Annotated in this window: 101 protein-coding genes, 1 tRNA gene and 1 other RNA gene (2 of these 103 cut by a window edge); 55 read left to right on the top strand and 48 right to left on the bottom strand. The window is 49.7% G+C overall.

Annotated features, from left to right (window positions below; translation table 11 throughout):
• Together ACFSUS_RS16335 and ACFSUS_RS16330 are read right to left on the bottom strand one after the other, a co-directional pair.
• Positions 1–347: the 5' portion of an RNA polymerase sigma factor gene (locus ACFSUS_RS16335; protein WP_381524375.1), read on the bottom strand. The gene continues 208 nt to the left of window position 1, outside the view; the window shows 347 of its 555 coding nt (coding positions 1–347); its start codon is at positions 345–347; its stop codon lies beyond the left edge, outside the window.
• Positions 348–662: 315 nt separating this feature from the next.
• Entirely contained in the window at positions 663–2,144 is a 1,482-nt protein-coding gene (locus tag ACFSUS_RS16330) for a capsule assembly Wzi family protein (RefSeq protein WP_381524373.1), read from the bottom strand.
• Positions 2,145–2,596: 452 nt separating this feature from the next.
• Here ACFSUS_RS16330 and ACFSUS_RS16325 point away from each other — a divergent pair, with 452 nt between their 5' ends.
• The 8 genes from ACFSUS_RS16325 (at position 2,597) to rplT (ending at position 9,800) form a co-directional block, all read left to right on the top strand.
• The gene (locus tag ACFSUS_RS16325; RefSeq protein WP_381524371.1) at positions 2,597–3,169 is read left to right on the top strand and encodes a DinB family protein; all 573 of its coding nucleotides are present in this window, start codon (positions 2,597–2,599) and stop codon (positions 3,167–3,169) included.
• A gap of 74 nt (positions 3,170–3,243) precedes the next feature.
• A complete protein-coding gene (locus ACFSUS_RS16320) occupies positions 3,244–3,669 on the top strand; it encodes an EVE domain-containing protein (RefSeq protein ID WP_381524459.1) in 426 nt (141 codons plus the stop codon).
• 55 nt (positions 3,670–3,724) lie between these two features.
• Positions 3,725–4,621 (top strand): class I SAM-dependent methyltransferase, encoded by an 897-nt coding sequence (locus ACFSUS_RS16315; protein ID WP_381524369.1) that lies wholly within the window; start codon positions 3,725–3,727, stop codon positions 4,619–4,621.
• Positions 4,622–4,833: 212 nt separating this feature from the next.
• A complete protein-coding gene (locus ACFSUS_RS16310) occupies positions 4,834–6,003 on the top strand; it encodes a tetratricopeptide repeat protein (protein ID WP_381524457.1) in 1,170 nt (389 codons plus the stop codon).
• Between the two features lie 112 nt (positions 6,004–6,115).
• The gene (gene thrS / locus ACFSUS_RS16305; protein ID WP_381524367.1) at positions 6,116–8,059 is read left to right on the top strand and encodes a threonine--tRNA ligase; all 1,944 of its coding nucleotides are present in this window, start codon (positions 6,116–6,118) and stop codon (positions 8,057–8,059) included.
• A gap of 194 nt (positions 8,060–8,253) precedes the next feature.
• Positions 8,254–8,811, top strand: coding sequence for a translation initiation factor IF-3 (gene infC / locus ACFSUS_RS16300; RefSeq protein ID WP_381524366.1), 558 nt, complete (start codon positions 8,254–8,256; stop codon positions 8,809–8,811).
• A gap of 342 nt (positions 8,812–9,153) precedes the next feature.
• Complete coding sequence (gene rpmI, locus ACFSUS_RS16295; protein WP_381524364.1) at positions 9,154–9,348, top strand: 50S ribosomal protein L35; 195 nt, start codon at positions 9,154–9,156, stop codon at positions 9,346–9,348.
• A gap of 107 nt (positions 9,349–9,455) precedes the next feature.
• Complete coding sequence (gene rplT / locus ACFSUS_RS16290) at positions 9,456–9,800, top strand: 50S ribosomal protein L20 (protein ID WP_381524361.1); 345 nt, start codon at positions 9,456–9,458, stop codon at positions 9,798–9,800.
• Between the two features lie 70 nt (positions 9,801–9,870).
• Here rplT and ACFSUS_RS16285 read toward each other — a convergent pair whose 3' ends face one another.
• The gene (locus ACFSUS_RS16285) at positions 9,871–10,311 is read right to left on the bottom strand and encodes a nuclease A inhibitor family protein (protein ID WP_381524359.1); all 441 of its coding nucleotides are present in this window, start codon (positions 10,309–10,311) and stop codon (positions 9,871–9,873) included.
• A gap of 112 nt (positions 10,312–10,423) precedes the next feature.
• Between ACFSUS_RS16285 and ACFSUS_RS16280 the strand changes: the two genes are divergently transcribed.
• The 5 genes from ACFSUS_RS16280 (at position 10,424) to ACFSUS_RS16260 (ending at position 14,426) form a co-directional block, all read left to right on the top strand.
• Positions 10,424–10,873, top strand: a complete 450-nt coding sequence (locus tag ACFSUS_RS16280; protein ID WP_381524357.1) for a hypothetical protein — start codon at positions 10,424–10,426, stop codon at positions 10,871–10,873.
• Positions 10,874–11,140: 267 nt separating this feature from the next.
• Positions 11,141–13,066: a molecular chaperone DnaK gene (gene dnaK, locus ACFSUS_RS16275; protein WP_381524355.1), complete on the top strand. Its 1,926-nt coding sequence runs from the start codon at positions 11,141–11,143 to the stop codon at positions 13,064–13,066.
• 88 nt (positions 13,067–13,154) lie between these two features.
• Positions 13,155–13,718 carry a Crp/Fnr family transcriptional regulator gene (locus tag ACFSUS_RS16270; protein WP_381524353.1) on the top strand — a complete coding sequence of 188 codons (564 nt, stop codon included), beginning with the start codon at positions 13,155–13,157 and terminating at the stop codon, positions 13,716–13,718.
• Positions 13,719–13,891: 173 nt separating this feature from the next.
• Positions 13,892–14,281 carry a RidA family protein gene (locus tag ACFSUS_RS16265; protein ID WP_381524351.1) on the top strand — a complete coding sequence of 130 codons (390 nt, stop codon included), beginning with the start codon at positions 13,892–13,894 and terminating at the stop codon, positions 14,279–14,281.
• A 10-nt stretch (positions 14,282–14,291) separates the two neighbouring features.
• Positions 14,292–14,426, top strand: a complete 135-nt coding sequence (locus ACFSUS_RS16260) for a hypothetical protein (RefSeq protein WP_381524349.1) — start codon at positions 14,292–14,294, stop codon at positions 14,424–14,426.
• A 111-nt stretch (positions 14,427–14,537) separates the two neighbouring features.
• Here the strand turns inward: ACFSUS_RS16260 and ACFSUS_RS16255 are convergent, their stop codons facing one another.
• Complete coding sequence (locus ACFSUS_RS16255) at positions 14,538–14,834, bottom strand: DUF4926 domain-containing protein (protein ID WP_381524348.1); 297 nt, start codon at positions 14,832–14,834, stop codon at positions 14,538–14,540.
• A 199-nt stretch (positions 14,835–15,033) separates the two neighbouring features.
• Here ACFSUS_RS16255 and ACFSUS_RS16250 point away from each other — a divergent pair, with 199 nt between their 5' ends.
• The 4 genes from ACFSUS_RS16250 (at position 15,034) to ACFSUS_RS16235 (ending at position 18,245) form a co-directional block, all read left to right on the top strand.
• Positions 15,034–16,362: a family 1 glycosylhydrolase gene (locus ACFSUS_RS16250; RefSeq protein WP_381524346.1), complete on the top strand. Its 1,329-nt coding sequence runs from the start codon at positions 15,034–15,036 to the stop codon at positions 16,360–16,362.
• A gap of 6 nt (positions 16,363–16,368) precedes the next feature.
• Positions 16,369–16,887, top strand: a complete 519-nt coding sequence (locus tag ACFSUS_RS16245) for an SDR family NAD(P)-dependent oxidoreductase (RefSeq protein ID WP_381524345.1) — start codon at positions 16,369–16,371, stop codon at positions 16,885–16,887.
• 19 nt (positions 16,888–16,906) lie between these two features.
• The gene (locus ACFSUS_RS16240) at positions 16,907–17,104 is read left to right on the top strand and encodes an SDR family oxidoreductase (RefSeq protein ID WP_381524344.1); all 198 of its coding nucleotides are present in this window, start codon (positions 16,907–16,909) and stop codon (positions 17,102–17,104) included.
• 94 nt (positions 17,105–17,198) lie between these two features.
• Entirely contained in the window at positions 17,199–18,245 is a 1,047-nt protein-coding gene (locus ACFSUS_RS16235; protein ID WP_381524342.1) for a LacI family DNA-binding transcriptional regulator, read from the top strand.
• Between the two features lie 48 nt (positions 18,246–18,293).
• Here ACFSUS_RS16235 and ACFSUS_RS16230 read toward each other — a convergent pair whose 3' ends face one another.
• From ACFSUS_RS16230 to ACFSUS_RS16210, 5 genes are all read right to left on the bottom strand, one after another.
• Positions 18,294–19,910 (bottom strand): RagB/SusD family nutrient uptake outer membrane protein, encoded by a 1,617-nt coding sequence (locus tag ACFSUS_RS16230; RefSeq protein WP_381524341.1) that lies wholly within the window; start codon positions 19,908–19,910, stop codon positions 18,294–18,296.
• Positions 19,911–19,933: 23 nt separating this feature from the next.
• The gene (locus ACFSUS_RS16225; protein ID WP_381524339.1) at positions 19,934–23,029 is read right to left on the bottom strand and encodes a SusC/RagA family TonB-linked outer membrane protein; all 3,096 of its coding nucleotides are present in this window, start codon (positions 23,027–23,029) and stop codon (positions 19,934–19,936) included.
• Between the two features lie 212 nt (positions 23,030–23,241).
• Positions 23,242–23,844, bottom strand: a complete 603-nt coding sequence (locus ACFSUS_RS16220; RefSeq protein WP_381524337.1) for an energy transducer TonB — start codon at positions 23,842–23,844, stop codon at positions 23,242–23,244.
• A 31-nt stretch (positions 23,845–23,875) separates the two neighbouring features.
• Entirely contained in the window at positions 23,876–24,451 is a 576-nt protein-coding gene (locus tag ACFSUS_RS16215; RefSeq protein ID WP_381524335.1) for a DUF4142 domain-containing protein, read from the bottom strand.
• 64 nt (positions 24,452–24,515) lie between these two features.
• Positions 24,516–24,872, bottom strand: a complete 357-nt coding sequence (locus tag ACFSUS_RS16210; protein WP_381524333.1) for a hypothetical protein — start codon at positions 24,870–24,872, stop codon at positions 24,516–24,518.
• Between the two features lie 433 nt (positions 24,873–25,305).
• On the opposite strand from ACFSUS_RS16210, the gene ACFSUS_RS16205 reads away from it, so the two are divergent.
• From ACFSUS_RS16205 to ACFSUS_RS16180, 6 genes are all read left to right on the top strand, one after another.
• Positions 25,306–26,964 (top strand): carboxylesterase/lipase family protein, encoded by a 1,659-nt coding sequence (locus ACFSUS_RS16205; protein WP_381524331.1) that lies wholly within the window; start codon positions 25,306–25,308, stop codon positions 26,962–26,964.
• Between the two features lie 138 nt (positions 26,965–27,102).
• Positions 27,103–27,990, top strand: coding sequence for a dienelactone hydrolase family protein (locus ACFSUS_RS16200; RefSeq protein ID WP_381524330.1), 888 nt, complete (start codon positions 27,103–27,105; stop codon positions 27,988–27,990).
• Positions 27,991–28,175: 185 nt separating this feature from the next.
• Complete coding sequence (parS, locus tag ACFSUS_RS16195; protein ID WP_381524328.1) at positions 28,176–28,556, top strand: type II RES/Xre toxin-antitoxin system antitoxin; 381 nt, start codon at positions 28,176–28,178, stop codon at positions 28,554–28,556.
• A 24-nt stretch (positions 28,557–28,580) separates the two neighbouring features.
• On the top strand, positions 28,581–29,030 hold the full coding sequence (locus ACFSUS_RS16190) for an RES family NAD+ phosphorylase (RefSeq protein ID WP_381524327.1): 450 nt from the start codon (positions 28,581–28,583) through the stop codon (positions 29,028–29,030).
• A gap of 275 nt (positions 29,031–29,305) precedes the next feature.
• Positions 29,306–31,819: a DNA gyrase subunit A gene (gyrA, locus tag ACFSUS_RS16185; RefSeq protein ID WP_381524325.1), complete on the top strand. Its 2,514-nt coding sequence runs from the start codon at positions 29,306–29,308 to the stop codon at positions 31,817–31,819.
• A gap of 148 nt (positions 31,820–31,967) precedes the next feature.
• Entirely contained in the window at positions 31,968–33,446 is a 1,479-nt protein-coding gene (locus ACFSUS_RS16180; protein WP_381524323.1) for a tetratricopeptide repeat protein, read from the top strand.
• Between the two features lie 1,193 nt (positions 33,447–34,639).
• On the opposite strand, the gene ACFSUS_RS16175 is transcribed toward ACFSUS_RS16180, so the two are convergent.
• Positions 34,640–35,116, bottom strand: a complete 477-nt coding sequence (locus tag ACFSUS_RS16175) for a helix-turn-helix transcriptional regulator (protein WP_381524321.1) — start codon at positions 35,114–35,116, stop codon at positions 34,640–34,642.
• A 159-nt stretch (positions 35,117–35,275) separates the two neighbouring features.
• A complete protein-coding gene (locus ACFSUS_RS16170; RefSeq protein ID WP_381524320.1) occupies positions 35,276–36,091 on the bottom strand; it encodes a 2,3,4,5-tetrahydropyridine-2,6-dicarboxylate N-succinyltransferase in 816 nt (271 codons plus the stop codon).
• 1,219 nt (positions 36,092–37,310) lie between these two features.
• Here ACFSUS_RS16170 and gap point away from each other — a divergent pair.
• Entirely contained in the window at positions 37,311–38,306 is a 996-nt protein-coding gene (gene gap, locus ACFSUS_RS16165) for a type I glyceraldehyde-3-phosphate dehydrogenase (protein ID WP_381524318.1), read from the top strand.
• 58 nt (positions 38,307–38,364) lie between these two features.
• Here the strand turns inward: gap and trmB are convergent, their stop codons facing one another.
• The 3 genes from trmB to ACFSUS_RS16150 are packed head-to-tail and all read right to left on the bottom strand — an operon-like array spanning position 38,365 to position 41,289.
• Entirely contained in the window at positions 38,365–39,057 is a 693-nt protein-coding gene (gene trmB / locus ACFSUS_RS16160) for a tRNA (guanosine(46)-N7)-methyltransferase TrmB (RefSeq protein WP_381524316.1), read from the bottom strand.
• 3 nt (positions 39,058–39,060) lie between these two features.
• Positions 39,061–40,347 (bottom strand): bifunctional folylpolyglutamate synthase/dihydrofolate synthase, encoded by a 1,287-nt coding sequence (locus ACFSUS_RS16155; protein WP_381524314.1) that lies wholly within the window; start codon positions 40,345–40,347, stop codon positions 39,061–39,063.
• Entirely contained in the window at positions 40,348–41,289 is a 942-nt protein-coding gene (locus ACFSUS_RS16150; protein WP_381524312.1) for a hypothetical protein, read from the bottom strand.
• A 157-nt stretch (positions 41,290–41,446) separates the two neighbouring features.
• On the opposite strand from ACFSUS_RS16150, the gene menD reads away from it, so the two are divergent.
• Entirely contained in the window at positions 41,447–43,195 is a 1,749-nt protein-coding gene (menD, locus tag ACFSUS_RS16145) for a 2-succinyl-5-enolpyruvyl-6-hydroxy-3-cyclohexene-1-carboxylic-acid synthase (protein WP_381524309.1), read from the top strand.
• 56 nt (positions 43,196–43,251) lie between these two features.
• Here menD and ACFSUS_RS16140 read toward each other — a convergent pair whose 3' ends face one another.
• Both ACFSUS_RS16140 and ACFSUS_RS16135 read right to left on the bottom strand, forming a co-directional pair.
• On the bottom strand, positions 43,252–44,181 hold the full coding sequence (locus tag ACFSUS_RS16140; RefSeq protein ID WP_381524307.1) for a carbon-nitrogen hydrolase family protein: 930 nt from the start codon (positions 44,179–44,181) through the stop codon (positions 43,252–43,254).
• A 99-nt stretch (positions 44,182–44,280) separates the two neighbouring features.
• Entirely contained in the window at positions 44,281–45,363 is a 1,083-nt protein-coding gene (locus tag ACFSUS_RS16135) for a tetratricopeptide repeat protein (RefSeq protein WP_381524305.1), read from the bottom strand.
• Between the two features lie 39 nt (positions 45,364–45,402).
• Here ACFSUS_RS16135 and ACFSUS_RS16130 point away from each other — a divergent pair, with 39 nt between their 5' ends.
• The 3 genes from ACFSUS_RS16130 (at position 45,403) to cobA (ending at position 48,814) form a co-directional block, all read left to right on the top strand.
• Positions 45,403–45,654 (top strand): hypothetical protein, encoded by a 252-nt coding sequence (locus ACFSUS_RS16130; protein ID WP_381524304.1) that lies wholly within the window; start codon positions 45,403–45,405, stop codon positions 45,652–45,654.
• 175 nt (positions 45,655–45,829) lie between these two features.
• Positions 45,830–47,980, top strand: coding sequence for a nitrite reductase (locus ACFSUS_RS16125; protein WP_381524302.1), 2,151 nt, complete (start codon positions 45,830–45,832; stop codon positions 47,978–47,980).
• A gap of 60 nt (positions 47,981–48,040) precedes the next feature.
• A complete protein-coding gene (gene cobA, locus ACFSUS_RS16120; RefSeq protein WP_381524300.1) occupies positions 48,041–48,814 on the top strand; it encodes a uroporphyrinogen-III C-methyltransferase in 774 nt (257 codons plus the stop codon).
• A 91-nt stretch (positions 48,815–48,905) separates the two neighbouring features.
• Here the strand turns inward: cobA and ACFSUS_RS16115 are convergent, their stop codons facing one another.
• Positions 48,906–49,958, bottom strand: a complete 1,053-nt coding sequence (locus ACFSUS_RS16115) for an LLM class flavin-dependent oxidoreductase (protein ID WP_381524298.1) — start codon at positions 49,956–49,958, stop codon at positions 48,906–48,908.
• A 231-nt stretch (positions 49,959–50,189) separates the two neighbouring features.
• On the opposite strand from ACFSUS_RS16115, the gene ACFSUS_RS16110 reads away from it, so the two are divergent.
• Together ACFSUS_RS16110 and ACFSUS_RS16105 are read left to right on the top strand one after the other, a co-directional pair.
• The gene (locus ACFSUS_RS16110) at positions 50,190–51,140 is read left to right on the top strand and encodes an NmrA family NAD(P)-binding protein (protein ID WP_381524296.1); all 951 of its coding nucleotides are present in this window, start codon (positions 50,190–50,192) and stop codon (positions 51,138–51,140) included.
• 188 nt (positions 51,141–51,328) lie between these two features.
• The gene (locus tag ACFSUS_RS16105; RefSeq protein WP_381524294.1) at positions 51,329–54,199 is read left to right on the top strand and encodes a family 78 glycoside hydrolase catalytic domain; all 2,871 of its coding nucleotides are present in this window, start codon (positions 51,329–51,331) and stop codon (positions 54,197–54,199) included.
• 61 nt (positions 54,200–54,260) lie between these two features.
• Here the strand turns inward: ACFSUS_RS16105 and hisS are convergent, their stop codons facing one another.
• Positions 54,261–55,628, bottom strand: a complete 1,368-nt coding sequence (gene hisS, locus ACFSUS_RS16100) for a histidine--tRNA ligase (protein WP_381524292.1) — start codon at positions 55,626–55,628, stop codon at positions 54,261–54,263.
• A 116-nt stretch (positions 55,629–55,744) separates the two neighbouring features.
• Here hisS and ACFSUS_RS16095 point away from each other — a divergent pair, with 116 nt between their 5' ends.
• Positions 55,745–55,900, top strand: coding sequence for a hypothetical protein (locus ACFSUS_RS16095; protein WP_381524290.1), 156 nt, complete (start codon positions 55,745–55,747; stop codon positions 55,898–55,900).
• Between the two features lie 39 nt (positions 55,901–55,939).
• On the opposite strand, the gene ACFSUS_RS16090 is transcribed toward ACFSUS_RS16095, so the two are convergent.
• The 7 genes from ACFSUS_RS16090 to ACFSUS_RS16060 form a co-directional block, all read right to left on the bottom strand.
• Entirely contained in the window at positions 55,940–56,269 is a 330-nt protein-coding gene (locus tag ACFSUS_RS16090; protein WP_381524288.1) for a hypothetical protein, read from the bottom strand.
• 72 nt (positions 56,270–56,341) lie between these two features.
• Positions 56,342–57,349: a glycosyltransferase gene (locus ACFSUS_RS16085; protein WP_381524455.1), complete on the bottom strand. Its 1,008-nt coding sequence runs from the start codon at positions 57,347–57,349 to the stop codon at positions 56,342–56,344.
• A 92-nt stretch (positions 57,350–57,441) separates the two neighbouring features.
• Positions 57,442–58,083 (bottom strand): HAD family hydrolase, encoded by a 642-nt coding sequence (locus ACFSUS_RS16080; protein WP_381524286.1) that lies wholly within the window; start codon positions 58,081–58,083, stop codon positions 57,442–57,444.
• Positions 58,080–59,372 carry a glutamate-1-semialdehyde 2,1-aminomutase gene (gene hemL, locus ACFSUS_RS16075; RefSeq protein ID WP_381524284.1) on the bottom strand — a complete coding sequence of 431 codons (1,293 nt, stop codon included), beginning with the start codon at positions 59,370–59,372 and terminating at the stop codon, positions 58,080–58,082. The genes ACFSUS_RS16080 and hemL overlap by 4 nt, the downstream gene beginning before the upstream one ends.
• Before the next feature lie 76 nt (positions 59,373–59,448).
• A complete protein-coding gene (locus ACFSUS_RS16070; protein WP_381524282.1) occupies positions 59,449–61,239 on the bottom strand; it encodes a tetratricopeptide repeat protein in 1,791 nt (596 codons plus the stop codon).
• 131 nt (positions 61,240–61,370) lie between these two features.
• The gene (gene yidC / locus ACFSUS_RS16065; RefSeq protein ID WP_381524280.1) at positions 61,371–63,239 is read right to left on the bottom strand and encodes a membrane protein insertase YidC; all 1,869 of its coding nucleotides are present in this window, start codon (positions 63,237–63,239) and stop codon (positions 61,371–61,373) included.
• Positions 63,240–63,357: 118 nt separating this feature from the next.
• Entirely contained in the window at positions 63,358–65,049 is a 1,692-nt protein-coding gene (locus tag ACFSUS_RS16060; RefSeq protein ID WP_381524277.1) for a CTP synthase, read from the bottom strand.
• A 472-nt stretch (positions 65,050–65,521) separates the two neighbouring features.
• On the opposite strand from ACFSUS_RS16060, the gene yiaA reads away from it, so the two are divergent.
• Positions 65,522–65,944 carry an inner membrane protein YiaA gene (yiaA, locus tag ACFSUS_RS16055; RefSeq protein WP_381524275.1) on the top strand — a complete coding sequence of 141 codons (423 nt, stop codon included), beginning with the start codon at positions 65,522–65,524 and terminating at the stop codon, positions 65,942–65,944.
• Between the two features lie 209 nt (positions 65,945–66,153).
• Entirely contained in the window at positions 66,154–67,695 is a 1,542-nt protein-coding gene (locus tag ACFSUS_RS16050) for a carboxylesterase/lipase family protein (RefSeq protein WP_381524274.1), read from the top strand.
• A 63-nt stretch (positions 67,696–67,758) separates the two neighbouring features.
• On the opposite strand, the gene ACFSUS_RS16045 is transcribed toward ACFSUS_RS16050, so the two are convergent.
• The 5 genes from ACFSUS_RS16045 to lpxK all read right to left on the bottom strand — a co-directional run bounded on the left by ACFSUS_RS16045 (position 67,759) and on the right by lpxK (position 75,778).
• Positions 67,759–69,948 (bottom strand): penicillin acylase family protein, encoded by a 2,190-nt coding sequence (locus ACFSUS_RS16045; protein WP_381524273.1) that lies wholly within the window; start codon positions 69,946–69,948, stop codon positions 67,759–67,761.
• A gap of 96 nt (positions 69,949–70,044) precedes the next feature.
• Positions 70,045–70,683, bottom strand: a complete 639-nt coding sequence (locus ACFSUS_RS16040) for a gluconate 2-dehydrogenase subunit 3 family protein (protein WP_381524271.1) — start codon at positions 70,681–70,683, stop codon at positions 70,045–70,047.
• 6 nt (positions 70,684–70,689) lie between these two features.
• Positions 70,690–72,435: a GMC family oxidoreductase gene (locus ACFSUS_RS16035; protein ID WP_381524269.1), complete on the bottom strand. Its 1,746-nt coding sequence runs from the start codon at positions 72,433–72,435 to the stop codon at positions 70,690–70,692.
• 201 nt (positions 72,436–72,636) lie between these two features.
• Entirely contained in the window at positions 72,637–74,631 is a 1,995-nt protein-coding gene (locus ACFSUS_RS16030; RefSeq protein ID WP_381524268.1) for a putative porin, read from the bottom strand.
• Positions 74,632–74,722: 91 nt separating this feature from the next.
• Positions 74,723–75,778, bottom strand: a complete 1,056-nt coding sequence (gene lpxK, locus ACFSUS_RS16025) for a tetraacyldisaccharide 4'-kinase (protein WP_381524453.1) — start codon at positions 75,776–75,778, stop codon at positions 74,723–74,725.
• Positions 75,779–75,875: 97 nt separating this feature from the next.
• Between lpxK and ACFSUS_RS16020 the strand changes: the two genes are divergently transcribed.
• Both ACFSUS_RS16020 and ACFSUS_RS16015 read left to right on the top strand, forming a co-directional pair.
• Complete coding sequence (locus ACFSUS_RS16020) at positions 75,876–76,982, top strand: o-succinylbenzoate synthase (RefSeq protein WP_381524266.1); 1,107 nt, start codon at positions 75,876–75,878, stop codon at positions 76,980–76,982.
• Positions 76,983–77,045: 63 nt separating this feature from the next.
• On the top strand, positions 77,046–77,759 hold the full coding sequence (locus ACFSUS_RS16015; protein WP_381524265.1) for a hypothetical protein: 714 nt from the start codon (positions 77,046–77,048) through the stop codon (positions 77,757–77,759).
• A gap of 135 nt (positions 77,760–77,894) precedes the next feature.
• Here ACFSUS_RS16015 and ACFSUS_RS16010 read toward each other — a convergent pair whose 3' ends face one another.
• Positions 77,895–78,296: a DoxX family protein gene (locus ACFSUS_RS16010; protein ID WP_381524263.1), complete on the bottom strand. Its 402-nt coding sequence runs from the start codon at positions 78,294–78,296 to the stop codon at positions 77,895–77,897.
• A 135-nt stretch (positions 78,297–78,431) separates the two neighbouring features.
• Here ACFSUS_RS16010 and ACFSUS_RS16005 point away from each other — a divergent pair, with 135 nt between their 5' ends.
• Positions 78,432–78,812 (top strand): winged helix-turn-helix transcriptional regulator, encoded by a 381-nt coding sequence (locus tag ACFSUS_RS16005; RefSeq protein ID WP_381524261.1) that lies wholly within the window; start codon positions 78,432–78,434, stop codon positions 78,810–78,812.
• A 59-nt stretch (positions 78,813–78,871) separates the two neighbouring features.
• Here the strand turns inward: ACFSUS_RS16005 and hemF are convergent, their stop codons facing one another.
• Together hemF and ACFSUS_RS15995 are read right to left on the bottom strand one after the other, a co-directional pair.
• Positions 78,872–79,798 carry an oxygen-dependent coproporphyrinogen oxidase gene (hemF, locus tag ACFSUS_RS16000; RefSeq protein ID WP_381524259.1) on the bottom strand — a complete coding sequence of 309 codons (927 nt, stop codon included), beginning with the start codon at positions 79,796–79,798 and terminating at the stop codon, positions 78,872–78,874.
• 23 nt (positions 79,799–79,821) lie between these two features.
• On the bottom strand, positions 79,822–80,448 hold the full coding sequence (locus ACFSUS_RS15995) for an AlbA family DNA-binding domain-containing protein (protein ID WP_381524257.1): 627 nt from the start codon (positions 80,446–80,448) through the stop codon (positions 79,822–79,824).
• 47 nt (positions 80,449–80,495) lie between these two features.
• Here ACFSUS_RS15995 and ACFSUS_RS15990 point away from each other — a divergent pair, with 47 nt between their 5' ends.
• Both ACFSUS_RS15990 and ACFSUS_RS15985 read left to right on the top strand, forming a co-directional pair.
• A complete protein-coding gene (locus ACFSUS_RS15990; RefSeq protein WP_381524256.1) occupies positions 80,496–80,816 on the top strand; it encodes a hypothetical protein in 321 nt (106 codons plus the stop codon).
• Between the two features lie 52 nt (positions 80,817–80,868).
• A complete protein-coding gene (locus tag ACFSUS_RS15985) occupies positions 80,869–81,132 on the top strand; it encodes a hypothetical protein (protein ID WP_381524254.1) in 264 nt (87 codons plus the stop codon).
• Between the two features lie 145 nt (positions 81,133–81,277).
• Here ACFSUS_RS15985 and ssrA read toward each other — a convergent pair.
• Positions 81,278–81,651, bottom strand: a transfer-messenger RNA (tmRNA) gene (gene ssrA / locus ACFSUS_RS15980).
• 171 nt (positions 81,652–81,822) lie between these two features.
• Between ssrA and ACFSUS_RS15975 the strand changes: the two genes are divergently transcribed.
• The gene (locus ACFSUS_RS15975; protein WP_381524252.1) at positions 81,823–82,464 is read left to right on the top strand and encodes a hypothetical protein; all 642 of its coding nucleotides are present in this window, start codon (positions 81,823–81,825) and stop codon (positions 82,462–82,464) included.
• A gap of 7 nt (positions 82,465–82,471) precedes the next feature.
• Here ACFSUS_RS15975 and ACFSUS_RS15970 read toward each other — a convergent pair whose 3' ends face one another.
• Together ACFSUS_RS15970 and ACFSUS_RS15965 are read right to left on the bottom strand one after the other, a co-directional pair.
• Entirely contained in the window at positions 82,472–83,440 is a 969-nt protein-coding gene (locus ACFSUS_RS15970; RefSeq protein WP_381524250.1) for an alpha/beta hydrolase family protein, read from the bottom strand.
• Between the two features lie 99 nt (positions 83,441–83,539).
• Positions 83,540–84,043, bottom strand: coding sequence for a DUF421 domain-containing protein (locus ACFSUS_RS15965; protein ID WP_381524248.1), 504 nt, complete (start codon positions 84,041–84,043; stop codon positions 83,540–83,542).
• A gap of 69 nt (positions 84,044–84,112) precedes the next feature.
• Here ACFSUS_RS15965 and cobT point away from each other — a divergent pair, with 69 nt between their 5' ends.
• From cobT to ACFSUS_RS15945, 4 genes are read left to right on the top strand one after another with little or no spacing between them, the layout of a single operon-like run.
• The gene (gene cobT / locus ACFSUS_RS15960; RefSeq protein ID WP_381524247.1) at positions 84,113–85,126 is read left to right on the top strand and encodes a nicotinate-nucleotide--dimethylbenzimidazole phosphoribosyltransferase; all 1,014 of its coding nucleotides are present in this window, start codon (positions 84,113–84,115) and stop codon (positions 85,124–85,126) included.
• Positions 85,123–85,905 carry an adenosylcobinamide-GDP ribazoletransferase gene (locus tag ACFSUS_RS15955; RefSeq protein WP_381524245.1) on the top strand — a complete coding sequence of 261 codons (783 nt, stop codon included), beginning with the start codon at positions 85,123–85,125 and terminating at the stop codon, positions 85,903–85,905. Before cobT ends, ACFSUS_RS15955 begins: the two co-directional genes overlap by 4 nt.
• A 51-nt stretch (positions 85,906–85,956) precedes the next feature.
• Positions 85,957–86,598 carry an alpha-ribazole phosphatase family protein gene (gene cobC, locus ACFSUS_RS15950; RefSeq protein ID WP_381524243.1) on the top strand — a complete coding sequence of 214 codons (642 nt, stop codon included), beginning with the start codon at positions 85,957–85,959 and terminating at the stop codon, positions 86,596–86,598.
• Between the two features lie 8 nt (positions 86,599–86,606).
• On the top strand, positions 86,607–87,149 hold the full coding sequence (locus ACFSUS_RS15945; RefSeq protein WP_381524241.1) for a DUF6580 family putative transport protein: 543 nt from the start codon (positions 86,607–86,609) through the stop codon (positions 87,147–87,149).
• Positions 87,150–87,167: 18 nt separating this feature from the next.
• Here ACFSUS_RS15945 and ACFSUS_RS15940 read toward each other — a convergent pair whose 3' ends face one another.
• Together ACFSUS_RS15940 and ACFSUS_RS15935 are read right to left on the bottom strand one after the other, a co-directional pair.
• Positions 87,168–89,813 carry an MGH1-like glycoside hydrolase domain-containing protein gene (locus ACFSUS_RS15940; RefSeq protein WP_381524239.1) on the bottom strand — a complete coding sequence of 882 codons (2,646 nt, stop codon included), beginning with the start codon at positions 89,811–89,813 and terminating at the stop codon, positions 87,168–87,170.
• A 111-nt stretch (positions 89,814–89,924) separates the two neighbouring features.
• Positions 89,925–90,734, bottom strand: coding sequence for a glucose 1-dehydrogenase (locus ACFSUS_RS15935; protein ID WP_381524237.1), 810 nt, complete (start codon positions 90,732–90,734; stop codon positions 89,925–89,927).
• 161 nt (positions 90,735–90,895) lie between these two features.
• Between ACFSUS_RS15935 and ACFSUS_RS15930 the strand changes: the two genes are divergently transcribed.
• Both ACFSUS_RS15930 and ACFSUS_RS15925 read left to right on the top strand, forming a co-directional pair.
• Positions 90,896–91,909, top strand: coding sequence for a bestrophin family protein (locus ACFSUS_RS15930; RefSeq protein WP_381524236.1), 1,014 nt, complete (start codon positions 90,896–90,898; stop codon positions 91,907–91,909).
• 641 nt (positions 91,910–92,550) lie between these two features.
• A complete protein-coding gene (locus tag ACFSUS_RS15925; RefSeq protein WP_381524234.1) occupies positions 92,551–93,156 on the top strand; it encodes a DUF3244 domain-containing protein in 606 nt (201 codons plus the stop codon).
• 303 nt (positions 93,157–93,459) lie between these two features.
• On the opposite strand, the gene uvsE is transcribed toward ACFSUS_RS15925, so the two are convergent.
• A complete protein-coding gene (gene uvsE, locus ACFSUS_RS15920) occupies positions 93,460–94,461 on the bottom strand; it encodes a UV DNA damage repair endonuclease UvsE (RefSeq protein ID WP_381524232.1) in 1,002 nt (333 codons plus the stop codon).
• A 240-nt stretch (positions 94,462–94,701) separates the two neighbouring features.
• On the opposite strand from uvsE, the gene ACFSUS_RS15915 reads away from it, so the two are divergent.
• Both ACFSUS_RS15915 and ACFSUS_RS15910 read left to right on the top strand, forming a co-directional pair.
• Positions 94,702–95,490 carry a hypothetical protein gene (locus ACFSUS_RS15915; protein WP_381524230.1) on the top strand — a complete coding sequence of 263 codons (789 nt, stop codon included), beginning with the start codon at positions 94,702–94,704 and terminating at the stop codon, positions 95,488–95,490.
• Positions 95,471–95,872 carry a hypothetical protein gene (locus ACFSUS_RS15910; RefSeq protein ID WP_381524229.1) on the top strand — a complete coding sequence of 134 codons (402 nt, stop codon included), beginning with the start codon at positions 95,471–95,473 and terminating at the stop codon, positions 95,870–95,872. The genes ACFSUS_RS15915 and ACFSUS_RS15910 overlap by 20 nt, the downstream gene beginning before the upstream one ends.
• Before the next feature lie 60 nt (positions 95,873–95,932).
• Here ACFSUS_RS15910 and ACFSUS_RS15905 read toward each other — a convergent pair whose 3' ends face one another.
• From ACFSUS_RS15905 to proS, 3 genes are all read right to left on the bottom strand, one after another.
• Positions 95,933–96,385: an FKBP-type peptidyl-prolyl cis-trans isomerase gene (locus tag ACFSUS_RS15905; RefSeq protein WP_381524228.1), complete on the bottom strand. Its 453-nt coding sequence runs from the start codon at positions 96,383–96,385 to the stop codon at positions 95,933–95,935.
• A 259-nt stretch (positions 96,386–96,644) separates the two neighbouring features.
• Positions 96,645–97,331 (bottom strand): thioredoxin family protein, encoded by a 687-nt coding sequence (locus ACFSUS_RS15900; RefSeq protein ID WP_381524226.1) that lies wholly within the window; start codon positions 97,329–97,331, stop codon positions 96,645–96,647.
• Positions 97,332–97,385: 54 nt separating this feature from the next.
• Positions 97,386–98,858 carry a proline--tRNA ligase gene (gene proS, locus ACFSUS_RS15895; RefSeq protein WP_381524224.1) on the bottom strand — a complete coding sequence of 491 codons (1,473 nt, stop codon included), beginning with the start codon at positions 98,856–98,858 and terminating at the stop codon, positions 97,386–97,388.
• A gap of 325 nt (positions 98,859–99,183) precedes the next feature.
• On the opposite strand from proS, the gene ACFSUS_RS15890 reads away from it, so the two are divergent.
• Positions 99,184–100,509, top strand: a complete 1,326-nt coding sequence (locus ACFSUS_RS15890) for a hypothetical protein (protein ID WP_381524223.1) — start codon at positions 99,184–99,186, stop codon at positions 100,507–100,509.
• A gap of 144 nt (positions 100,510–100,653) precedes the next feature.
• A complete protein-coding gene (locus ACFSUS_RS15885) occupies positions 100,654–102,228 on the top strand; it encodes a hypothetical protein (protein WP_381524221.1) in 1,575 nt (524 codons plus the stop codon).
• 55 nt (positions 102,229–102,283) lie between these two features.
• On the opposite strand, the gene ACFSUS_RS15880 is transcribed toward ACFSUS_RS15885, so the two are convergent.
• From ACFSUS_RS15880 to ACFSUS_RS15870, 3 genes are all read right to left on the bottom strand, one after another.
• Positions 102,284–102,790: a shikimate kinase gene (locus ACFSUS_RS15880; RefSeq protein WP_381524220.1), complete on the bottom strand. Its 507-nt coding sequence runs from the start codon at positions 102,788–102,790 to the stop codon at positions 102,284–102,286.
• A 100-nt stretch (positions 102,791–102,890) separates the two neighbouring features.
• Positions 102,891–104,033, bottom strand: coding sequence for a BT_3928 family protein (locus ACFSUS_RS15875; RefSeq protein WP_381524219.1), 1,143 nt, complete (start codon positions 104,031–104,033; stop codon positions 102,891–102,893).
• A 38-nt stretch (positions 104,034–104,071) separates the two neighbouring features.
• On the bottom strand, positions 104,072–104,632 hold the full coding sequence (locus tag ACFSUS_RS15870; RefSeq protein ID WP_381524218.1) for a DUF1599 domain-containing protein: 561 nt from the start codon (positions 104,630–104,632) through the stop codon (positions 104,072–104,074).
• 99 nt (positions 104,633–104,731) lie between these two features.
• On the opposite strand from ACFSUS_RS15870, the gene folP reads away from it, so the two are divergent.
• From folP to ACFSUS_RS15845, 5 genes are all read left to right on the top strand, one after another.
• The gene (gene folP / locus ACFSUS_RS15865; protein WP_381524451.1) at positions 104,732–105,589 is read left to right on the top strand and encodes a dihydropteroate synthase; all 858 of its coding nucleotides are present in this window, start codon (positions 104,732–104,734) and stop codon (positions 105,587–105,589) included.
• Between the two features lie 78 nt (positions 105,590–105,667).
• Positions 105,668–105,740: transfer RNA gene (locus ACFSUS_RS15860), tRNA-Lys, on the top strand.
• Between the two features lie 374 nt (positions 105,741–106,114).
• A complete protein-coding gene (gltB, locus tag ACFSUS_RS15855) occupies positions 106,115–110,743 on the top strand; it encodes a glutamate synthase large subunit (protein ID WP_381524216.1) in 4,629 nt (1,542 codons plus the stop codon).
• A gap of 52 nt (positions 110,744–110,795) precedes the next feature.
• The gene (locus ACFSUS_RS15850; RefSeq protein ID WP_381524214.1) at positions 110,796–111,221 is read left to right on the top strand and encodes a DUF29 domain-containing protein; all 426 of its coding nucleotides are present in this window, start codon (positions 110,796–110,798) and stop codon (positions 111,219–111,221) included.
• Positions 111,222–111,226: 5 nt separating this feature from the next.
• Entirely contained in the window at positions 111,227–112,717 is a 1,491-nt protein-coding gene (locus ACFSUS_RS15845; protein WP_381524213.1) for a glutamate synthase subunit beta, read from the top strand.
• 61 nt (positions 112,718–112,778) lie between these two features.
• Here ACFSUS_RS15845 and ACFSUS_RS15840 read toward each other — a convergent pair whose 3' ends face one another.
• From ACFSUS_RS15840 to ACFSUS_RS15830, 3 genes are read right to left on the bottom strand one after another with little or no spacing between them, the layout of a single operon-like run.
• Positions 112,779–113,228, bottom strand: coding sequence for a RidA family protein (locus tag ACFSUS_RS15840; protein WP_381524212.1), 450 nt, complete (start codon positions 113,226–113,228; stop codon positions 112,779–112,781).
• 19 nt (positions 113,229–113,247) lie between these two features.
• Entirely contained in the window at positions 113,248–113,958 is a 711-nt protein-coding gene (locus ACFSUS_RS15835) for a DUF2461 domain-containing protein (protein ID WP_381524211.1), read from the bottom strand.
• Between the two features lie 48 nt (positions 113,959–114,006).
• On the bottom strand, positions 114,007–114,942 hold the full coding sequence (locus ACFSUS_RS15830; protein ID WP_381524210.1) for an AraC family transcriptional regulator: 936 nt from the start codon (positions 114,940–114,942) through the stop codon (positions 114,007–114,009).
• Positions 114,943–115,073: 131 nt separating this feature from the next.
• Here ACFSUS_RS15830 and ACFSUS_RS15825 point away from each other — a divergent pair, with 131 nt between their 5' ends.
• Positions 115,074–115,343, top strand: partial view of an aldehyde dehydrogenase family protein gene (locus tag ACFSUS_RS15825; protein ID WP_381524208.1) — the beginning only. The gene runs 1,254 nt beyond the window's last position; 270 of the gene's 1,524 nt are visible here — the first part of the coding sequence; it begins with the start codon at positions 115,074–115,076; its stop codon lies beyond the right edge, outside the window.

Genomic DNA, 115,343 nt, shown 5'->3' with positions numbered 1-115,343 from the left:
TCATGGTCCGAGGACTCGCTCCAGTCATACTCTTTATCGTGCTCAAGAGAGATCGTAGTGGTCCGATTTGCATAACGAAGCTGGTCCATGCAATAGTTATAAGAAATAGAATATAACCAGGTCGAAAACGCGGAACGCTCTTTGAATTTACCCAGATTACCATGCACCCGTAGAAAAATGTCATGCGTGAAATCTTCGGCCTGGGCTGAGTCTTTCGTCAGTGATAAACACCTCCTGTACACTTTACTGACGTAGCGGTTATACAACGTCTCGAAATAGTTGTTTTGCTGCGAGTGCAGATGCATTTTGATCAACTCTTCATCCTTAAGCTCCTGATGAGTCGCCATACTAATTTTAGGGTTAGAGAGGGTAAGAATTACAAACTGTTACTACGTGTATATAAAGTAACTTTTACTTAATTCTGGTTAATTACAAATCCATATCTATGCATAAAACGCTATATATAGATTATGTATTTATCAAACAGTTAATAAGTAAGTCGTTTTGATTCAGGAAGTTAGCCAGCTGAAGTTTTACTTGAATACTGATTTAGCAACATTAAGAGAAGATTTATTTTTCGGTAGGTCTTTTTGATGTATAGATTAGATAAGGATAAAAGTAAAGCTTAAATAAAAGGCCTTAAATAAGCTTAAATTAACCGATCAGCGCTTGCGACTTTGGCCTTGTTTACGAATGCCCAGGTAGAAGCCTACACTGTTATCATACAATTCGCCAAAGTCGGCAGCGACGCTGGCATTTGCCGACACGCCATTGAGGATGTAAAGGGGAGAGGAAACGGTCAGTACTGAAGAAAACTGACGTAGCGCGTAAGGAAATGGTTTTTCGTAGGTGCCCAAGTTCTCGCTGTAAGAGGCTTTCAATTGAAACCGAAAGAAATCAAGGAGCTGCCCCGAGAGGCCCAAATGCATGACGGATACCCGATTGTTGTTCGTAAAGCCATACTGGGGTAAATCACTTCGTCCATCGCCAGACGGGCTGATGAACGGTGTGCCGATCGTGAGGCCGTAGCGCGACCAGCCGTCCTGGTACTGAGAGTGATTAAAGTAATTATCACGACCTCGCTGGGCCAGGTCATCCGAAAAAACAGCGCCCCCCTGATTTTGGGTGTACAGATACTCCAGCACTACGTTCTGGATCTGAACGCCGTGCGGTTTCAGCGGGCGTCGATTGCGGATGCGTAATCCGTTGAGTCCATCACGGATATTGAGCAGGTAAAATAGTGACCCGTCTTCATAGATATTTTGTCGATAAGCAAAAATGGAAAAAGAAGGGGCAGTATATTCAAATCCCAGATCAACCGTTCCCAGGTGATTGCCGATGCGGTTTTCCCGGTCGAATAAGCTGACCCGATTCGTATCGACATCGGTACGGTTGCCTAAGCTGTTGCCCATCACCACATCCACATAATCTCGGAAGGTAGCCGGAAACTGGTTGTTTTTGATGAGTGAACCGGGGAGCCGTTCGGTTCCACCGCCCCACATTACCTGATGGTTGAAGCCTCCGTATAGTTTCAGCCGCCAGTTTGGCTTGCCAACGCGGACATAGAGTGCTTTCTGGTGAAGTAGGGTGTTCTTGACGAAACGATCCGATTCAAACCAACCGTGGGCGTAAAAGCCTTTAAAGCTAAACAGGCTCCGTTTGGGATAGAATTCAGGAATGGCTACCTGAAATTTGAGCATGGGTAGTGCGTTACCAGACACGGCAAAGGAACCCGACGACAGTGTTGAATCGACTAGCCCAACGAGTTCGCGTCGTCGGCCGCTCCAAATTTCAATAGCACCAAGCTTCACTTTAACGTACGCTTCGGGAATCAATACCTGATAGGAGTAACCGGCATTTAATACGGCCTCGGCCCGCCAGCCCCAGTCAACCCGTCGGTTCACGGCACGAAGACTATCCAGTTTAGTAACTGGGGCCTCGTGGTAGTCTACCCCCATAGCATGGCGTACCGTCATGATGGCATGCTCGCGCGGCACGATTCCATACTGATTGGCCCGGAGCCAGAAAGGGTTTTGCCCCGACGTGGAAAAATAACTGCCTACTTCAGATTGATACCGGAGTGGTTTAAGCGTCTGCCCAAAACAGCCGGGTATGACTAAGAGACAGAGAATCAGCAGGCGCATAACTGAATGATACGGTGTGTGTATTACTTAAGTCGTTGCATAGGCGCGTACGTCACATGTGCATTCGCCATAAGGGTGGCATAAATAGTGCATAAAATATGCCATTTTCTTCTTACGTATTGGCTGAATTAGTTACGAAATCGTTTGCGGGGATTTTTTCGGAAGACCGTCAATATTAACTTACCTTTGCCAGGAAACTCTATTTGCTCAACAGGCTGAAAGCAATGAACAAGGCCTGCTTTAATACGGTAGTCGGCTGATGGCGTAGCATGAGGCTGTTTGGTAGGTAGTTGATTCAGTAGCCCCGGCGGTATAAGGTCGTGAGCTAATTATATGTAACGCATGTTTCCTCTGACTATCAATGGTTTACTGGTAGTAACTCTGCAAGGTATAGTGGCATAGTATCGTTACTGCAACCAAGTAGGATTACGCTATTCACAGACGCATTTATTATGATTTCTAACGATGAACTAATACGCATCATTGACTTGCTCAACACTACCTACGAAAGTGAGGAAGCCTGGCACGGTCCCTCTGTTGTCGAAGCGTTGCGGGGTGTAACGCCCGATATGGCTGGTCGGCGGATTACGCCGAATACGCACAGCATTGCGGAGCTGGTTTTTCACATGACGAGCTGGCGCATTTTTTGCGTGAAGAAGATGCAGGGCGATGCGCAGTTCGATATTACCACACCCGAGAAAAATTTTGGAGCTCTCCCCGACAAGATCGACGATTTCGAGTGGGAAGCTCTCGAAATGGAATTGAGCCTGAGTCAGGAGGAGCTGATTAATGAACTCGACAAGCGCGATGATGACGAGTTTTTGGAAGATATTGTACCCGGACGCGACTACACCTACTATGACATGCTACACGGGATCATCAACCACGATCTGTACCATACCGGTCAGATTATGATCCTGAAGAAAGCGTTAACGTTTAAAGTGGCTGGTTCGCGCTACGAAGACGATGAAGACGAATATGGCTCGCCTTTCGGAGGCAACCAGGAACACGATGATTATTATTGATACCGTGTGAAAGTGCTTTGTAGCCGCGGAGTGCTTTTAGACTATGCTCATTCACTCTATCTTTTTTGACTCAGTTGAACTATTGGCTTGTTAAGTCTGAGCCCGACAAATACGGGTGGCACCACTTCGTTGAACAGGGACGCGCTATATGGGATGGCGTACGCAACTACCAGGCTCGTAATAACTTAAACGCTATGCGGGTTGGCGATCAGGTCTTATTTTACCATAGTGTAACAAACCCTGGGGTAGTTGGCCTGGCTAAAGTAGTCAAAGAAGCGTATCCCGATCCAACCGCAGCCAATGAGCTAAACGCACCCTCGACCCGCTGGGTTGTGGTGGAGTTAGAGCCGGTTCTCGCGTTACCAGCACCTGTTACGTTATCCCGGATTAAGGCCGAGCCGTTACTGGCCAATGTGGCACTTATTAAGCAATCGCGTTTGTCGGTCATGCCGATCCGACCCGATGAATTTGAAATGATCTTAAAATTAGGGCAAGATTAATCGTATTTTTGCCATCCGAAGCCTCTCCAACCGGGGAGGCTTCGGTATTTGCACTATGGCTGACATTCAACTTATTACTCCAGCGTCCTGGGACCAGTATGAACTTATCGACTCGGGTGATTTTCAGAAACTCGAGCGTTTCGGGGAGTATGTGCTGGCCCGGCCCGAACCACAGGCCATCTGGAATAAATCTCTGACAGATACGGAATGGGAGCGGCAGGCGCATGCCGTTTTTCGGCGCGACCGCCAATCGCCGGAGCGGGGTGACTGGCAAACAAGCCCTGATATGCGTGATCCCTGGTACGTGTCGTTTAAGCAAGCGGGGCTTAACCTGAAATTTAAGTTAGCCTTAACCAACTTCAAACATGTAGGGCTATTTCCTGAACAGGCGGATAACTGGGCGTACATCTATCGCAAAATCAAAGCTATAGCCTCAAACGTGCCACAACCCAGGGTGCTAAACCTGTTTGCCTATACAGGAGGGGCCTCGCTGGCTGCCCGACAGGCGGGAGCCGACGTAACCCACGTCGATGCCGTGAAGCCCGTGATTAGCTGGGCGCGCGAGAACATGGACCATAGCGAGTTAGACAACATTCGCTGGGTGGTTGAAGATGCCGTTAAGTTCGTTCGGCGTGAAGTGCGCCGGGGCAATCGTTACAATGGTATGATTCTGGACCCACCAGCCTACGGTCGTGGACCCGACGGGGAAAAATGGGTGCTTGAAGAGCAGTTAAACGACCTGCTTAAATCATGCGCTGATCTGCTCGATCGCGACGATTTCTTTTTCATTATCAACCTGTATTCACTGGGCTTTTCGTCGCTGATTCTGGAAAACCTCATCGGGCAAACCTTTGGGAAAGTACCAAACCCCGAATGGGGCGAATTATATATGGATGATGCGTCGCACAAGCGGTTACCATTAGGGGTATTCTATCGATTTGCATCGGTTTGAAAACGTATCTTTGCAGGCGTATGAAGGAGCGAAAGAGTGAAAGAACGAAAGAGCGAATCGGAGCGCCGAGGCATCATGAAAGAGTAAAAGAGCCAATAGTTGAAAGTGCAGTAAAGCAAACCAGTTCGCTCGTTCGCTCGTTCAATCCGATTTACTTGTTTACTCATTCACTCATTCACTCATTTGCTCTTTCACTCTTTGGTCTGTTTCTCCTGTCATGTGGCAGCGATAACCGGCAGACGGCTTACATTCCGGATTTTCCGAAGCCGGGTGATAGTAGTCGCACCAAAGGGGCCTTGCGAGCATTAACACGGGCCATCAACCAGTCATCGCCCTCGTCTGCTTATGCCAAACGGGCCGTTATATTGCTGACAATGGGCCGCGTAAACGAAGCGTTGGCTGATATTAACGAAGCCATTGATCGCAATGACAATGCCGGAGTGTATTATTTGACACGCGCTCAGATTCTACGGGTATTGCAACAGCCAGGCAAAGCGCTGGAAAATGCGCAACGGGCCGAAATACTGGGCGTCGATACCCCCGAGCTTTACACCTTACAAGGCGACTTGTTACAGCAGCAGAACGAGTTCGATAAAGCTCGGCTTTATGTAGCGAAAGCCCTTCAGATGGCTCCCTACGACGGCGAAGCGTATTATTTTAGTGGTTTAATGGCGGCTAAGCAAGGCGACACTGCCCGGGCATTGGCCCTCTATCAGCAATCGCTACGACTAAAACCCCGTTATCTGGAGACTTATAATCAGCTGGCCTCGGTATACCGAACCCTGGGCGATTTGAACTCCGCTATGGCCTACAATGGTCAGGCAATAAAGTACTTTCCCAATAATGCGAAGCTTTTCTTCGGTAAGGGTTTAATTTACCACGCCTGGGGACAACTCGATAGTGCTCTAGTGTATTACCAGCAAACCGTGAAGCTACAACCGACTTATTATCAGGCTTATTTTCAGACCGGGCTGATCAACCAGAAATTCCGGAATTATTACAGCGCCTTGGCTAATTATCAACGAGTGCAGCAACTCCGGCCGCAGTTTCCCCGCATTGATACGTATATCGGCTACTGTCATGAGCAAATGGGACAGTATGACGAAGCCATAGCCGCTTACACAAAAGCCACGCGACTAAATGTGGCTGACCGACAGGCCGCTGCTGGTTTGTGGCGATCGCAACGACGGCAATATTCGCAAAACTCATATAACTCTTTATTTTTGCCCAATACGTCTGATGAGCCGCTGAACCAGGCACGAAGCCGGGCTACGTTAGATACAACGCGTGTCCGGATTTCAACGATTCAGCCCAAGGCACGCGTCACCACCGGATCGAGTGACTCGCTTCGACGAACGGTTCGCCCCATTGGTAGTCAGTAACAGTATAAAACGAGTATAATAGGTATAATGAAAGCAAAATTTTGTTATACCAAAGAGTAAGTGGCTTGCAGTTGTAGGCAGGCCGCGGGTGCCCATATATAAACAAACAAACATGATTGCGCAGGACGAACAAATCCGCGTGACGCTGCCAGATGGGAGCGTACGGCAGTATCCCAAAGGAAGTACCGGGCTGGACATTGCCACCCAAATCAGCGAAGGCCTGGCGCGTAACGTGCTGGCCGCCAAAGTAAACGGCAAGGTACAGGATGCTACGTTGCCTATTCAGGAAGATGCCAATGTTCAGCTTCTGACCTGGAACGATGCTGAAGGTAAGGCTACGTTCTGGCACTCGTCAGCGCACTTACTGGCCGAAGCGCTCGAAGCGTTGTACCCAGGGGTGAAGTTTGGCATTGGACCGGCCGTTGAGACCGGGTTTTATTATGACGTTGACCTCAACGGACAGGCGTTCTCGCAGGAAGACTTCAAAAAGGTGGAAGACAAAATGCTGGAGTTGGCTCGCCAGAAACAGCCCTACGTCCGGAAGCCAATGAGCAAGGCCGATGCGGTCGCTTATTTTGACCAAAAAGGCGACCCGTATAAGCTCGACCTGCTGGAAGGCCTTGACGATGGTACGATTACCTTTTATACCCAGGGCGATTTTACGGACTTATGTCGGGGACCACATATCCCGAACACGGGTTTTATCAAAGCCGCCAAGATTATGAACGTAGCCGGTGCCTATTGGCGCGGCAACGAGAAAAATAAGCAGCTAACCCGGATTTACGCCGTTACGTATCCGAAGCAAAAAGAGCTCGACGATTACCTGTACTTGCTGGAGGAAGCTAAAAAGCGCGACCATCGCAAGCTCGGTAAAGAGCTGGAGCTGTTCGCGTTTTCGGAGCGGGTAGGGCAGGGGTTGCCATTGTGGCTACCCAAAGGTACGATGCTGCGGGAGCGGTTAGAAAACTTCCTGCGGAGGGCTCAGGTGCGGGCGGGCTACTCACCCGTGGTGACGCCCCATATCGGAAGCAAACAGCTCTACGTAACGTCGGGGCACTGGGAAAAATACGGCGAAGATTCGTTTCAGCCGATCAAGACGCCCGACCCGAACGAGGAGTTTCTGCTGAAGCCGATGAACTGTCCGCACCACTGCGAGATCTATAAAACCAAGCCCCGTTCGTACCGTGACCTGCCGTTGCGGCTGGCCGAATTTGGTACGGTGTATCGCTACGAGCAGTCGGGCGAGTTGCACGGCCTGACCCGGGTGCGTGGCTTTACGCAGGACGATGCGCATATCTTCTGCCGGCCTGATCAGGTGAAGGATGAGTTCATGAAGGTAATTGACCTGGTGCTGTACGTATTCAGGTCGCTTGGCTTTGAGGACTATAGCGCGCAGGTATCGCTTCGTGACCCCGAGAACAAAACCAAATACATTGGTTCGGATGATTTATGGGAAAAAGCTGAGTCGGCCATTGTTGAAGCTGCTGCCGAGAAAGGATTGCGTACAGTAACCGAGCTGGGCGAAGCCGCTTTCTACGGGCCAAAGCTCGACTTTATGGTTCGCGATGCTCTGGGCCGTAAATGGCAGTTAGGAACTATCCAGGTAGATTATAACCTGCCGAACCGCTTTGAGCTTGAATACATCGGGGCTGATAACCAGAAGCACCGCCCCGTGATGATTCACCGGGCTCCGTTTGGCTCCTTGGAGCGATTCATTGCTATTCTGATTGAAAACACCGGCGGTAATTTCCCGCTCTGGCTGTCCCCCGATCAGATTGCCATTTTACCCATTTCGGAGAAGTATGAAGACTACGCTAACGATCTGTTCTTTACCTTACAGGAAAATGACATTCGGGGCTTTGTGGACCTGCGCGACGAGAAGATTGGCCGTAAAATTAGGGATGCTGAAGTAAACAAGGTTCCTTACATGCTGGTTGTTGGCGAAAAAGAAGCCGCTGAAGGTAAGGTATCTGTTCGGCGCAAAGGGCAGGGCGACCTAGGGAGTATGTCCATCGACGAGTTTGTTCGGACGTTCCAGGCAGAGGTAAAAATCTAAAGGGGTAGTTCACGGTTTTTGGTTTATAGTAGGCTGACGCATCAGCACTAGTCGAGCGTCAGCCTGTTGTAAACCAAAAACCGTAAACCAATTTCAAACTTGCACGGAATCAGTATTTTCGATAGTTTCCCGAACTTTTTAACAACCGGTACGTTATCCAAGCGATCAAAAGTTAGTTACACTAAACACAATCTATGGCATTACCCCAACGCAGACCACCCCGTCGCGTGGTTGAAGAACCCTACAAAGTCAATGAGCGCATCCTGGCCCGCGAAGTGCGGGTGGTCGGTGAAAATGTAGAGCAGGGAATCTACGACATAAATAAGGCGCAGGCGATGGCTAAAGCGCAAAACCTCGATCTCGTAGAGGTGTCGCCCAACGCTGTACCGCCCGTCTGCCGTATCGTCGACTACTCCAAGTTTAAATACGAGCAGAAGAAAAAGCAGAAAGAGATCAAGGCGAACGCTACCAAAGTTGTTATTAAAGAAATTCGCTTCGGACCCAACACCGACGACCACGACTTTGAGTTTAAGCTTAAGCACGCCATTAACTTCCTTAAAGAAGGGGCAAAGGTGAAAGCCTACGTTCAGTTCGTAGGACGGGCCATCGTCTTTAAAGACCGGGGGTTCCAACTATTGGAGCGATTCTCGAAGGGGTTGGAAGATTACGGTAAAGTTGAAGCTGAACCTAAGCTTGAAGGCAAGCGAATGAGTATGTTCCTGTCGCCTAAAGTCGCTACTCCTAAAAAGTAACATCATCTCAGCGATCAGACTCAGATGTTCTGTTCGTACGATACCCTATAAAAGCAAGCGGTGGTCGGTTTAATTAAACCGACCACCGCTTGCTTTTATATAATTGCCATAAGTCCAGACGTCATTATCGCTTAACGGGCACTCAGGATTACCATGTTTGCTTAAAAGCCACTATCACACAAACGCTAAAGACGTATATCCGGGGCTGCTGTGTAAGGGAATTGATATGCATCTCTTAAAAAGTCTTCGTTGAATTGATACGGATTCACGGCCGATGATTAACAGTTTTTTCGTATCTTTGCGGCCTGTTTACTTAATTTTCCACGAAAGCGGGTTACGATAATGCCAAAAGTAAAAACAAACTCGGCCGCCAAGAAGCGTTTCAAGCTGACGGGTACCGGAAAAATCAAGCGGAAGCACGCCTTCCACAGTCATATTCTGACGAAAAAGACAACCAAGCAGAAGCGCAATCTAGTGCACGATACGCTGGTTAATGGTTCTGACGAGCGTCGCATTAAAGCGTTGCTGAACGTCTAAGGACAAAGAAAAGACGCGGTTGCGTCTTGGTTTCACGTTTCACCCGATTACTGGCAGTAAAGTACCCGTAAAACGGTCGCCAGTCGTCAAAAAACATCTTATAAACAATGCCACGTTCCGTCAATCACGTTGCCTCACGGGCGCGTCGGAAAAAAGTAATGAAGCTGGCCAAAGGCTATTTCGGTCGGCGTAAAAATGTTTGGACGGTCGCTAAGAACGCCGTCGAAAAAGGCTTAGGGTACGCGTATCGCGACCGTCGGGCCAAGAAGCGGGACTTCCGGGGTCTTTGGATCCAACGGATCAACGCAGGGGCCCGGATCAACGGCATGTCGTACTCGGCTCTGATGGGTGCTCTGAATAAATCAGGCATCGAACTTAACCGCAAAGTACTGGCTGATCTGGCCATGAACCACCCGGAAGCATTTGCCGCCGTTGTGGGACAAGTAAAGTAAACAGACTTGAATAAGAAACGCCCTGGTGATGAGCCAGGGCGTTTTTATTTTGTTAGTCCTCAGCAGTGTACTACGTCTGCACAATCTTCGTCTTGAGACCCACTCGTTCGCCGTCGGCTTGCCGGCCCAGAACATACACGTCTATTTCGGACTCGCCGACGTAAAAGACCTGTCGTGCCGTTAACTCTTTTTCGAATAGCTGTTTCAGGTGTTGAAATTTCGCCGTACGCTCTTTTTCTTCCTCGCCATACCACTCTTCCTCTGTGATTACTGGGGCCCAGAACTCCGTTTCCGGTCTTTCTTCAACGTACACTTTGGGGGGCAACATCTGCCAGTCTTTGATCTGGCTGACGGTTAAAGGTTCGGCTTGTTTCAGGTAGCAGGTCACTGCTTCAACCGGTTCATCGGACTCACTGGGGTAAAACAAATCAGTAAGTAGCGGAGTTAGTTTGTCGCTGAACGAGACTTTTTCGGAGGGGGGATCGCTATGGGGAAGTTCTTCGTTTGGCATGCGCACAAGAGATTTGCGACAAAGTAACGAATTAATCGATTTAGAGCCGGTGATAAACCTATTCTAAGTTGGGGCAACTACAAACGGCTAAACCAGTATAACCGCTACAATCATGTTTGAGACCTTAATGAATTTAGTACAGCAGAACGCTGGCCAGTCGGTCATCAATAACCCGGCAATTCCGAATGATCAGAACGACAACGTCATGCAAACCGTTACGAGCAGCATCATGAATGGACTGGGGCAACAGGCGCAGGGTGGAGGTCTGGGCAGTTTGCTGGGGATGGTCACCGGCCAGGGAGGAAGCGTCGAAAGTCATCCCACTACGCAGGGGGTTCAGCAGCATGTTCAGCAGGATCTGATGAGCAAGCTTGGGATTTCGCCCCAGGTGGCCATGTCGGTAGCGAGTACGCTGGTGCCTATTGTACTCAGTAAATTGATGCACAAAGCTAACGATCCCAACGATTCGAGTGTAGACGCTGGTAGTTTGATGAGTTCGCTTGGTGGCGGTCAGGCCGGTGGTCTTGGTGGCATGCTGGGCGGTCTGTTCGGCGGTCGATAAGTAAAGAACGTTACCAGTACGCAGTTAGTGAGGCACCCGTTGGACGTCGTTCAGCGGGTGTTTTGTTATTATCATGTATAGTCTGACAACTACGGCACACCACGCCTACCCATAAACGTCAATATGGCCCATCCGCTAATCTTAGTCTGCCAATCTGACAGCAAACCAAACAAATTCTCCGGCTGGCATTTCTATTGATAGATAGGTGATGTCTGTCAGTTAACAACCGCTGCAACAAGAAGCTAAACCACTATTGAATTAGGCATTATGGGAAAGATTATTGGTATTGACTTAGGAACCACGAACTCGTGCGTGGCCGTCATGGAAGGTAACGAGCCGGTCGTTATCCCAAACAGTGAAGGTGCCCGGACGACACCATCGGTCGTGGCATTCATGGATAACGGTAACGGTGAACGTAAAGTAGGGGCTCCGGCCAAACGTCAGGCCATCACCAACCCGAAAAACACGATTTCTTCGATCAAGCGTTTCATGGGTAAGCGCTACAGCGAAGTTACGAACGAAACAAAAAACGTTGCCTACGACGTAGAGAACGGCCCTAACGCTACTCCTCGCGTTCGTATCGGCGATCGTCAATATACACCACAGGAGATTTCGGCTCTGATTCTGCAAAAGATGAAACAGACCGCCGAAGATTACCTGGGTCAAACAGTAACGGAAGCCGTCATTACGGTTCCGGCTTACTTTAACGATGCTGAGCGTCAGGCCACCAAAGAAGCCGGTCAGATTGCCGGTCTCGACGTAAAACGAATCATCAACGAACCAACCGCAGCCGCGCTGGCCTATGGCCTGGACAAAACCGACAAGGACCAGAAGATTGCCGTATTCGACTTAGGTGGCGGTACGTTTGATATTTCGATTCTGGAACTCGGCGATGGCGTATTTGAAGTAAAATCAACCGATGGTGATACCCACCTGGGTGGTGACGACTTTGACCAGGTCATTATTGACTGGCTCGCCGACGAATTCAAGAAAGACGAAGCCATCGATCTGCGTCAGGACCCGATGGCCCTGCAACGCCTGAAAGAAGCGGCTGAGAAGGCTAAAGTTGAACTGTCGAGCTCAAACTCAACAGAAATTAACCTGCCGTACATCATGCCGGTGAACGGTATCCCTAAGCACTTGGTACGTACCCTGAGCCGGGCGAAGTTTGAGCAACTGGCTGATTCGCTGATTCAGCGTAGCCTGGAGCCATGCCGTCGTGCCCTCAAAAATGCAGGTCTATCGGCCAACCAAATCGATGAAGTGATTCTGGTGGGTGGTTCGACCCGGATTCCGAAAGTGCAGGATGAAGTAGAGAAATTGTTTGGCCGTAAGCCATCGAAAGCCGTTAACCCCGATGAAGCCGTAGCGATTGGTGCTGCCATTCAGGGTGGTGTCTTAACGGGTGAGGTGAAAGACGTCTTGCTGCTCGACGTTATCCCGCTGTCGCTGGGGATTGAAACGATGGGCGGTGTCTTCACCAAGATGGTAGAAGCTAACACAACCATCCCAAGCAAGAAAGTAGAGGTATTCTCGACCGCTTCGGACAACCAGCCGAGCGTAGAGATCAACATTCTGCAGGGGGAGCGGCCCATGGCGCAGCAAAACCGTCAGCTAGGCCGGTTTATCCTGTCGGATATTCCACCAGCACCACGGGGTGTACCTCAAATTGAAGTAACCTTCGACGTGGATGCCAATGGTATCCTGAACGTAACGGCGAAAGACAAAGGCACCGGTAAAGAGCAGAAGATTCGGATTGAAGCGTCAAGCGGCTTGACCGACGCTGAGATCAACCGGATGCGCGAAGAAGCTAAAGCGAACGAAGCCGCCGATAAAGAAGAGCGTGAGAAAATTGAGAAGGTGAACGCGGCCGACTCGATGATCTTCCAGACCGAGAAGCAGTTGAAGGACTACGGCGATAAACTGTCTGCTGGCAATAAAACCGCCATCGAAGACGCCCTCGGCCAACTTCGCACCGCCCACGGTTCCCGCGACGTAGCGGCTATCGACGCAGCGCTGGAGAAGCTCAACGCAGCCTGGACTACGGCTTCGACCGAAATGTATAACGCTACGAACGGTGCAGGTGCCAACCCAACGGACGGCGCTGGTTTCGACGGTGGCAACACCAACCCAAATCAGGGTCAGCCAACCGGGGATAACGTATCGGACGTGCCTTACGAAGAAGTGAAGTAATCGTTTAGATTTTATAATTTATAGAGCCCCTGCTGGTAACGGCGGGGGCTTTTTGTTTGTATTTTCCAGACAAATATTTGCCAAGAGCATGCAGGAACTACTGAGGGAACATATCGAAAAAAGAGTACCGCTAACGGATGATGAGTTTGGGTTTGTGCTTGATCACTTCACGGTGAAACGGTTTACGAAACACCAGTTTCTCATTCAGGAAGGCGAACCCGTGCGCTTCGCTTATTTTGTCGTTTCAGGACTTTTAAGGCTGGTCTACACTGATGAATCGGGTAAGCAGCACATTGTCTCATTTGCCATGGAAGACTGGTGGGAATGCGACTTTGGGGCCTATTTCACCCAGACCGAAGCGACCATGTCAGTAGACTGCCTGGAAGATACGGTGGTGTTCTGCCTGTCGCTGGAAAACTACCAAACGCTATGCGCCAGCCTCCCGAAGTTTGAACGCTTCTTTCTTCAATTGGTCATTGCTGGTTCGATTGCGGCCCAGCGACGCATCTTGTCGTTGCTGACAACCCAGGCCAGGGAGCGGTACGAACAACTGCTCAAACAATATCCTTCCTTAGTTCAGCGGGTGCCTAAAACCATGCTGGCTTCCTATTTAGGTGTGTCGCGCGAAACCCTGAGTCGGCTTACTGCATAGTGTGACCTACATCACTCGATAATTGTGCTACAGGTCACGGTCAAATCATGGGTTGCTTCCCAACTTTGCCCTGTAAAAATTCACGCGGCAGGCGTGGAAGTGTAGCCGCAATTTTATCCATAACACGCCTGACCACGGTGCCTGCATGGGCATAGACTAAACAAGCTAAACAGATGGAAAAACGAATCATCAATCCCTGGCAATGGCAAGATCAGCTTAGTTATGTGCAAGCTGTAGAAGTAAAACAGCCAGTCGGCACGCTCTATGTTTCGGGCCAAGCCGCCGTACACGCGGATGGGCAATCCAGTACCGACGACATGAAAACCCAATTACTTCTCGCGATCCAGAACTTAGAACAAGTTATCAGCGAGGCTGGGTACGAATGCCGGAATATTGTGCGGCTAACGATCTACACCACGTCTCATGACGAGTTTTGGCCCAACTTTCCTATTTTCCAAAATTGGATAACCAAGCATGGTATAAAGCAAGCCACTACATTAATGGAGGTAAAAAGTTTAACCGAAACCTTAAAAGTTGAATTGGAAGCTACCGTTGTCAAATAAGCACTCAAGGATGTACAACGCTACAAACGGCGCAGGTGCCAACCCAACGGATGGCGCTGGTTTCGACGGTGGTAATGCAAACCCAGGTCAGGGTCAGCCAACCAGCGATAACGTTTCGGACGTGCCGTATGAAGAAGTGAAGTAATAAGTAATTTGGATTTTGATATATTTAGCCCCGCTGAGGTTTCTTAGCGGGGCTTTTACTTTATTACTTTAATAGATACTATAGTTATGAATTCAAACGATAATAATCCCGCTATGCGTTATGAAGAATTGGCAAGAGAAGTATTAGGAGCTGATGCAAAATGGGGTGATCCTTATTGTAATGATTTGAGAAGGGCTGAGTCGCCAGTTCATGCCATAATTTCAAGAGATATTTCGCTTCAACGGCGCAGGTGGTTAAGGTACGGCCTTTGGCGTCTGCGAACTCAACTTCATACATGTCGTCGGTTAGTTCTTCGACAATTGTGCCAACCTGACCAATGCTCACTTTCTCGTCAGGTGTCTCGGCTAGCAGGGCCACAACGTACAATAAGTGAAGTCTGTCGGTCAAAGGTTTAGCCTTCAGTACTATAAAAACTGGTTAAGCGAGGTGTTTCTTGCTAGTGCGGATCAAAATTAAAACTCCCTTAACATTTCTTCTGTACCCTATGACACCCTAAACAAACCGTTGAAGCACGAAGTTACTTCCCGAGTAGTCTATAAAGTAAATGGCGCTGATTGGCTGCCTGTTACAGATAGACGCTCCGTTTGTGAACACATCAATGGTTCCTCAGTTTCTCTTCGCTACCGGTATCGAAAACAGCAACCCCACGATTCAGGGCGGCAAAATTCGACAGGATGAGCTGGCCAAATGCGGCCATTACCAGCATTGGCGCCAGGATTTTGACCTTGTGGAAGAGTTAGGTATCCGGTTCCTGCGCTATGGGCCGCCGATTCACACTACGTTTCTGGGGCAGCAACAGTACGACTGGTCCTTTGCCGACGAGACCTTTGGGCATCTACGACAACGCGATATTATTCCCATCGTAGACCTGTGCCATTTTGGTGTGCCTGACTGGATCGGCAACTTTCAAAACTCAGATTTTCCGGTTCTCTTTGCCGAATACGCCCAGGCGTTTGCTCAGCGCTTTCCGTGGGTTCAGCTCTACACGCCCATCAACGAGATGTACATCTGCGCCGAGTTTTCGGCGCTCCATGGCTGGTGGAATGAGCAACTTGCCAACGATACGGCGTTTGTGACTGCGCTCAAGCACATTGTAAAAGCCAATGTACTGGCCATGAATGCGGTTCTGGGCGTAAGAGCCGACGCCATTTTTATTCAGAGCGAATCGTCAGAATACTTTCACGCCGAGAACCCGGCGGCTATCAAACCGGCCGAATTATTGAATGCCAAGCGGTTTCTGTCATTAGACCTGAACTACGGGCGTCGAGTCGATTCGGAGATGTACGAATACCTGATGGACAACGGCATGACCCGCGACGAGTACCATTTTTTTCTGGGGCAGGATCTTAAGCAGTACTGCATCATGGGCAACGATTACTATCAGACTAACGAGCATCGGGTATCGGCCGATGGGAGTACGCGGGCGTCGGGGGAGGTCTTCGGCTATCACGTTATCACAACGCAGTACCACGACCGTTACCGACTGCCGGTTATGCATACCGAAACTAATTTGTGGCAGGGACCTAACGGAGACGAAGCCGTCAACTGGCTCTGGAAAGAGTGGGCCAATGTACTGCGGGTACGTAATGACGGGGTGCCCATCATCGGGTTTACCTGGTATTCGTTGACCGATCAGGTGGATTGGGATACGGCTTTGCGGGAAAACAACGGTACTGTTAACCCTCTTGGCTTATACGACCTCAATCGGCAGATCCGACCAGTCGGGCAAGCGTATAAACAGCTTATCAAAGACTGGCAGCAGGTGTTGCCAGCGCATAGCGTTTGTTTGCAGGTTCCCATTGTTATGCCCAGCGAGAGTAATGAATCCTGGGCGCATAAAAAACAGAATGATGCCAAAGCGGCCCGTCAGTATGGCGGCAGCCGGGCATCTCGAACGAATCCATCTAACGCGTAAAGCAACATGCGATTTCAGGATAAAGTAGCTATTGTGACGGGTGGGGCTAGTGGGATTGGGCTGGCAGTGGCCAAGCGGCTGGGGTCGGAAGGGGCCCGGCTTGTGCTGGCCGATCTAAACCAGGATTATCTCGACAAAGCGCTGCCTGACGTAAAAGCGGCTGGTGCTCCCGATGTGTGGACCAACGTCTGCAATGTGGCCATAGAAGCTCAAGTAGAAGCGACCGTGAAAGGAACGCTGGACCGCTTCGGGCGTCTGGATGTGGTTGTGAACAATGCCGGACTAATGGAGTTCAAGGCGTTAGAAGAATTGACCGGCGACGACTGGCTACGCGTTCTCAACGTAGACCTGCTCGGCACTTTTTACTTTACTAAGCAGGCCTTTCTGTGCATGAAGCCCGGCGGGAGCATTGTTAACGTATCCAGCATACATGCCGTTGAAACCGAACCACTTGTGGCGCCCTATGCCGCGGCCAAAGCCGCTGTGTTGTCGCTCACACGATCATCGGCACTGGAAGGTAACTAAAGGTATTCGTATTAACGCCGTGCTTCCTGGAGCTATTGATACCCCAATGTTGTGGGATAATCCCAATGTTAAATCTGGAGTCGAAAAGATTGAGCGTTCGGATGTTGGCAAACCCGAGGATGTAGCCGCAACCATCGCGTACCTGGCGTCCGACGAGGCTGCATTTGTACAAGGGACCGAGGTGCGCGTCGATGGGGGGCGGCTGGCTCAACTCTGAATAACCAAAGTACCGGAATGAGGCACTCATATCGATATGTCTCCGGCTTTTGCTAGCTTGGCAGGATTTTACTACCATTTACATCGAGGAGTTGATGCACGCCAACCGCCCCATAACCATCAAAGACATCGCCCGAAAGTTTAAATGCTCGCCGTCGACGGTTTCCAGGGCTTTAAATGACCACTACTCGATTAATGAAGACACCCGTAAGAATATCCAGGAATACGCCAAAAAAGTAGGATACCAGCGTAATTCGGTATCGCTAAGTTTGTTGAACAAAAAGACGGACTCACTCGGGATTGTGGTGCCTACGATCGGTAACTACCACGAATCATCAATCATCGACGGGTTGTACTCGGTACTACAGCCACAGGGGTATATCCTTAATATCTGCGCTACCAATGAGAGCTTTTTGCTGGAGGCCGAATACATTTCTAAACTGTTGGCTAACCGGGTCGAATGCATCTTTTTATCAGTCTCGCAGGAAACCTACGATGCTGGTCATAATGAGCATCTGGAAACCATTATCCAGCGGGGCGTACCGCTAATTTTCATTGATCGGGAATACGAGGGGTTTACGGCTAGCCGGGTGACGGTTGATGACTATCATGGCGCCTATGCGGTTGTCGAGCACCTGATCAATATGGGCTGTAAACGAATCGCCCATTTAAAAGGCCCTAATGCACTGACCGTATCCGAGCAGCGGTTTGCGGGTTATCTTGACTGCCTGAGACGTCACAATCTGCCCATTCGCGAAGAGTTGATCATTAATACCAATTTTAAGGTGGATAGCGCCATTTTGCCGACCAAGCACTTGCTGGAGTTAGCCTCTCCTCCCGATGCTATCTTTGGGGTAAATGACCAGGTCGCCATCGGAGCCATGCGGGTCGTGAAGGATAAGGGCCTGAACGTTCCGCACGACGTCTCCGTGGTAGGGTTTGATAACTCGCCCATCTCGGCGTATACATATCCTTCTCTGACGACCGTCTCGCGTCCTGGCCGCGAAATTGGCATTGAGGCTTCGCGACTATTTTTAAGTCATCTGACGGCCCTTGCCGAGTCGCCAATAGAAGCCATCCGACTGCCCTCTAACCTGATTATTCGGGAATCTTCCCTGCGTATGATGAAACAAAGCCCTTAAGCAGTCTGCTTAAGGGCTTGATGATTGTCGTATGAAAAGCAGAAAGAATTAATAGCCCGGATTCTGCGTAAGGGCGGGGTTAAGCGTAAAGGCGGTGGTGGGTATTGGGAAGATCCGGCGGTTAACGTCAGTATCCGTCTTAAAGCCCCATTTGCCTTCGTACTTACCGAACCGGATCATGTCATTCCGGTGCCAGGCTTCCCAGGCAAATTCCCGCGTGCGTTCGGCGTAGATATCGTCCAACGTAACCGCTGTTAGGGCCGGGCTTGTGGTCCGATTGGCCCGAACTTGGTTCACCAGCGAAACGGCCGTCTGGCCCCCTGTGGGCGTTCCCCCGCGCAGTATGGCTTCGGCTTTCATGAGAATAATGTCGGAATACCGGAACATGGGCACATCGTTGTTTTGATTGCGGGAAGTCGAAGAGGCATCCGGGTAAAACTTGATGTTCCGGTAGCCCATGTTCCAGGCAATCTCATCATTACCACAGTCGAACGCGGCTTCACTTTGGCGCAGCGTTATGGTGGGCGTCAGGTTGACCTGGTAGGTGTAGGGCGCATTACCGTCCGCTCCAGTGTACGTCTGATCGTACCCTTTTTTGGTGGTGGTTACGGTTAATGGGGTAACCCCATCGTTCATAAACTGAAGGCCGGTGAGCCACTGTTTATTCCGTACATCGTTTGGGTCGTTGAAGCTGGCGTAGAACTCAGGCAGGGTGCTTTCGGGAGCACTAGGCGTAAACGGCAGGTTAAACTTCTTGGTGGCGGAGCGGGGCACGTCGTAGCGGGCGTGGTACATCATGCCGTTCGTGCCCGGCATGGGCCCTGCGCTGGGATCGTACGGGATGGCAAAAATAAACTCCTTCATCTGCGGCCCGTTGTTGGGGTAAAACATCTGAAGGTAGGTTTCTTTCGGCTCCAGCGCGTATAATCCCGAGCTGATCACGCTATCGCAGGCCACGATGCAGTCCGTATAGCGGGGCGTACCGGTATAATACTCGGCATTCAGGTACATCTTGGCCAGCAGCGAAAAGGCGGTGTATTTGTTTGCCCGACCGTAGGTTGTCTGGCCCGATGCCTTACTCAGGTAGGGGAGAGCCCGCTTCACTTCGGTTTCAATAAATTCGAAAATCTGCTTGCGTGGTAAGTTCGGATGCGGGGAGAAGTCACCGTAAGCGGTATCAATCGGGACCCTGCCATACAAATCCATCATCATGAAATACGACAAGGCACGAACCATTTTCAACTCCGCCAGATTTGTCTGTTTCGAGGCCCCGGCGGGTACCGTCTGATCCAGGATTGACAAGGCCTGATTGGTAGTACCGATGACGGTCGAGAGCCAGGTCCAGCAGCTGTTTGTCCAGCCGTGATCTTTGGTCCACGAATGGTAATGAAGCATTCGGTAGTTCTGGTTATCGAACCAGTTACCGCCCCGGGCGGGCAGAATCGCTTCGTCTGTACTGAGTGACTGCATGAACCAGTAGTCCAGCGAGAACGCGCCCCGCAGGGCCGCATAGGGTGGTCCCGATGCCTGAATAAACTGCGCTGAGTTCTGGGGAAAAATGTCGGGGGTCAATTGGGTGGTTACGGGTACGTCTATGTCGTGACAGGCCACCATAACAAAGAGGCTAAGCGTCAGGAAAGCACCGCATATTCTGTTTTTTTTCATGAATGTAAGCTCGCTGTCAGGAGTTAAAAAGAAAGGTTTACGCCCACTAATACCGTGCGGGTTTTAGGGTAGAAATTGTTCGAGTCGACGCCCGGCGCAATGCCGCCCTGGTTTACTTCGGGGTCGATGCCGGTGTACTTCGTAATGACGAAGGCATTGTTAACCGATGCGTACACGCGCAGTGATTTGACGTACTGGCCCAGGCTTTTAAAGTTGTAGCCCAGGGTCGCGTTATCCAGCCGGACGTAGCTGCCGTCTTCAATAAAGCGGGTCGAATACTTAAACGCGTTGATATCGGCAATCGACTCACCCGCTACGTCCGTCAGGATGTTCGTGTATTGCGCAGTGCTGGGTCGGAACAAATCAGCGCGGGTGGCATTGAATATCTTATTACCAAAAACTCCTCTGATGAATAGGTTCAAGTCGAAGTTGCCCGACCGGAACGTGTTGGTCCAACCCAGCAGCAGTTTCGGCTGCGGACTTCCGGCATATTTGTAATCGGCACCGATAACCGGGGTCGTGGTCAGGTTACCGTTGCGGTCGACATACTGGGACACGCCTTTCTCGTTTTTGCCCGCGTACTCGAGCGTAAAGAACTGGCCAATTGGCTTTCCCGCTTTCAGGATCTGTAGCGAACTACCCGTCTGGCCACCTCCCTCGGGTTGAGTGATCCGGACGGAGTCGCCACCAGCAAACAAAGGGTTCTGCAGGCTGGTGATTTTGTTATTGTTGTGCGCCAAGTTTAGTCCTGTACTCCAGCTAAAATTACCGGTTCGAACGGGCGTTGCATTCAAACTCACCTCAATACCTCGGTTATTGATGCTGCCGCCGTTGGCGATGATGCTACCCACCGGAACCAGGATTGGATCGACCCGGTACGAATAAATCATGCCGGTGGTGTTCTTGTCGTACCACTCCACAGTTCCGCTCAGTTTTCCTTTCAGGACGGTGAAGTCGAGGCCGATGTTGGTGGTGGCCGTCTTTTCCCACCGCAAATCCGGATTAGCGGCCTGGGTAGGTCCGTAGGCGGCCGTTTGGATCCCGTTATAATAGTACGTTCCCAGGCTACCCGACAGGAATTGGGCGGTGTAGGCGTTAAAGCCCGACGAATTACCGGTAACTCCGTAGCTGGCCCGTAGCTTCAGGTCATTGAACAAACTTTGATTCTGCATGAACCCCTCCTGACTGATCCGCCAGGCACCACCCACGGCCGGAAAGTAACCCCACTGATTATTCTCGCCGAATACTGAACTACCATCGCGCCGGACGGATGCCTGGAGGAGGTATTTTTCTTTGTAGTTATAGTTTAGCCGGGCAAAGTCCGAGATCAGTCTGGTTTCCTGATAGATGCCATCGAGCCCGAAATTAACGCGGTAGGAGGGCACGGCATACGGATTGCTCAAGGCGAAGTTATTGTACCCGATATTATCCACGGGAAAATTCGTGCTCGACGCCTGGAATCCGTCTCCGTTGGTGCTGCCCTGCCACGAATAGCCCAGTACCGCATTGACCGAATGATCGCCGAATTGCTTATCCCAGGTCACAAACGTTTCTAACACCTTACGGACGTTCTGGTAGGTGTTGCGCAAGGCCGAGCCGTTAGTGCCAAAGTTAAGAAGGCTGTGAACCAACGGCGGATCGGGGTTATTGTAGAAATTGGCGCTGTTATACTGCGAATAATAGCTACCGTAGAACTCGCCGTGCAGCGAGGAGTAGTTCTGGTAGGAGAGGTTCAGATCATACGTCAAGTTAAAGGGCAGCTTAACCTGGGCCGTAAACGCGCCCACCAGGTTATTGTACTTCGTGTTGTCCTGCGCTTGCTCGATCATGGCCACCGGGTTGAAGTAGCCTGTATTGGTGAAATTTTCAAAGTATGTCCCGTCCGGGTTCCTGATTGGCGATACGGGTAAGTGGTTGATCATTTGTAACAACACATTGTTGCGCAGGGGCGTGTTATTGGCGTTGCTGTTCGAGTTGGTAACCGTTAGCCCCAGCTTTAGTTTGTCGTTGAGAGCGTACTGTTCAACGGCCAGCCGGGCAATGACGCGGTTTAATGAGCTCCCCTGAAGAATGCCCGGCTTGTCGATGTAGTTTATACTGGCGTTGTACGTACTATGTTCCGTGCCACCACTGACCGACAGATTGTGGTTATGGGAGATGGCCGAACTACGCTGAACGGCATCCTGCCAGTTGGTGTTCGCCCCTTTGTCGTCATTGGGAGAAAAGGATTGGCCATTCTGGGTCAGAAACGCCCGCAGCTGGCTAGCGTCCATCATGTTTAACTGATTCGAGACGGTTTCAACCCCGGCATAACCGCTGTACGATACCACCATCTGGCCTTTCTTGCCCCGCTTAGTCGTAACAATAATGACCCCATTCGCAGCCCGGTTTCCGTAAATAGCGGTTGCCGCTGCGTCTTTCAGCACATCGATGGAGGCAATGTCGTCGGGCGCAATGATGGAAATATCTGCGCCGGGTACGCCATCAATGACGTAAAAAGGTCCCTGCGAGCTGTTCAGCGTCGACGCGCCCCGCAGAACGACGGCCGCGGGCGCGTTCGGGTCACCATTAGCCGATATGTTCAGCCCTGGTACTTTACCTTGTAGCAGCTGGCCTACATCGGCGATTGCGCCCCGGTTAAGATCTTCGGGCTTGACGGTGCTAATGGCGCTGGTGAGGTTCTTACGCGATTGGGTACCGTATCCAATTACGACTACTTCACCCAGAGTCTTTGTGTCGGCCACCAACGTAACGTTAATGACAGATCGGTTGTTGACTGGTACTTTCTGAGCCACATAACCTACGTAGCTGAAAACCAGTACGCCATTGGCCGGAAGCGTAATTTTATACTCACCGTTAACATCGGTTGTTGTGCCTGTCTGTTTCCCTTCGATCAGCACATTCACCCCCGGCAAGCCCTCACTACTCCCCGTAGAGGTTACCTTGCCCGTTACGGTAATATCCTCCAGCAGATGGTCTGTAAGGTTGCTTGGTTTACCAAATCCGTTTGTGGCGCTAACCACACAGCTTACCAGGCAAAGGCTCCAAAGCAGTATACTGTGCCGGAGAAACTGATAAATGTGAAGTTGGCCCGGAGGTGGCGTAAAGGAATTCTTCATCGACATGCAGTTAAATGAGCAGGAACTTACCGGCTACATCGCCAGTAAAGACATTTAACCCTGTCTTATAATAGGCAGGCCTTGGTGCAAACGTTTGAATTTATGCGCAAACGTTTGCACCAAGGCCTGCCTCAACGTCACGATCGGATCTGCAAACTGCCGTTGTCAAGCCTGATGCCGACGAGGAGCCACTGAAAGAAGCAGCCCAAACTTTATAATTTAAAATGGATAGGCAGATTGAAACGTACGTTAACTGGTCTTCCAGCCTGCTTGCCCGGTATCCAGTTGGGCATGCTACTAACGAGTCGAACCGCTTCGGCATCTAGCTCCGGGTCTATGCTTTTCAGGACATGCGCATCTTGAATAGCCCCTTCGTCGGTTATGATAAAGGTGACAAATACCCGCCCTTTCCGCTTAGCATTCCGGGCGGCTTCTGGATAGCGCAGATTTTGGTCAAGATACTGGGCCAGTTTCTCCATGCCTCCCGGAAACTCAGGGCGCTGCTCTACGACTGTAAACACCAGGCGCTCCGAAGCCGGCTTTGCGTCGGTTTGTGCCTGTGTCGGAAGCCAAAGCCCGACGAGAAGCAGAATGATGTATGCTTTCATTCTTTTGTAGATAATTAAGTTGATAAACGATACGTAGCGTTTTCTTGGCGACGACTGCGGCTTTTCGTCGTTTATTTTGCTGGCTAAGGAAACATCACCGGCTGCATCCAATGAAAGGGCATCGCTTTCTGGCGGGTGGTTTGCCTCAGGAAAGCATTTGGGGCTTTTGGGAATAAAACGAGCAAAGGCCTTCACTGCTTGCTGCACGATGAAGGCCTCTGTTACCTAGTACCTTTACTTACTTCATATTCTTGTCAATCGTGGTTATACGCTCCAGGTGTTTCTGTAAGGTTGGAAGCGTCTTGGCGGCATACGCCTTTAGGGCTGGGTCATCATCGCTTTTAGCGGCTTCCTGAAACAATTTGACGTCTTCCTCGTGGTCCTCGACCATCAGGTCAACGTACTTCTTATCAAATTCAGCGCCGGAGAGTTTAGCGAGTTCATCGACATGCTCCTGGCCTTCTTTGCCCAGGGTGGTCGGCAACGTAATGTTCTTCGTGGCGGCTATGCTTTTCAGCTCATCATTGGCTTTGGCGTGATCGGCCAGCATCATCGCGGCAAACTCTTTAACATCGTTGCTTTGCGCTTTCTCCCGCGCCAGACGCCCAAGTTCCATTTCCAAAAGGCCACCATTCGCTGCTTTCACGGCGAAATCATTGGTATCGTCGCTCTGGCCCGTGTCGTTTTGCTCTTTCAAATCATTGGCGTCATTCGCATTTTCGACGCTGTCGTCACTGGCTTTCTTATTTTCATTGCAAGCCTGAAAACACAGGGAGCTCAGTGCCAGCAACACCATCAAAGAGATCTTTTTCATAACGTTGTCATTGTTTATCGCTAAGTAGAACCGTTGATGATGGTCTAAGGTTTAAGCCCGATTTTCAAGTCCCGCTTTTTGGAGAAGAACTCCCCCCGGAGTGGCTGGTCTTGCTGGCTTTAGGCTGGGAAGCGGATGATTGCTTCGACGCCTTGGCAGCTGATGAGCCATCGGGCGATGACGATCGGTTTTGGGGGGGGGAGGGGGGCGTATACATATAATCGCGGGAAGCTCCTTCGTCGGCAATGGTCATGCTTTGCGGATTGCTGGCGGGCAGCCGCTTGTCAGAGCTGGTATAGCCTGCACCGGTTGAGGCTGAGGAACCACCGCTTTTGCCACCCGTGGTCGACTGGGCCTGGCTGCGTTGCTGTACTCCAATTACTACTAATGTTGCTAGTAGCGTTATCGTTTTTAGGGTCATAGCGTTGTTTGCTTACCGCATTTTGATTTGTTGGATACTGATTAACCTATAGCCAGGAGGAATAGCCGAGTTTAAGCCATAAATTGATGGAATGGGTGAATATAGATTGTGTTTCAACTACTTATCCGAACCGCTGTTTGGTTCGTTAAGAACGCTTAGAACGTAACTTTTAGCAGCGTAGCATCGCCTAGGCTGGTCCGATAAGCGGTATGACTATCCGCTATTTTAGGTCGGTTGGCAAGTTCAGCTTGTCAAGTAGTAGATCGCGGGTGGTTCCTCGGGCGCGGGTGCACTCGCCATTGTTAACAATCAGTCGGTCAACACTAGTAAAACTTCGCCCTGCCTCCCTTTGGAAGTAAGAGGTTTTACTAGTGCTGACCGTACCCCCTCTATTGGCCATTCGTTTCCTTCAACCTTTAATCGTATTGCTGCGATGAAACCGTCAAGACGTAATTTTTTACAATCACTGGGTATTGGCGTAGCTGGTTTAACTACAGCTCACGAGTCTACCGCCACAAACGTACAACCGCCTAAAGTTGCCAAATCAGCCGGAGACGATCAGGTTTTGTTTGTGGGCGATACCATCGCCATTGCCAACACGGAACATGGCAAAGTCAGAGGCTTTATTCTGCGGGGCATTCATCAGTTTTTAGGCATACCTTACGGGGCCGATACGTCGGGCAAGAACCGGTTCATGCCCCCGCAGAAGCCTACGCCCTGGACCGATATTCGTCCGGCGCTTTGGTGGGGCAACTCGGCTCCCCAGATTATGGAAAAACGGTACGCTAACCCGTATGCCTCGTTTGTCGATCATTGGAACTACGACGATGTATCGGAAGACTGCCTGAAACTGAATGTGTGGACGCCCGCCCTGGACGCGCAGAAACGCCCCGTTGTGGTCTGGTTACACGGGGGGGGCTTTACCAACGGGAATGGCATTGAACAGGACGGCTACCACGGCGAAAACCTGTCCCGGCTGGGTAATGTTGTTTTCTGTTCGCTCAATCACCGGCTCGGTCCGTTGGGATACACTCACCTGAAAGCCGCCGGTGGCAATCCTCAATCTGGTAATGTCGGTAATCTGGATATGGTGGCGGCCCTTGAATGGGTAAAAAACAACATAGCCAATTTTGGCGGAGATCCAAACAATGTGACGATCATCGGGCAGTCAGGAGGAGGAGCCAAAGTAACTACTCTGATGAATATGCCGTCGGCGAAAGGGCTGTTTCACAAAGCCGTAGCGTTGAGCGGGAGTTCGCTGGCCGGAACGAATAAAGAATACGCCGAGAAGTTAGGACTGAAGGTTATGGAAGAGGCTGGCCTGAAGCCCGGCGAAGTGGATAAGCTCCAGCAGATTCCGTGGCGAGAGTACATTGACATCGCTAACCGGGCTGCCGAAAAAATGGCCGACGAAGCCCGGCGGCTCAACCTTCAGCGAGGAGGGTTCTCACCGGTAGCCGATGGTGTAGCGCTCAATGAAGGCCCATTTTTCCGTGACCCCAATCACTTCTCGGCCGATATTCCGCTCATGATCTGCTCGACCTTCCATGAGCAAAGCCCCAGCCGGACCGATGCGTCCCTGGAAACCATTTCGCTGGCCGAAGTGAAGGAAAAGATCAAACCCCGCTTCGGCGATAAATCAGGCGAAATCGTCGACGCGTACGCGAAGAACTTTCCGAAGGCGCGTCCGATTGAGCTTTGGGCATTGATCGTGTCTAACCGGAAGAATGCCGTGGCGGCTGCTGATGCGAAGGTGTCTCAGCAGAAAGCCCCCGTCTACGTAGCCTGGTTTGGCTGGCAACCACCCCTGTTCGATGGCCGGATGCGGGCTTTCCACTGCGATGATATTTGCTTCTGGTTCTACAACACTGATCTGATGCTTACGCATACGGGAGGTGGCAAACGACCCCGGGCATTGTCGGAAAAGATGGCAAAGTCTTTTATCAACTTTGCCAAAACCGGTACTCCAAACGGGGGCGGTTTACCCACCTGGAAACCCTATACGACCCAAAACGGCGAAACAATGGTATTGGATGACGCCCCCGCGCTGGTCAACGATCCCGACCGGGAGGCCCGGAAAACACTGGTATAATTGGTAAACGAGCTGTTCAGAAAAGCCCTGAAGGCTACTAAATAGTTGATTCTGATAAACTCCTTTAGCAGCATTCAGGGCTTTATACTTTCTAACATAAGATAACAACTTTAATTTACGTAAGTACGTATAGCTTCCATGAGCCAAATCAAGAAAGACGACCTCAAACAAGAAGTGTTTGATTTGTATGATGACTATGCCCATAACCGCATTGACCGGCGTGAGTTTACCCAAAAGCTGTCATTATACGCCGTAGGAGGCCTTACTGTAGCGTCACTGATGAGTTTCCTCATGCCCGATTATAAAGGAGGTGTTCAGATCAAGGCCGATGATCCGCGCTTAAAATCAGACTACGTAACGTATCCATCGCCCAAAGGAGGTGGATCGATCAAAGCGTTGCTCTCGAAGCCTGCTGATGCCCAAAAGCCGCTTGGCGGGATTATCGTTGTTCATGAAAATCGGGGGTTGAATCCGCACATTGAAGACGTAGGCCGACGAGCGGCTCTGGCCGGATTCGTTTCGATTGCGCCCGATGCATTAACTCCCTTAGGGGGCTATCCGGGTAACGATGATGCAGGTCGTGAACTGCAAAGCAAACGGAACCGGGATGAGATGTTACAGGATTTCATGGCGGGGTTCGACTACCTGAAAGGCAACAAAGACTGCAACGGTAAGATTGGAGTGGTTGGCTTTTGCTTTGGTGGATGGATTGCCAATATGATGGCGGTGCGCATTCCCGAGCTATCCGCATCGGTACCGTTTTATGGCGGTCAGCCAGCGGCCGAGGACGTCCCTAAAATCAAGGCGCCTTTGCTCTTACATTACGCGGCCCTGGACACGCGGGTGAACGAAGGCTGGCCAGCCTTCGAAGCGGCTCTCAAAGCGAATAACAAAGACTATACCGCTTATATGTACGAAAATGCCAACCACGGCTTTCATAACGATACCACCCCTCGTTATGACAAGGCAGCCGCCGAACTGGCCTGGAAACGCACTGTTGACTTTTTTAAGGCCAGGCTGACCTGACAACGGAGTCGTCTGTCAGTACTGGCACACTTCACTTAGCCCGTTCAAGTAAACGGCTAAGTGAAGTGTGCTGCATTTACAATTGCTTGCCGGCGAGTATTTTCGGGTGGGCATAAACAGTGCATAATGAAACTATTTAGACAATTTTCTCAGTTGTCAAGACAAAAGTCTTATGTTTGTGCACTATGATCCAGAATCGCACCGCTATCGTTCTATCTGCCCTGAAAGGAATTCCGGCGACTACCTTTTTTGACATCGCTGATTTAACCGGCTACAAACGGGAGCAACTGGCTGAGGTATTTGATACGTCGCTTAAGACGTTCCAACGTTATGAGCGCGAGCACAAAAAGTTAAATCCGCAGGATAGTGAGAAGGTCCTTAAGATTATGGCGTTGTTCCAGACAGGCGAGTCAGTGTTTGGATCAGCTGAAGCGTTCCGGCGCTGGATGGATAAACCGGCTTACGGATTAGGTGAGCAAATCCCTTTTGACTTGCTGCATACGTCTGGAGGGATCGATCTGGTCATGGAGGAGGTGGTTCGTATTGAGTATGGCGATCTGGCCTGATTCTATTGAAGATCCATCCGGTTGATGTTGGTTTACCGAATAACTAAAGCGATTTACGCCGATCGGCTGGTTGCCTCGGGAGGAGCCGCCCGATGGAATAGCCGGGGTCAGTTTGTGATTTACACGGCTGCAACCCGGGCCTTAGCGTGCCTGGAAAACGTAGTACACCGTAGTGGTGAAGGCCTATTAGAAAGCTTTCGGGTGATGGTCATTGAGGTACCCGACGAGCTATTCATCGAGACAATCGCTGCTGACTCGTTACCTGCTGACTGGTTTACTTTCCAGCAGTACGATACGTGCCAACGGATAGGAGGGGAGTGGCTACGAAGTGGCCGCTCGGCGGTATTAGGCGTCCCATCGGCTATTATTGCTAACGAGTGGAACTACCTCTTAAACCCAGCGCATCTGTCATTTAGCCAAATTCAGTTAGTACGTACCGAACCTTTTTTGTTTGCCCCAAGAATTAAATCATAACTAAAGAGAGGCTTGCCTGAACCATTACTGATTTAATTACAGAGGCTACGTTTTTGTTGAAATAGAATTGTATTTCAAGTAGACGACAATACTGAAGCAGTGGCCGTAAAATAGGGGATACGAATGAGCGGTTGTTTTCCTGTTTTAGGCCATTTATAGCCCCGTTTACCGTATTATTTCCATTTTTACTAAAAATTTTGTATATTTGTCTATATAGCGGTTTGCGTGCAACGCGTGAGCCGGAATAGTAATTTTCTGCGAAACTCATTTGTCACATGGCGGAAGAAAATCCCGACCTCGAATCACCCAGTAACATTATTCCCATTAACATTGAGGACGAAATGCGTGGTGCGTACATTGATTATTCAATGTCGGTTATCATCTCGCGGGCGTTACCTGATGTGCGTGACGGGTTAAAGCCCGTACACCGTCGGGTGCTGTTTGGAATGGCTGAACTGGGGGTTAATTACAACAAGCCTCACAAAAAATCAGCACGTATCGTTGGGGAAGTACTCGGTAAGTATCACCCACATGGCGATTCGTCGGTATATGACACCATGGTCCGTATGGCCCAGGACTGGTCATTGCGTTACCCGCTAGTCGATGGACAGGGAAACTTCGGATCAATAGATGGCGACTCCCCGGCCGCCATGCGTTATACAGAAGCGCGTCTGAAGCGTATTGCCGAAGAGTTGCTGACGGATATATACAAGGAAACGGTTGACTTCCAGCCAAACTTCGATGACTCGCTGGAAGAGCCAAGCGTAATGCCCGCTAAACTGCCGAACCTGTTGCTGAACGGCTCCTCGGGTATTGCGGTGGGGATGGCCACTAATATGGCACCGCATAACTTAACGGAGGTTGTCGATGGTATCATTGCCTATCTAGACAATTATGAGATTACCGTTGAGGAGCTAATGCAGTACGTCAAAGCGCCCGACTTTCCAACGGGGGCTACGATCTACGGTATGGAAGGCGTTAAATTAGCGTTCAAAACGGGCCGTGGTCGCGTCGTTATGCGGGCTCATGCCACTATTGAAGAAAACCGCGGCAAGACCCAGATCATCGTGACGGATGTTCCGTACATGGTGAACAAGGCGGTGATGCTTGAGAAAACGGCCGAACTCATCAACGAAAAGAAAATTGAAGGCATTACAGCCTTCCGCGATGAGTCAGACCGCGACGGTTTACGGGTGGTGTATGATCTTCGCAAAGACGCTATCCCGAACGTAGTGCTTAACAATCTCTACAAGCACACGGCTCTTCAATCGTCGTTTAGTATCAACAACGTAGCGCTGGTAAAAGGGCGCCCCATGTTGTTGAACCTGAAAGATATGATGAAGTACTACGTCGAGCACCGATTCGATGTGGTAACCCGCCGGACGCAGTACGAACTGCGTGAAGCTGAGAAACGGGCACATATCTTGGAGGGTTTGCTGATTGCACTCGACAACATTGATGCGGTCATTGAATTAATTCGTTCATCACGTGATCCTGAGGTGGCGAAAACCGGCCTTATGGAGCGCTTCGAATTAAGTGAGCTTCAGGCCAAGGCCATCCTGGAAATGCGTCTGCAGCGATTAACCGGTCTGGAGCGGGATAAACTGCAGGCGGAGTACGATGAGCTGATGCGCGAAATCGCGGATTATAAAGAGATCTTGGCCAGCGAAGAACGGAAGCGGCAGGTCATCAAAGACGAGCTCATTGACATTCGGGCTCGCTATGGCGATCAGCGTCGCACGGAGATCAACGCCCTTGGCGACGGAAATATTAGTGATCTGTCTTTGATTGCCGATGAGGATATGGTGATTACCATTTCGCACGAAGGTTATATCAAACGGACACCAACCACCGAATACCGCTCACAAAGCCGGGGTGGAGTAGGAGCGAAGGCGGCTGTTACCAAAGAGGAGGACTTTACGGAACACCTCTTTACCGCAACCATGCACAATACGTTGCTGGCCTTCACCCAGAAAGGACGTTTATACTGGTTACCCGTCTACGAACTACCCGAAGGGTCTCGTACGTCAAAGGGACGCCCATTAGCTAATTTCATCAATATTGAATCGGATGACAAGGTCAGAGCGGTAATTAACGTATCGGATCTGAAGAACGAAGACTACATTAACAATAATTACATTGTGATGTGTACTCGTCAGGGGACGATCAAGAAGACCATGTTGGAAGCGTTCTCCCGGCCCCGTCAGAATGGTATCATTGCCATTACAATTGACGAAGACGATCAGCTGATTGGCGTTTGTCTGACCAATGGCGATAATGATATTGTTATTGCGTCCAGTGCTGGTAAAGCCGTTCGCTTTCACGAAAGTCGTGTTCGCCCGATGGGCCGTACTGCCGCGGGCGTACGCGGAATTTCCCTCGATGAGGAAGATCCAACCGATCATGTTGTGGGTATGGTTTGTATCAACTCGGCCGACGCTCAGTTGCTTGTTGTCTCCCAGAACGGTTACGGAAAGCGGTCTGACATCGAAGGCTACCGGGTCACGAACCGGGGGGCTAAAGGAGTGGGTACCTTGAAAGTGACCGATAAGGTTGGTCGACTAGTGGCCGTGCTCGATGTCGCTGATAACGACGATTTGATGATTATTAATAAGTCGGGTATAGCCATTCGCACCCCAGTGGATGAGATCAGTGTGATCGGCCGTAATACGCAGGGAGTTCGTCTGATTAGCCTGCGCGACGGGGACGAAATTTCGTCAGTAACTAAAATTAAGAAAGAAGAAGGCGAAGAAGGAATCGTTATCGAGGAAGCGCCCGTTGTTGAGTAAGTGCCACAGAATCAATAATTTGAGCCGATCGCGCTGATTTACAGGAATCAGTCGGTCGGCTCAAATTATTTAGGTACGTTCATGCTTATACGGATTGATTCCGTAATTTCGTTTTTTAATAACAAAAACACACAACCCCATTTTACACATGAAACCAGTTTTCTTAGTTCTGGTAGCTTGTTGCCTGTCCGCAGGAGTACATGCCCAGAACCAACAACAGGGACAAGGCCAGGGTCAGGCCGCATCCGGAGCCTCTGCTTTAGACCAGGCTGCGATGGATGCTGTTAAGAAAGATAAAGACAAGAGCGACAAAGATATTACGGATGCTAAAAGTGCAGGTAAAGCAAGTACCTGGATGGATCGTGCCAAGACGTATCAAAGCATTGCATCTCAATACATTCGTCTTGATTCGTCGGCGGCCACAACGGCTATGGATGCCTACAAAAAAGTTATCGAACTTGATAAGGACAAAAAGGGTGGTCCTGGTCGGTTAGCAAAAGAAGCTGAGGAAGCATTGAAAAGTCCAGCTTTGTACAGCGCTTTTATGCAGCAGGGGGTAGCTAAATTCCAAAGCAAGAATTATCCGGATGCGATCAAATCTATGTCGGTGGCCGGTGAGATCAATCCTAAAGATACGTTGGCGCCGTTGTATACCGCCATTGCTGCTCAGCAGGTAAAAGACAATGCGACGGCTAAAACCCAGCTGGAAAAGTATATTGCTGGGGGCGGTAAGGACCCTCAGATTTATGGTTCGTTAGCTATGTTGTACCGTGGCGATAACGAAGTTGATAAAGCGTTGGCTGCCCTAGATAAAGGTATTGCCTTAGCTCCGGGTAACAAAGATCTGGCTAACGAGAAGATTAACATCATGCTGGCGAGCAATCGGATGGATGAGGCTATTGCTGGTATGAAGCAAATGATTGAGAAAGATCCGAACAACGTACAGAACCTGGTTAACCTGGGGATTTTGTATGATAACGCTGCGCAAAAGTTTGACGCCGAAGTGCGGAAGCTAAGTGAGCAAACAAAGAAAACCGGTAACCCGGCGAACAAGCTTGCCGATGCAAAGGGCTTAGTCGATACCTACAACGGCGAAGTGGCTCGTTTGACGGGATTGATTAAGAAGCAACCGAAGAATGCTGATCTGAAGCGTCAGTTGACGGATGTAAAAAAAAAACTGGCTGATCAGAAAACTGCAGTAGCTCAACTGGAGGCTGAAGCTAAACAAGCGGCCAGCAATCCGGCAGCATCAGGAGATGCCAGCAAGCAATTAGCTGATGTTACGCAGAAGCGGAATCAACAGAAGGACATGGCTAAGGAATATTACACAAAGGCTCTAGCGGTTGATCCTAATAATTATGATGCCAACTATAACATGGGGGTATTCTTTTTTAACGAGGCAGTTGAAATGAAGAAGTCTGTCGACGCAATGGATATGGCTGAATACAACAAGCGTGGCAAAGAAGTAGACGGCCAGGTATGTGGTAAGTTCAAGCAGGCGCTACCGTATTTCACAAAAGCAAAGACGGTAAAAGATGAAGCTGATTTGAATGAAAACTTAACTAATCTGCAAAACATCCTAAAGCAGTACGAAGAGCGGAAGGTTGTTTGTGTAGAGAGCAAGTAATTGAAGAGGGCCAGTACTTCTACCGGCCCTCTATTTTAGAAACTTTACTTAACATAATATAAATTATATAACAGATGTATTACTCTAAACTTAATGCTATATACCAGATCAAGTTTAATACTTAAGAACATAAAATATACTAGTGATAGAGTGAATAACTTGTTCAAGATAGTCTCCGGCGTCAACTACTCCATCTTGAGCTTTCGCCACAGCGTTTCGGCTAAGTTCAGGTGGGCGAGTAAGGCGGCAAAAAGAAAACAGACAGACCATGTCGCTGCAAGGCAGACGCCAGCCGTGGGGCACATACCTTTCGCTACTGATCTGGCTTTTATCACCGTAGAACAAGCAAAAATCTCACAGGGAGACTGTTTCACTCGTTTGCCATGCGCTTGTAGCATCCACTTGCTGGTCGCCGAGTGTATTGCGATACAAGAGTTTGCTTCTTGGTAGTTATACCATTGCTTTGTGTTTCCTTGATGAATGTTGCCCAGCCCTGTCGGGAGATTAGCATATGTCGTATGTTTCCGGCTTGGATAATCAATACATCACTTGATAGCTGCATCCCAGCACAAGATGATTAAGAACAAGCCAACCCCTGAGCTACTTGACTGTCCAACAAGATATATTACAAGGCACATAAGGTTGATACTCGCCGAATCTTGGTGGTAATACCAGTAACCAAAAAATTGGTCTCCTTGAAACAAATGGCAGTGTCAAAATTATGTCAGTTTGAATAATTAACGCAAGCGCAAATAAGTAAGCTACTGCCGGGATAGATTTGATTCCTGTCGGTTACTTGTATTCTTACACTATGTATAATGAGAATTGGATTCGTATTACTCTTTAATATCACTTTAGATAAGGCTTTATATGTCACCTCTTATAGAGCATTTTATAAGTTTACACATGTTTTTCCACAAGTTATCCACGTGGAACATTAAAGCATTGCTTCACAAGGAGTTAGCTTAAAATAAGCCTTAAAAACGCTGTCAGGGCCATTAAATGCAATTTTTTAATAGAATTCAAGCCCCTCCAACAGCCCCCCAAAACGCTCTTAAAGTAAATATTTAACTCCTTTGTAAGCACATTTATTAATTTAATTATGCCTAAAAATATAATTATAAACTTCACGGAGTACGAAAAGAAGTAGACTGTACTATTTATATATAGACTAAATAAACACATAGGTTTTATTAATTCGCAGGTGAATATTCACGGAATGACCCGTCGGTATAGAAGATAAGAATTCGTTCTACCTTTTTTTCTGAGGTCGGTGTAGACGTTGGTAATGGTGCAGATTGAATTTCCTGTGGTTGGGGAGCTAGTTGGACAGGGGGGATTTCGTTTCGCTGTGTCCGAATTAGTGGACTAGATGGTGTGTAGTTAACCGTGGGCGTATCGGAGTTAAAACGGTCAGATGTTGGACGGCTGACTGCTCTGTTGTTAAAAGGAGTTTGATTGCCAACTTGATTATCTTCTTCCATAATCCACTCATAACCTAATTCTGGAAAACGACGGATTATCTTTTGAATAATATCAAAGCTTGGTCTGTTACGGCCCGATAAGATGTGTGAAATACTGGATCGTTGTACACCAATCTCGTCGGCAAAGTAGGACGGAGTTAAATTCTTATCAATCAATATCTGTTTAATTTTGTCATTTATAGTCATCACTGTAGTTGTTATAAGGGTATGATCTGCTACAAATATAAATGTAGAATTGAATAAAGCAAATGTAAACTTAGACTACAAAAATCAAAGGGTCGTGTAAGAATGTTACACGACCCTTTGATTTAATATTGTATTGTAATAATGTAAATATATACAAAACTAAACGGATACATTATTTTCACGAAGTGCATCATTCAACGAAGTTTTCAAATCGGTGGACGATTTGCGTTGGCCGATAATAATTGCGCATGGCACATGGAATTCGCCAGCTGGGAACTGTTTAGCGTAGCTACCCGGTATTACTACTGAGTTAGCAGGAACGTAACCCTTATATTCTACCGGTTTAGTACCCGTTACGTCTATAATCTTGGATGAGCCAGTAATTGTCACTCCGGCTCCTAGTACAGCTCGTTTGCCAATTCTTGCTCCTTCGACAACAATACAGCGTGATCCTATAAAAGCGCCATCTTCTACTATAACTGGAGCAGCTTGTGGGGGTTCGAGTACTCCCCCGATTCCTACCCCACCACTCAAGTGAACATCTTTACCAATTTGTGCGCAGCTTCCTACAGTCGCCCACGTGTCAACCATTGTGCGCTCATCTACGTAAGCACCTATATTGACGTACGATGGCATGAGAATAACTCCCGGAGCTTGGTAGGAACCATAGCGAGCAACTGCTGGGGGTACCGCCCTAACTTTGGTTTCGGCGAAGTTAGTTTTCAACGGGATCTTATCATGAAACGAAAAAATCCCAACCTCTTCCGTTTTCATCTGCTGGGTAATGAAATAAAGTAGGATAGCTTTTTTTACCCATTCATTAACAGTCCAATTTCCTGACTCGCTGGCTGGTGGAGTGGCAACTCGGAGTACTCCCCTATCTAATTGATCTATTACGTCTCTAATTACTTGGGTGGATATAGGGTCGTTGAGTAGCTCTCGGTTTATCCACAGATTCTCAATTTGGGCGGTCATTAAACTGAAGTAAAAGTTTAAATAAAACAAGTTAACTGACTGATATATAGACTATTTAAAATATTGAACAAAATTATATTTTGCTTCAATTGACCACAGTCTACTACTCATGCTTGGCTTCATCAAAGGTAAGTGTTGTACGTGTATAGTTGAAATATACAGCTTAAATTATTTATAAAGGCTATCTACAGTTATACGGCGTACTCTCAAAAATTCTTGTGCGATGAATTAATTCCAAGGCTCATCGCTATCGAATTTAGATTAACCAAAAGCCTACAAGGTATTAGGAGAATAAATCGATAGTGATTATAAGAATGGTATGATGATATATCGAGTCAGTTCAGCGACCCAATAAGTCTGGGATTGTCTAAACGCCTTGCCTTGATCGATTCTCTTCACTAGGTGGCGACGTCGGTAGACCTCATCACTGCTCAGGTGGAAATCTTTTCTGATTGTTTCGTTTTTCCCAATCTCAATTTCGCTTTACATCAGCCTCCGCATCTGCTTCCAGTTGTGCAACGTGTCTTTGGTAATGCTATGCTGACGAATGATCTACGCAACGGTTAAACCTGTTTGTTCTAGTTGAGAATAGCCAGAGACCCGGACTCATTACATCGTTTTGCTTCTTTATTGATGAAAAGCTAGTTTTCACCTAGGGATGATGCTTGCACATCGACAAGTAAGGTAAAAAGCCTGTAATACTAAATGCGTAAAGTACTTTATCAGCTATACTATCTTATAACATAATGTACTTTTTATGAGGGTGCATTTAGAATTATCATAATACACTTAGTGAATTATAGTTCATAGCAAAGAAAAGGTCTTTCAATATCTTATTACTAAAGCATGATATAGGACGGTATCAGATCTTATAAGCTTAGCTTATTATGGGTAAACTGTCTGAAATTGATACAAACTAATAAACACACTTCACTCCCACCCTAATTAGCACCAACGCAGTAGATATTAGCAAACACATATTAGCAAATAAAGTATTTTAGTATAAAATTAGCGTATTACTAAATAATATTAGCATAAATTTACTAAATTACTATTAATTTTAGCATATATTAGCCAAAATACTAATCAATTTTCGTTTATTGCTAAATAAGTTGCTATGTATTGCTAACTAAATTAGATATGTATTCCTTCCTAGTTGCTTTAAAAGGGTTTTTTAATAGCGTATATTTGGCCCCGCAAACAAACCAATTATTTGTACATGGAAAAAATACGCGTTGCTATCAATGGCTTCGGTCGAATCGGTCGTCTTTCTTTCAGACGCCTAATTGAAAAGGAAAACATTGAGGTTGTTGCAATAAACGATCTGACGGATAATGCAACGTTAGCACACCTGCTTAAATATGATTCGGTTCACGGCAGATTCCCCGGCGAAGTACAATCTGATAACGAAAGTTTAACGGTAAACGGACAGCGTATCAATGCTTATGCCGAGCGCGACCCCAAAAATCTTCCCTGGAAAGATTTAAATGTGGATGTAGTTCTTGAATCCACAGGTCGTTTTGTCGATGAAGCTGGAGCAGGTATGCACCTCCAGGCAGGTGCTAAAAAGGTAGTAATTTCAGCGCCCGCTAAAGGAAACATTCCGACAGTTGTATTAGGCGTAAACGATGATACCTTAACCGGCGAAGAAACGATCGTCTCGAATGCCTCCTGCACTACAAACTGTTTAGCACCGATGGCTAAAGTGCTTGACGATGTATTTGGCATCGAAAAAGGTTACATGACCACCATCCATGCTTACACAGCCGATCAGAATCTACAGGATGCCCCTCACTCTGATCTTCGTCGTGCACGCGCAGCCGCTTTATCGATCGTACCAACGTCTACAGGTGCTGCTAAGGCGGTGGGGCTGGTTTTACCTCAGTTAAAAGGTAAGCTGGACGGAAATGCGATGCGTGTCCCAACTCCAGACGGGTCCCTCACGGATTTAACCGTAATTTTAAAGCGTGAAGCGTCAGTTGAAGAAATTAACAACGCTATCAAAGAAGCGTCGGAAAGCACACTAAAGGATATCATTGAATATTCGGTTGATCCAATCGTATCAATTGACATTGTGGGCAACCCTCACTCCTGCATTTTCGATTCAAAGCTGACTACCGTTAACGGAAATCTCGCAAAAGTTGTTGGTTGGTACGATAACGAGTATGGATATTCAAGCCGAGTGGCTGACTTAATGACCAAACTGTTCAAGTAATTAAACAGTGATATTTACAATGATAAATATCACTTGATTACAAGTTTAAATAGATTAACTATTTACAATGTAAAACGGGTGTTGATTTACAATCTTCACCCGTTTTACATTGTAAATAGTTAATTGTAAATCCCTTATCGAAAAATAGTTTTTCGTATCTCGTCTTGATTCCAAGATGTAAATCATTCAATGGTGAACTGTACAAATCAGTTGTATATTGTAAATTGTTGAATCCAAGTTCTCTTACTTTATCTAAGCTGTAAGCGAAAAACTGCGGATTATCCGTTTTTAAATGGAGCGTGCCGTTGCGGATCAGTACCGATTTATATACGGTTAAAAAGCGCGGATGCGTTAGCCGATGCTTCTCTTGCTTCGGTCTGGGTTGCGGATCAGGAAACGTAATCCAAAGCTCACTTACCTCTCCTTCTTCAAAGAATTCCTGCAGATAATTAATATCCGTTCGTAGAAAAGCCACGTTAGCCAGGCCCAGTGATTGAGCCGCCTGAGAACCTCTCGCTATCCGGTCGCCTTTAATATCAACACCAATGAAATTTTTATCAGGAAAGGCTTGCGCCAGGCCCACCGTGTACTCACCTTTCCCACAAGCCAACTCAAGCACAATGGGATTGTCATTCTTGAAATAATCACTACGCCACTTACCACGAATGGTTTTATAAAGCGGTTTACTAACTTCAATAACATTCGAGCTTTCTGCGTTTTGCAGAAAGCGGTGTTGTTTTCGACGAGTCACGGTTTATAAATCAGTTAATTCGGCAATGATATAATTGCTGCCCGTTATTAAAATTAAGTCATCTGGCAGCGCAGTTTGTAATGCCACTACGAGGGCAGCATTCACATCTGAATATGCCTCTCCAAACCGCTTCAACTGGGCTGCCTCAGCTTGCAACGCATCGGCTGGCAACGATCGGGGAATCTGGGCCTGACAGAAGTAAAATACGGCCGTTTCAGGTAATATAGCCAGCACCTTAGACCGATCCTTATCTGCTACCAGACCAATCACAATATGCAGCTTTGCATACGTTATGGACTGAATGGTTTCAAACAAAGCGGCTAAACCAGGTTGGTTATGGGCTGTATCGGCAATAACTCTGGGGCGTTCACGAATAGTCTGAAAACGGCCTTTCAGTCCGGTTAAGGCAGTTACAGCACTTAATCCATCCCGCTGTGCAGACGATGACACATGAAGTACCGGTTGCAAGGTAGCTACTGTAGCCAGAGCAGCGCCTGCATTACGTAGCTGATAGCTGCCCAGCAGATCCAGCGAAAGTTTGAGGAGTAAATCCTGCTGATGATATACCTCTACCACCCGGATCCCATTAACAATCCCTTCGTCTTTAACCGTATATTCCTGATCGCTGAAGGTAATAGGCGATTCCAGTGAATTGGCTACGTCCTTGAAAACAGACTCGGTTTCGGTCTGGGTCTCTCCTACTATCACCGGTACGTGTGCTTTGATAATTCCGGCTTTTTCGGCCGCAATCTGGGCTAAGGTTTCACCCAATAGATCGGTATGGTCGTACCCAATATTCGTAATCACCGAGGCTAACGGCGTTATGATATTGGTTGAATCAAGGCGCCCCCCTAACCCGACTTCGATGATGGCAACATCGACGGCTTTTCGGGCAAAGAAATCAAAAGCCATCGCCACTGTTACTTCAAAAAACGAAGGTTCAATCGCTTCGATGGATGCCTGTTGTTCGGTCACAAAAGCAGCTACTTCGGCCTCAGCAATGGGTTGACCATTGAGCCGAATGCGTTCGGTAAACGACTTTAAATGGGGGGATGTATACAAACCAACCCGGTAGCCCGCTGACTGGTAGACAGCCGCCAGCATGTGCGATGTACTCCCCTTGCCATTCGTACCGGCGACGTGAATACTACGAAACTTGTCTTGTGGGTTGCCCAGGGCTTCACACAGTTTAATAGTATTACCGAGCCCCGGTTTTAGGGCTTTGGGACCAATCCGGTGAAAAACAGGGAGCCGACTGTATAAATAGTCGATTGCTTCCGGGTACTGCATTTACTTGGAGGTAATAATAAAGGTAATGGTACCAGTGGCCGATTCAGGGGTGGCCCCGCCTTTGGGACGTAGTCGAAGCCGTTGCACCGCCTTCCGATAAACATCCACAACCGTGGGGCTAACGGTTGTTTGCAAGGTTTGTACGTTAATAATATCCCCACCACTATCAACTTTGATCCGGAATATGATTTTACCCGTTTCATCCGAATCGTCATTCACACTGGGCCGTCCTGCTAACGCCCAGCCGGATACGTCGAAGGCAACTCCCGAAGACGCCCCCCCTGGGGTTCCATACAACGATTTAGCGTCAATCTTACCATTAGGATTTCCTTTATCGCCTACGCCACTGGCATCATCGCCATTGTTATTGCCCCCGATGCCCGATGCTTTACCAACCGTACCGTTAGAGCCGCCCCCTCCGGATGATTTTTTAAAGAGGGCGTCATTATTGACCGTTTCCACTTTTTTAGCGGGTGTGGGCGGGGCTGGTCGTTCCACGGGAGCCGCTGGCTTCGGGGATTCAACTCGTTTAGGCTCGGGGCGCTCGGGGGTTGTTACCGGGCTTTCTGCCTTGCTGGCGATGATCGGTTTTTCCGTAGCCGTTTTCGCGGGCTTGGCCTCCTCGACCTTCGGCGTTGGCGTAGCCCGGGTCTTTTCCAGACGGGGCGTCGTGTTCACTTTGGGGTTCGGTCGCTTTTCGGCCGCCTTTACGTCTTCCGGGTTCGGTGAGTCAGACGCTTTATTGTAGGTCTGGATCTTGCCACTTCCCCGCGCATCCGTTCCGAAGTTAACCTCCACAAACTGGATAGGGGGCGGATTCGGAACTGTTTGGGACAGATGCACGAAAAACAAGATCACAACCAACAATAGATTGATGGCCGCAGCACCAGCAAATGACTTTACCCGGATTTCTTTTTCGTTGTCGAATGTAATTCGGTTCATGCTGAAGAGATTTTCGGTACTATAACGCTCACGATAGCCGCTTCGTTTATATAACAAGTAGGCTACCTGAGCAAAGTAACGTAAAATCTATGAGAGATGGCCGGATGGTCATGCGCTTCATTCGTTATGTTTGCGTCCCCAACGTATTTAATTGATCATGCCTATTCTTCAACCGATCGTTAACCTGGCTGAACTGCTTGCCCGGAAAGGAATCACCGATGTTGTTGTTTCACCTGGTTCCCGTTCGGCTCCTTTAACCCTTGCCGTAGCCCGCCATCCCCAGTTACGGGTTCGCGTTATGGCCGACGAACGGTCCGCTGGCTTTGTTGCGTTGGGAATGGCACAACAAACAAAACGGCCAGTCGCCGTTATCTGCACGTCGGGTAGTGCGGTGTATAATCTGGCACCAGCCGTAGCCGAAGCTTTTTTCCAGCAAATACCGCTGCTACTCCTTACGGCGGATAGACCCCACGAATGGCTCCATCAACTGGATGGACAGACCATGGATCAGGTTGGCGTTTATGGTCCTCAGGTGAAGCGCAGCTACGACTTACCCGCCGACTACCATCATCCGGATAGCCGCTGGTTTATGGAGCGAACGGTTCAGGAGGCAATTACGCTAACTCAGTTGCAGCCTGCTGGCCCGGTTCACGTCAACGTACCACTCCGGGAGCCTTTTTATCCCAACGCCGACGAACCATTTCAATACGAACCGGTTCGTCTTATTACTACATTAACCGCTCAACCCTCGCTTTCTGCTGAAACCTGGCATGAGCTGTTAGATGAATGGGAACGGAGCGAACGTATTCTGATTGCCGTCGGACAACTTCCCCGCGACCCTGCTTTACTAACTGTTCTCGGGAAAATTAGCAACGAATTAGGTGTTCCGATTGTAGGAGAAATAATCAGTAATCTGCCGGTAAACGACCACTTCATTACCCACACGGATACATTCTTGTCAGGCATCGGTGCAAAAACGGCTGATGCGCTACGACCTGACCTGCTCATTACGCTCGGCAACTCGTTCTTAACCCGGAACCTGAAAACGTTTTTCCGTCAATACCCCGCCCGTCGGCACTGGCACCTTCAACCGACAGTCGACCGCATCACGGATTCGTTTCAAAGCCTGACAACGCTTATCCCGGCCGACCCACTCGCCTTTTTAGAGAAACTATTCGCCGATCTGGATTATCAACGCTTCCTGCAAGGGGATGATGACGACGAAACCAACGAGTACCTCAACCAATGGCAAAGCATTAATCGGCGGGCAGCGCGGTTGGTTGAGCAGACCCTATCCCAGCCCAACCAACCATTGACGGACTGGTCAGCGGTTCAGCTTGTTCTCGAGCAACTTCCCGAGCGGTCGATCTTACACCTGGCCAACAGCATGCCCGTCCGCTACGCTAACCTCTGCGGCTTGTCGGAACAGCAACACATCAGCGTAGCCGCCAATCGTGGGGTTAGCGGCATCGATGGTTGTTTAAGTACAGCAGTTGGAGCAGCTTTGGCAACCGATCAGATCGTGACCTTACTAATTGGAGACGTTGCCTTTTTCTATGACCGAAACGCCTTTTGGTCGGCACCCGTTCCGGCCAACCTACGGGTCATCTTGCTGAACAACGATAGCGGTCATATTTTTCGGATGATCGACGGGCCCGGTAAACAACCCGAGTTGGAAACCTATTTTGAAACCCCCCACGGCTACACAGCGAGGAATACAGCGAGCGATGCACACGTAGCGTATCAGGCATGCGATTCGCTCGCATCGCTACAGTCGCTCCTCCCCGACTTCTTCCAACCAAGCGATCAGGCGAAACTACTGGAATTATCAACCGATAAGATCCAAAACCAAAGTCAGTTTGCTACCTATAAATCTAAGGTTAAGCAGATACCCAAGCAACTATAACGATAGTTATAGTTGCTTGGGTATAACTTCTTTGATGGTATGCGTAAAATAGTTCGCTATACTCGTAACATTGGTGGTTGATTGGTTACCTGCAGTTGAAAGACATCCGGTCGGGCGTAGTGGCCTACTGGATCAAAATCGAGTTTGCTTTTCGCCAGGGTCGTAAAATCAAGTTCTGCCGTTAACAACCCTTCTTCATTCCATAAGGGGCCGGCCAGCAGTTCCCCCAAAGGAGAAATAATTACACTACCTCCACTGCTCATAAGAGCCGGTTCATCTAGCAGGTCAGCCTGATAGCGTTCGGGATAATCGGTTTTTTGGACAAACTGATTACTGGCCAGAACAAAACAACGCCCCTCTAGCGCAATGTGCTGCATAGTGGCCTGCCATGACGTCCTAGCATCAGCTGTCGGCGCCAGGTAGATTTGAATGCCCTGCTGATACAAAGCCGTTCGGGCCAGGGGCATGTAATTCTCCCAGCAGATAAGCCCACCAATCTTCCCTAAATCCGTGTCAAAACTAAGGAGTGTACTTCCATCACTTTCACCCCAGATATACCGCTCCAGTCCCGTTGGTTTTAACTTCCGGTGCTGCCCGAGAAAACGGCCCTTTTGATCAAAGTAAAACAAGGAACAGTATAACGTCCCTCCTATTGGGTCTCGTTCCGTTACGCCCAGCGCCACAAACAAGCCTGATTTCCGGATAGCCTCGCTGATTCGGGTCGTATGCACAGACTTCGCGTCAATACTATTCGCCCAGTAATCTAACCACATCGTCCGGCCCTTTTCGGTTCGTCGGCCGATGATAGCGTCAAAGGTTAAGCCCCGTGGGTAACCCGGAATGAATGACTCCGGAAACAAAACGAGTTGACATCCAGCTTGGGCCGCTTTCTCTAGCCACTCAATGACCAGATCAACACTTCGTTCTATATCAAATAGTGCGGGGGTAGCCTGCACAACCCCCACTTTCACGTTTTTAAACTCCATCCTATTCCGGTTTACGGTTACAAGTGAGGTTTTCGGTACACGCGGTTCTCGCTGATCTTATTTGGGAAAGTAAAATAAGCCATTCAAGAAACGGGTTCATTAGCGACAGGCTTTCTTGCGGGCGGTAGCAGCCTGTTCGTCGCCAGCGGATTCGCCCCGTCGCCAGGCTTCGCAGGCGCCTGTGGCGTTTCCAACCGCTAATTCCGCCGTTCCTATATAATAATAAAGCTGGTCGACGGACGCATCTATTTTTTCAGCCTGCCGAAATTCGGTCAGCGCTTTGGCTGGTTGCACCTGATCGAGAAAATAGATCCCCAGCGTTCGGTGTGCCCAGGCATTCTGATTATCTAACCGGAGCGACTCCTGAACGAGAGGGAAGGCATCGGCCGGCCGGTGCAACATCAACAGTAAGTAGGCTTTATTGTTGAGGTAGTATGGCTGGTTGGATTTGATAGCCAACGCCCGTTCCACGTAAGCCAGTGCTTCGGCGTACTTACCGGTTCGGGCAAGCAACAAACTTTGGTTGTTCAAAGCGGCATCCTGCTTGGGGTTCAGCTGCAACGCGCGCTGGATATCGTGTTCGGCCTGTTCGTATTGTTTCTGGCTGTAATACAAGGCTGCTCGGTTTGTCAAAGCCTCAACATTATCAGGATCAAGCTGGATAGCCCGGTCATAGGCCGACTGCGCCAGAGCCGGATTATTAAGCCGGACGTAGGTATCCCCCAGTCGGGTCTGGTAAAATGTAGAATCCCGATACTGCTTTTCGATGCGTTGCAAATCCGCCAGACTTCCGGTGGCGTCGCCTGTTTCCAGTCGAACCTCGGCGCGATTAAAATAAGCAGTACCAAAATCGGGGTCAGTTTCAATCGCTTTAGTATAGTCAGCCAGAGCCCCCTCCCGATCATCGTTCCGGAATTTGGCTAAACCCCGATTGTTGTACGCATCGGCAAAATCATTCTTCTTCTCAATAGCCTCCGTATAGTACCGGATGGCTTCCCGGTACTCTCGTTTCTGCAATTGGACATTACCCCGCAGAAAGAATTGAGCGGCTTCGTCGCTGCTCTTGGTGCAGGAGAAAACAATAAGTGCTAAAGAATAAATGATCAGCAATTCGACAACAAGTGGACGAATCGAGTTACCTACCTTTGTTATACTATGTCGACCTATTGAAAAATCATTCATCATGTATAATCGCACCGGCGAACCGGTCATTAATAACTTATGCGTTTCGTTCAGGATATTCCACATCCCCAATTTCGTATCGGCTTGTACGCCTGGAACGGCAAATATATTGTCAAAATTGAAGCCGGTCCTTATGAACAGACCTACAAGGTCAGTGAAATGGACCTGTCGACTCCCGAGGACATAACAACAATGCTGGATAATGAATTCTTGAACCAAGTACGTCAACGCTTTCAGGATATGGACGCTGACTGGCAGGCCACCGGCGAACGTAATGATATCTTCCAGTAGTTAGGAGCCTGGCCCAGTATAACTGGAGCTTATGGCCTATAACCATAAGTTGGGGGAAGGGCGAACTTAAGGAGCCTGGAAAAGCTTTATACTTGTGCGAACATACAACGCCGGATACCTCCGGCGTTTCGTTTTAAAGAATAAGTTGATTAACTCTATAGACTAATATATAATCATGTCTATCCAGCTCACCGACAACGTAAGTCCGGCCGCCCGACGCGACATCCTTGATCTCGAACAGAAGATTTCATCATTTCGCTCGGGGGACATTCCTGACGAAGCATTCCGCAAATTCAGATTGACGCGGGGTGTTTATGGCCAACGGCAACCCGGCGTGCAAATGATTCGGATTAAACTGCCGCACGGCCGCATTACAGCTGATCAACTGATTCGTATTGCCGATCTGTCGGATAAATATGCAACCGGCAACCTCCACGCGACTACCCGGCAGGATATTCAGCTTCACTTTGTGAAGCTAGCCGATTCTCCTCAGCTTTGGGCGGATCTGGAAGATGCGGGTATTACGTTAAAGGAAGCTTGTGGTAATACGGTTCGGAACGTAACGGGTTCAGCTCGTGCGGGCGTTGATCCGACCGAACCCTTCGATATTACGCCTTACGCTTACGCCGTTTTTGATTATTTCCTGCGGAATCCGATCTGCCAGGATATGGGTCGTAAGTTTAAGATCTCTCTTTCATCCAGTGAGGCCGATTCGGCCTACGGCTACATGCACGACGTTGGCCTGGTTCCGCGTATTCGGGACGGCAAGCGTGGCTTTAAGGTGATGCTGGGCGGTGGCCTCGGGGCTCAACCCTTCCCGGCTCAGACCGCAACCGAGTTTCTGGAAGAAGATCAGGTTATTCCGTTCATTGAGGGTGTCATCCGGGTATTTGACCGCTACGGCGAACGCGTTAAGCGCCACAAAGCCCGCATGAAATACTTACTCAACGACATTGGTTTAGACGAACTGCTGCGTCGGGTAGACGAAGAACGGCCCGCTCTACGTGTACAATCTTTTCAAATTCCGACGAATGGCGAAAATGATGTTCCTGCAACGTTACCAACATTCCTATCAACACTGACCGACCGTTCGGCTGTCGAAAACACAGCTAAGTACCAGGCTTGGTATAAAACAAACGTGTTCGAGCAGAAACAAGCGGGGTGGTACGCCGTACAGTTACGCGTTCTTCTGGGTGATATGCATGCAGACACGGCGCGGGCGTTGGCACAAATTGTGAAGCAGTATGCCGCCGATGATATTCGCGTAACCGTTAATCAGGGTTATCTCCTCCGGTTTGTCCGTCCTGACAATTTACCAGCCGTATTCCAAGCCCTGGATGCACTGGGGCTGGCCGAGCCCGGATTCGACACCACGGCCGACATTACGACCTGCCCCGGTACGGATACCTGTAACCTCGCCATTTCGAGTAGTTATGGAATCACCCGTGCTCTGGAACAAATGATGCACGATGAGTTTCCGGATCTGGTTTTCAATGACGATATTAAGATTAAGATCTCGGGTTGCATGAACGGCTGCGGCCAGCACTCGGTCGCCAACATTGGTTACCACGGCTCCTCGCTGAAGAATGGTGCTTATGTGTTACCGGCTCTTCAGGTGCTGCTTGGTGGTGGATTTAACGGCAAAGGCGAAGGTTTGATTGGCGATAAAGTCATTAAGATTCCAACCAAACGGGGGCCCGATTCACTGCGGCTGTTGCTACGCGACTACGAAGCGAATGGCTTTGATGGCGAGTACTATAGCGATTACTACGCCCGCCAGGGCAAAAATTATTTTTACCAATTGCTCAAGCCGCTGGCCGATCTGAAAACCCTCGTCGACACCGATTACATCGACTGGGATCATACAGAACAGTACGTTACGGAGGTTGGTGTCGGCGAATGCGCCAGCGTATTGATCGACCTCGTGGCAACAACCCTGACCGAAGCGGGTGAAAAACTGGGCTGGGCCCGCGAAGCTTTCTCGGAAAGCCGCTGGGCCGATGCGCTCTATCATGCCTACAACGTGTTTATCACCGGTGCCAAAGCGGGTCTGATGAGCCGGGATATTTCGACCAACACCCAGCATGGCATTGTCAGTGATTTCGATAAAACCTTCGCTGGCGAAGTCGACTTTCACAAAGCCGAAGGCGACTTCAAGACGTTGGTATTCAGCCTAAATAAGCAGGAGCCATCCGAACTGTTTGCCCGGCAGTTTATCGCGCAGGCCGAAGGCTTTTTACAAGCCATTCAGGCTTATCGTGAGACACAGGTTATCCAGGAAGGCGCTCCACACTTGCAGGAGCTAAGCCAGGCACACGACAGCTGATGTAAAGAGTGAAAGAGCGTTTGGCTACCCCTCACTCTTTCACTCATTCACTCTTTATCTATGAAACTTACTCTCGTTGGAGCGGGTCCGGGCGATCCGGATCTGATAACGGTTAAAGGCATTCGGGCGCTGCAACAGGCGGATGTCGTTATGTATGACGCGCTGGTGGCACCGGAGTTACTGGATTACTGCCGACCCGATGCCCTGAAAGTGTACGTCGGCAAACGGCGGGGTGCGTACTCGTGCATGCAGGAAGATATTAACCCCCTCATCGTACATTACGCGCAGCAATATGGGCATGTTGTGCGGCTCAAAGGCGGGGATTCGTTTGTGTTTGGACGCGGCTTCGAGGAAATGGAATACGCGAAGCAATTCGGTATAGAAACCGAGGTAATCCCCGGTATTTCCAGCAGTTATGCCGTACCAGCTTCGGCGGGGATCCCACTTACGACGCGCGGTGTTTCCGAAAGCTTTTGGGTAGTTACCGGCACAACCAAAGCCGGTCAGCTATCGGCAGATTTGCAGTTAGCAGCTCAATCAACAGCTACGGTGGTTATCCTGATGGGCATGCACAAGCTAGCGGAAATCACGTCTTTATTTACTCAGGTCGGTAAGTCAGAAACCCCTATTGCCATTATTCAGCATGGAACGCTTCCTGACGAACGCGTTGTTGTAGGACGCGTTGCGACCATTCTTGAAAAAGTGGAAGAATCCGGGCGTTCGGGCGAGCCGATTGGCAATCCAGCCGTGATTGTTATTGGTGAAGTAGCCGGGCTACCAAACGGAACCTATCAGCAATTTATCAACGCCGTTACCACTCAGGCCGAGAACTAGAATGAGTAAAACCCAGCGGTATGGAGGTTTACACAGACAACAAAAAACCTTGTGAACTCTGTGATGCCTCCATACTGCTATGTTTAAGAGATTATATACTGCTTACAGCACTTGCTTCTAGCGCCTTTCTAACGGCCGGTGCCACAACAGTGCCTAACAGCTCAATCGACCGCATTACGTTGGCGTGAGGCAATGTACCCACACTGATGTGCAGTAAGAAACGAGTGAGGCCAAACAACTCGTGCTCCCATAAAATCTTATCGATCACCTGCTGCGGACTACCAACCAGCAATGAACCCTCGGGCGAGCGCATGAATTCAAACTGCGCTTTACTCATGGGCGCCCACCCTCGCTCACGACCAATCTGGCTCATCACGTAGGCATATGGCCCATAGAACTCATTGGCTGCCTTCTGAGAATCATCTGCAATGTAGCCGTGTGAGTGAACACTCAATTGAAGCTTGGCCGGATCGTGGCCAACTTTTGCCCAAGTGTCTTTGTAGAGCCTGGTAAAAGGCACAAAACGTTCCGGCATACCTCCGATGATGGCCAAGGCCATTGGCAGACCGTAATTGGCAGCTCGGACGACAGATTCGGGCGTACCGCCCACCGCTACCCAGATCGGCAATTCAGATTGATACGGTCTTGGATAAACACCCCGGTTATCAATGGAAGCCCGGTGGTGTCCCTGCCAGGTGATTTTCTCGCTTTTGTTCAGCTTCACCAGCAGGTCCAGCTTCTCGGCGAATAGTTCGTTATAGTCGTTCAGATCATTCCCAAACAAGGGAAACGACTCGATAAACGAGCCACGTCCGGCCATGATTTCCGCCCGGCCCTGCGACAGCAGATCCACATGCGCAAAGTCCTGAAAGACGCGCACCGGGTCGTCTGAACTAAGTACCGTTACGGCGCTCGACAGCTTGATCTGCTTTGTTTTAACGGCTGCGGCTGCCAGGACAACCGCCGGCGACGACACGACAAAATCGGGACGGTGATGCTCCCCGATGGCGAATACATCTAAACCAACCTGATCGGCTAGTTCGATTTCTTCCATTAGGTTCATCATCCGTTCATAGGGACTTAATAGCTTACCCGTAGCGGGATCGGGCGTATTTTCGACGAAGGTGGAGATTCCTAGTTCCATAATTGATGTAGCTACATCTTTTCTGGCATAACACAGAATCAGTGGCAAAACGTTGCAAAAGGGTTTCATTTGCGTTATGCTGTGTGTATGCCAATATGCCGTGGCCAGCGCATGTCGTACTACTTTACACATTGAATCTTCTCCTTATAACCTTTGGGTTAATCACACAGTTGCTTCCTCGACGGAGAGATAACTTTTTGTTACACCGAAAAGCCTTTAGGAACGATAAGTATGGTTTTAACAGCCGTAGACCGCGGAAACGATATCAATGACACCCTTACGTCAACCAATAAAACTATTGTCTTGGCAGGCGCCACCGGTGACCTCGGATTTCGTATCGCTCAACACGTACGTCAACGGGGAGCCATCGTGAAAGCATTGATTCGTAAGGGAAGCTCTAGCTTAAAAGTCGCTTCGTTACGCAATCTGGGCGCAACTATCGTTGAGGTCGATTTTACTAATATTTCGGAGCTGGCCCAAGCCTGCTTAGGTGGGTCCTGCGTTGTTTCAGCGGTGTCAGGCCTGCGAGACGTAATTGTAGAGACGCAGACTAGCTTGCTTCAGGCGGCTGTAGAAGTGGGCGTTCCCCGGTTTATTCCGTCTGATTATTCAATCGATTACACCAAGCTTCCCAGAGGTGCCAACCGCAACCTCGACCTCCGCCGGGAATTTCAGGAACGGCTCGATCAAGCGCCCATCGCGGCCACCTCCATCTTCAATGGTATGTTCATGGACTTGCTGACGGGTCAGGCTCCGGTTATTTTGTTTGGACTGAAGCGGGTCGTCTACTGGGGTGACGCTGATCAGCCACTGGACTTCACAACCGTCGACAATACGGCCGCTTACACCGCTACGGCTGCTCTCGATCCCTCTACGCCCCGCTTCCTGCGAGTAGCTGGCGAGGTGGCAAGCATTCGGGGCTTACAAAGGGCCGCGAGTGAAGCCACCGGAACGCCATTTAACTTACTCCGCGCTGGTGGCCTGGGCGTGCTCAGTACCCTGATTAAGGTGACCCGTACCTTATTTCCGCAAAAAGACGAGGTATTTCCGGCCTGGCAGGGCATGCAATACCTCCACAACATGTTTACCGGCCTTCCCAAGCTGACCCCTCTGGACAACAACCGCTATCCAGACCTTCAATGGACAACCGTGCGGGACGTACTGGCGAAACGCCCATCCTGATCAAAGCGAAGCGTTGCCTTCGATGTTGTAGCCAGGCGTTGCTAAGGATAGCACTTCGTGCATGAGGCACTTTTGCAAACGCAGTCTTCTCTTGATACAGTAAGAAATAGGGCTGGTGGGCTTCTTTACCCGTGCTGCGTGACATGTCAGGCAAATCGTTTTTGAACCTTTCCGACGAGTACCCTATAATGAACTGGTTAACAAGAGTATATTTTTTCCTTTGTTTTCTACCTTCAACCGGCCTAATCGGTCAACCACAGGCCAGCTCGGCCGTTGAACTGCGTTGTAACTTCTGGACCGAGCCTTTAGGCGTTGATGGAACGAAACCGATGTTGGGCTGGACCATTAAAACCAATTCCCATCGAAGAGCCATGCGCCAGTCGGCCTATCAGGTGCTGGTGGCCAGCTCATCAGCTCTGCTCAACCAGCATACGGGCGACGCCTGGAACTCGGGCAAGGTCAAGTCAACTGCTATGGGCCAGATCGAGTATAAAGGTATAGCCCTTCAGTCCAGTAAAAAATACTGGTGGAAAGTTAAAATCTGGGATGAAAAAGGAATTGAATCGGCTTGGAGCGAGCCCGCCAGCTGGACAATGGGAATTTTGGAGCAGCAGGATTGGCGAGCAAGTTGGATTTCGGCACCCGGTGCCGAAAAATACGCGCGTACGTATGCATCGGCTCGCCTGGATTTCAGAGTAAGCCGGGAACTGCCCGAAACCTGGGCTAATCAACCCCGCCCCGATGATCCGAATTATTCATCCATGCTGCTTCGTAAAGAGTTTGTAGCCGATGCGAAGCTGGTTCGGGCGGTTGTACACGTATCCGGCCTTGGGCAATACGAGTTATCCATTAATGGGCGAAAAGTTGGGGATTACCTGTTGTCGCCGGGCTGGTCCGATTACCGAAAAACAGTGCTTTATGATACCTACGATGTAACCCGGCAGATCAGAACCGGCCCCAACGCCATTGGGCTGATTCTGAGCAATGGCATGTACAATATTCAGCCCGATTCGATCAGGTACGTTAAGTTTCTTAATTCGTACGGCCCGTTAAAGGCCATCGCGCATCTACGGCTTGAATACGACAACGGCACCGTTCAATTCATCGGCACCGACAACACCTGGCAAGTCTCGCCCGGACCGGTAACTTACATGAACCAGTTTGGTGGCGAAGACTTTGACGCCCGTTTGCTGCCTGCGGGCTGGAATCGCCCTTCATTCCGGGCAGGCCCCCGATGGTCTAAAGCAATCGTCTATCCTGATACGGGACCCACCCTGAAAGGTCTTTCCTGCTCGGCACCGCCCCTTAAAGCCATTGAAACGTTATCTCCCGTACACGTGAATCAACTCTCGCCTACCGTTTGGGTGTATGATCTTGGCCAAAACGCTTCGATCATGCCGGAGATTACGGTGAAAGGTAAACCTGGCTCCTACGTGCGGATTATTCCCGCTGAGCTGTTAAAACCCGATGGTACGGTCGACCGAAATTCAGCGACTCAGGACGGTATCCGGCCTGCCTGGTGGCAATACACACTGTCGTCCACTAACCAAGAGACCTGGTTTCCGCAGTTTTTTTACCAGGGCGGCCGGTATCTACAAGTAGAGGTTTTTCCGGCCGATGGCGATACGACTTTGCCCCAGCTCGAACAGTTGAGTGGTGTAGTGGTGCATACCTCGGCCGCCCCGATCGGTAACTTCTCCTGCTCAAACGAGTTGTTCAATCGAACCTATTCGTTGGTTCGGTGGGCACAACGAAGTAACCTGGTAAGCATCATCACGGACTGCCCCCATCGGGAAAAAATGGGCTGGTTAGAACAGTATCACCTGAATGGCCCCTCACTGCGGTACAATTTCGATTTGCTGACCCTGTTCGCCAAAGGCATGAACGATATGGCAGACAGTCAGTTGGATGATGGTTTTGTCCCGAACATTGCCCCTGAATTCTTTCACGCCGGCAAACAGATAACCGGGAATGGTTTCAGAAACTCGCCGGAATGGGGAAGCTCGTTTATCATCGTTCCCTGGCAGCAATATCTTTTCTCCGGCGATAAGTCGTTGATTAGCCGGTATTACCCCGCCATGAAGCGCTACCTTGCTTTTCTGGATCATATGGCGAAGGATAATATTCTGAATTTTGGCCTAGGTGATTGGTACGACATTGGCCCCAAAGCGCCCTGGGGATCACAGCTTACTCCGGTTGCGTTTACAGCCAGCGCTATCTACTTCTATGACTATAAAATTATGGCACAGGTGGCTAAAATCATCGGTCAGTCAGCCGATGCGCAACAGTTTGAGGTAAAGGCTGAAGCCATCCGAACCGCGTTTAACAAAGCGTTTTATAAACCCGACGAGGGTATCTACTCGACCGGGTCAAATACGGCCCTCGCCATGCCGCTTTTTTTAGAAATACCTGATCCTCAAAATCGTAAACGCATAATTACCAAATTAGTAGCCGACATTCGCGCCCGCGGCAACTCCTTCACCTCTGGCGATGTGGGTTACCGATTTCTCTTAAAAGCCTTAGCCATGGAGGGCTATTCGGACGTCATTTTTGATATGAATAATCAGTCCGACAGGCCAGGTTATGGTTACCAGCTGAAAATGGGAGCCACCTCCTTAACTGAAAAGTGGGACGCTAGTGTAGGAAGCTTTGGTTCGCAAAATCATTTCATGCTGGGTCAGATCAACGAGTGGTTCTTTAACGACCTGTTGGGCATTGGGGTTGATGCCCAGGGAGCTGGCTTTCGCCAATCCATTATCAAGCCCATGCCAGTTGGCGATCTGACATGGGTAAAAGGCTCCTACCAGACGGTGAGTGGATTGATTTCGGTGGATTGGAAACGTAATGATGACCAATTTCTCCTTAACGTCGCCATTCCTGCAAACACATCAGCAATCGTGTATGTACCAACCGCGAACCAGAACGATGTCAACGAAAGCAACAGGCCCATCAAAAATGCGAATGGCATTCGATTTATAAAGATGGAGGACGGCAAGGCGGTTTACGAGCTTGGATCGGGAAACTATCGATTTGCGTCAACGCTCAGGAAGAAAAGCTAAACTGCCCAAGCCACCCTTGCGATGTCACGTTGGAACGGCTCGGGCAGTTGTCCGGGGTAGATTATCCTTTCACGATCCAAAGCACCTCGTCGGCACCGAGCTTTTTCTGCTCACCGGTCACCATGTTTTTAACCGAGAATTGCCCTGTCTGCACTTCCTCCGAGCCAATCAGCACTACGTACGGAATGCCTTTGGCGTTGGCATAATCCAGCATCTTTTTCACCTTCGACAGATCAGGATAAACCTCGGCCGCTACGTCTGCCCGGCGAAGTTTGGTCAACAAGGGGAGCGCTACTGCCCTGGCGTCGCTATCGAAGGGCACGATCAGCACTTGCGTTCCCTGCCCCGCCGACGCCGGAAACAGGTTCAGCTCGTCCATGACGTCGTAGATACGGTCAACCCCAAACGAGATACCTACACCCGATAAGCCTGGCATACCAAATGCGCCCGTCAGATTATCGTAGCGACCTCCTCCACTGACGCTACCAATTGAAACGCCATTGGCTTTCACTTCGAAAATAGCGCCTGTATAATAGGAAAGGCCGCGAGCCAGAGTTGGGTCAACTTCAATCTGAGGTTTTTCTAAGCCATATTGCTCGACTAACCGGAGCATTTCTTCCAATTCGTCAACGCCCTGCTGACCAATTTGGGATGCATTCAGTTTATGTCTGAAATCATTCCAAATCTCGCTGTTGGTTAATTTTTGGCCTATCCAATCTACTACTAATGTCTCTATTGCCTTTTCCGAAAAACCGCGTTCGCGCAGTTCATCTTTTACTTTTTCGGGCCCAATCTTGTCAAGTTTATCAATAGCAACCGCCAAGGGCCCCTCCTGCCCCGGGGCACCAATAACCTCAGCCATCCCCGCCAGAATCTTTCGGTTATTGACCTTTAGGGTAAAGTCCTGAATGCCCAGGTTACGAAACACTTCGTGAATCATCAGTACAATCTCGGCTTCGCAGATCAGCGAATCGGTACCCACCACGTCGGCATCGCACTGATAAAACTCCCGGTAGCGGCCTTTCTGCGGTCGGTCGGCTCGCCAGACGGGCTGCATTTGATACCGCTTGAACGGCATGGTCAAGCTGTTTCGATTCATGACCACGTAGCGGGCAAACGGAACCGTTAGATCGTAACGCAGGCCTTTTTCCGCAATCTTGGGCGTTAATTTCTTATAGCCCGATGCAATGTCGAGTTCGGTCAGATCCGCGGCAAAATCACCTGAGTTCAGAATTTTAAAGAGTAGCTGGTCACCTTCGTCGCCGTACTTTCCCGTCAGCGTCGAGAGGTTTTCCATGGACGGTGTTTCTAACGGTTGAAACCCAAATCGTTTAAACGTTTGGCGGATGGTGTCAAATATAAAAAGCCGTTTGCGCATTTGCTCCGGCCCGAAATCACGAGTGCCTTTGGGTAAGGTCGGTTTTTGCATAGCGCAAAAATAAGCACTAAGCGTAAAACTCTGCCCTACCATTTACTTTGTCTAATAAAAACACTATTTTTGCGCTCTGATTTTTTGAACTGACACGAATTAACTAAGATACAGTCATGGGAGTAACTGAATTAAAGCGTAAAGGTCGCCGGAACCGCGCCATCGCGAACAATAAAACGGCTGCTATTAAGCAACTGCTACGTAAGCCAATCATTAAGAACGTAGACGTAGAAGCCATCAAGGCATCGTTCTCTGAGAAAAAAGCCGCTTAATCGAGAAGTCGATTGACTGGAATTCAATTTGATCCTCACTCAATCGGGTGAGGATTTTCGTTTTCGGCGCGCCAGATCCCGCTTCTTAAGCTCCCGACGCACAAATCGCCGATAATCCAACTGCACCCGAAAGCGCACCGCCTGCCCAAACAGCGATAATCCTCCATTAACGAGAATAAGGCCGTAAGTTCCCAGTAAAAACCACTGCCGAAACGGTGCTCCAGTCTGTTTTAGGTGACCGGCTTCGCTTACCACGCATAAACCAGCCCCAATAAACATCAGGCTTAACGGAGCTAGAATCAACCACTTTGTCCGGGTACTCATCCGTTTGACCAATCGGCGCCCCGGAGGCTGGGCAAGCTTTGCCATGTGATCTTTGTTATAGTGGGCAGGTACAGGCATAACGCTATCAATCAGCCATTTGTTAACATTTGGATAACATTAGGAAGGATACTCGATGCTTGCGCCAGTTTCTCGAAATCCTTTCGGTTCGCGCAACCGCTTCCAGCCTTCGCTCATGAAACCTACTCCATAGCCAATCAGCTGCACAAAAGCGGCCACGACACTGAGTAAACCGACTGTCAAACTTTTTTCCTGGCGTGTAGCGTCCTGCAAAATCAATACCGAAAACAGCAGTAAGATACCGATGGCCAATCCGAATAGCACCGGGCTGATAAACGCCCAAATAGGTACCGAAAAGACAAACAGGGTGAACAGTGCCGGAAACGTATGAACAAGTTTCAGTTCGTTTGGGTAATAACGGGAAATGTTAATCCGGGCGCGGCCAAAAAACCGAAGCTGACGGAAGAACTGACGAAAGCTCGTTCGGCGTTTGTGGTAGATAAAGGCATCGGGTATGAGTCCAGTCTTAAACCCATGCTCAATGATACGAATGGCAAACTCAATATCCTCCCCCATTCGACTGAGCCTATACCCACCAATGGTTTCCCATACCTTTCGAGACAGACCCATATTAAAGCTTCTTGGGTGATACGTGCCCCCCAGATTTTTCTTGCTGCCCCGAATGCCGCCCGTTGTGAAGGGTGACGTCATGGAGTAACTAATTGCTTTTTGGATTGGGCTAAAATCGGGATGAGCAGTATCGGGCCCACCGTAAGCATCCAGCCATTGATTCTGTACCTGTTGCTCTATAGCGGCAAAGTAATGGGGTGGCACGAGCGCATCCGAGTCGAAGATGACAAAGTAATCGCCCTGTGCTCGCTCAAAACCATAATTTCGGGTGAAGCCCTGCCCCGAATTTTCTTTGAAGAAGTAGTGAATACTCAATTGTCCCTCAAAATCAGCTACCACCTGATCCGCTCTGTTCGTTGAGCCATCTTCTATGACCAGCACCTCGAAGTTCTTATAGGTCTGTCTGGTGAGGCTGTCCAGCAACTCACGCAGCTCATCGGGGCGATTAAAGACAGGAATGATGACAGAATAGAACACGGATAACGCAGATGTCACAGATTAGTACGGATTCATAAACCTACGGATGACATTAATGCGACAAATTATAAGTAATCCGTCGCATCAGTGTTCTATACATGCGCGAACAACCACTCGCGAAACGCGTCTACGGACTTAAACAGATAATCGGGCTGTAGCTTTTGTAACTCCAGCCCATCCGCAGTCGTTGCCCAGGCGGCCGAAGCAATCGGCACACCCGCTTTCCGACAGGCTACTATGTCACTCGGCGCGTCCCCAACGTACAGCACCTCCTCGGGCGTTAGTTGCCAGTCTGCCACAATACGGTTGATATTGCCCGTTTTGCTGTTCATACTCAAATCACCATAGCCAAAGGCACTGAAATAAGGCGTCAGGTTATAGAATTGCAAGGACATTGCCGCACTACGTTGACCTTTGCCCGTTACTAAAGCCAGCTTAACCTCCTTTGTTTGTAGTTCGTCCAACAGAGGCTGAATGCCTGGAAACAGGTCTGGGTAATCGCTATGAAACCGTTCATAATGAGCCAGGTACTCAGCTACTCCCTCATCGTAATAGTCCGGTATCAGCGCTTTTATAGTTCCTTCTTCCGACGGGCCAAACGTGGCAATAATTTCTTCATTACTCACCGGGCGGCCCAACCGCGGCTCAATGGAATGCCGAAACGCCCGAATGCAAAGCGGCAATGTATCGGCTAACGTACCGTCAAAATCAAAGATGACTCCCTTGATGTTCATGCGGCAGATACGGCTTCTAATAAACTTTCTTCATTCGCCTGAATCACCTGTTGGATTAAATCATCAGTCAACACCGTCGATAAAAACAAGCTTTCGAACTGCGACGGTGCCAGATAAACGCCCCGTTTCAGCATGGCATGAAAGTATCGCCCAAACAGCGGTAAATCGCAGGACTTTGCCTCCGCGAAGTTGGTCACCGGGCGCTCCGTCATGAACAGGGTGAACATAGAGCTGATGTGGTTGATGGTATAGTTGAGCCCCGCTTTTTGCAAACCCGCCCGGAAACCGGCGGTTAGTTTTTCGCCAATTTGATCTAGTTGGGTGTACACGTCTGGGTGATCGTTCAGGTGATGTAGCATGGCTAGTCCGGCCGACATTGCAATTGGATTACCCGATAATGTACCTGCCTGATACACAGGACCAGCCGGGGATACAACATCCATAATTTCTTTGCGGCCACCGTAGGCGCCAACGGGCATGCCTCCCCCAATAATTTTACCCATGGTAGTCATATCGGGCACGACGCCAAATCGCTCCTGCGCCCCGCCCTTAGCCAACCGAAAGCCGGTCATCACTTCATCGAAAATTAAAACTACCCCGTGTTTGTCGCACAAATCACGCAGCCCTTCCAGGAAACCAGGCTCCGGTAGCACGCACCCCATGTTACCAACTACCGGCTCCAGAATTAAGGCAGCCACCTGATTTTGGTTATTATCCAGGAGCACTTCCACAGCCGCCAGGTTGTTGTAAGGCGCCGTTAACGTATCAGCCGCTGTAGCTTTTGTGACGCCCGGCGAGTCAGGAATGCCCATCGTGACCGCTCCGCTACCGGCCGCAATCAGAAAAGAATCGCCATGCCCGTGGTAACAGCCTTCAAACTTGATGATCTTGTCGCGCCCCGTAAACCCACGAGCCACCCGGATGGCAGCCATGGTGGCTTCGGTACCGGAGTTCACCATCCGAACCTTCTCAACCGAAGGCACCATATCAATGATTAACTCGGCCATTTCGACTTCCTTTCGGGTTGGTGCCCCAAAGGAAAACGAATGCTGGATGGCCTCACGAACGGCTTTTTCAACTGGCTCGAACGCATGACCCAGAATCATTGGTCCCCACGAATTGATAAGCTCAATGTATTGTCGACCGTCTTCATCGTAAACATAAGGTCCTTTGGCCGACTTAATAAACAACGGAGTACCGCCTACCGCCCGAAACGCACGTACTGGCGAGTTAACCCCACCTGGAATCAGCGTTTTAGCTTTTTCAAATAATTGTTCGCTTGTTGTCATGGTTCAAAGAGCCAACGAATGAACGAGTGAACGAGCGGGTTATGGACTACTCGCTTTTCACTCGTTCATTCGTTGGCTAATTAATTTTAGTAAACCGCCCGTCCTGATACTTAACGATGGGGACGATTTGATTTTCATTGGCTTGTGTATAATCGAAACCCGACAGCAGGTAATCGTCCGTATCGGAACGTAGCGCCATCCGGTTGCGTAGCTGAGTGCCATTTTTTGCTAACTGCCGCCCAAAAAATAACATCATATCATAGCCCTGACTGGCAAATACAGATGGAATGGTGTTCCGGGTCGCCAGATACGATTCCTGAAAGGTAATAACCGGCTCCCTTGCATTATCAATGAAATCGGGATACAACAAGTATAAATCCCGCCGAGTGAATGTAGACGTTGAACTTCGATAGAAATCGAAGGCGGTTGCCGTAGCGATCAGTGGAGCGCTCACCCGACGGCGGCTCAGGGCGTCCAGGATACGGGTCCCATCATCTTCGTTACTGCTGGCAAAAAAAACGTGGCCTAAGGTAATAACTGCGGGCGTGGTGCTGGTAGCTGTCTGAGGGGCGGGCGTTACCGCTCCCAACTGCATGGTACTGGCCATGGCCGAGCCATTACCGGTCAGCTTACGAAAATCGACGATTTGATAATTCAGCCGTTTCAGTTCGTTTTGGTAGGCTAGTGCCAGCAGGGAGTCTTTACGGGCCGAGCCGAAATAAATGGCGGCTCGACGTCCCCCGCCCATAGCGCGGGCCTGTTCAGCTACTTTTTGCGCCTGCCTGGCCAATGAAGGTTGTGCCAGAAATGACATGGGCTGATTGGCCACCAGTTCGCTGCTGGTCGCTATCGGGTTCAGCAAGAGCATGTTATTCTGATTGGCGAAGGCCGACACAATCCGGTTGGGCTCCACGTATAATGGACCAATGATTAAGTCGGTTTGGGCAAAGGCCGGGCTATTCACGAGTTCAAGGGTTCTGTTAGCATCGTTGTCGACGTCGTACGCAAACAGATTAATAGTGATGCCTTCCTCTTGTAGCTTATCCTTGGCTAGTTTAATGCCATTATACAGATCGTAAACGTACTGGTTCGACCGTAGTCGCTTATCGGCATCAAACCCATCCACGCGAAAGGGAAACATAACGGCCACGTTATAGTATCCTTTAGGACGCGATGAGCGAGTCGGCTGCGTAACTGGATCTGCCGGACGAGTCGTAGGGGCTGGAGATGCTGCAGAAGCAGACGTCGGCCGAGCCGAAGCGTTTGCAGGTAAACCAAAACGATTGGTCAGCCGATCTGAAAGCTCTAGATCATCTTTATCACTGGCGGTCCGCTGAATCAGGTCGATCAGCGCTAAACCGACGGTGCGGTTATCCGGAAATTCCTTGTTTAACTGCTTTAACCGGCCCAGCTCCGTGATTCGCGGAATAAAGCTTTGCTCTAGTTTAGTAACGTCGGCTCGTAGGCTGGGGTCGCCAATACGTTGTAAAGCAGCCAGCGCATCTTCATACTGACCGGTTTCCATACATACGGCTGAAAACAGATAACTGGCATCGTCCATCTTCTGCCAGTTTGGAAAGCGGCTCATCAACTGCTTCAGCATCAGCCGGGCCTGGTTGAAGTTCTTTTCTCGAAATGCTGCGAGGGCGTAGTAATAATGGGCGTACGGCGCTAGTGGCCCATCCCGTTGAATCAGCGGGTTCAACTCAGACTTAGCGCGTTCGTAGTCACCGGTTTGCACTAGCCGAACAGCCGCTTTATAACGTTTTTGTGTTTCAGGCGATGGCTGAGCCCAGGCGACCGACTGCCCCATAACCCAAAGCAGCCCCCAAACTACCAGCTTACATAAATAAACTCTACTGTTCATGTATTCGTGGGTTCACACACAAAAGCAACGCGTGGGCGTTGCTTTTGTTAGACGTAATTTCGATATATAGTTTTCGTGTACGGTGTAAAAGCGGAGTGTACTCAGCGTATACCGAAATCTGTATACCGTATTTACTTCTTTTGTTTGGCTTTCCGCTGGGCTTCGTCGGCTTGTTTGCGGGCCTCTTCGGCGGCAGCTAACTGTTTTTGTAACATAGCCTGGAATCCACCCGGTTTCTTACCCTGACCAGATGCATTCTTACGCCGATTTTCGTCCAGAATAGCCTTGATTTTATCTTCATCGACAAAACGACGGATCAGCTGCTGCTGCGTAATGGTTACAACGTTCGAGACAAAGTAGTAAAACGTCAGACCAGCTGGGTACGAATTCAGCACAAACATGAACATTAGCGGAAACACGTAACTCAAAGCTTTCATGTTGACCGGTCCCGGCTGCGTTGGCGTCGTCTGGTTGTTGTAGTAGGCATAGGCAATCGACGAAGCCGTCATCAGCACGGTAAACAAACTAAGGTGACTACCGACAAACGGCAGGGCCGGAAACGTAATAAAGGCGTCGTAAGTCGATAAGTCCGGCGCCCACAGGAACGACTTCTGACGAAGCTCAATCAGGTTCGGGAACAGCATGAACAACGCAAACAGAATTGGCATGGTTGCCAGCACGGGCACGCAGCCGCTCAACGGGCTCACGCCTACCTCCTGATACAGCTTCATCTGCTCCGACTGCTGCTTGGCCATATCATCACCTACCCGCTCCTTGATCTCATTAATCTCCGGGGCCAGCACGCGCATTTTGGCCATACTAACGTAAGAGCGGTAGGTTAACGGTGTTAGAATTAACTTCACAAACACCACCAGCGCAATAATGAGTAACCCGTAATTGGTGATAAACTTTTCGAGTACGTTAAATACCGGCACGAAGAAGTACTTGTTGATTGGCTTCAGGATTGAATAGCCTAAGTACACGTTCTGGTCAAACTCGGGCGCCACATTTCCCAGCAGCTGAAAGTCGTTCGGGCCGTAATAAAACTTGTATTGCCCTTTACCGCTTTTTACGTCAGCCATTGACAGCGATACGTCGGAAATGGCCGTTTTTACCACACTTGAGTCGTTAGGATCAACGAGGGCTTTAAAACTAGCCTTGGTGAGCGGGCTGTTTTGCGCCACAAAGCCCGACAGGAAATACTTGTGTTTGATGGTAAACCACTGCACCGGCTCTTCGAGCGTAGCTTCCTGACTGCTTTCGCCTTCGGTCAGTTTATCAAAACTCTCGTCGGCGGTAAAGTAGTTGATGGTAGCCGAACGACGGTTGTTTGCCAGGTCGTTTTCGTATTGCCGCATCTTGTCTTCCCAAACGAACCGAATGTTGTCGTTGCCAACCACATTGTTCAATCCATTTAGCTTGAGATTATAATTCAGCACGTAACCTTCAGCCGGCACCGTATACACCTGTTCTACAGATTCTCCCGGCGCAACCTCTGCTCGAAATACAACTTGCTGCGGTTGAGTACTTACCGTACCGCTGCGGGTCGATGTCTGGTAATACAGCTTGTGTAAGTCGACTTTGCCTCGATTTGTGGGTAACTCCAGAGAGGTTTTGCTGCTCTGCTGATCGACCAGCACCAGTGGTTTCTGGTCATAAGTTTTATAATTCTTCAGCACGACCTCTTTCACGCGGCCTCCCTGCGTGCTAAAGGTTACCTTCATGTCTTTGTTCTCAACGACAATATCCTGCGCTTGTCCCGTAGCAACGGCCGCAAAGTCACCAAACTGCCGTAGGGCAGCAACCGAATCCAGCGGCTGGGTTGCTGCGTTGCTGGCAGCAACTCCCCCGGATGCCGTTGTCGGCTTTGTGGTTTGTGCTGTTGGAGTCGGCTGCTTCCCTTGCCGGGCCGGGTCAGGCGCAGGTTTGGGTACCAGAATCTGATAGCCGACAAGCATCGCCAAAATCAGGACGATGCCAATTATTTGATTACGATCCATGTATATGATTTACGAAGTACGATTTACGATTTACGAAGACATACGTTAGCGTTTCCACCTCGTAAGTCGTATTTCGTAAATTGTATATCAATGCGCAAAAGTACGCCAATCTGCCCGCTTAATCAACCACATCAGCAGTTTCTATAGCCGCCGTGGATTCGGGAGCGGTTGTCACACGCTTCTGTTGGTTGTAGGTCAGGGCAGCTCGCACAAACCCTACAAATAAGGGGTGCGGATTCATGACTGTACTTTTTAATTCGGGGTGAAATTGAACCCCCACAAACCAGGGATGATTCGCTAGCTCTACGATTTCAACCAGCCCCGTTTCAGGATTGATACCTGTTGGCCGCAACCCAGCCCGCTCAAATTGATCCAGATAGTCATTATTAAACTCGTAACGGTGGCGGTGGCGTTCGCTAATCTGCGTTTTGCCATAAATCTGCTGCGCCAGCGAGTCGCGCTTTAGTTTACAGGTGTACGCACCCAGTCGCATCGTGCCGCCTTTGTCGGTAATGCTTTTCTGCTCTTCCATCATGCTGATGACAGGGCTCGCCGTATGAGGCTCCATCTCGGTTGAGTGGGCATCTTCAATCCCCATCACGTTGCGGGCATACTCAATAACGGCCATCTGCATGCCCAGGCAAATGCCCAGGAACGGAATACCATGTTCACGTACGTAGCGGACAGCATTAATTTTACCTTCTATGCCCCGCTCGCCAAAGCCGGGAGCGACCAACACCGCATCGAGGTCCCGTAAGGCATCCGCGCAATGGTGTTCGTCGGCCAGCGTCTCAGACTGAATCCACTCAAGTTGCACCTTGCACTCATTGGTGGCCCCCGCGTGAATGAACGACTCTGCAATGGATTTGTAAGCGTCCTTCAGCTCAACATATTTACCAACCAGACCGATGCGCAGCGTTTCGCCGGGGTTTTTGAGCCGCCCCAAAAAGTTTTTCCAGGCGTCAAGGTCGGCGTCTTTGTCGTTATACAGATCGAGCATATACAACGCCCGCTGATCGAGTCGCTCCTTCTGCATCAGCAACGGCACATCGTAGATGGTCTCGGCATCAATGGCTTCGATAACCGAGCTAACCTGTACGTTACAGAATAAGGCAATCTTCCGGCGAATCTCCTGCGGCAGCGGATGTTCGCTCCGGCAAACGATGATGTCGGGCTGCACCCCATTTTCGAGTAGCATTCGCACCGAGTGCTGCGTTGGCTTCGTTTTTAGCTCGCCCGCCGATTGCAGATAGGGTACCAGCGTCAGGTGAATAACCAGCGTATCGTGTTCTCCCAGCTCAAACTTTAACTGCCGAACGGCCTCTATAAAGGGCAGCGATTCAATATCGCCTACGCACCCCCCTATTTCAGTGATTACGATATCGTATTCGCCGGTATCGCCCAACAGCCGGATGTTGCGTTTGATCTCGTCGGTGATATGCGGCACGACCTGAACGGTTTTACCCAGAAAGTCGCCCCGGCGCTCGCGCGTGATTACGTTGTTGTAGATTCGGCCCGTGGTGATGTTATTCGCCTGGGAGGTTGGCCGATTTAAAAACCGTTCGTAGTGCCCCAGATCAAGATCGGTTTCGGCTCCATCGTCGGTGACGTAGCATTCGCCGTGTTCATACGGATTGAGTGTACCGGGGTCGATGTTGATGTACGGATCGAATTTCTGGATCGTTACCGTCAGCCCCCGCGATTGAAGCAATTTGGCAAGAGAAGAGGCAATGATGCCTTTGCCAAGTGATGAAGTTACCCCGCCCGTAACAAAAATATACTTTGCGGATTTTGGTCCCGTAGCCGCCATGATTGAAACCTGTTTTGGTCGTTACGGGGAATAAAGGTACGCAACTTTTGGCAGGAACGGGTGCAATACAGAAGGAAAAAGTTACTGATTTCGGGTAAACGGTTGTCTGTCAACTGAGTGGCGGATAATCAACAAATTCCCTCGGTTTCTCTTGCGCTACATACAAAACATGATAGCGTTTTGTGGTCTATTCTTCTGGAGAATCCGTCGGTAGATAATGGTAGAAAGTCAATTCCGCGTCATTTAGAGATGAACTCGATCAGACACAAGCATCGTGTTCACGAAAACAGAAGTGCTTTCATAATCCCCGAACTATCCTGGTAGAATCCTGATGAATCGGGGGACTTACCGATAACTAAGTCGTTCTTGCCAAACATTGTTTTGTGATAAAATAAGCGAGAGAATTGCAGAAAAATTCCTCTTTTTCAAGTAGTTGCCTTTGACTACTACTTACATAACTAAACACAAAACAATGAACCAACAACCATCTAGTGCCTTTATTGCCGTATCGTGGGTAGCCCTGATTGCGGGTATGTTAGCGTTTAATGTGGGCTTATGGAACGCCCAGATGGCCCTGAACGAAAAGGGGTATTACTTTACTGTTTTGATGTATGGCCTGTTTGCGGCCGTGTCGGTCCAGAAAAGTGTCCGGGACAGGCTTGAAGGCATCCCCGTAACCAATGTGTATTATGGCATAAGCTGGGTGTCGGCGCTGCTGGCCATTCTGTTATTGACCGTCGGTTTATGGAATGCAACCCTAACCCTCAGTGAGAAAGGGTTTTATGCTATGTCGTTTACACTTAGCCTGTTTGCCGCCATTGCGGTTCAAAAAAATACCCGCGATAATCAGACGGTTGAAAAGCGCGACAATCAATACGTCGATCGAACGGTGTAGCCTGTTATTCAAGGCCAAGCTCACCTATCCGAGTAAGCGTTGCCCCTTTCCACCGGTTTAAGACATAGCCTGAATGCCCCTCTTAAAAGCTGGTCATTCAGGCTTTTTTGTCGAGTAGAAAACTACAGAGATGGCTTTATCTCTCATCGGAGGCCATAGGGTGGTCCATTGTCCTATCACTTCGTGTGCGTTGTTGACCTCTACATTCTATGAAAATAGCCTTCCTCGTTTTGTTTGTTTACTGTTCGCTGCTAGCGTTTGGCCAACCACCCGTGCTTAAAATTGCCTCGGGCCTAGTAGAAGGAGTCTCTAACCCAACGGGTGATATTCAGATTTACAGAGGAATTCCGTTTGCCGCCCCTCCCGTAGGCAACCTACGCTGGAAAGCACCCCAGCCGGTGGCAGCCTGGCAGGGCGTACGGAAGTGTCATGCCTTTGGACCAAGCCCGATGCAATCTAAACCAGCCCCGTTTATGTATTGGTCGTCGGAATTTCTGATTCCAGCATCGCCCATCAGTGAAGACTGCCTGTACCTCAATGTGTGGAGCGGAGCTAAATCTGCTACCGATAAACGCCCTGTAATTGTTTACATCCCGGGTGGGGGCTTTCGAAGCGGTGGTGGTGCCTGTCCTATTTACGACGGCGAAGCTATGGCGAAAAAAGGCGTTGTGTTTGTCACGATCAATTACCGGCTGGGCGTTTTCGGCTTTTTGGCCCATCCGGAACTGAATCAGGAATCGGGGAACAACACGTCGGGCAACTACGCTTTGCTGGACATGATTGCCGCTTTAACCTGGGTCAAGAAGAACATAGCCGCGTTTGGTGGCGATGCCGCTAACGTAACCGTAGCTGGCCAGTCGGCGGGGGCTTCGGCGGTTAACTTACTGGCCGCGTCTCCGGTAGCAAAAGGCCTCTTCGAGCGTGCCATTGCCGAAAGCGGTGGCAGCATGTACAGCAACCCCCTTCGGCCGCGCCTGACGTTAGCGGCTGCCGCCCAACAAGGGGTTACGTTTGCTCAATCATTGAATGCCCACTCGCTGGCCGAGCTGCGCGCTAAACCAGCCGACGAAATGCTGAACGCGCAGGGCGGTCTGAGCGCTCCGATCGTGGACGGTTACGTAGTTCCGACCGACGTTTCGGCGGTGTATGCCGCAGGTCAACAAAACGATGTGCCGGTGCTACTGGGCTGGAATAAAGACGATAAAGTGATGGGAGCACCCAGTAAAGCAGACGCTTTTCGAAACCAGACGCAAAAACGGTTTGGACTACTTGCCTCCACGTTCTTAATTCTTTACCCGAGCCAGTCTGAAGCCGAATCAGCTCAATCACAAGGCTATAGCAACCGCGACGAAACATTTGCTATTCAGGACTACGCCTGGGCGAACATGCAGACCAAAACGGGTAAAGCACCCGTCTATTTATATAATTTTAACCGGGATGTGCCCGCTCAAACGCCCGAGACCGCTTTTGGTGCGTTTCACTCGGGGGAGGTTGCCTATGCTTATGATAACCTGCATACGCTTAACCGACCCTGGAAAGCCGAAGATCGGCAACTGGCTGAGTTAATGTCTACATACTGGGTCAACTTTGCCCGGACGGGCAATCCCAATAGCAAAGGTTTACCCGATTGGCCCGCGTATAACTCCCAGAAGCAAGTTGTCATGGTCTTCGACACAACCAGTCAATCACTGCCGTTAGCCAACAAGGCGCAATTAGCCTTTTGGGAGCAGTATTATAATCCTGCCAAATAAGCGCGTGCACTGGTCACTCGACTACAGACTCAATATCGAATGACCAATGCACGCGTTTATATATTACTCCCCGGGGTGGTACGTCTTTTCTACGTGTTGCTTAACGTCTTCAGGGTAAAACCAAACGTCCTTAAATTTTCCTGCACAGAATAACGGAGCCTGGTCGGTGAAATGTGGCGAGTTCGGGTTACTGCTGGCACCGCCCGTTACGACCGAACGGGCTTTCACTCGTTTCCCAAACTCGACGACGGCCACAAAACTATTCCCTACAGTACCGTACCGTTTTTTAGTTCCGGGATACGTCCGTGCTCCGTAGGCCGCTAACGAGCCCCAGACCGACGACGTAAAGCCAACGGGCAGACTAGCCTTCTGGTCATCATACGTTTCTTCTATGTTCCCGGTCAGGCGCTGAAAGCGGTTAATGTCTCCCCAGGGCGTTTTCCAGGTTCCGAAGTCACGCGTCATCTCGTCCAGCACGTCTTTCAACGTAGTGACTTTCTCCTGCGGGCTTGTATTGTTAATAATGAATGTTGTAAAGCTCAGATTGTCCAGACGTTGGGTTGCTGGTACACGAGGCCGAGCCAGCCGCTGCATCCGCTCTCCCCACAACACAGCCAAAGCCGTAGCCACCGACCTGGTGCCGTAACTCATATTCCAGCTACGCAACGTATCGATAGCTTCGCCTACGTCTTTCAACTGGGCCTGCCCTTCACCGGCAACAGTCTGATAGGCCTTGACTAAAGCGGGAATTAAATCGTCGAAGCCAGCCAAATGCGGGTCGTTAGCTGCCGCAATTAACGTATCCAGACTGAAACTAGAGCGTCGGCTTAATACCCGTACTGCATTGATCCCCCGGTAGTTTTCGGCGTCGGGTGCCATGTATGCTGGGTATTGGTTTTTTACTGGACTACTTTTTCCGGAAACGGTAAACGGTGTGGCATTGCAATTCTGTATCCAGCCGCTGGCGGGGTTATAGACCTGCACAATTTCGTCAATGCTGTGCAGTCCTTTCCAGTCGGTTTCTGGATTACTACCGTCCAGCGGTTGGCTCCAGTCAAACTTGGGGTTTCGTTTGGGCATGAAATTACCGTGCCAGTACGCGATGTTGCCTTTGCTGTCCGCAAATACCGTGTTATTGGACGCGTTCCCGTTGAGCTTCATCACTTGCTTATAGCTGGCATAGTTGGTTGCCTTTGTGCGCAGGTAGGATTGCGACAGCGCGTTCAAGGGGTCATTCATCATGCTGACGGTGATCCACTTACCGTCTTTCTCACCAATGACGGGTCCATGATGCGTGCGGTAGATGGTAAAGTCCTTATGAAGAATGCTGCCTGCCTTGACGTAAGGTAATGAGACTTTCTGAACCTGCACGGGTTTAAGCCCGCTACCGTGTTTGTAATAAAAGGTATTGCCTTTCTTGACAATGGTTTCAAGGTAATCGTCCATTACGTCGGCGGCACTGGATGTATGCATCCAACCACAATGCTCGTTAAAGCCCTGGTAAATAAAAAACTGCCCCCACGTAACGGCACCGTACGCATTCAGGCCAGCGTTACTGACCATTTGCACTTCTGATCGGAAGTAAAATGAGGTGTGCGGATTAATGAGCAGCAACGCATGCTTCGTCGCGCTTTTGCTGGGCGCAATGGCAAATCCATTCGACCCCACCGGCTCGCGGTCTCGTTTGTCGAAGTCATCAACCCAGGAGGTCGACCGATCCTGCGTGTAAAACCCCTTAATCCGCTCCAGAGAAACGGCGCTGATGTTGCCGCCAATGCTACCTTCGCTAAACATCAGCGGCATCCAGGGCTGAAATCGACGGAGTAGTTTGGGTTTTACGTTTGGATGCGTGTGCAGGTAGAAGTTCGTGCCATCGGCAAACGCGTCCAGCAGTTGTTTCATCCAGGGTGGACTCTTGCGGTAGATAGCAATGGCCTGAGTCGTGTCCATAAACATACGCGCCCGCAGGTCATGATAAAGTGCCGACTCGCCCTGCACTTCAGCCAACCGCCCAATGGCGTCGATGTAGTTGTCCTCGACCCGGGCGAAGTCGTCTTCACATTGCGTATACAAAACGCCGAAGACAACGTCAGCGTCGGTTTTGCCGTAGATGTGCGGCACACCCCACGTATCGCGGGTGATGGTGATTTGTTTAGCCCGTTGTTGCCAGCGAGCAATCTCTTGGTTACGAAACGGCTGCCCGTGTGCGGTTAATCCGCACAGGAGAGAAAACAGGTACACGTAGAATCGCATCAGGTCAGTAAGGCTAATGAAGACAGCAAGATAAGCCAAAAATAAAAGCGGACCCGCTTCAAAACGAGTCCGCTTCCAATTATGAGTGCGTTGCGCTTATTTGCCCTGAGTAAGTTCGCGTTCTTCGTAGGCCAGGCCATACTGTTTCAGGACGTCTTCGGGCACGCCATCCCACTGGTTTGGCGTGTTACCCACATAGCCCAGGTCTTTGATACCCATCTGGCTGGTAAAGAAACCCGTAGCCGTCATATTCCGCATCATGCTGAAGAAGGCGGCTCCCTGGGTCATGTCAGGTTTCGCCTTACCGGGGTAGGCGATTTGCTCCACCATGTCAATCTGCTGCGCTTTTGTGCATTGCACGAATTGCTTGCCGTAGCGCTTAACACAGGTGTTATCGAGCCACCGGATGCCCCCGCGCATTGGTGTCTGGTTACGGGGCTGATCTTTCATCATAAATTCGATGAATGCCGGTACGCCCGCCTGCGAGGCACTCCCGGATCGCTCATCGGCTGGAATGATAATGTCTGACAATACCGTTACAGTCTGCAACTCGTGCGGAGTAAAGAATTTTTCAGCATTAAGTTTAGCATCGCGCTCAGCTTCAAATTTTTGCCGACCACCGGGTATCTTCAGCGGTTTAACATCCGGTGGCGCGGGCACTGCGGCTTCAACGGGCGTAACAGCCAGGCCAAAACCGGTCAGCGATAAGGCTTTTAAGGAATCTCTACGTTTCATACCGGTTTAAATATTTTTCTGTTTGACTTGATCAATAATGTATTCCGAGGTGCGCATCGACGACGCCAGGATCGTCCAGGTTACGTTCTTATCGCCTTGAGACGGGAACGGAGCAGCATCCACAACAAACAGGTTTTTCACATCGTGCGCCTGCTGGTATTTATTCAGTACGGAATTTTTGGGATCGCTACCCATGCGGGCGGTACCCACCTCGTGAATGATCTTACCCGGCGCTTCCAGACCGTAACTATTTTCGGGACCGGGTTTCGCACCCATGGCGATGCCACCCATCGAGTGGATAATCTCCTCGAACGTATCCTGCATGTGCTTGGCCTGCTTCACTTCGTAATCAGACCATTTGTAGTTGAACCGCAGCACCGGAATACCGTATTTATCGACCACGTTGGGGTCGATTTCGCAGTAATTACTTTCTAAAGGCACTGGCTCACCGCGGCCGGCCATGCCCACATAAGCGCCGTAGAACCGCCGGAAGTCATCTTTCAGGCCAGCACCATAGCCACCGCCTGGTTTCATTTTCCCATCGCGGCCCGGAATCATGCCGTTTAGGGCTTCAATACCCCAGCCGAATCCATAAGCAGGCATGCCCATACCGCCCCAGTACTCGATATGGTACCCGCGCGGGAAGTCTAATTTCTTGTTATCCAGCCACCAGGGCGTAAAGACGTGCATCCCTCCGACTCCGTCTTCGTTGTACCGTTTGCGGTCCATCAGCGCCGGAATAAAGGCTGAGCGACTAGCCCCGGTCGAGTCGTTGATGTATTTACCAACAACGTTGCTGGAATTGGCAAGCCCGGTTGGGAAACGAGACGATTTGGAGTTGAGCAGCAACCGGGCCGTTTCGCCCGCGCTAGCTGCCAGCACTACCGATTTGGCTTTTATGGTTACCTCCTGCAAGGTTTGCGTGTCCACGTAGCTCACCCCGGTGCAAAGTCCGGTGGCTGGGTCTGTGATCACTTCGCGCACCATGGCACCGTTGATTAACGTAACATTGCCGGTTTTCAAGGCTGGTTTTACTAATACCGACGACGACGAGAAGTCGGCATACGCCTGGCAGGCCCGGCCGCACTGGCTACAGTAAAAACAAGCGCCCCGCTCGTTATTGATCGGTTTGGTCAGGATCGACAGGCGCGATGGAATGACGGGAATACCAATACTCCGGGCTCCTTTGCGAATCATTAATTCGTGCAGACGAGGCTTTGGCGGGGGCAGGAAGATACCATCGGGTTCCGACGGCATGTTTTCGACCGAGCCAAACACGCCAATGAGTCGGTCGACCCGGTCGTAGAACGGTTTCAGATCATCGTAGCCAATCGGCCAGTCTTCGCCGACACCGGTCATGCTTTTGCGCCGAAAATCATCGGGAGCAAACCGAAGCGAAATACGCCCCCAGTGGTTGGTTCGTCCGCCCAGCATCCGCGACCGAAACCAATGAAATTCGGTTCCCTTTACGGTAGTGTAAGGCTCGCCCTCAATATCCCATCCGCCCCAGGCGGCATCAAAGTCGCCAAACGCCCGGGTTGTCCCTGCGCCACGCCGGGGCGACTCCCATGGCCATTTCAGTTGTGTAATGTATTTAGGATCGGCCGGATCGAAGAAGCCGCCCGCTTCAAGCAATACAACTTTAGCCCCAGCTTTAGCAAGTGTATACGCTGCCATACCACCCCCAGCACCCGAGCCGACAATGGCTACGTCGTACTGAGTTGGGGCCTTTTGAATCTGAAATGGGTCCATGTAAAGAATTGAGGTTTAATCGGTATTGTACAGAAATGTAGCCTAAATATACAACTAAAAGAAAAACCTTATTCTCACTTACCCCGCCTAAAGGCCGTATTTTTAAAAAATTTAATTATTCGTCATTTTTCCTGTGCAGCGTAAATGCTGTCCATACTCGCTGCGGCACCATCCAGTTGGGAAAATGGCATGCGGACAGAATTAATCAAAAAGGTACCAATCGACCCCAAAGGCAAAGCCCCGGCGCATCTGCAGATAATCGGGAGCTACGAAATAGCCGGGCGAGAGCAAGCCGAGCACGGGTCCGATGTTAGCGCTGGTAAGTTTAACGAATAGCCGGGTTCGATTGACCCGCAGATTAGCGTAGATATCGGCCAGTATATTCCCTTCAACTTGTTGCCGGTTCTGAAGGTGGAACTGCTGAGTCAACGGCATATAAGCATCCGCATAATAAGGTGACTTGTAATGCAGGTCGACCCCTAGCTGAATATACAGCACTTTAGCATACAGGAGCTCGTACTGCAAGCGGGCATTGATGAAGAAGGGCGGAGTACGCAGAATATCCGAGCGCGACTGAAGGGTATAATACGCCTGCCCGGAGGTTAGGAATTTCCCTAACTGCAAATGATAGCCTAACCCCGTACGTAACACACTAAACGAGCCGGACGCTTGCTGAGCCACCGCATTCGTATCGAAATACGTGTAGTTACTGAGCAGATAATAATCAATACCGGGCTCGATTCGGAGCTTTTTGTAGCGTATGTTCAGCTTTCCGTAGGCGTAGTTATAGCCGCGTAGTTTGAAATCGTTACGCCAGAAATACACTTTACTTTGATAACGCTCCTGTAGCAACGTCGGCTGCACCAGCATTGCGGTGTAGCCCGCCGTCAGGAATTTACTATCGAACTGCCCCTGCAGACGAAAGCCACCGCCTACCTGGTACTCCGCTTCGGCGGTGACTTGCGATAAACTATCCGGAAAGTAATATCCTAGCCAACCGCCCAGAAATGTTTCAGCACGGCGGGTTTCGTATTCATTGAATGCGGTACGGGATGTATTATAGCGGGTATACTGGCCATAAATTCGGCTTCGCAGGTAAGCCCGGTAATTGAACGCCGAACCACCCCGCCGATAAACTCCTTTTAAACCGAACTGATTTTCAACCAATCGAAAGCGGGCGTCCTGCTCAATGCGTGACGTGTCCCCCAGAATGGATGGATAGAAGACTCGTACCGAATTGTCAGGTAGTGTAACCGTCCGGTTCAGGCTAAGGGTATCATCCCGGTAATAATTCTTCTGCCGTCGGTAATCGAGCCGGTGATACACCTGAAAGCCCTGATCCAGTACGTATTGGTGGTACACGTGCCAATCGTTGCGGATTTCCCAACCGTGTGGGCCCTGTACGCGGGATAGCGGGTCGCCACTCCGCAGTAGCGCGTCACCGGTATAATTATAGATGATGGGAGCGCCTTCTGCCGTCTCACCTGGTAACACGCCCCCCTGCTCATCGAAGCTGTGGTTCATGTTAATGAAGTGCATCAGCAGGGTGTACTTGTCGTTTTTAGAGCGGTAATTCGTATGCCCCAGAAATCCCCAGTTCTGAGCCAATAGTTTGTTGGGGTCATTGGCCCCACTCGTACCAAACTGCTTCTGGGAGGTAAACCGCTGAACGTTGAAACCCAGGTTCCAGCGGGGATTGACATTCTGAGAAAAGTCGAAGCGAAGGATGTTCTGATTACGCCCCCCCAAAGCCAGATACATATCTGTAAACGGCGACTTCGTATCGAAATACCGCACCCCCATGGTTTGATAGGCGTAAGGCGAGAAGACGTAATAGCCTGTCTGAGCCCCCAATTGATCGGGAACCTGCACAAACACAGGCCGCATGGGCGTACCGAGTGTGCCCAAATCCTGATACTGGTTCTGACTGCGTTGTACGTAGGTAAACCGATGGACGTCGTCCATGGTGGTATCTACGGTATAGAGCTTCCGGCGGTTATTAAAAATGTCCGCTTCCAGCATGAACCGAGTGGATTTGGGACCGTATATAACTTTGGTTGAATCGTCGATACCGTTGCTGCCGGTGCTGGCGGTAGAAGAGCCAGGTCTCCCCTGTTGACCACCAAATCCGCCCGGAAACCCGCCCGGCAGTTGCGTTCCGCCGGGGAATTGCTGCGCCCATCCGGTCGCAGCCAAGCATAAAGAAAAAAGTAAGCAGAGAAAACGTCGCTTCATTATAAGCAAAAGTACACCAAATCACTGGATGCCCGCACCCAAGGCTGTTAGGTTAACGATTTTTAAGGATTTCAGTAGTCAGGTAATCCGTAAATCCTTTTTCACTTCCGGGCAGTAGTTGCATACTGACGGGTAAGTAAAACAACGGATACCTGGTTCGTTCTTCCGGCGTTAGTAAGGCATCTACCTTAACCCAGTCTTTCTCCGTTGTCAACAACGACGTTCCGGCCGACAAGGTCGCCAGTATAGGGTCAAGATCGGACCGGGTATAATTGTAGTGGTCGGCAAATTGAATATGCTTTCTTAACCGATACGTCTGACGCGCGTAGGTTTCTAACGGAGTTGCATTCGCTAATCCGGAAACCAGCACGACCTCGCCCAGCTCACCACTGGTTTGCTGATGTGTGGCGAATGATACCGGCTCACCGTACTGCAAGGTAGCAAAATAGATTGGTGTGTCGGATTGGGTGTACGGCCGGATTCTGTTAGTAATACGTTGCTGTTCGGCATCGGCCAGTTCAGGTGGACATTTAGTTACCACCACCACATCAGCCCGGCTGGCCCCGTGCCGCCGTTCGCGCAGTCGGCCCGCCGGAAAGGGAAAGTCTTCGTAAAACGGCCGATTATAATCCATTAACAGGATAGACACGTGAGGTTGAAACGACCGGTGCTGAAACGCGTCGTCAAGCAGCACCAGACGTGTGTCGGGATGAATGGCCAATAGAGCCTGAATGGCGTCAACCCGACGCTCACCAACACACACCCGTACGGAGTTGGTAAACTTACGGTAAAGTTGGAGGGGTTCGTCGCCTAGCGTGGCTGCCGTATCGGCCTCAGTGGCGATCCGAAAGCCCGTCGTTTGCCGACCGTAGCCCCGGCTCAGGGTGGCCAGTTCGAAGGGCAACGAGGCCGTATTAAAAACATACCATTTAATCAAAAATTCGACCATTGGCGTTTTTCCAGTGCCTCCTACGGTCAAATTTCCGACGCTGACCGAGCGAATTAAGGGCGTCGTTGACTGAAATAATTTATTGTCAAACAGCCAGTTACGGACATCCATTATTAATCCATAAATTCCACTGAATGGAAGGAGTAACCAATTTACCACTAAGCGTATCACTAATAATTTCGTAATATTGCCTTTTTTGCGCCCTCAAAAGTAGTACTTTTAGGATTGTGAATGCCCGCCCTCACCACTTGGTACAATGAGTCTTAAGGTCGACTACCTGAAATACACGTTGCAATTTCGCTTCGAAGCGGGTACGTCGCGCGGCACCCTCACGGAAAAATCATCGTATCTAATCCGGCTTTGCGACGACGAAGATCCGTCCGTCATTGGTTACGGGGAATGCGGTCCGTTGAAAGGTCTGAGTTATGATGATCGGCCCGATTTTGAAGAACGTTTGACGCAGTACTGCCAGGAATTCAACGAGTTAGACCTACAGTTGTTTAGCTGGAATATTCCCATTGTGCTCAATCAGGTTATCAGTCAGCAGTTTCCGAGCATTTTATTTGGCTTTGAGACGGCGATGCTCGACTTTCTGGCGGGTGGCCGACGCATCATCCACGCTTCTGACTTCACCGATGGTCACCGGGCGTTGCCCATCAATGGCCTGATCTGGATGGGCAGCCCTGCGTTTATGAAGCAGCAGATTGACGAGAAGCTGCGGGCGGGATATACCACCCTTAAGTTAAAGATTGGCGCTATTGACTTTGAGCAGGAGTGCGATCTGTTGGCTATGATTCGTGAGCGCTTCAGCCCGGAGCAGATTACGTTACGGGTAGATGCTAATGGCGCTTTCCAGCCCGATGAAGCGATGGCAAAGCTCGAACGCCTGGCTACGTATGATCTTCATTCAATTGAACAACCCATCCGGGCCGGGCAGCCAGATCTACTAACCGAACTCTGCCGCAACTCGCCGGTACCAATTGCCCTCGATGAAGAGCTGATTGGCCAGATGGAATACGTTCATAAATTTCGGTTATTGAAGAAAATTCAGCCCCAATTCATCATTCTGAAGCCGTCGCTACTGGGCGGTATGCGGCATTGCGATGAGTGGATAGAACTGGCGGGTCGGCTCAACATTGGCTGGTGGATTACGTCGGCCCTGGAGTCGAATATTGGTTTAAACGCCATTGCGCAGTACACCGCTCAGTTTAAGCACCTTATCCCACAGGGACTAGGTACGGGTCAATTGTACACCAATAATTTCGACAGTCCGCTTACCATCGAGCACGGTCAGCTTCACTACCACCCCGGCCAGCCCTGGGACCTTAGCCCCCTTACCATCGGTAGCATGCAATCGCGGTAGTAGTTGACGGTATCTTACAAACTGTATCAGCCGGGTTCAATTTCAGTCATCTTAAGCAACTTTATGAAACGATTCATTCTACTTCTCTGGGCCACTATGGTAGTCCACTATTCATATGGACAAAAAAACGAAACCATCTTATCGCTGAATTCGGGTTTATTTTCCTTTCGGGGAGCATCTGCCGAAGCAAATTCGCAGATTAATTTATCCCCTGACGGTACCACGGGCTACACAAACAATCCGTTTGGCGCCAGGCCAGGACTTTCGTATGGCTTGTCTTTCCAAGTTCAGCGGATTACAAAAGGCAATTTTATTCTGGGCGTAAGTTTGGGCGTAGAGAACTTGCGAAGTAAGACGTCCATTACGCAGGTGAATGGGGTCACTACAGCAGGAACCTTTCAGAATCAGGCATCTGGCCAAACGCATTTGTCAAACAACTTCATTAACGGCTTTCCTTTTATAGGGTACCGATTTGCAGTCCGTCAATTAGCCATCGACCTAACTGGTGGCATTGACATCGGCTATCTGATCAACTCGAAAGAACAAGGGAAAGCCATAGGCCAAAACGGTGAGCCATACAGCGCTTCAGTGGATAGAACCTTGATTAAATCAGATGTCAGACCAAGGTTACAGGTAAGCGCCTGTTACGGTAAGATAGGCGCTTACGTTGGCTACTCGTATGGCCTAATAAATTACAGAAGCGGCTGGGTTGGCGGCACAAACGAATGCTACTCAGAGCTGGTTCGATTTGGGTTGATGTATAAAATCAAGAGTTAATTAGTAGTAACCTCATTGATTATGAGGTTACATTTTCTCCAGGCCAATTAGTGTACTAGCCGGGGGGCGTGTAAAGGCTGAATCATGAACAGCTCTTTATACGTCCCCCTAGCTTTTCTACTAACAATCAATACGCTATTGCTGCAAAACAGACTGCCTTTTTGACGTAACTGGAGCGCTGCTGTGCCATTTGTGATAAGTTACGTATGACAAGAGTAAAACCACCAGAAAGAGCACAGGTCCCAGTTGGTTAGCGGTTGGATCTCCCATAGCCGTGTGCGCCACAAATGCCGAAATGAAGGTGAACGCAAAACCGGCATACGCCCATTCTTTCAGCCGGGCGGCCACTGGCAACAGGAGCACGGCACTACCAATCAGTTTAGCAATGGCTAATTCAATGCGGAAGTACCCCGGAAAGCCCAGGTGACGAAACCCTTGTGCTATTGCTGGTTCAGTGAAATACGAGTAGCCCGAATAGGTCATCATTAATGCTACCAGAGCGGTCGACACCCAGTACGTGATTTTTACTGTTTTCATTTTTCTTGTCTCAATTGGTTGATGAGACAAACGTAGCTACATTTACTAACCAAAAGTTAGTAGTATACAAAAGGTTAGCGCTAACCTTTTGTATACTACTAACTTGGAAACTTACGGCTACATTTGATAATGAACATGGAATTAGATCACTCGGTAGAAACGTGCAGTGGTGCTTTAGCGGCTATTGGCGATGCCCTGTACGTAATTGGTGGTAAATGGAAACTGCGCATTATTATAGCACTACAGAGCGGCAGCAAGCGATTCAATGAACTCCAGCGTACGGTGACGGGAATTTCGGCCCGAGTCCTCTCCAACGAACTTAAAGAACTAGAAATCAATGGGTTTATCACCCGAACGGTTCATGCGCAAGTACCCGTTGTGGTGGAATATGAGCTTACCGAATACAGTGATACGTTAGAAGATGTGTTAACGTCACTGAAAAAATGGGGTGCCATGCATCGCCAAAAGATAAGGAACTCCTTACAACCTATTTCTACAGAGGCACGGAGTTCATAGAGATCTTAGCATAACTAACATTCCCTGTGAACTCCGTGCCTCTGTGTTTAAAAATACCTTTATACCCAGTTTACGCCTTTCCGTAATAAATGCAGTGTTTGCTCTTCCCGGCTTTGCGGCTCGGGTTTGAAATCATACGTCCAGTTAGCCTGTGGCGGCATACTCATCAGGATTGACTCCGTTCGGCCGTTGGTTTCGAGACCGAATTTGGTACCCCGATCCCACACCAGATTAAATTCAACGTACCGGCCCCGCCGTAATAGCTGCCAGTTCTTTTCACGCTCGCCAAACGGTAAATCGCGGTTCTGATGCATGTAATGGGTGTAAATGGGCGCAAACGCGTTTCCTACATCCTGCACAAACGCGAACAGATCAGCTTTACTAGCTGACGCGCCCTCGGGGGTATCCGTTGGCTTCAGATAATCGAAGAAGATACCGCCAACGCCACGCGTTTCCTGCCGATGTGGGATGTAGAAATAATCATCCGCCCACGTCTTAAATTTTGGATAATAGTCGGGATTATGTCGGTCACAAACCGTTTTGAGGTACTGGTGAAACCACCGCGCGTCTTCATCAACAACGTAGTGAGGAGTCAGGTCGATGCCCCCACCAAACCAGTTGTGGCCCGTGCTCATCTCGAAATACCGAACATTCATGTGAATGATGGGCACCATCGGATTATTCGGATGCAACACAATCGACACACCGGTGGCGTAAAACTCAGCAGCCTCTGTTAGATTGAGTGACCGTAATGTGGCTTCCGTGGCTTCGCCGTATACGGCCGAAAAACCGACGCCCCCTTTTTCAATTACGGCCCCGTCGGCCAGCGTCCGCGAGCGCCCTCCTCCCCCACCGGGCCGCTCCCAGGCATCCTCCCGAAACGTTCCGACGCCATCGGCTTGGGACAGCGCCTGACAAATTCGGTCCTGTAAATCGGCGAAGAAAGCCGTGATGGTTTCTTTGGTAATGAGTTGATCTGAAATCATAACCAGACAAAGATACGACGGAATCATTCTGCCAGCTTCAGCGCATAGCGAACGGGGCGGGGTTTGTCGATCATCAACAGCAGGCCCTGCTCAGCCAGCTGACGCAGCAGTTTTCCCGCCCGGTAAGCCGATACGTTAATTAGCTTGGCAAAGCGGTCGGCCGTAATATGGTCGTTCTTTCGCAAATACTGAATAAGCGTACGGGCGGTGGGCGACTTAATCAGGTCAGCATCTGCTTTCTCTGGGGTGATAATGAGCTGATTAGTCGGCACGGATTTATCCTTCGCGCGCACGTAAATGGTCCGCTTACCCGCTTCATCAACGGCGTAATGGGGCTTTTCTTCGCTCTCCGCAATGGTGATGACCAGTACTTTTCGGCCGTCTGGGGCGAGTGTCTCGTAGCTAACGGTAAGCGCCGGGTCAACCAGCCGATCGGTAGCGTCTTCAATCTTACGAATCTCCCTTGGCTCCGACGGTACGCCCACAATTTTGCCATCATCGGCTACCCCAACCACTAATGTTCCGCCGGAGGTGTTGGCAAACGCGGCTAATGTACGGGCAATGCGGTGCGCCGACGAAATCTGGCGTTTAAACTCCAGCCGGTTGCTTTCGCCCTGAGTGATAAGGTCATCGAGTTGATTGCGGGTCATGTAAGCATAACAAAAAAGCGGACGAGTTGTCCGCTTTTTTCTGGTTTATGGAGCCTGACAAGCCTTTTTCCCCTTGCTGCGGCTGCGAAACACCACAGCAAGGGGAAAAAGGCTGGTACTTCGCAATTTGTTTCGCAACGAAACAAACGATATCTTTATCGTGTAATCATTCGCTGGACATGACACGGAAGCAAATAGAAAACTTACTTAAAACTCACCGTGCCCAAAGAGACTTCGCTAAAGCCTACCTTGACAAACACTACTACGAACTGGAGGAACAAGACAAAGAAACTGAATGGCTTAACCGTTACGTCTATCACAAACAAATCGTAAAACAACTGGAAACCGAAAAACCGGACGATGAGTAACACCAGGGGCGAAATCAAACCGACGATGCGGCCCCATTAACACTTGTTATATATGACAACTCAGCAACTCAACCACGATCAATCATTAACCGACTTTGCCAAAGAATCGGACAAGGCGATTCAGTTAGCCCGAGAAAACGGTGTACAGGTAGATCTGTCGGAATGGCTCACTATTAAGCGGTACGCCCAACGATACAACACGACTACCCAAGTGGTTACGAACTGGATCGCCCGGGGTATTATACCGGCTGACTGCGTAATGGACTTACCTGAGCTTAACGATCTTCGCCTTGTGAAAAACCAGCCCTACAAATAACACGTGTTATTATTAACCCCTAGATCTAGATTACGCAGATACTCGATTGTTTGCTTGATGTCAGACTATCTAGGCTGTTGTCTGACCATTTTTGTAGAAAGTGACGTAAAAAGCCCGTAAGTCATTGACTTGCGGGCTTTTGTTTTTGTGGAGACGGAGAGATTCGAACTCTCGTCCAGTCAAGGAAACCGTCGTGCTTTCTACATGCTTAGCCGTGATTGAGATTGTCGGGAATCAGGCAGGCTCACGGCAGGCCAACCCTCATCCGTAGGTGCTTGTGTCTCACTCGGCCGTTAACACCATAAACCGAGCCAGCGCTGCGAGTCGATGCCTCCTGATCCGGCCAGCAGCACGTAAGCCGGGGAGACAATGGCTATTGCTTAATCCTCCGGATTAGGCAGCCATGGCGTAGTTATATTCGCCAGTTATTGTTTTGACGATTTGTTTGGGCGGGAAATACCGTCAACTCCCGGCATGCTTACACGCGACCTCTGCAAGCTGTCAATTCCGGTCGTCCCCAAACTGACCGCAGACATGCGGGCGTGTAGTAGATAACGGCGATCCCTAAAAAATAGTTCGACGTTTGTAGGCTAACGTTGGGCCTTTGCTTACGATAAATTTGTAAACTAATTCGTACTGAATCAGTTAAGCCGATAATGGACACCGTCGCTTATTCAGGATTCGATAGCCATGATCAGTACGCCGTTTGAGACAACTCTTTATCAGTATTTGACTCCTTTTTTTGCCAGTCATGGGTTTGAGCTACTGGCCGAAAAGAAGCAATACCGGCGAACCGTTGACACTGGCTTTCAGAACATTATTCTATCGCCAGCTTTCTACGGTGACGAAACAATGCTGGAAGTAAACTTTGGTTGTCGCAGTCAGCAGGTTGAGCAAATCGCTCAGCAGTTCCTTAACAATATGGCTGATTATCGGCCTGATGCTAATACGTTAATTATTTCAATTGGTAAGTTCAACGGCCTTCAGTACTTCCGGTACAAAATTCATTCGACTGCTGAACTAGCCGGAACGTGCGCTGAAATTGAAGATTTCTTCGAGCAGAAAGGATTCCACTTTCTCCAGAACGCCTGTGCGTTACCTACGCTTGACCGCCTGTTAAACGAACACCCGGGCCAGCCATGCCAGTACGTCTACAATCAAACCCATCGGTGCTACAAGGGACTGATTACCGCCCGGCTTAATCACAATCCTCATTTTGATGGTCTGATTGACAGTTACCGGCATTTATTGGTTCGCCAGACGCAAAACCCTTACGAACAACTTCATTTCGAGCGGTTGATTGCGTACTTGCAACATTACTCGGCAAATTAACCGAACCCTATTTTTTTATAAACTGCACGATAGCGGTAGCTACCCCCTGACTAAGCGGTAATGTGGGGTCATTATATGTTTTTAGATTCTCGGTACGATCGGCGGGTGCGTCTTTCAAGATGTGGTTCATTCGATCGGGTAGCACTAATTTAGCGTCAGGACGGGCTTTTTTGAGCAATTCGGCTTCACTCACGGGCACCTGAACATCGTGCTGGCCATTAATCAGTAAGACCTGAGCCTTCAACGTTTTGATCTCAGCGGCCGGGTCATACTTCATCCACGAAATCAGGCCCGGCTGGTTTTTGGGATCAAACAACGAAAGCAGGAATGGATTGACCCGATTAACCCGGTAGCCAGCCCGAAGCGAATCAAGAATCTGATACGAAAGCGTACGTAATGTGTCGCCCAGCCCGGCCTTCAGCTGTTCTTTCATAATATCGGCAATAGTACGGCCCGCACCAGCGATCGAAACAAACTTGGTCAGATTGGCCTGTTTAGCCGCCAGCATACCCACCAGCGAGCCCTCACTATGCCCAGCCACAACAACGCCAGAAAATCGTTTATCGGCCTGTAGCTGGCGGATGAATCCCAGGGCGTCGCTCACGTAAAAGTCGAACCGATGCTCTTCCGGCTTGATCACCTTCGCTGCTACGCTCAAATTAGTACCCGAGCCGCGTTTATCGTAGCGGGCCACGGCTATTCCTTGTCGCACTAAACTGTCGGCCAGCATCTTATATGCGTTTGTTCTCAGCCGGTTTCCACTATTGCAGTCGCGATCAGTTGACCCCGAGCCCGCTATCAGTAAAACAACGGGTACGGGCCCTCTGGTCTGATCAGGAATCGTTAAGGTGCCGTCCAGGGTTAAGTCAGCTCCGGCGGGAACGGTAATTTTGTGGTGTATTGGCTCTTCTGTTTGAGCTACAACAGCCCTTGTGCTTAGGAGTAAGCAGGTGCATGCAATGAGGAAACGTGTCATGAATGTGCGAGAGAACAGTTAGTCAGGTTGGTGTTTTTCATGCGGCTAAGTTACTGACTTAGTAGTGTGCCTAAGACGATTTATTGCAACAGCTAACCGTCATTCTATTTTCTTTACCACGCTAATGTTACCGCTGCTTTCGATGTAACAGGTTTTAACGTCCGACACCTGATCGACGCCCTGTTCGCGCAGTAATCCCATCAGTTCATCTGTTGCAATGAGTTCCTTTTTCATGTTCTGACGCTGCATGACTCCGTCTTTTACGAGTAGCACCGGCTCCGATTCGACCACTTTCTTGAAGAAAACCGATTGAAACCCCAGGAAATTAATCATATAATCCCAGAACGCCAGCGTACTGACAAGCACAAACCCTTCGGTAATCGAATGGTATTCACCCGCCATGGCATTCTGCGACGCGTCAGAAATTAAGGTAATGAGCAGCAGGTCACTAATGCCAACCTGGCCAGCTCCGCGTTTAAAAAAGCGGATGTACATGAAACAGAACCAGTAGGTGATGGTGCCTCGCAACATAATTTCAAGCAGAGACACTCCAGGAATAAACATCTTTTCCCAGTCAATATCGACAAGCAGCAAGGCATTCATAAGACGTATAGCGATAGTGATGATGTAAGAACCAATTGCGACTTTTGTGGTTTGGTACCCGATTTAACCATGACCATTTTACCGACAGAATCAACTCTCGAAACGGCCATTCGCCGACGAATTGACAACAAAACGAAGCCGCTTGGTGCGCTGGGCCGCTTAGAAGAGCTGGCTTTACAAATCGCCTTGATTCAACAGACCGAAACGCCTGTCTTAACAAATCCTCACCTGCTTGTTTTCGCCGGCGATCATGGTTTGGCTGCTGAGGGAGTTAGTGCCTATCCGGCCGAAATTACGTACGGTATGGTGAAAAACTTCATTGCGGGGGGCGCAGCCATAAACGTTTTTTGTAAGCAGAACGGCTTGAGCCTCCTTGTGTGCGACGTTGGTGTCAACGGCCTCTTTGCTGAGAACACAACCGAGTTCGTTAAATTCAAAATTCGGCCCGGCACACGTAACATGCGGCACGAGCCGGCCATGACGGCTGACGAATGCGCAGCCGCCCTGGATGCCGGAAAAACACTGGTTAACGGTGTTAGATATCGAGATTGTAACGTAGTAGGCTTTGGTGAAATGGGCATTGGCAATACTTCTTCGGCTGCTTTATTAATGCACCGCTTTACCAATCTTCCACTAGCCCAGTGTGTCGGCAAAGGTACCGGTCTGGACGATGCCGGATTAGCGCATAAACTAGCTGTCTTAGAAGCCGTTGCCGCACAATATAGCCACTTAAACACCCCTGAGGATATTCTGGCGGCTATGGGTGGGCTAGAAATAGCGGCTGTTGCTGGCGGTATGATGCAAGCCGCTGAAAACGGGATGGTTATATTGGTGGATGGCTTTATTGCTACGGCTGCCCTTTTGGTCGCTAACGCTATTGAGCCGGCTGTTCTGCAAAATTGTATTTTTTGCCATCAATCCGACGAAGCAGGGCATAAACTAATGCTTGAACTATTAGGAGTTAAACCGTTACTGGATATGCAATTACGTCTGGGAGAAGGCACAGGTTGCGCATTGGCCTACCCATTGGTGCAGGCGGCCGTGAATATGCTGAACGACATGGCTACAATGGACGTATTATGAGATTATTCTTCACGGCGCTCATGTTTTACACGCGCCTGCCCGTACCCAAGTCCATTGATCATTCGGCCGATGCGCTCAACCGATCAACGATCTACTTTCCGCTTATCGGTTGGATTGTGGGCGGCATTGGCGTAGCTACCTATTGGTTGGGTTCGGTGTTGTTCCCACCTACTTATTTGCCGATTCTGTTTAGTATGATCGCAACAGTGTGGGTAACCGGAGCCTTTCATGAGGACGGATTTGCCGATGTCTGCGACGGCTTCGGCGGAGGCTGGAGTAAAGAGCAGATTTTAACGATCATGAAAGATAGTCGCCTGGGCACCTATGGTACTATTGGGCTCATCCTGCTGCTGGCGGTCAAGTTTTTCGCGCTCCAGGCTATGTTATCGGTTGAAGCGTTTGGCTGGACGGTGGCGTTGAAATATATCTCAGCACACAGCTTAAGCCGCCTGACAGCCGTTACAATTATACGTGGCCTCCCCTACGCCCGAGAGGATCAGGACAGCAAGGCCAAGCCCATTGCACAAGGCATTACGGGTGGTCAGTTAGCCATCGCGGCCTTATTTGGTCTGGCGTCCCTGCTGGCCTTAGTGGCGATTACCGGTCTCTGGATTTATTTAACCTTCCTCATCCCGTTGGCGTTCGTCCGTTGGCGACTCATGCGATTCTTCGATAAGTGGTTAAGCGGCTACACCGGCGATTGCCTGGGGGCAACTCAACAACTTACCGAGGTTATTGTTTACTTATCCTTTGTATCGCTGCTGTGGATTTCGGTTTAAATCAGTCCGTCGCTCTTAGCGTACTCAACGTCACTTTATACATTTTATCGCATGGACGTATATCTAATTCGTCATACGGAAGTTTCGGTCGGCCGTAGCGTTGCTTATGGGCAAACAGACGTAGAGCTAGCTGAGACCTATGAAGAGCAACGCGACCGCTTAACGGCTCACCTGCCCGAAGATCCGGCGTTTATTTTTTCATCTCCGTTAAACCGCTGCCGTCGCTTAGCTGAAGATCTGGCAGGGGCTTTAGCTACGGGTAGTCAGATCGAAACAGCTCCCGGACAGACAGCCGTGGTAGATGCTCATCGGCCCAATGTACAATACGATGATCGGCTCAAAGAGTATTTTTTCGGCGACTGGGAAATGAAACCCTGGGCGGATATTGGTCGAGAGTTGCTCGACCCCTGGATGGCTGATTTTGTCAATAGTAAGACCCCCAACGGCGAAAATTTTCAGGATGTGTTTAATAGGGTGGGGTCATTCTGGCGCGAGCAGATTCTCTCTTTAGCCCAAACTCAAACGAGCCAACCCGTGTTCATTGTTTCACATGGCGGGGTCATTCGAGCTTTGCTGTGTCTGTTTCTGGATTTATCTTTGCAAAATGCTTACCGCCTTAATTTAGACTATGGCGCTGTAACTAAACTGACCTTAACCGGATCAACGTACACGATACAATACATCAATCGCTAATATAGTAAATGAAGCCTCTTCAAATTCGCCTTCTTACCCTAACCACGATCGTTCTCACTACGGCGTTATTCCGTCTGGTGCCGCATTGGCCAAACTTTACGCCTGTGGCTGCTTTAGCCTTGTTCGGTGCCGCAACCTTCGAGCGGAAGTGGTTAGGATTAGCAGCTCCTTTAGCGGCTATGCTGCTAAGCGACGCTCTCATTGGCTTCCACGGCAGCATGGGCGCTGTGTATATCAGCTTCGGCTTAACGTGGCTTTTAGGCTTGTGGGCCTTGCAACGCCCGTCGGCAGTCAACATTGCTGCGGCTTCGGTCGTCTCATCGATCCTGTTTTTTCTGATTACTAATTTCGCGGTTTGGTACGGTAGCATGTTCTATCCACAAACGGCAGCGGGTCTACTCATTTGTTATACCGCTGGCTTAGCCTTCTATAATGGTACGTCGTTCTTCCTGAATGGGTTACTGGGTGATCTGTTCTTCAATGCGGTACTATTCGGCAGTTATTACCTGCTTCAACAGCGGTTTACGGTTCTACGATCGGTGCGGGGGTGAAAGTAGGGTAAAATACCATTACATCAAACGCTCGTATTTGAGCTTAATTAATTCAGCCACAAGACCTGTCCAGCCGGTTTGGTGGCTGGCTCCTACTCCACGGCCGTTGTCTCCGTCGAAATATTCATAGAATAAAACACAATCCCGAAAGTGGGGGTCCTGGTATTTAGGATGCTGCCCAAACGCGGGGCGCTTCTCATCAGTGTTTACCGTAAAAAGGCTAATCAGCCGATTAGTTAACTCAGCAGCCACCGTTTTGAGCGTAATCTGCCGGCCTGAACCCACAGGATATTCGACGGTGAAGTCATCGCCGAAATAATCGTAAAATCGTAGTATGCTTTCAATGAGCAGATAATTGACGGGCATCCAGACGGGTCCCCGCCAGTTGCTGTTCCCCCCGAACATATTGCTATCACTCTCGGCGGGCGTATAGGTCAGCCGAAACGTGGTCCCATCAAGGCTGAACTCATAGGGGTTTGCACAATACACTTTCGACACCGCCCGAACCCCGTGTGGGCTTAAGAACTCGGTTTCATCGAGCACTTTACCCAATAGGGATTTTAGCCGAAAACCACGTAGCAAACTCAGCAATCGCTTTTCGGCCACCCCAGTTTCGGTGTAACGGGAAACCTGACTGTACAAATCCGGCCGATGGCTTTGAAACCACATTATACGCTCGACAAAGGCTGGATTCTGAGCTAAGAGCGTTGCGTCCAGCACCTCGCTGGCAAATATTGGAATCAGCCCTACCATGGTTCGGACACGCAATCGTTGTACGCTTCCGTCCGACAGTCGAAGCTGGTCGTAGAAAAAGGCGTCTTCCTCATCCCACAGGCCCAGGTTGGTGTGGGCCATACTGGTCATGGCTCCGGCGATGTACAGAAAATGGTCAAAATATTTTGTCGCCATTTCGTCGTACACGGCATCATGTCGAGCCAACTCAAGGGCTATGCGCATCATGTTCAGGGCGTACATGGCCATCCAGCTCGTTCCATCAGCCTGTTCCAGGTGGCTCCCGTCAGGGAAAACCGCATTACGGTCGAAAACGCCGATATTATCTAATCCAAGGAATCCACCTTCGAAAATGTTATTACCAGACTCGTCTTTACGATTTACCCACCACGTAAAGTTGAGCATGAGTTTATGGAATACCCCGCGCAGAAACGTGAGGTCTCCCCCAGCCGCTGGGTTTTGTTCCAAATCGGCCTGAAAAATTCGCCAGGCGGCCCAGGCCTGCACGGGTGGATTGACATCGCTGAACGCCCACTCATAGGCCGGGAGTTGGCCATTCGGGTGCATGTACCACTCATTCGTTAACAGCATCAATTGCTGCTTGGCAAAACCTGGATCAATCGTGGCTAACGTAACGCAGTGAAAGGCCCAGTCCCAGGCGGCATACCAGGGATACTCCCACTTATCAGGCATCGAAATCACGTTGGCATTGATCAGCTGCGTCCACGAATGATTTCGTCCTTTGGCCCGTTCGGGCGGAGGTGGTGGACTGCCGGGATCGCCGGACAGCCAGCGGGCTACGTCGTAGTAGTAATACTGCTTACTCCAAAGCATACCCGCGAAAGCCTGCCGCTGAACTGATGCCTCATCCGCGCTGGCTTGGGCAGGGTGAATTTGCTCATAGAAAGCGTCGGCTTCCGCTTTTCGCTCCGCAACAAGTTGATCAAAGTCAGCGAATGAATCAGCGGAACTGCGGCTTGAATTTACTGACTTTAGCCGCAATCGAATCTGTCTTTCTTCACCGGCCTGCACAGTGAGCACGTAGTGCGCAGCGGCTTTAGTACCCGTTTGAAGCGGGTTAACACTGTTAGATTTGCGTACTAAGTAGTCATTGATACCGTCTTTGGGGTATTTAGAGCCAATGTGCGTATTGTAAAGCCGGGCGAGGTTACTTTCGTTTTCGCAGAAGAGCCAGTTAGGTTCACCCTCCGCCTGAAGCACATACTGCCCCAATTGAACATGATCTATGGCGATCCCGCCATCCGGCCTGAGCGCGAGTTGCGGCCGATGATTCGGCACCCCATCCGAGTCGTCCCCCCAGCTCCACGTGTTTCGGAACCAGACCGTTGGTAACACGTGCAACGTAGCAGCCTCTGGCCCCCGATTGCAGACGGTGACGGTCATCAGCACATCCTGCGGGTCCGCTTTGGCATACTCAACAAAGACATCAAAATAGCGGTCGTCATCGAAAATTCCCGTATCGAGCAGCTCGAACTCCGGGTCCTGGCGCGTGCGACGCCGGTTTTCCTCAACTAGCCACTGATACGGGTAAGCCGCCTGCGGGTATTTGTAGAGCATCCGCTGGTAAGAATGCGTGGGCGTATTGTCCAGATAATAATACAGCTCTTTAACATCTTCTCCGTGATTCCCTTCGCCGTTGCTTAGTCCGAAAAACCGCTCTTTCAGAATCGGATCTTTACCGTTCCAGAGCGACAAGGCCAAACATAACTGCTGCTTATCATCGCAGAAACCAGCGATGCCGTCTTCACCCCAGCGATACGTATAGCTGCGGGCCATATCATGGGTGGTGTAATGCCAGGCATCGCCGTTGGCGCTATAATCTTCGCGGACGGTTCCCCACTGCCGGTCAGAGACATAAGGACCCCATTGCCGCCAGGCGGGGTCTTGCAAACGGACTTGTTCGGTAGTCATACGGTGTACAATTTACGGTCGTTGGCGTACGGTTTTCCGTGTTTAGTAAGCTGCTGCGTCAGCAATACTCGGGCGACGGGCCGCCGTACACCGAATACCGTAAACAATACCTCATCCGCCCGTAGCAAAGCTTTCAAACACGGTCATGCCTCCGTCGATAAAGATGCTGGCGCCGGTAATATAATCAGATAAGTCAGAGGCTAAAAATACGGCCAGATTACCCACGTCGGCGGGTTGGCCAATCCGGTTGTAGGGAATCAAGGTCATTAAACTGTTCAGTGCTTGAGGAGTATCCCAGGCCGCTTTGTTAATGGGCGTCTGTATAGCCCCTGGACAAATGCTGTTCACCCGAATGCGCCGGTCGCCGTATTCCTGGGCTAACGACTGCATTAGCATTTTGATCGCTCCTTTCGAGGCTGCGTAGTTGATATGCCCCGCCCAGGGAATCAGCTCATGGACTGAACTCATGCAAATGATCTTGCCCGTGGCTGCGGAAACCTCCGGCCGTGGGCCCCGACGCAGGAACTCGCGGATGGCTTCTCTGGCACACAGAAACTGGCCGGTCAGATTGATATTAATGACCGTATTCCACTGCTCGAGTGTCATTTCGTCGAATTTAGCATCGCGTTGTAGACCGGCATTGTTCACCAAAATATCAATTGTACCGTATGTAGCCACAATGTCAGCAAACATCCTGATCACCTCGTCTTCCTTACTGACGTCGCATTGTGCGGTCATGCCTGCGCCACCGGCATCGGTAATTTCTTTGAGAACAGCCTCCGCGTTATCGTGCGATAAGGCAGAGGAGTGATTAATAACAACCGTAGCACCAGCTTCGGCCAGCGACTTGGCTACTCCAGTGCCGATGCCGCTGCTGGCACCTGTGACAAGGGCGATTTGTCCCTTCAGAACTTTTTCCATAGACGATTACCGTTTATGTATGTAAGGTGTACGCCCCTTGGTTTGTTTTGAAATTACACAAGTTCCAGTTTAATCAAACTGTTAAATGAGACTAGTAGTCATTTAGTTTAGTAACGCTGGTGTGCTATCTTGCAAAACCGGTTCTAACACTTCGCTGCTATATGTTCACTACGAAACGAGTTCCATTCACTGTTGTTTTTCCGTTCGCCTGGCGTTCGGTCATCATTTTTCTGGTGTATTCCATTGTTATCTGTACGCTTTATTCCGTTTTAGACTGGACCTTTCTGGCGGTGCCGTTTGTACCTGTTGCTACAATTGGTACCGCCGTTGCTTTCTACGTTGGCTTTAAAAGCAATTCGTCCTATGATCGCCTGTGGGAAGCCCGCCGGATCTGGGGCAGCATTACCAACGCCAGTCGCTCCTGGGGTATCATGGTGCTCGATTATCTTTCACCACAATCAGCACACGACCCGGCTCAAGTGGCCGAATTGCAACAAGCGAAGAAAGAGCTAATCTACCGCCATCTGGCTTATATTACCGCTATTCGGGTGCAACTTCGGCAAAAGCCCGTCTGGGACCTTCACCACGACGTAGCCCGCGATGTAGTTGAACGGATTCAAGCGTTTAAGCAATGTAGCCTGGATAAGGAGTTGAGTCGGTTCCTGTCCGACTCCGAGATTGAAAACCTGATCAAGCACCCAAACCCAGCCACGATTCTGATGCGGCAACAGTCGGCTCAGCTCCGGCAACTTCGTGACGAAGGGTACCTGAGTGATTTCTATCACGTAGACATGGAGCGGATGCTCGTTGAGTTCTATAATCAGCAAGGCGCCTGCGAACGCATCAAATCGTTTCCCTTCCCACGTCAGTACGCTTTTTTCAGCTATGTGTTCACCTGGCTGTTTATTATCGTGCTGCCCTATGGATTATTAACGGAGATGGCCAAAGTGAGTGGCTGGCACGTCTGGCTCACGGTTCCCTTCTATACGGTGATTGCCTGGGTGTTCAACACCATGGAAATTGTGGGGGATACCAGTGAAAACCCGTTTGAAAATAGTATCAATGACGTACCGATGACGGCGATTTGCCGTAACATCGAAATTGACCTGCGCGACATGCTCGGCGAAGCAAATTTGCCCAGCCGCCTGCAGGCTGTCCAGAATATACTGATGTAGTGTGCTTCAATTAGTAAGTGAAACTTGTTCCTCTGGACGATAATCAGCTAAAACGCCCGGCGGCATCACCCACTCTGCATTTCTAAGGTTTTTCTAAGCAGTTTTAAAGTACATATAGTCAATGAAGTAGCGATATTTGTCTGTCTTTATTTTTATATCAAGCACGCTGTAGAATAGAATCTTTCTGTTTACAGTCCGGTCTACTAGAAAGCCATCCGCCTGTTGCAGATGGCTTTTTTGTTTACTTGCCAATTCGTTCATCAGCCAGTCATCAAGACGCTTACTAAAGTAGCCATCTTTTTGGGCAGTTACACGCCCTCTTTATCCAATGTTAACCGATGCTACTGAAAAGTTTTCAAGGCCTACTTTGAGTTACTACTTTTGCGGAATTGGACAAAACGAATGAAAATTATACGATTCTCAGCTGACAGTCCTAAACTTTAAAATTATTAGAAAAATACAACTCATACGCCGTTTATAGGGACTTATTGTACTTTTCCAACAATGGCTCTACTTTCTTCATAACTATTTGAACTTTAACAGGAACTTTCGTCCATAAGGCTGTTTGAGACGGTTTTGCTATTGCATAAAAGGAAGAATGTAGCTCACCTTTGTCACGGTAAAACAAAAATTTCAAACCGATGAAACAGTTCCGTTTATCAATTGCTGTACTGCTGTCAGTATGGGGTCTGGCCGGCATGGGAGGTGCCAAAGCCGACAATGGATCAGGAGCGAATGGGGTGAAAGTCGAGAAGTCCGAAAGCAAGAAAGTTCGTGTTTATACGCAGCCGGGTGCACCAGTCGAGGTGTCAATCATTGATACAGAAGGCAATGTGCTCTATCGGGGTTTGGTTTCTAGTCGCAAGCAGGGTGCCACTACGTTCAACTTAGCTAGTCTGCCCGATGGTCAATATTACCTCACAGCAGGCAATAACGCCTGGTGGATGTCGCAGGGACTAACCATCAGAGGGAACGCCCTAAATGTAGACGAGCGTAACCTGCAACAGGTGGCCCAGCCTACACTAACGGCTTACGAGAAAAATAAGATTGAGGTTAACCTACCTGCAATTAATCTCGATAAAGCTAACGTAACGATTTACGATGCGCAGAATACGGCGGTGTTTGCCGACAGTTTCGACGGTCAGGTTCGCCGGTTCGATTTGTCATCGTTGCCAGACGGCTCTTATACATTCGTGGTTGGCCCTGAGCAAAAAACGTTTACCGCACGGGTCGACGTTCGTCACTAATTGCTAAAGTGCCTTTGCAGCTTAACGGCTGAATAATTATTCTGAATCGACTTTGAGCAGCCACACTTTTCGGACAAGTTCAACTGCACCATTGCTTCCCAGCCCGCTCGTGTAAACGTAGCGGGCTTTTTTGTCATAGTAGTCAACACAGCGGCACAGAGAACACAAAGATGTTAACCCCTAATTCTTTGTGTTCTCTGTGCCGCTGTGTTGATATACTTTGTCAGCCGTTGTCGGGTGTAGTCATTTATCGCTAGTACACGTTTGGCCAACGGTTTGATAACAACTGACCATACCTGACTATCAATGACTATCTGAAGCTACTTCTTTGGGTTCTACAACTTCAGCGGGTGGGTTCTCAGGGTCCTGTTTCTTCTGCTGGTTCATTAATTTGGCCAATTTTGGCGTGATGTCCAGCTCCTCTCCGCGAAGCCGCATGATAGACAGTTCCTTCATTTTTGATTCAAATACGATATCTACCTCTTTACCGTAGGTATTCACCAGCGAATACAGCCAATCGGCATGTGCTTCGACCCTTGCTTTGGGGTCTTCATATTCCCGCCTTGAATCCGAATAGTGAAAAACCGGCCGGACATTCCACGTATCGTATGCCAAATGAAAAGCCTCTTCTTCCGTTCGACCATCGGGATGCAACGAGTGATGAAAATAGTCGAAAACCACCGGTATACCGATCGTTTCATGCACCTGAACCAAATCGTTTACAGAGTATAAGCTCGGCCGGTCGTCATTCTCGACGGTCAGGCGAGCACGTAAATTTTCGGACAAGCGCATAAAGTTTTGACAGAAACGAGCCACTGTCGCGGCCTTATCACCGTAGGTACCACCCAGGTGAATGTTGATCTTGTTCCAGTGGGACGGCGTCAGGCCCATCAGATCGAAGATTTCCGAGTGGTATTCCAGATCAGTAATGGTATTGTCGAGCACTCGCCCCTGCCCGGCCAGGTGGTTGAACGGTCCGGGGTGCACAGTCAACCGAATCGGGCGGCTTCCGATTTCTTCGAGCGTAGCCCGGATCTCGGTAAAATCAGGCAGATTGGCAATGCGGTATTCAGAAGCCCACGGAAATAAATCGGAGGAGACCCGAAACAGCCGAAAGCCGTGTTCAAGATTCCAATCCACGATTTTTAGCAAGTCCTGTACGTTTTTCAACGCCAGCTCTGAAGCATACGCAATCCCTTTCTCGGAAAATGTCTTCTTGATCATTCCCCGATTCGTCATAATCTTCTCAGCCTGAAGGCTTAAGTTAATACATGCGTAGCCAACGTTGAGTGATGTCAAATTCATAGGCAATAAACCGGATTAATTGCCCCACGGTTTTAATTATGACCGTTTGTTCAAAAGTGCGACGTTCACGATACTTTTAATGCCGGAGAGTTTTATCTTAACGCTCCGCCTTGGTTCATCCGCATGAAATATTTGTACCTGATTTTCTTATTTATGGGTTGTTGGTGCCTTAGCAGTTGTGTTAACCTCAAAGCTGTCAACACATTTAGCTCGGCTTCCGTTGTTAATTTACAACAAGGCATGGCCTTACCTGCAACCTTCACAGGCACTTACCGCCAGCGTACGCAAGAAGATTCACTGGATCGCCATCCGTTCAACCGGGTTCCCGTCATTGGTATTGACTTTGCCAGTCGTGTCCGGCAGGATTCGCTCCGCTCCTACCAGTTAGCCGATACGTTGATTCGTACGGGCAACGAACTCCTCATCAATTATTTCCAGGCACTTACTGCTTTATCATCAACCAATAGCACATTCGTCCCGGTTCGGCTTAAGTCGTCAACCTTCGACGCGTTTCTACAAAATTCGGCGCTGAAACTTTCAGCGGAGCAAACGGCATCATTTAATCGTGTCGCTAACGTTTTAGGAGCCGCGGCCACCGGTGCGTATCGCCGACGAAAAATAGCCAACCTTATCGAACGTAGCCACAATGATGTCCGTCAGGTGCTTGGGGTTATGGCTTTTGCTAACGAGCGACTGGCCCAGGTGGTTGCTATCAGCCTCGACCAGCAGTATGGTTACTACAAGAATGGGCTGATTCAGGACCCGACCCTCACCTACAGCCAAAAACGAGAATCAGCCCAGCAGTGGCTAAAAACCGCAAAAGCAAATGAGCAAACGCGACAGGCTATACTGACCTACGTCAAAGCCTTAAAAACGTTACAGGCTGGTCACGATGAACTGTACACCCAGCGCAACAAGCTAACAACAAAAGCTGCCTTGTCTGGCATTGGCGCTTATTTACCTATACTTCAACAACTTCGCTCTGACCTGGAGCAACTTAAACCCGTTTATGGAAGACTTAACCCCTGAACAGATCGTTGGTATTGCGGATGGCTTTCGGAATATGGCCCGTGCGCTGAACGAGTTTCAGGTAAGGCACTGGCCGGAACTTACATTTGAACAACACCTGGATTTAAACGCCTATCAAAGTAGCTTATTGAACCGGGCGCAGGACCTTCAGACGTTAGCCGTCCGTCCTGCTTTCAGTCGGGCGGCTGAGATGGTAGCCAGTATTCAACAAGCGACCGAGGAAGCTAAAGCCAGTCTGAAGCGGATTCAGAGCTTAACCTTAGCGCTTAATGTGGGGGCCATTACGGTGGCGTTAGCCTCTTATGTGGCCCGGGCTAATTTGCGGGGCATTCAGACGGCGCTGCGCGAGTTGAGCGATCTGCTTAAGATTGAGGAAGCTTAACATAAGAAAGGCGTAAGAGACTTGCCTCCCCTACGCCTTCTCGACAAACGTGTTTCTTGCTTACAGAATCAACCCTGATGGCGACTTGACGCCAACAAGTTCCACTTCAAACGTCAGGTCCTGACCAGCCAGTGGGTGATTGGCATCGAGCGTAACGCTCGTATCGGTCAAATCGCGCACAATTACTGGAATGGGCCGCGGATTGCCATCTTCGTGCATGTTGAGGGTCATGCCCACTTCGAGCGGAATATCATCTGGTATATCGGTGCGATTCAGCGTGAAAATCATTTCTTCGTTGGCTGGACCATAAGCATCTTCCACCGGAATGTTGATGGTTTTCTTTTCACCCTGGTTCATTCCTGCAACGCCCTCATCGAATCCTCTGATCACCTGCCCACTGCCAACGGTGAACTCTAATGGTGTACGGCCCGCTGACGAGTCGAATACGGTTCCGTCGCTCAATGTGCCTGTGTAATGCACCTGGACGGTGTCGCCAGATTTTGCTTGTGCCATAGTCGTAGTACTGTTTATTAAATATAACTGCAAAGATAGATAAGCGTTTAGGAAAGGCGGGACGTTCGATCATATTTTGGCACACATTCTATTAAAATACCTACCGATAAGCTACACATTTTAAATAATTTGTCTTACAAATTATTAATATAACACAAAAAATCGAGTATGAAATTTTACTAAAACATAATTTTGCTGAGTATATAGCTCATTCATCAAACCACTGGCGTCAATCCCACTGATGCAGATTCGATGCCTGTTAATGGTCAGCTAACCGATGAACACGATATGGCCCGGCCGGACTTGGGGTTCGCTGGGATTCCGTACGATTCCAGTTGGTAACCAGCGCTAACAGTTCCTGTTGTATCGACTGAGTCCGATCCTCATTGTACCATCGTTGGGCACGCTCAACGGCTTCGGATAAAGGTAATTGTTCGGTCCGCCAATTATTCATCAGGGCTTGTAGGCCAGCCGGACGTGGTCCCCAGGTACCGATTTCTGTCAGATCTGACGCTCGTAAACAGATTAATTTGGGTATAGACTTACCACCGTTCGTCAGGTACGCATTCATGACGTCAGGATTCTTGTCGCGCAAAAGAAACCGGATTTGTACGTGCGAAGACTGCTCAGCCATCTGGTGCAACACCGGTACGGCCTGGGCCGCATCACCGCACCAGGACTCCGTCAGGACAAGCCAGACCCAGGGCTCCGACACCTTAGCCATCGCGGCTTTCAGATCATTGCTAACAACTGTCAGCTTATCCAACCGGCTCATCCTGTGTAGGTTTAACTTCGTGTATCCTAAGATCTCGGGGGTGTTGTAGCTTGGTGCTTCGGAGGTAGTTCGGCCCTGGGCAAACAAGTCTTTAGAAAGAGAAATGTATTGATCGTAGGTAAGTGCTGACGCAATCAGGTCAGGCGTAATGATAGCTGAGTGGGTTGTCATAAAAAAGGGTGTTTCCTGACTGGAAACACCCTTCACCAAAGCGTTGGTTCATCGTTAGTACGCTCTGGCAAACACAACCCGACCTTTCGACGGCTTGCCAGAGTATACGTCTACCCCTTCTTCGGGCTCCTGATCGAACGGAATGCACCGAATGGTCGCCTTGGTGGCTTCTTTGATAGCCTCTTCGGTTTCAGCGGTTCCATCCCAATGGGCTAGTAGAAAACCACCTTTTTCGAGCTGCTCCTGAAACTGCTCAAACGTATCAACGTTAAAGGTGTTCTCCTGCCGGAACGTTTTAGCTTTGTTGTAAATCGTTTGCTGTATATCGTCGAGCAAAGCTTTGATCCGCTCGGTCAGCCCGTCAAACGGTACTGTTTCCTTGGTTTTCAGATCACGACGGGCGATTTCAACCGTACCATTTTCGAGATCACGGCCGCCCATAGCCAGTCGAACGGGTACCCCCCGCAGCTCGTATTCGGCAAATTTCCAGCCTGGCTTGTTCGCATCCGAATCGTCATATTTGACCGATACCCCGGCCTTGCGCAGCTCCTGAACTAATGGTTTAATCTTTGCCGAAATTGCGTCCAGCTGCTCATCAGAGCGATAAATAGGCACAATGACCACTTGTATTGGAGCCAGTTTGGGTGGTAATACCAGCCCATCGTCGTCGGAGTGCGCCATGATTAGGGCCCCCATCAAACGGGTTGAAACACCCCAGGACGTACCCCAGACGTAGTCCAGCTGATTTTGCTTGTTTAGAAACTGCACGTCGAACGCCTTGGCAAAGTTCTGTCCCAGGAAGTGCGACGTACCGGCCTGCAAGGCTTTACCATCCTGCATCATGGCTTCAATGCACAGCGTATCATCAGCACCAGCAAAGCGTTCGTTCGGCGTTTTCGACCCTTTAATTACTGGCAACGCCATCCACTCTTCGGCAAACTGAGCGTAAATCTCCAGCATCTGCCGGGTTTCGTCCATCGCTTCGTCGGCAGTGGCGTGGGCGGTGTGTCCTTCCTGCCACAGAAATTCGGCCGTGCGCAGGAAGATTCGCGTACGCATCTCCCAGCGGACTACGTTCGCCCACTGATTAATGAGCAGTGGTAGATCGCGGTACGACTGAATCCAGTTTTTGTAGGTGCTCCAAATGACTGTCTCTGACGTTGGCCGGACAATCAGTTCTTCTTCGAGTTTGGCTTCGGGGTCAACAATCACACCTGAGCCATCTTCGGCGTTCTTCAGGCGGTAATGCGTCACCACCGCGCACTCTTTCGCGAAGCCTTCCACGTGCGACGCTTCTTTACTCAAAAAAGACTTTGGGATAAACAACGGAAAATAAGCGTTCTGGTGCCCCGTTTCTTTGAACATGTCGTCCAGCGCCCTCTGCATTTTTTCCCAGATCGAAAAGCCGTAGGGTTTAATGACCATGCAACCCCGCACGGCCGAATTCTCGGCCAGATCAGCCTTTTTAATCAACTCATTATACCACTCGGAGTAGTTTTCACTACGGGAAGGAATTGCTTTTGCCATATGCAATTTTGTCAGAAGCGGTCATGGATAGTCAGTGATAGCTAAAGGTGTAGTTTACACTTATGAAGTAAGGTCGAGTATGGTAAGATACTACGTCTGACCATCCTTGAGAGCACCTGACACCCTGACTATTGCTAATTACTGATGACCACTAATAACTTTTTTAAAAGGAGGTTAAACCTTTACGTTTAAATTTGAGTCTAATGGTAGAAAACTTGCAAATATAGGTTTTTATCCTATTTTTGTAATCAATCCGCCCGGCCCTGCGTTATGAGCATAAGAAGGCAGATTTCATGATTTTACATTACAATAATCCCTTTGCCAAATGAATACGCAACGCCTATATCATTGCCTGACGCTGGTCGCGCTGATGGGTTTCTGGAGCTGCTCCTCCAGCCGTCAGACTGCTCAGAACGCGGGCGAGGTAGATGATTTGTATGGCAATTCAGCCAACGCGGCTGTGTATGCCAGCAACTCGTCTGATCCTTCGTCGGTCGCCGAGCGTCCCTCACGCCAACAGCAACGTTTTGATCGTCAACAACGGTCGTCCCGTAACGATAATCCTGAGTACAACGATGAGCAACAGGGTTACGACACTAATACGGACGAGTATTACACCGAGCTCAGCGCCCGTAAGCTAAACCGGGGCTTATCACCTGATCCAGGTTGGGGAGATAACAGCACGAACGCCTACAATTCGGGCTTCGTAAACGGCTACAATGCAGCCTCAACCTCAGCGTATAGCTGGAATCGGTGGGGCTTTAACAACACCGGCTTTTATAACGGCCTTGGCCTCGGTTTGGGTCTGAGTACGTTCGGATACGGCTACAACAGCTTTAACTTCGGTTTTGGTAATCCGTTCTATTCTCCGTTCTACGGCGGTGCGTATGCCTACAGCCCGTTTTATTCACCATTTGGTTACGGTGGTGGGTTCTACGATCCATTCTACAGCCCATACGCCTATGGTGGCGGTTTTTATAGCCCGTTCTATTCGCCATTTTATGGTGGTGGTTATTACGGTCGGCCAGTTATCGTGAACAATGTGAATGTTGTAGGCGCCGATCCGTATCGCACCCGAACTTATGGCCCTCGTTACGCTCGTTCGTCTAACAGCTACAACGGCTCATTTGTGAACACGCCCCGCCCGGTAAACACAAACGGAGGTCGTCGCTCGACGGATTACTATTCATCAGGTAATAACGCATCAGCTAACGCTGGCACAGGAGGTTCTAACAATGGCTACTATGCGGCCCCACGGCGTAACGGCGCTGGAACGTACTATTACGATAATGGCAGCGGTAGTCGTGGAGGAAACGCGGTTGGCAGTGCTGTGAGCCCAACTCCGTCTTACAACAGCACAAACTCGGGCAATGAGTATTACGCCCGACCACGCCAGAACGGCCGGGCTACTTACGCCCCCTCTACGGATGGATATAGCAGCGGACGAAGTGGTTATAGCCAACCCCAATCCAGCTATCAGCAGCCTTCATACCAAAGCCAGAGCCGAGGCAGTTATAGCCAGCCAAGTTACCAGCAGTCGCAACCAAGCTATAGTGCACCAAGTCGTAGTTATAGCACCCCAAGCAGTGGCGGAGGCAGTTACTCCGGTGGTGGTGCCAGTCGCGGTGGCGGCTCTCGTGGTCCACGCTAAGCGTTATTCCTGGTTTATAGAAATAAAATCCCGCCAACGATGACAATTGGCGGGATTTTTCGTTTTAGTGAATGGGTAGCATTAAACGCTTTCTGGTTTGATCTGTCTTACCGGTAAAACGCACCTCCTTACTACAATTACAAGATGAATAAACGTATAATTTTAACCGCTACCCTACTGACTGTAGCTGCGGTTACGTATGGTCAATACGCTGGTGACGCGTTTCGCTATTCGGACCAACCCATCAACGGAACAGCCCGTTTTCAGGGATTAGGGGGTAATCATGCAGCTTTGGGCGGTGACGCCAGTAATGCGTTTGGCAACCCCGCTGGCCTGGGCTTTTTTAACCGGTCTGAACTTAGTATCAGCCCGTCGTTGCGACTACAGAATGTTGATGCACGATTCCTAGGACAAAATTCAACGGCTAATCGATCACAGGTTAGCATTGGCCAGGCGTCGCTGATCTTTGCGGGAGGGAGTCGTACGGGTGAAAATAGTCGACTTCGTAGGTCAACCTTTGCCATCACCTACTCGCAGCAAGCTAATTTTGCTAACGAATTTGTGCTGCGTGGCACTAACAACCGAAGTTCGCTGCTGGATAATTATGTGGCTAACGTTAACAGTTATAACGTACCATCAACTACGCTAGATGGAGACTTCACTCCTTCATCGGGCAACCAATCGGCTTCAGCAGGATCGATTGAAGCAGCCGCCTATCAGCTTTTTCTGCTAAACCCAACGGGAAACGGAAATACTTATTTTCGGTTCGACCAGGGCGTTCCGGTAAACCAACAAGTGAGTTATAGTGCTTCTGGAGCGCAGTCGCAATGGGGTTTATCATATGCGGGTAATCTCGACGATAAAATCTACTTAGGGGCTACGTTGGCGTTCAGCCGTACACGATTCGATTATAACCAGAATTACACCGAGACATTTAACGGTGGCCGGTATTACCGAGGGTTTGGTGAAGTATCCGATTACACCGTAAAAGGTAATGGGGTGAACCTGTCGGTGGGGGCTATTTATAAAATAGACCAAAACATACAACTCGGTGTAACTGTTGCAACACCCACATTTACATCCCTGAGTGAGACGTTCAACCAGAGATTATCTGTCGATCCAGTCGGTCCATTTCCTTCGACGGATGCCCAAGGTAATCCTATCACCTTAACTCCTGTCGATAATCCGATCAATGTTGATCCAAATGACTTCGACTTTCGGATTACTAGCCCGCTAAGAGCATCAGGAGGTTTAACGTATCTGTTTGGTCGAAGTGGCTTTTTAACCGGTACAGTAGAATATGTCGGTTATCAGGGAATGCGTGTTAACACTAGCTATAGTCAAAACGCGGCTGACAATCAGGCATTTCGAGAAGATAATAAGAATGAGATCCGGCAGACCTATAAGAATGTAATTAATGTTCGGGTGGGTGGTGAGTTTAGAGCTGGATTATTTCGCGCCCGCGCCGGTTTAGCTTATCTACCAAGTGCTTATCGAGAAAATCTGGATGGATTAACAGCAGCCGACCGGCAACGCCTGTTGTATACGGCTGGAATCGGAGTCAGAAACGAGCGTTTTTTCGCTGATGTCGCTGGGGTCTTTACGTCCTTTAAATCAGCCTATACGCCATACACATTGAACAACCCACAAGATTACGGATCAGCGTTGTTAACAAACCGCAACACCAACTTAACCCTTTCTTTCGGGGTGTTTTTCTAAAACTTTTAACTTTCATAAACGAAGAAGGCGATCCTGACAGGATCGCCTTCTTCGTTTATAACCACTCACCTAGTTGTCTTAATACATCATCGGCGCTTGTCTCGCCATGAACGATTATATGCGCCTGACTGTAAAACGGCAAGCGGGAAACGTAACGCTGCTGCAGACTTTTGAGTAATTCCGGGTCGTTCGGACTGTATAGAGGTCGGTCCTCCTGCGCATGAGCAACCATTCGCCGAACGAGCACGTCAACGGGTACATCCAGAAAGACGGATACACCAGTCGCGTTAATATAGGCCATGTTATCATGAAAGCAAGGCATTCCTCCCCCCGTCGATACTACCAAACTGTTACCAGGCCGAATGGTTCGCAGCACACGGCATTCGGCTTCGCGGAAGTAAGCTTCACCCGATTGCGCAAAAATGGTTGCGATAGACCGGTTTTCATTGCGCACAATCAATTTGTCGGTATCAACAAAACGGTAATGCAATGCCTTAGCAATCCGTTTGCCAAGTGTACTCTTACCGGAAGAAGGCATTCCAATCAGGAAGATGTTTTTCATAGGCAAAGAGCGAAAGAGTGAATGAGTGAAAGAGCGAGATAATGCTCATGGACTTATCGCTCTTTCACTCATTCACTCTTTCACTTGTTCACTCTTTCGCTCATTTTACTCTCTCGATCACTTCAGCAGCCTCTGGCGTGGCGTTGTAATGCCATTTCCCGCGAACTACACCGTCATGGAGCAGCCATGTGCCAGGGTTGGAGCGCATAATTGTTTTTAAAACCGTAGCATCGGCTTTGTAATAAGGCACATTTTCCAGTTGAAACTCTTTTCGGAAGGCCTTGATCTCGTCGTCGCTGGTCGATGTCAAAATATAAGGCGACACGGTTGATCCTCTTAATCCTTCCACCAACGCCCGAATGGCTGGTATGCTGCCAGCGTCAATATGTTTGGTGTTCTTAACAATAATGAAAAGCTTGTTGCCCTCGAACGTTTGCTGGGTAAAGTCAGTCTCGTCGTTCCAGATCCGGTAATCAGTGATTTTGGGCTTGGCATTTTCATTCACCAGCACCATCTCCTTGAAGGTATAGCTTTGGTCACTTGGGTATTTATCAAACTCGCTGGTTTTGCCGTCTTTCTCCATGACGTATTTGTAACGCAAGGGTTCCGACGGCTTCATCGCATCTGGAATGCTTTTACCCACGGCATACGGTAGCAGATCGAGTGGTGGCAAAAATTGTACGGCATAAATGCCCAGCCCTAGGGTAAGAACTGTCGTGATACTCACCAGCCAGCCCGTGTTACGTGGCCGTATTCGGTTGCGGTGGCCGATGATGAACAGAATCAGTATTGTCAGTACAACATCTTTCCCAAAGGATGTCCAGGGCTTAAGTTTTATGGCGTCGCCAAAGCAACCACAATCTGTTACGCGGTTAAAATAAGCCGAATAAAAGGTCAGAAAGGTGAAAAAGATAATGAGAAAGAACAACAACCAGGTTGTCACCTTAGGTTTGTAGGACGCCAGGAGCGCTACACCCAAGATAACCTCAGCCGCACAAAACAATACGGACATAACCAACGTAAACGGCACTAAGCCCATGAAAAAATCGTGCAGAAACGGCAGATCCTGCGCGAAGACTTCAAAATACTCTTCAAATTTTATCTGCGTCCCAACAGGGTCGTTCAATTTGATTAAACCCGAAAAAATAAAGACAACACCAACCAGCACCTTAGCGATTCGGGCCGCAATTAGCATAGGTGGTGTGCCGGTTTTAACTTTGGGTTGGGTGGTTACTGGATTCATGCGAGTCAGGCGGACAAAATGCCCGTTCAAAGCGAATACTAGTAAGCAGGCATGTTGTCTGCCTTACTCATCTTTATTAAACAAAAAACGGCGTAGTTGATCATATCCATATAATTGGCGTCAACGCCCTCCGACACCAGTGTGTTTCCAAGGTTATCTTCGATCTGCTTGGTACGTAGTAGCTTCATCAGGATTATGTCGGTCATTGAACTTACCCGCATCTCTCGCCAGGCTTCGCCGTAATCGTGATTTTTGGCGAAAAGTAATTCAGTTACCCGACTAATCTGGGCATCATACAGCCGTTCCAGCTCATCAGATGGAATATCGACGCCATGCGACCCGTCCGCTAACTGCATCTGAATCAAGGCCATTACGCAGTAATTGATGATCCCGACGAACTCGGGTTCAACCCCTTCGCCAACTCGGCTAACTCCCGTCTCCTGCAGGGTTCGAATACGTTGCGCCTTGATAAAAATTTGATCAGTGATGCTTGGTAGTCGCAAAATTCGCCAGGCGGTCCCGTAATCCTTATTTTTGGTTAAGAACAGATCCTTGCAACGTTCAATTACGTGCCGATATTCAGTTTCTGTGGTTGACATAGTCATTGCTTATCGTTCATTGTGCGCTGAATAGTCATTCGCTAGCGGAACTATCAATACTCCTTAATGACTATCTAATCACAAAGAATGACGTTTCTAATGCCGAAAGTTACGAAAAAAACGCTGAACTGCCGGGGGCGGCTCGTGGATTTGACCGTGCCCGCTGTTATGGGAATCATAAACGTAACGCCCGACTCTTTCTTTGCGGGCAGCCGCATCCCGATCGGAGAAACTATTACATCAACCGCGATTCAGACAGCCAGCAAGATGCTGGCCGATGGAGCAACCTTTCTGGATATTGGCGGGTACTCCACCCGGCCGGGCGCAGCCGATGTTAGCCCAGCGGAAGAAGCAGATCGGATACTACCCGTTATTGAGGGCATTTTAAACAGTTTTCCCAATGCTCTGGTGTCAGTAGACACATTTCGTGCGTCGGTGGCCCGTCAGGCAGTCGAGTCGGGCGCTGCGCTGGTTAACGATGTAGCGGGCGGCACCTTAGATTCGGCTATGTTTGAGACGGTTACCCAGTTAGGGGTTCCTTACGTGCTAATGCACCTGCGGGGAACGCCCCAAACGATGCAATCGCTGGCAACGTATCAGAATCTGTTGACGGACGTAATTGACGAATTAGGTAGCCGACTAGCTCAACTCCGTGCATTAGGTCATAAAGACATTATTCTTGACCCTGGCTTTGGCTTCGCTAAGACTCCAACTCAAAATTTCGAGTTATTACGTCAGCTAGACGCTTTTTCGTTCTTCGATGAACCGCTGTTAGTGGGCCTTTCCCGCAAGACAACCATCTGGAAAACCCTTTCCATCACAGCAGATGAAGCGTTAAATGGAACGACCGTTTTAAATACTATTGCCCTCATGAAAGGAGCCACTATTTTACGGGTTCATGATGTCCGTGAAGCTGTAGAGGCAATAACCTTAACACAACGACTAACTTTTTTTTAGGCTAACTATTGCGTTTAGAAAACGAAAACCCTACTTTTGCATTCCCAAACGACAACGCCTTGTTTATCTGAGGGAAATGATTCGGTAGCTCAGCTGGTAGAGCAATACACTTTTAATGTATGGGTCCTGGGTTCGAATCCCAGCCGAATCACTAAAAACGCAAGAAAGCCGCCTACATAGGCGGCTTTCTTGCGTTTCATACCCTTCTAAATTCGCTTTTTTCATTTCGTCAACGCAAGTCTTTATTTACTACGTTTTATTGTCTTTTCAAGAAGATTTATAATCAATTTCACAATTAATGCCGCTTACTATTAAATTCTGACAAACGTTATTTTTACCAAATTTTTTTAGTAGTATATTGCGTGACTTTGTCACAAACACTCGCCAGCTCGGTCAGCACCTTCAGAATAGATTATCCACCGAGTCGATTTTTAATTTAGATTTCCTTAACGAACGCTGCCTTTTTTTGCTATTCTGTTAATCAGAGAGTTAAAAACGACGGCATCATCCAACGCTGTTACGACCATGTCTGATCAGGTTGACCAATCAACGGCCCGTCAGGACCAATCACCGCTGAGTGCCTTAAACGCCCCAGCAACCAACTCCGGTCTGTATCGTCCCGAGTTCGAACACGATAACTGTGGCATCGGCTTCGTGGCTCACATAAAAGGCCGCAAATCCCATCAGATTGTTGCCGATGCGTTACAAATGCTCCGACGCATGGAACATCGGGGAGCCGTCGGTTCTGAGCCAAATTCGGGCGATGGAGCGGGATTGCTTATTCAGATTCCGCACGAGTTTTTTCTGGACGAAACCCGGAAGCTAGGAGTGCACCTCCCCCCCGCTCTTGAATACGGGGTTGGTATGGTGTATTTTCCGAAAGATGTGTGGCTACGCGAAGAATGCCGGGCCATTCTCAACCGGAACATGAAAAAACTGGGCCTGGAACTGCTTTGTTACCGTGTCGTGCCGGTTAATAACAGTGATCTGGGTAATGGGTCCCGTTCCTGCGAACCACAAATGGAGCAGGTGTTTATCAAACGCCCGGCCGATATTACAAATGCTGACGACTTTGAGCGTAAACTTTACATCCTACGTAATTATAGTACCCGCATCATCAACGAGACGGTAGCGGGCGTTGATACCTTCTATTTCTCATCGCTTTCCTGTCGGACGATTACCTACAAGGGACAGCTAACTACCCTACAGCTAGAGCCTTACTTCCCCGACCTTCAGCGCGAAGAAGTCGTTTCAGCCTTGGGCGTAGTCCATTCGCGTTTCTCGACCAATACGTTCCCCTCGTGGAAACTGGCGCAACCGTTCCGTTATATTGCACACAATGGTGAAATCAACACAGTGCGGGGCAATGTGAACTGGATGAAAGCGGCCGAAGGGCTGCTCGAATCGGCTAAATTCACGAAGGATGAGATGGACATGCTGTTGCCCATCTGCGACCCGAAACAGTCGGACTCCGCCAACCTCGACAATGCTATCGAATTGCTCGTCATGAGCGGACGGTCGTTGCCGCACGTTATGATGATGCTTATTCCGGAAGCCTGGGATGGTAACGAGCACATGGACCCTGTCCGCAAGGCGTTCTACGAATACCACGCGGCTTTGATTGAGCCCTGGGATGGCCCGGCCTCTATCTCGTTCACCGATGGCCGTATCGTGGGAGCCACCCTCGACCGGAATGGCCTTCGTCCATCGCGCTTCTGGGTGACCAACGACGATATTGTCATCATGGCCTCTGAGGTTGGGGTGCTCGATATTGACCCGGCCAAAGTGGTGACGAAGGGTCGTTTGCAACCCGGTAAGATGTTCCTGGTCGATATGGAGCAGGGCCGGATTGTGTCCGATGAAGAAATCAAAAACGACATCTGTTCGCGCAAACCGTATCAGGAATGGCTCGACAACAACAAGATAAAGATTTCTGACCTTGAGGCACCGATTCGTTCGTACAATAACTACGATCCGGCAAAGCTGCTTCGGATGCAACAGGCTTTCGGCTTCACGTCCGAAGACATTCGCATGATTCTGGCCCCGATGGTTGAAACGGGGAAAGAAGCGCTTGGCTCGATGGGCACCGACGTACCGCTGGCGGTCTTGTCGGAGCAAAGCCAGCACTTAAGTCATTATTTTAAGCAGTTGTTTGCGCAAGTGACCAACCCGCCGATTGACTCTATCCGGGAGCGGGCCATCATGTCGCTGATTTCGTTTGTCGGCGCTACGTATAATCTGCTGAGCGAATCACCCGAGCATTGTCGTCAGGTTGAGTTAGAGCAACCCGTACTGACAACGCGGGAGTTCGATAAGCTGCGCTTTATCGATAAACCGAAATTTCAGGCCAAAACCATCAACTGTCTGTTTACGGCTGATGGCAAAGGTAAATCGCTGGAACGCGCTCTTGAACGTATCTGCCGGTACGCGGAGGATGCCATTGAAGACGGTTATTCAATCTTAGTGCTTTCTGACCGGGCTATTGATTCCAGCCACGCGCCGATTCCATCTTTACTGTCTACGTCGGCGGTCCATCACTACCTCATTCATAAAGGCTTACGGGGTAAAGTGGGCATCGTGGTGGAAGCGGGTGATGTTTGGGAAACCCATCACGTGGCTACTCTAATTGGCTATGGCGCATCCGGCGTGAATCCATACATGGCGTTCGAGACGATTGCCAGCATGAAAGAGAAAGGTTTGTTGCAGGTAGATTACGACCTCGACAAGCTCTACAAAAACTACGTCAAGGCGGTCAACGGCGAGTTACTCAAAATCTTCTCGAAGATGGGGATTTCCACCCTGCAATCGTACCAGGGCGCTATGATTTTCGAGTGTCTCGGTCTGAACCAGGACGTTGTCAGCCGCTACTTCACAGGTACGGTATCACGGATTGGCGGTATGGGTCTCGATGAGATCGCCCGCGAAATCATGATTCGTCACTGCGTTGCTTTCCCCGATGTACCCGTGTCTGTCCCTCGGCTGGAAGTAGGCGGTATCTATCAATGGAAACAGCGGGGCGAAAAGCACATTTTCAATCCGGACACCATTCACCTGCTCCAGCAGTCAACCCAGCGGAACGACTATAGCATCTTCAAGAAATACTCTAAACTGATTGACGATCAGACCCAGAAGGCCATTACGCTACGTGGGTTGTTGAAATTTAAGAAAGGAACGCCCGTTCCAATCGATGAGGTGGAGCCCATTGACAGCATTTTCAAGCGGTTCGCGACGGGTGCTATGTCGTTCGGCTCCATTTCCTGGGAAGCGCATACAACCCTGGCCATTGCCATGAACCGCATCGGTGGTAAGAGCAACTCGGGCGAGGGGGGTGAAGATGAACTACGCTACAAGCCGCTCGAGAACGGCGATAGCATGAATTCGTCCATCAAGCAGGTAGCCTCGGGCCGGTTTGGCGTAACGAGCTACTACCTGACTAACGCCAAAGAATTACAGATTAAGATGGCGCAGGGTGCTAAGCCCGGCGAAGGGGGTCAGTTGCCCGGCTTTAAAGTAGATGACTGGATCGGCCGCACGCGCCATTCAACACCCGGCGTCGGCCTGATTTCGCCCCCGCCCCACCACGACATTTATTCGATTGAAGATTTAGCTCAGCTGATCTCCGATCTTAAAAATGCCAATCGGGCAGCTCGTATCAGCGTTAAGCTGGTGTCGGAAGCGGGCGTTGGAACCATCGCTGCCGGCGTAGCGAAAGCCCACGCGGATCACATTCTGATTTCGGGTCATGACGGCGGCACGGGCGCATCTCCCCTATCGTCTATCCGTCACGCGGGTCTACCCTGGGAATTAGGTTTGGCCGAAGCCCACCAAACGCTGGTTCGTAATAAACTACGCGGCCGGGTGACGGTGCAGACGGATGGGCAAATGCGCACAGGCCGGGATTTGGCCATTGCTGCCTTGCTGGGTGCTGAAGAATTCGGTGTAGCCACGGCCGCATTGGTGGCAACCGGCTGCATCATGATGCGCAAATGCCACCTGAATACGTGTCCGGTTGGTGTGGCCACCCAAAATAAAGAGCTACGGGCGCTGTTTACGGGCAAACCTGAGCACGTTGTCAATATGTTCACCTTCCTGGCGATGGAATTGCGCGAGATCATGGCCGAGCTAGGCTTCCGTACGGTCAACGAGATGGTCGGTCAGTCACAAGTGCTTGAACTGCGCACGGATCTGCCGCACTGGAAATATAAGAACATCAACCTGGATGCGCTGCTGTATAAGCAAACAACCAACCTCGACGTGGCGTTATTCAAACAGGAAGAGCAAAACCATTACCTCGATGACGTGCTCGACCGGAAGCTGATTGACGTAGCCAAACCCGCCTTAGAGGCAGCGGAGTCCGTATATGCCGAATATCCCGTACAGAACATCGACCGGAGCATCGGTACCATGCTATCGAACGAAATCTCGAAATTATACGGCGGTCCTGGGCTACCCGATAGCACGATCCACATTAAATTACGAGGTACAGCAGGCCAAAGTTTCGGAGCGTTTGCCACCAGTGGTATTAAACTTGAACTTGAAGGCGATGCCAATGATTACTTCGGCAAAGGCTTGTGCGGTGCGCAACTGATCGTGTATCCTGATCGGACCGCTACGTTCAAACCGGAAGAAAACAGCATTGTGGGCAACGTGTCGTTCTACGGCGCTACGTCGGGCGAAGCGTTCATCCGGGGTATGGCGGGCGAGCGGTTCTGCGTTCGAAATTCAGGCGCTAAAGTTGTGGTTGAAGGTGTCGGTGATCACGGCCTCGAATACATGACCGGTGGCTTAGCCATCATTCTTGGCCAAACGGGCCGCAATTTTGCCGCCGGCATGTCGGGCGGGGTTGCTTACGTCTGGGATCAGGATGGAACGTTTGCCTCAAAGGTCAACCCCGAAATGGTAAGCCTGGAAGCCTTGACCGACGAAGATCAGGGCATTGTTCGGGAATACGTCGAAAAGCATTTCCAGTATACGACCAGTAACGTAGCGTTGGCCTTAATGCAGAATTGGGAAAACAGCATAGGCCAGTTCGTGAAGGTCATGCCGAGCGACTTCAGAAAGGCGTTAGCCGGTCGCGGCATCTCCCTAGCCGACCAGATTCGCGATAAAAACGTCGTGTATCAGGATATTGTCGTAGATGTGACCGGCTCATAGCCTATTTCATCAGCGATACGTAACTTTGGGATAAACCGATAAAGCTACGGTCATGAAAAACTGGGAAGAAATTGCATCGACCTCCGAACTATTGGCCGCTCAGGAGATTAAGCAGTCGTTTGACGAAGGTGATTTGGCCGACGTTGAAGTAGGGCTGAATCAGTTAATTGAAACAATGGCGCGTTCGGAAAAACGAGCGTTGCAAAGTCAGCTAATCCGGCTGATGATGCACATCATCAAGTGGGAGATTCAACCGGGAAAGCGCTCGCGTAGTTGGGCATTAACTATAAAAAACGCTCGTTACGAAATTGCTAGCCTACGAGAATATACACCCTCGTTGAATGAGGAATTTATTCAGAGTATCTGGCAAAAAGCGCTTACTGAAGCTATTGATGAAGCGGAAACAGAAACAGATGTATCCGCTGATGGCATCAATCTAAGTTGGGAAGACGTGTTTGATAAAAAGTACACATTGTAACACCAATGGGAAAACCTACCGGATTTTTAGAATTCACGCGCGAGTTGCCAAAGAAGCGCGACCCGCAACAGCGGATTCACGATTATAAGGAAATTGAAATGCCGTTTTCGGAGCAGGACTCCCAGCGGCAGGCAGCGCGTTGCATGGACTGCGGTACGCCGTTCTGCCACAGCGGCTGCCCCCTTGGCAATATCATACCTGAATTCAACGACGCCGTTTACGAGCAGAATTGGGCGTATGCTTACGACATCCTCAGCACCACCAATAACTTCCCGGAGTTTACGGGCCGCATTTGCCCCGCCCCCTGCGAAGCCTCTTGCGTGCTGGGCATCAACAAGCCGCCCGTTGCCATTGAGTTTATCGAAAAATCAATCGCCGAAGTCGCCTTCGAGCGGGGATACATTACGCCAAAACAGCCGAAGTTCCGTACCGGTAAACGAGTAGCGGTTGTGGGTTCGGGACCAGCGGGTCTTGCTGCGGCTGCTCAATTGAACAAAGCTGGCCACACCGTAACAGTCTTCGAACGGGCCGACCAGATTGGCGGCTTGCTACGGTACGGTATACCTGACTTTAAGCTGGAGAAGTGGACAATCGACCGCCGACTGGCCATTATGGAAGCCGAAGGTATTGTGTTCAAAACAGGCGTTAACGTCGGCGTTGATATCAAAGCCAAAGATTTGCTGGAGCAGTTCGATCTGGTTATGCTCACCGGTGGCTCGACGGTTCCCCGTGACTTACCGATTCCCGGCCGTGATCTTAAGGGAGTTTACCCAGCCATGGAATTCCTGAGCCAGCAAAACAAACGCGTCGCCAATCGACCCGTGCAGGTTAACCACCAAGGCCTTCCATACGTTGACGGTGAATTGTGGGCGACGGATAAACACGTGGTGGTGATTGGCGGGGGCGATACGGGCTCTGACTGCGTTGGTACGTCGAATCGTCATGGCGCTGCCAGCGTGACCCAGATCGAACTGATGCCGATGCCTCCCAAAGAGCGGGCGGAAAATACACCCTGGCCAAACTGGCCCATGATGCTACGTACCAGCACGTCGCACGAAGAAGGCTGCGAACGGCACTGGTCGATCAACACCAAAGCGTTCGTGGGCGACGAAAACGGTAACCTGAAAGCCCTGCGGTTGGTTGATCTCGAATGGAAAAATGAGAACGGACGGATGCAAATGGTCGAGAAGCCAGGCACCGAGCGGGAAATTCCGTGCGAACTGGCTTTGCTGGCCGCGGGGTTCCTGCACCCGCAGCATAATGGATTACTCGATGACTTAGGGCTGGAATATGACGAGCGTGGCAACGTAAAGGCCAATAAGTATCAGACCACCACGAATCCAAAGGTATTTGCTGCGGGCGACATGCGCCGGGGCCAGTCATTAGTGGTATGGGCCATTTCTGAAGGCCGCGAAGCCGCCCGGGCCGCCGATTGTTACCTGATGGGCGAAACCCTGCTCGAAGCCAAGGCGGTTTCAATGCTGGAAGCGGTCTAGCCAAATCGAAATTACACGCTATCCGTAAACAGGCCCTCCAACTGAGTTGGAGGGCCTGTTTTTATTTAATAGCAATTACCTCTACTTCGATCAAGACGTCGTCGCGGACGATTTTAGCGATACTTTTCGTATCCGCCACTCGAGGGGGCGCCCCTTGCGGGAAGAAAACGGCTCCCGTATTAGCGGCTAATTGCGACGCTGCCGGGTTGACCTGACCGGCGACTCCCTTCAGGTGATACGTAATCTGCGTAACGTCACGGAGAGTCATGCCCACCGTACCTAAGGCCGTTTTCAGGTTTTCAAACACTTGCCGGGTTTGGGCGGCCAGATCGCCCGCGCCGACGAGTTCGCCATTGGTATTGAACGGCCGCTGGCCACTAATAAACACTTGTTGGCTTGCCACCCCGGTCTCAACTTTGTAGGTGTACCCCGGCTGTGGCGTGGGGATGGTTTGCGCCTGAGTCCACGATGTCAACAGCAGGCCAGCCAGCAAAAGGAAATAATTGTTCATGATCGCTTCAAAGGTTGGTTTACAGCGTAACGGGCTCTTCTTTTTCGTCGAAGAATAGATAATTCAGGAAATCACAATAGGGTTTGATGATCCGGCAGCCGCGGATGAGTTCATCGGCAAAGTTGGGCTTTAGTACGTCTTTATCAGAGTACCGGTGAATGAAAAATAACTCCTTTCGGCGCAGAAGTTCAATTTCGGGATGGTCGGCCGAGTAACCTTTGGGGCTTGTTTTCATCACCTCACCCGAGGCCTCTGGAAAGTACGCTTTAAATTCGTCCGCTTCAATGATTTCCTTCAATTCATCCACATTATAATCGACCTCCTGCCGAAACTTGGCCAAGTTCGTGGGTGTCGGCTGCCACATACCCGCGCCCAAAAACGATTGGTTACCCGGTTGAATCTGAACGTAATAATCAATTCGGCCCGAGTGTCGGCCGCCAGGACCGATAGCAAACGCCAGATTTGATTTATAAGGGGCTTTGTCTTTCGAAAAGCGAATGTCCCGGTTGATGCGGAAAATACAGTCTTTTACGGCTGTTTTAGCCAACGGCTCAAACTCACTCATCCCAACCAGCACTCGTTCGACGACACCGCATAATTCAGTTTTGGCAGCATCGTATCGGTTTCGGTTGGCCTGAAACCACTCGCGGTGATTGTTTTCAACAAGGTCACGCAAAAAGTCTAATGTACTCGCCGTCAGCGCGGCTTTTGAAGCAGGTTTTGTTGTCATAACTAACCAAAGATAGACAATACTGTCCAACGTTGATTAATCGGTCGGTTAGTTTACACCAAAAAGTTGTCGTTTAAATTGCCGGGGACACATCCGCTCCACCGAGCGAAAAGCGCTGCTGAAATGAGTCAGGCTGTTAAAGCCTGATTCATAGCACGCATCGGTAATGCTCTTGGCGGGGTTGCTCAGAATCTGCTTGGCCCGACGAATGCGTTCGTTTAGAATAAACTGAGCAGGCGACACACCCAGTTCACTCTTAAACAGTCGAAAAAAGTGCGACTTAGACAGACAGGCCTTATCGCATAACTCTTCGACGGAAAGTGCCCGGGTTATGTTATTGCGGATGTAGTTTACAACATAAGCCAGCCGATTTGTAGTCAGGTGCTGACTGGTATGATTCAACAAGTTCGTTTGCACCTGCGTCTGCGAAAGCCGTACCACAAGCTCTTTCAGAGTATTCTGGATGAAAAACGTCTTAAACGGATTGTTCTCCCGAAACAAGCGGGTCAGCTTATCGATGAGCGAGCTAATCTCTGTATCGTTCTGAAGCAGGTAATTATCCGTATCCAGCTGCCATTCATCGGTGGCCTCTACCCTCGGCGTATGTTCGTTCAGCTCGTTTACCGTCTGGCGGATAAATTCGTCCGAAATGGTCAGCGCTAAACAGCGCGTTGGGTCGTCGATCGTAGCGTCAGGGAAGTCAATGCTCATCAGCCGACCGGTGGGCAACAGCAGCGATTCGCCTGGTCGATAGTCGAAAGGGTCTGTTTTGCTCAAGTGCATGACTTTCCGGCCATTCAGCATACTGGTCAGCACGGGTGCATTAAATCGCAATTCGATCCGGTCGGCCTGTTGAAATGTCTCGTAAAGATGCAGCTCGGCCACATCATGATTTAGCGTCATCTTATTCTCTACCAGCGTATCGAGCTGGGCACCCCACGAACTAACTACTTCGCTACCAGCAATTTTCTCTATCTTTTTCATACGTGCAGGGTAATCACTGTGACAGATGAGACAATTCCGAAAGTATTTAATACTCTAATGTAAGTTCGTTTGTACAATTACGGCAAAATTTGTGAAAAAATTAATCATTTCCCACGAAACACTTTTCAGTCATGCAAACAGCAGAAGCACCAAGCAAAATACTAGCCCGGCCAATGTTTAAAACGCAGTACGAAAACTACATCGGTGGCAAGTGGGTTGCCCCGGTGGATGGTGAGTACTTTGCGAACCATTCGCCCATGGATGACAGTTTGATTGCCCGCGTTCCTCGTTCTAAAGCCGCCGATATCGATTTAGCTCTGGATGCCGCCCACAAAGCGTTTCCGGCCTGGTCGCGGACCTCGGCTACCGAACGCAGTAATATGCTGCTGAAAATTGCCGAC

This window comes from Spirosoma soli (assembly GCF_042684525.1).
GTDB classification, from domain to species: domain Bacteria; phylum Bacteroidota; class Bacteroidia; order Cytophagales; family Spirosomataceae; genus Spirosoma; species Spirosoma soli.
Note: the sequence above shows the minus strand (reverse complement) of the source record. Positions and strands in the feature narration are given on the sequence as shown.

Excerpts from the sequence above, each read along its gene's own strand:
- ACFSUS_RS16330 (WP_381524373.1), bottom strand. The coding sequence starts at position 2,144 with ATGCGCCTGCTGATTCTCTGTCTCTTAGTCATACCCGGCTGTTTTGGG.
- ACFSUS_RS16325 (WP_381524371.1), top strand. The coding sequence starts at position 2,597 with ATGATTTCTAACGATGAACTAATACGCATCATTGACTTGCTCAACACT.
- ACFSUS_RS16315 (WP_381524369.1), top strand. The coding sequence starts at position 3,725 with ATGGCTGACATTCAACTTATTACTCCAGCGTCCTGGGACCAGTATGAA.
- thrS (WP_381524367.1), top strand. The coding sequence starts at position 6,116 with ATGATTGCGCAGGACGAACAAATCCGCGTGACGCTGCCAGATGGGAGC.
- infC (WP_381524366.1), top strand. The coding sequence starts at position 8,254 with ATGGCATTACCCCAACGCAGACCACCCCGTCGCGTGGTTGAAGAACCC.
- rpmI (WP_381524364.1), top strand. The coding sequence starts at position 9,154 with ATGCCAAAAGTAAAAACAAACTCGGCCGCCAAGAAGCGTTTCAAGCTG.
- rplT (WP_381524361.1), top strand. The coding sequence starts at position 9,456 with ATGCCACGTTCCGTCAATCACGTTGCCTCACGGGCGCGTCGGAAAAAA.
- ACFSUS_RS16285 (WP_381524359.1), bottom strand. The coding sequence starts at position 10,311 with ATGCCAAACGAAGAACTTCCCCATAGCGATCCCCCCTCCGAAAAAGTC.
- ACFSUS_RS16280 (WP_381524357.1), top strand. The coding sequence starts at position 10,424 with ATGTTTGAGACCTTAATGAATTTAGTACAGCAGAACGCTGGCCAGTCG.
- dnaK (WP_381524355.1), top strand. The coding sequence starts at position 11,141 with ATGGGAAAGATTATTGGTATTGACTTAGGAACCACGAACTCGTGCGTG.
- ACFSUS_RS16270 (WP_381524353.1), top strand. The coding sequence starts at position 13,155 with ATGCAGGAACTACTGAGGGAACATATCGAAAAAAGAGTACCGCTAACG.
- ACFSUS_RS16265 (WP_381524351.1), top strand. The coding sequence starts at position 13,892 with ATGGAAAAACGAATCATCAATCCCTGGCAATGGCAAGATCAGCTTAGT.
- ACFSUS_RS16260 (WP_381524349.1), top strand. The coding sequence starts at position 14,292 with ATGTACAACGCTACAAACGGCGCAGGTGCCAACCCAACGGATGGCGCT.
- ACFSUS_RS16245 (WP_381524345.1), top strand. The coding sequence starts at position 16,369 with ATGCGATTTCAGGATAAAGTAGCTATTGTGACGGGTGGGGCTAGTGGG.
- ACFSUS_RS16235 (WP_381524342.1), top strand. The coding sequence starts at position 17,199 with ATGCACGCCAACCGCCCCATAACCATCAAAGACATCGCCCGAAAGTTT.
- ACFSUS_RS16230 (WP_381524341.1), bottom strand. The coding sequence starts at position 19,910 with ATGAAAAAAAACAGAATATGCGGTGCTTTCCTGACGCTTAGCCTCTTT.
- ACFSUS_RS16225 (WP_381524339.1), bottom strand. The coding sequence starts at position 23,029 with ATGAAGAATTCCTTTACGCCACCTCCGGGCCAACTTCACATTTATCAG.
- ACFSUS_RS16215 (WP_381524335.1), bottom strand. The coding sequence starts at position 24,451 with ATGAAAAAGATCTCTTTGATGGTGTTGCTGGCACTGAGCTCCCTGTGT.
- ACFSUS_RS16210 (WP_381524333.1), bottom strand. The coding sequence starts at position 24,872 with ATGACCCTAAAAACGATAACGCTACTAGCAACATTAGTAGTAATTGGA.
- ACFSUS_RS16205 (WP_381524331.1), top strand. The coding sequence starts at position 25,306 with ATGAAACCGTCAAGACGTAATTTTTTACAATCACTGGGTATTGGCGTA.
- ACFSUS_RS16200 (WP_381524330.1), top strand. The coding sequence starts at position 27,103 with ATGAGCCAAATCAAGAAAGACGACCTCAAACAAGAAGTGTTTGATTTG.
- parS (WP_381524328.1), top strand. The coding sequence starts at position 28,176 with ATGATCCAGAATCGCACCGCTATCGTTCTATCTGCCCTGAAAGGAATT.
- ACFSUS_RS16190 (WP_381524327.1), top strand. The coding sequence starts at position 28,581 with ATGTTGGTTTACCGAATAACTAAAGCGATTTACGCCGATCGGCTGGTT.
- gyrA (WP_381524325.1), top strand. The coding sequence starts at position 29,306 with ATGGCGGAAGAAAATCCCGACCTCGAATCACCCAGTAACATTATTCCC.
- ACFSUS_RS16180 (WP_381524323.1), top strand. The coding sequence starts at position 31,968 with ATGAAACCAGTTTTCTTAGTTCTGGTAGCTTGTTGCCTGTCCGCAGGA.
- ACFSUS_RS16175 (WP_381524321.1), bottom strand. The coding sequence starts at position 35,116 with ATGACTATAAATGACAAAATTAAACAGATATTGATTGATAAGAATTTA.
- ACFSUS_RS16170 (WP_381524320.1), bottom strand. The coding sequence starts at position 36,091 with ATGACCGCCCAAATTGAGAATCTGTGGATAAACCGAGAGCTACTCAAC.
- gap (WP_381524318.1), top strand. The coding sequence starts at position 37,311 with ATGGAAAAAATACGCGTTGCTATCAATGGCTTCGGTCGAATCGGTCGT.
- ACFSUS_RS16155 (WP_381524314.1), bottom strand. The coding sequence starts at position 40,347 with ATGCAGTACCCGGAAGCAATCGACTATTTATACAGTCGGCTCCCTGTT.
- ACFSUS_RS16150 (WP_381524312.1), bottom strand. The coding sequence starts at position 41,289 with ATGAACCGAATTACATTCGACAACGAAAAAGAAATCCGGGTAAAGTCA.
- menD (WP_381524309.1), top strand. The coding sequence starts at position 41,447 with ATGCCTATTCTTCAACCGATCGTTAACCTGGCTGAACTGCTTGCCCGG.
- ACFSUS_RS16140 (WP_381524307.1), bottom strand. The coding sequence starts at position 44,181 with ATGGAGTTTAAAAACGTGAAAGTGGGGGTTGTGCAGGCTACCCCCGCA.
- ACFSUS_RS16135 (WP_381524305.1), bottom strand. The coding sequence starts at position 45,363 with ATGAATGATTTTTCAATAGGTCGACATAGTATAACAAAGGTAGGTAAC.
- ACFSUS_RS16130 (WP_381524304.1), top strand. The coding sequence starts at position 45,403 with ATGCGTTTCGTTCAGGATATTCCACATCCCCAATTTCGTATCGGCTTG.
- ACFSUS_RS16125 (WP_381524302.1), top strand. The coding sequence starts at position 45,830 with ATGTCTATCCAGCTCACCGACAACGTAAGTCCGGCCGCCCGACGCGAC.
- cobA (WP_381524300.1), top strand. The coding sequence starts at position 48,041 with ATGAAACTTACTCTCGTTGGAGCGGGTCCGGGCGATCCGGATCTGATA.
- ACFSUS_RS16115 (WP_381524298.1), bottom strand. The coding sequence starts at position 49,958 with ATGGAACTAGGAATCTCCACCTTCGTCGAAAATACGCCCGATCCCGCT.
- ACFSUS_RS16110 (WP_381524296.1), top strand. The coding sequence starts at position 50,190 with ATGGTTTTAACAGCCGTAGACCGCGGAAACGATATCAATGACACCCTT.
- ACFSUS_RS16105 (WP_381524294.1), top strand. The coding sequence starts at position 51,329 with ATGAACTGGTTAACAAGAGTATATTTTTTCCTTTGTTTTCTACCTTCA.
- hisS (WP_381524292.1), bottom strand. The coding sequence starts at position 55,628 with ATGCAAAAACCGACCTTACCCAAAGGCACTCGTGATTTCGGGCCGGAG.
- ACFSUS_RS16095 (WP_381524290.1), top strand. The coding sequence starts at position 55,745 with ATGGGAGTAACTGAATTAAAGCGTAAAGGTCGCCGGAACCGCGCCATC.
- ACFSUS_RS16090 (WP_381524288.1), bottom strand. The coding sequence starts at position 56,269 with ATGGCAAAGCTTGCCCAGCCTCCGGGGCGCCGATTGGTCAAACGGATG.
- ACFSUS_RS16080 (WP_381524286.1), bottom strand. The coding sequence starts at position 58,083 with ATGAACATCAAGGGAGTCATCTTTGATTTTGACGGTACGTTAGCCGAT.
- hemL (WP_381524284.1), bottom strand. The coding sequence starts at position 59,372 with ATGACAACAAGCGAACAATTATTTGAAAAAGCTAAAACGCTGATTCCA.
- ACFSUS_RS16070 (WP_381524282.1), bottom strand. The coding sequence starts at position 61,239 with ATGAACAGTAGAGTTTATTTATGTAAGCTGGTAGTTTGGGGGCTGCTT.
- yidC (WP_381524280.1), bottom strand. The coding sequence starts at position 63,239 with ATGGATCGTAATCAAATAATTGGCATCGTCCTGATTTTGGCGATGCTT.
- ACFSUS_RS16060 (WP_381524277.1), bottom strand. The coding sequence starts at position 65,049 with ATGGCGGCTACGGGACCAAAATCCGCAAAGTATATTTTTGTTACGGGC.
- yiaA (WP_381524275.1), top strand. The coding sequence starts at position 65,522 with ATGAACCAACAACCATCTAGTGCCTTTATTGCCGTATCGTGGGTAGCC.
- ACFSUS_RS16050 (WP_381524274.1), top strand. The coding sequence starts at position 66,154 with ATGAAAATAGCCTTCCTCGTTTTGTTTGTTTACTGTTCGCTGCTAGCG.
- ACFSUS_RS16045 (WP_381524273.1), bottom strand. The coding sequence starts at position 69,948 with ATGCGATTCTACGTGTACCTGTTTTCTCTCCTGTGCGGATTAACCGCA.
- ACFSUS_RS16040 (WP_381524271.1), bottom strand. The coding sequence starts at position 70,683 with ATGAAACGTAGAGATTCCTTAAAAGCCTTATCGCTGACCGGTTTTGGC.
- ACFSUS_RS16035 (WP_381524269.1), bottom strand. The coding sequence starts at position 72,435 with ATGGACCCATTTCAGATTCAAAAGGCCCCAACTCAGTACGACGTAGCC.
- ACFSUS_RS16020 (WP_381524266.1), top strand. The coding sequence starts at position 75,876 with ATGAGTCTTAAGGTCGACTACCTGAAATACACGTTGCAATTTCGCTTC.
- ACFSUS_RS16015 (WP_381524265.1), top strand. The coding sequence starts at position 77,046 with ATGAAACGATTCATTCTACTTCTCTGGGCCACTATGGTAGTCCACTAT.
- ACFSUS_RS16010 (WP_381524263.1), bottom strand. The coding sequence starts at position 78,296 with ATGAAAACAGTAAAAATCACGTACTGGGTGTCGACCGCTCTGGTAGCA.
- ACFSUS_RS16005 (WP_381524261.1), top strand. The coding sequence starts at position 78,432 with ATGGAATTAGATCACTCGGTAGAAACGTGCAGTGGTGCTTTAGCGGCT.
- hemF (WP_381524259.1), bottom strand. The coding sequence starts at position 79,798 with ATGATTTCAGATCAACTCATTACCAAAGAAACCATCACGGCTTTCTTC.
- ACFSUS_RS15995 (WP_381524257.1), bottom strand. The coding sequence starts at position 80,448 with ATGACCCGCAATCAACTCGATGACCTTATCACTCAGGGCGAAAGCAAC.
- ACFSUS_RS15990 (WP_381524256.1), top strand. The coding sequence starts at position 80,496 with ATGGAGCCTGACAAGCCTTTTTCCCCTTGCTGCGGCTGCGAAACACCA.
- ACFSUS_RS15985 (WP_381524254.1), top strand. The coding sequence starts at position 80,869 with ATGACAACTCAGCAACTCAACCACGATCAATCATTAACCGACTTTGCC.
- ACFSUS_RS15975 (WP_381524252.1), top strand. The coding sequence starts at position 81,823 with ATGATCAGTACGCCGTTTGAGACAACTCTTTATCAGTATTTGACTCCT.
- ACFSUS_RS15970 (WP_381524250.1), bottom strand. The coding sequence starts at position 83,440 with ATGACACGTTTCCTCATTGCATGCACCTGCTTACTCCTAAGCACAAGG.
- ACFSUS_RS15965 (WP_381524248.1), bottom strand. The coding sequence starts at position 84,043 with ATGAATGCCTTGCTGCTTGTCGATATTGACTGGGAAAAGATGTTTATT.
- cobT (WP_381524247.1), top strand. The coding sequence starts at position 84,113 with ATGACCATTTTACCGACAGAATCAACTCTCGAAACGGCCATTCGCCGA.
- ACFSUS_RS15955 (WP_381524245.1), top strand. The coding sequence starts at position 85,123 with ATGAGATTATTCTTCACGGCGCTCATGTTTTACACGCGCCTGCCCGTA.
- cobC (WP_381524243.1), top strand. The coding sequence starts at position 85,957 with ATGGACGTATATCTAATTCGTCATACGGAAGTTTCGGTCGGCCGTAGC.
- ACFSUS_RS15945 (WP_381524241.1), top strand. The coding sequence starts at position 86,607 with ATGAAGCCTCTTCAAATTCGCCTTCTTACCCTAACCACGATCGTTCTC.
- ACFSUS_RS15940 (WP_381524239.1), bottom strand. The coding sequence starts at position 89,813 with ATGACTACCGAACAAGTCCGTTTGCAAGACCCCGCCTGGCGGCAATGG.
- ACFSUS_RS15935 (WP_381524237.1), bottom strand. The coding sequence starts at position 90,734 with ATGGAAAAAGTTCTGAAGGGACAAATCGCCCTTGTCACAGGTGCCAGC.
- ACFSUS_RS15930 (WP_381524236.1), top strand. The coding sequence starts at position 90,896 with ATGTTCACTACGAAACGAGTTCCATTCACTGTTGTTTTTCCGTTCGCC.
- ACFSUS_RS15925 (WP_381524234.1), top strand. The coding sequence starts at position 92,551 with ATGAAACAGTTCCGTTTATCAATTGCTGTACTGCTGTCAGTATGGGGT.
- uvsE (WP_381524232.1), bottom strand. The coding sequence starts at position 94,461 with ATGAATTTGACATCACTCAACGTTGGCTACGCATGTATTAACTTAAGC.
- ACFSUS_RS15915 (WP_381524230.1), top strand. The coding sequence starts at position 94,702 with ATGGCCTTACCTGCAACCTTCACAGGCACTTACCGCCAGCGTACGCAA.
- ACFSUS_RS15910 (WP_381524229.1), top strand. The coding sequence starts at position 95,471 with ATGGAAGACTTAACCCCTGAACAGATCGTTGGTATTGCGGATGGCTTT.
- ACFSUS_RS15905 (WP_381524228.1), bottom strand. The coding sequence starts at position 96,385 with ATGGCACAAGCAAAATCTGGCGACACCGTCCAGGTGCATTACACAGGC.
- ACFSUS_RS15900 (WP_381524226.1), bottom strand. The coding sequence starts at position 97,331 with ATGACAACCCACTCAGCTATCATTACGCCTGACCTGATTGCGTCAGCA.
- proS (WP_381524224.1), bottom strand. The coding sequence starts at position 98,858 with ATGGCAAAAGCAATTCCTTCCCGTAGTGAAAACTACTCCGAGTGGTAT.
- ACFSUS_RS15890 (WP_381524223.1), top strand. The coding sequence starts at position 99,184 with ATGAATACGCAACGCCTATATCATTGCCTGACGCTGGTCGCGCTGATG.
- ACFSUS_RS15885 (WP_381524221.1), top strand. The coding sequence starts at position 100,654 with ATGAATAAACGTATAATTTTAACCGCTACCCTACTGACTGTAGCTGCG.
- ACFSUS_RS15880 (WP_381524220.1), bottom strand. The coding sequence starts at position 102,790 with ATGAAAAACATCTTCCTGATTGGAATGCCTTCTTCCGGTAAGAGTACA.
- ACFSUS_RS15875 (WP_381524219.1), bottom strand. The coding sequence starts at position 104,033 with ATGAATCCAGTAACCACCCAACCCAAAGTTAAAACCGGCACACCACCT.
- ACFSUS_RS15870 (WP_381524218.1), bottom strand. The coding sequence starts at position 104,632 with ATGTCAACCACAGAAACTGAATATCGGCACGTAATTGAACGTTGCAAG.
- folP (WP_381524451.1), top strand. The coding sequence starts at position 104,732 with ATGCCGAAAGTTACGAAAAAAACGCTGAACTGCCGGGGGCGGCTCGTG.
- gltB (WP_381524216.1), top strand. The coding sequence starts at position 106,115 with ATGTCTGATCAGGTTGACCAATCAACGGCCCGTCAGGACCAATCACCG.
- ACFSUS_RS15850 (WP_381524214.1), top strand. The coding sequence starts at position 110,796 with ATGAAAAACTGGGAAGAAATTGCATCGACCTCCGAACTATTGGCCGCT.
- ACFSUS_RS15845 (WP_381524213.1), top strand. The coding sequence starts at position 111,227 with ATGGGAAAACCTACCGGATTTTTAGAATTCACGCGCGAGTTGCCAAAG.
- ACFSUS_RS15840 (WP_381524212.1), bottom strand. The coding sequence starts at position 113,228 with ATGAACAATTATTTCCTTTTGCTGGCTGGCCTGCTGTTGACATCGTGG.
- ACFSUS_RS15835 (WP_381524211.1), bottom strand. The coding sequence starts at position 113,958 with ATGACAACAAAACCTGCTTCAAAAGCCGCGCTGACGGCGAGTACATTA.
- ACFSUS_RS15830 (WP_381524210.1), bottom strand. The coding sequence starts at position 114,942 with ATGAAAAAGATAGAGAAAATTGCTGGTAGCGAAGTAGTTAGTTCGTGG.